Source organism: Caulobacter sp. Root343, from assembly GCF_001425745.1.
Classification (GTDB): Bacteria; Pseudomonadota; Alphaproteobacteria; order Caulobacterales; family Caulobacteraceae; genus Caulobacter.
Map to the genome: position 1 here is coordinate 113114 of NZ_LMDF01000007.1, position 115343 is coordinate 228456.

The following is a 115343-nucleotide window of genomic DNA, read 5'->3' on the forward strand; positions in this document are numbered from 1 at the left end:
GGCCTGAAGAACGAACACGAGATGCAGAGCTGGTTCATCGAGCATCTCGGCAAGTACCTGGCCGCCCATGGCCGACGGCTGATCGGCTGGGACGAGATCCTCGAAGGCGGGCTGCCGGCCTCGGCCTCGGTGATGTCGTGGCGGGGCGAGCAGGGGGCGATCGATGCGGCCAACCAGGGTCACGACGTGGTGCTATCGCCCGCGCCGATCCTCTATCTGGACAGCCTGCAGAGCGATCGCGCCGACGAGCCTCCGGGCCGGCTGTCGATCATGACCCTGAAGGACGTCTACGGCTACGAGCCCATGCCCAAGGGCATCGCGCCCGACAAGGTCGGCCACGTGCTGGGCGCCCAGGCCAACGCCTGGTCGGAGTACCTGGTGACGCCAGCGCAGATCCGCCACGCGATCTTCCCGCGCCTGGACGCCGTTTCGGAGATCACCTGGTCGCCGAAGGACAAACGGGACTGGACGGGTTTTCTCGACCGTCTGGACATCCAACGCCTGCGCTACGCCCGCCAGGGGATCAACGCCGCCGACAGCGCCTTCGCGGTCGGCTTCGCCCTGGACGGCGGGCGTGGCTCGGCGCTGCGGTCGGGCAAGGCGAGTGTGGTCCTGTCGACCCAGACCGGCTTCGGCCAGATCCGCTACACGCTGGACGGCAAGGCGCCGACGACGCGCTCGCCGCTCTACGCCAAGCCGCTCGCGGTCGCCGTGGGAACCACGATCCGGGCGGCGGCCTTCACTGCCGATGGTCGCGCGACCGCGGCGCCGCGTGCTTTCGACCTCGGCCGCACGGCGTTGCTCACCCGGAGCAACAGCGACCTGACCGCCTGCCCCAAGGGCGCGCTGGGCCTGCGCGTGCCCTTGACGTCGGAGGCGCAGGCCGATGCGCCGGCCTTCAACGTCAACCTGTTCGACACCTGCGCCCTGTATCCGGCCGCGCCGCTGGACCTGGCGGGCGGCTTCGAGGTCAAGGTGGCGCGCGTGCCGCGCCACTATGGTCTGGCCGGCGACACCGACAAGGTCCGCTGGCACTACAACGCCACCCGGTTCGGCGAGCTGATCGTCCGCGCCGGCGGCTGCGAGGGCAGGGTGGTCGCCACCTTCCCGCTGCCCGACCCGGCCACCGCCAGCAACCGCCTGACCTTCAAGGGCGAACTGCCCGAGGAGGCGGGGGATTCCGATCTCTGCCTGCTGTTCACGGCGCCCCTGTCGGGCCCCTTCTATGCCGTCGAGGCTCTGGCCCTGACGCCTCGCGTCTCCAACTGAACTGGTGAAGACCATGCTCCGATCCGCGCTGCTTTCCGCCGCCGCCCTCGCGACCTTGGCCACCGCCGCCATGGCCGGGCCCGTCGAGACGCGGAGCCTGAACCAGGGTTGGAGCTTCCGCCTCGATCCGGCCGACGCCGCGGCCGAAGCCCACGCGGCCGAGCTGCAATGGCGGCCGGCGACGGTCCCGGGCGTAGTGCAGACCGACCTGCTGGCCGCCGGTCGTATCCCCGATCCGTTCGCGGACGCCAACGAGGCGCAACTGCAGTGGATCGGTCTGGCCGACTGGCAGTACCGGCGCACGCTGGACGCCGACGCGGCCCTGCTGGCCCGCGACCATGTCGATCTGGTCTTCGACGGTCTGGACACCTTCGCCGAAGTGTCGGTCAACGGGGTCAAGCTGCTGTCGGCCGACAACCAGCATCGCCGATGGCGCGTGCCGGTCAAGGCGGTGCTGAAGCCTGGCGCCAACGAGATCGCCGTCACCTTCAAGTCGCCGATCAAGAAGCTGCAGCCGGACATCCTCAAGCAGCCCTACGTGCTGCCCGGCGCCTATGACTCCGCGTTCGGCGACGAACCGGCGGCCAAGCACACCTCCACCTATGTCAGAAAGTCCCCCTACCACTACGGCTGGGACTGGGGGCCGCGCTACGTCACCGAAGGGATCTGGCGCGAGGTGCGGCTGGAGGCCTGGGACGAGGCGCGGATCGACGGCTTCCGCATCCGTCAGGATCAGGTGACCGCCGACCATGCCCGGCTTTCCGCCGAGTTCGAGATCGAGTCCGACGGCACGCGCACGGTCGAGCTGGCCGTCACGCCGACGACGCCGGACGGCGCCGCGCTGCCGGCGGTCCGCCAAACGGTGACCCTGGCGCCGGGACTCAACCGCGTCTCCGTGTCTGTGCCGATCGCCGCGCCCAAGCTGTGGTGGCCGGCGGGTTACGGCCGCCAGGACCTCTACCGCTTCAACGCCTCCGTCACCCTGGACGGCGCGGTCCTGGCCAAGGCCGAGCGCCGGTCGGGACTGCGCACGGTCGAGCTGCGTCGGGAGGCCGACGCCTGGGGCAAGAGCATGGCGTTCGTCATCAACGGCGTGCCGGTCTTCGCCAAGGGGGCCAACCTGATCCCGTTCGACAGCTTCTCGCCGCGAGTGTCGGACGAGAAAATGCGGGCGATCCTGACCTCGGCCCGCGACGCCAACATGAACATGCTGCGCATGTGGGGCGGCGGGCATTATCAGAGCGACGCCTTCTACGCGATGGCCGACGAACTGGGCCTGATGATCTGGCAGGACTTCATGTTCGGCGGGGCCATCCCGCCCTACGACGTGGCGTTCCGCGAGAACACGCGGGTCGAGGCCGTCGAGCAGGTCAAGCGCCTGGGCGACCATCCCAGCATCGTCCTGTGGAGCGGTAACAACGAGGTGCAGACCGGCTGGGAGAACTGGGGCGACCGTGTCGCCTTCAAGACCGCCATTCCGCCCGAGGAGCGCGAGCGGATCGTCGTCGGCATGACCACCCTGTTCGGCCAGGTGCTGCGCGGCGCGGTCGCCGAGAACGACCCCGACACGCCCTACTGGGCTGGCTCGCCCAGCACGGACTATGACGGCGGCGCCGACCTGCTGACCGACGGCGACCGCCACTACTGGAGCGTCTGGGGCGGCTCGCTGCCGGTCGAGGAATACCTGCACGTCACGCCGCGCTTCATGTCCGAATACGGCCTGCAGTCGCAGCCGGAGATGCGGACCCTGAAGACCGCTATCAAGCCGCGGGACATGTCGGTCAATTCCACCGTCATGCGCGCCCACCAGAAGTACGCCAAGGGCGAGGGCAACGACCGGATCCTGTTCTACATCCGCCGCAACTACGGCGAGCCGAAGACCTTCGAGGACTTCGTCTATCTGAGTCAGGTGATGCAGGCCGAGGGCATCGAGCTTGCGGCGCTGCACCACCGGTCCTCGCGGCCTCAGACCATGGGCTCGCTGTACTGGCAGCTCAACGACGTCTGGCCCGGGGCGTCGTGGTCCAGCCTCGACTACTATGGCCGCTGGAAGGCGCTGCAGTATCACGCTCGCCGTTTCTACGCGCCTGTCGCGATGGCGGCCGTCCACGACAAGGGCGCGACGACCGTCACCTTGCTGTCCGATCGCACGACCGCCGCGCCGGTCCGCTGGCGCGTGCGGGTGATGGACGTTGACGGCAAGGTGCTGTCGGACGGCACTTCCGACGCAGAGCTCAAGCCCCTGGCGGCGACGCAGGTGGCTAGCCTGTCGGACACGACGCTGTTCAAGGGCGCCGATCCGGCCCGGACGTTCGCGGTATTCGAGCTGATCGAGGACGGCAAGACGATCTCGCGCGGCGTGGTCACCCAGGTTCCGGCCAAGGCGATGGCCTTGCCGGATCCACGCTTGTCGACCGTGTGGTCGAAGACGGCGGACGGCTACGCGGTGACCGTCAAGGCCGCCAAGCTGGCTCGCGCCGTCTGGCTGGACTTCGGCGACCTGGACGCGACGCCGGCGGACAACGCCTTCGATCTGCCGCCAGGCGAGGCGATCACCATTCGGGTGACCTCCAAGGCTTCGCTGGACAAGCTGAAGCGGGCTCTGACCCTGCGCAGCCTCTACGGCGCCACAAAGCCGACGACGCCTTAGGACCCCGATGATGCTGCGTTCCAAACTTCTTACGGCGTCCATCCTGCTGTTCGCCACCGGAGCCCAGGCCACCGAGGCCCCCTCGGCCCTGGTCTCCCGCCTGACTCTGGAGGAGAAGGCCGCTCAGTTGCAAAGCGCCGCGCCGCCGGTTCCGCATCTGGGGATCCGAGGTTACGAGTGGTGGAGCGAGGGCCTGCATGGCTTGGCCCGCAATGGGCCGGCCACGGTGTTTCCGCAGGCCATCGGCCTGGCCGCAACCTGGGACGAGGCTCTGCTAGGCAAGATTGGCGAAGCGGTTTCGGTCGAGGCGCGGGCCAAGTTCAATGGCGTCCGCTATCGCGATCCGGGCCGCTATGAAGGCCTGACCATCTGGTCGCCCAACATCAACATCTACCGCGACCCGCGCTGGGGGAGGGGGCAAGAGACCTACGGCGAGGACCCGCATCTGACAGGGACGCTGGCCGCGGCCTTCGTGCGCGGCGTCCAGGGGCCCGATCCCGATCATCCGCGCGCCATCGCCACGCCCAAGCACTTCGCGGTGCACTCCGGACCCGAGGCGGGGCGGCACGGCTTCGACGTCGATGTCTCGCCCCAGGACCTGGAGGCCACCTACCTGCCGGCTTTCCGCCAAGCAGTGGTCGAGGGGCAAGCGCGGTCGGTGATGTGCGCCTACAACGCCATCCATGGTTTCCCGGCCTGCGCTTCTCCGTTGCTGCTGGAGCAGACCTTGCGCCGGGACTGGGGGTTCAAGGGCTTCGTCGTCTCGGACTGCGACGCGGTCGACGACATGACCCAGTTCCACTACTTCCGCCCGGACAACGCCGGCTCGGCCGCCGCGGCCCTGGTCGCCGGCGATGATCTGAACTGCGGGAACGCTTACGCCCAGTTGCCGGCTGCAGTGCGTCGAGGCGATCTCGACGAGGCCGTGGTCGATCGCGCCGTGGCCCGGGTGTTCGAGGCCCGCGCGGCGCTGGGCGCGCTGCTGTCGCCCGATCCCGCCAATCCTTACGCGAACCTGGGCGGGGACGCGGTGAATGCGCCGGCCCATCGCGCCTTGGCGTTGGAGGCGGCGCGCAAGTCGATCGTGCTGCTGAAGAACGACAAGAACCGCCTGCCGCTGGCCTCGACAACGAGGATCGCGGTGATCGGCCCGGACGCCGACGCCTTGGAGGTGCTGGAGGCCAACTACCACGGCACGGCCGTCGATCCGGTGACGCCGCTGCAGGGACTGCGCGCCCAATGGGGCAAGGGAAACATCCACTATGCTCAGGGCTCGGCCGTCGCGGAAGGCGTGCCGGTCGCCGTGCCGGAGACCGCCCTACGCACGGGCGTAGGCGTCGACGCTGCTCAGGGACTGACCGGGTCCTATTTCGACGATCCCGCCTTCACCGGCGCGCCGCGGGCCATCCGGACCGACCGTGTCGTTAATTTCGATTGGGATCGCACGGCCCCGGCGCCGGGCCTGGATCCGACCCGCTACGGCGTGCGCTGGACCGGCGCGCTGGTTCCGCCCGGCCCGGGCGAATACGCCCTGGTCGTGGGCGTCGCCCGCTGTTTCGACTGCAAGGGCCATGATCCGGTGCGCCTCTGGGTCGACGACAAGCTGGTGGTCGACGATAACGGCTCCGGCAAGGCGGTGGAGGCGGTGCTGAACTTCCCCGACGCCCGCCCGCGCCGCATCCGCCTGGAGCTGTCGCACACCGGCGAGGACCAGGGCTTGCGTTTGCAATGGCGCGCCCCCGCCGCGTCCCAGCTGGCCGAGGCGGTCAAGGCCGCCAGCCAGGCCGACGTGGTCGTGGCCGTGGTCGGTCTGTCTCCGGATGTCGAGGGCGAGGCGCTGCAGATCGCCGTGCCGGGCTTCGACGGCGGCGACCGCACCGACATCGCTCTGCCCGCGCCGCAGCGCCGGCTGCTGGAGGCGCTGGCCGCGACCGGAAAGCCGTTAGTCGTGGTGTTGACGTCCGGCGGCGCGGTCGAGCTGGATTGGGCCAAGACTCACGCCGACGCCATCCTGGCCGCCTGGTATCCGGGACAAGCCGGCGGGGTGGCGCTGGCTGAGACGCTGGCGGGGCTGAACAATCCGTCCGGCCGCCTGCCGGTGACCTTCTACCGGTCGGCGCGCGACCTGCCGCCGCTTGTCGAATACGCCATGAAGGGGCGCACCTACCGCTACTTCGCCGGCGAGCCGACCTACGGGTTCGGTCATGGCCTCAGCTACACCCGCTTCGACTACGGTGCGCCGAGCCTCTCGACGGCCACGCTGAAGGCCGGTGACGCGCTGGTGGTGGAGGCCGAGGTGGCCAATGTCGGCGGCCGGGCCGGAGACGAGGTCGCCCAGGCCTATCTGATCCCGCCCAAGCCGGCCGACTATCGAGGGCAGCAGGCCGACCGGCTCCTGCTCCGGACCCTGGTCGGCTTCGACCGGGTGACGCTGAAGCCCGGCGAGCGACGCAAGGTCCGGTTCGCCCTGTCGCCACGCGATCTCTCGCAGGTCGCGCGCAACGGAGAGCGCGCCGTGGTCCCGGGACGCTACACGCTGTTCGTTGGCGGCGGGCAACCGGGCCAGGCGCCGGGCCACGAGGTCAGCTTCACGATCGAGGGCCGGCAGGAGCTTCCGCGATGAGCATCCGTCTTTCCCGCCGTCAGGCCCTGCTGGCGGGCGCTGCCGCCGCCCTGGCCGCGACGCCCGCCGTCGCCGCGCCGTTCGTCTCGCGCCGTCCGCCGCCCGAGGCGCGGCGCTTCGTCAGTCCCGCCGTCGAGGGCCTGATCAAGCAGGTGAAGGCCAAGGTCGCCGATCCCGAACTGGCCTGGCTGTTCGAGAACTGTTTCCCCAACACCCTCGACACCACCGTCTTCCTCGGCGAGGCCGGCGACAGGCCCGACGCCTTCGTGATCACCGGCGACATCGACTGCATGTGGCTGCGGGACTCCTCGGCCCAGGTCTGGCCCTATCTGCCATTGGCCGCCAAGGCGCCGGAGCTGCGGACCCTGTTTCGTGGCGTGATCGGCCGCCAGGCCCGCTGCATCCTGATCGACCCCTACGCCAACGCCTATATGCGCGATCCGACGGCGCGGACGAACCTGAAGTGGTCGCAGCAGGACGTCACCGACATGCGGCCCGGCGTGGGTGAGCGGAAGTGGGAGATCGACAGCCTCTGCTATCCGATCCGCCTGGCGCACGGCTACTGGCGCGCCACGCACGACGCCGCCCCGTTCGACGCGGAATGGCGCGAAGCCATGGCCGTCGTCGTGCGCACCTTCCGCGAGCAGCAGCGCAAGACCGGTCCGGGACCCTACAGCTTCCAGCGGCCCAGCACCCTGGCGACCGAGACCCTGATGCTGGAAGGCAAGGGCGCGCCGACCCGCAAGGTCGGCCTGATCCACTCGATGTTCCGGCCGTCTGACGACGCCTGCGTCTATCCGTTCCTTATCCCGTCCAACCTGTTCGCCGCGGCCAGCCTGAGGCAGCTGGCGGAGCTGGCGCGCGAGGTGATGAACGATCCGGTCTTCGCCGCCGATTGCGCGGCCTTCGCCGACGAGGTCGCGGCGGCGCTGCGGGCCCACGGCCTGACCCGCGATGCCGACGGACAGCCGGTCTGGGCCTTCGAGGTCGACGGCTACGGCAACGCCCTCTTCATGGACGACGCCAATGCGCCGGGCCTGATGAGCCTGGCCTATCTGGGCTGCGTCCCGCACGACGATCCGGTCTTCAAGCGTACCGCCCGCTTGGCTTGGAGCGCACGCAATCCGTACTTTTTCAAGGGAACGGCGGCCGAGGGGATCGGCGGCCCGCACGCCGGCCTGGATCTGATCTGGCCGATGTCGATCATCATGCGGGCGCTGAACGCCCTGGCCGATGGCGACGACGCGACCGTCCTGGCCAGCTTGAGGCTTCTGAAGGCCACGCACGCCAGCACGGGCTTCATGCACGAAGCCTTCCACAAGGACGACCCGACCAAGTTCACCCGCGACTGGTTCGCCTGGGCCAACACCCTGTTCGGCGAGCTGATCGTCGAGATCACCGAACACCGTCCCGCCCTGCTGGCCCGCCCCCTGGAAACGACCGCATGACCCAAGTTCCCGCCATCGATCGCCGCGGCCTGATGGCCGGAGGGGGACTGGCCTGCCTCGCCGCCGCCGCGCCGGCCGCCGCTGCGCCGCGCCGGGCGTTGTGTGACTTCGTCGATCCGTTCATCGGCACGGGCGGCCACGGCCACACCTATCCGGGCGCCACCCTGCCATTCGGCATGGTGCAGCTGAGCCCGGACACCAGCAACAACGGTTGGGATTCCTGCTCTGGCTATCATCAGCAGGACGGCTCGATCATGGGCTTTTCGCACACCCATCTCAGTGGAACGGGCTGCGCCGACCTGCTGGACGTTCTGGTCGTGCCGGCCACCGGGCCGGTGCTGCTGACGCCGGGCGAGCCCGGCAAGCCCGACGACGGCTATCGCTCGCGCTATGACCGCGCCAGCGAGCATGCCTCGCCAGGCTACTACCGAGTACGCCTGACCGACACGCGCATCGACGCCGAGCTGACCGTGACCGAGCGGGTTGGCCTGCACCGCTACACCTTTCCCAAGGGCGAGCCGGGCCATCTGCTCATAGACCTGCAGCACGGCCAGAAGGACTGGTGGGAGAAGTCGCCGGAGACCCGGGTCAAGAATGCAGTCCTGCGCCTGGTCGGCGACGACACCCTGGTCGGGGCGCGGCGGGTGTTCCAGTGGGCGCCGGGACGATGGATCTATTTCGCGCTGAAGCTGTCGCGGCCGTTCAAGGATGCTCAGCTATACGCCGCCGACCAGCCGCTGTCGGCGGACGCGCGCGAGGCCAAGGGCGAGAACCTCAAGTGCGTGCTGCGCTACCCTGACGCCGGCGCGGCGCCGTTGCTGGTCAAGGTCGGCCTGTCGGGCGTCGACATCGAGGGCGCCCTGGCCAATCTGGAAGCAGAAGCGCCGGGCTGGGACTTCGATGGCGCGCGCCGCTCGGCCCGCGAGACCTGGGAGAAGGCGCTGTCGTCGGTCCGGATCGATGGTGCGTCCGAGACCGACGCGAAGATCTTCTATACCGGCCTCTATCACAGCCTGCTGGCGCCGACCCTGTTCAGCGACGTCGATGGCCGTTATCGCGGCATGAACCAGAAGGACCACAAGGTTCCGGCTGGTCGCCGGAACTACAGCACCTATTCCCTGTGGGACACCTACCGGACCCTGCACCCGCTGCTGACCCTGGCCCAACCGGCCCGGGCGGCCGATGTGGTCGCCGGCCTCGTGCCGATGGCCGAGGAGAGCCCCAAGGGACCTTCGGTCTGGCCGCTGCAGGGGATCGAGACCGGCACCATGAACGGCTGGCACGCCGCCGTCGTCCTGGCCGAGGCCCAGGCCAAGGGGCTGGGCGGCCTGGATCCGGTCCGCACCTGGAAGGCGTTCCGCAAGCGCGCCTTCGACGACGATGTGTTGGGCCTGGATTGGTACAAACGCCTGGGCTTCATCCCGGTCGACGAGGTGATGGAGGGCGCCAGCCGCACGCTGGAATACGCCTATGACGACTGGGCCATGGCGCATCTCGCCGCCGCGGCCGGCGCCCACGACGACGCCAAGGCCCTGCTGGCCCGCTCGCGCAACTATCGCCACCAGTTCGACGCCGAGACCCGGTTCATGCGGCCGCGCAACGGCGACGGCTCCTGGGTGACGCCGTTCGAGCCGCGCGCCATCGGCCACATGGACAAGTGGCGCGACTTCACGGAGGCGAATGCCTGGCAGGCGACGTTCCTGACCCAGCATGACCTGTATGGCTACATGGAGCTGTTCGGTGGCGAGAAGGGCTTCGAGGCCAAGCTCGACGGGCTGTTCACGGCCAGTTCGGAGATGCCGCCGGGCTCGCCGCCCGACATCGCGGGCCTGGTCGGCCAATACGCGCACGGCAACGAGCCCTGCCACCACGTGGCCTACCTCTACGCCTATTGCGGCGCGCACCATAAAACCCAGGCCCAGGTGCGGATGCTGCTGAAGAGCCAGTATCAGGCCAAGCCGGATGGCCTGTCGGGCAACGAGGACTGCGGCCAGATGAGCGCCTGGTACGTGATGAGCGCCCTGGGCCTCTATCCCGTCGATCCGGTCATGGGCGCCTATGTCTTCGGCTCGCCGCTGTTCCCGCGCGCCGAGATCGCGATGGGCGAGGGCCGCCGACTGGTGATCGAGGCCAAGAACGTCGCGCCGGATCGCTTCTACATCCAGTCGGTGACCTGGAACGGCGCGCCGCATGACCGGTGCTGGATCGGCCACGACGAGTTGGCCAAGGGGGGGCGGTTGATGTTCCGGATGGGCGCGCGGCCGAACCCGGCGTTTGGCGCGGCGCGGTCTTCGCGTCCGCCCTCGGCGCCGAAGTTCGCATGAGATCGCACCGCCGCCGGCTGATCCCCGATCCCGTTCCTTCTTCCGCTTCTTACTGACCGGAACCTGTTGATGCGCCCCGAACTGCACCTGTCCCGCCGCCTGCTGCTGGCCGGCGTCGCCGTCTCGGCCTTCCCAGCCATGGCCCGCACGGCCGGCGACTTGACGCCCTACGGGGCGACCCCGTCAGCGCGGCAACTGGCTTGGCACGGGCTCGAGACCTACGGTTTCGTCCATTTCTCGATCAACACCTTCACCGATCGCGAGTGGGGCTATGGCGACGAGTCGCCGGCCCTGTTCAATCCGACCGACTTCAGCGCCGACCAGATCGTGGCGGCCGCCAAGGCGGGCGGGCTGAAGGCGCTGATCCTGACGGCCAAGCATCACGACGGCTTCTGCCTGTGGCCCAGCCGCTTCACCGAGCACAGCATCAAGAACAGCCCCTACAAGGACGGCAAAGGCGACATCGTCCGGGAACTGTCCGAGGCCTGCGCGCGCGGCGGGCTGAAATTCGGCCTCTACCTGTCGCCTTGGGATCGCAATCACGCCGACTACGGCCGGCCCGAATATGTCACCTACTACCGCAATCAGCTGCGCGAGCTGCTGACGCAATACGGGCCGCTGTTTGAGGTCTGGTTCGACGGGGCTAATGGCGGCGACGGCTATTATGGCGGCGCGCGCGAGGTGCGGAAGATCGGGCCCAACTACTACGACTGGCCGTCGATGGTCGCCTTCGTCCATGAGCTACAACCGATGGCCGTGACCTTCGACCCCAAGGGAGCGGATCTGCGCTGGGTCGGCAACGAGCGCGGCTTCGCCGGTGATCCGTGCTGGGCGACCATGGACGACGGGCCTTACACCGAAGCCAAGGGCATGAGCGGCGTACGGGGTGGTTCGGTCTGGTGGCCGGCCGAGGTCGACGTCTCGATCCGCCCCGGCTGGTTCTGGCATGCCTATGAGGACGCCGAGGTGAAGTCCGCCGGGCGGCTGCAGAAGATCTATTTCGAGTCTGTCGGGCGTGGGACCAACCTGCTGCTCAACCTGCCGCCTGATCGGCGCGGCCGCATCCCGGAAGAGGACGTGGCGGCCCTGACGGCGTGGGGCAAGGCGCGGCGCGCCCTGTTCGCCCGCGACCTGGCCGACGGCGCTCGCGCCCAGGCCAGTAGCGCGCGGGCCGGTCACGCCGCGGCGAACGTGCTGGACGCCTCCCGAGACACCTATTGGGCCTGTGACGACGGCGCCGTGTCGCCGGAACTGGTCCTCACCCTGCCTGAAGCACGGACCTTCGATGTGGTGCGGCTGCGCGAACATCTGCCGCTGGGCCTTCGGGTCACGGCGTTCGCGCTGGACGTCTGGGACGGCGGCTGGCGCGAGATCGCCCGTCACCAGGGGATCGGCGCCCAGCGGCTGGTGCGCCTGGCCGCTCCGCTGACGACCGCCAAGCTACGCCTGCGGGTGCTGGACGCGCCGGCCGGGCCCGCGATCAGCGAGATCAGCCTCTTCCGCCAACCTGTCCTGGTGGATCCGCCGGCCATCCAACGCGACCGGCAGGGTATGGTGACGATCGTCGGCGACGCGCCGGGGCTGGAGCTGCGCTACACCGTGGACGGCGCGGCGCCGACCCGGGCCGCCACACGCTTCACCGAGCCCTTCGCCCTGCCTGAGGGCGGGGAGGTGAGGGCAGTGGCGGTCGAGCCGGCCAGCGGCGTGACCAGTGCGCCGGCGCGAAGGGTCTTCGACGTGCGCAAGTCCGACTGGCGTATCGCGCAGGCCAGCGCGCCCGGCGCCGAGGCCCTGATCGACGACGAGCGCGGCTCGGCCTGGCGAGCGCCGGCGCCCTGCGCGGTGACGCTCGATCTCGGAAAGGCCAGATCACTAGGCGGTTTCATCCTGACGCCGGCCTGGGACCGGACGCAGGGCGCTGGCGCGCCGTCAGGCTATCGGGTCGCGACTAGCCTTGATGGTGTCGCCTGGACTCCGACGGGCGAAGGCGAGTTCGCCAATGTCGCCGCCAGCCTGGCGCCCCAGCGCGTGACGTTCGCCCATCGACAGGGACGCTATCTGCGGCTGGAGGTGACGCGGACTGCGGGCGGTGAGACGCAGGTCGTATTCGCGGAACTGGACGTAATCACCGTCGCGGGCCGCTAGCCCGGTGCGAAAGACCGCGCCGTCGTGAGACGGCGCGGTCCGCGCGGGTCAGAAGTTGTATTGCAGGCTGACGTTCACCGCCCGGCCGAGCGGGTCGTAGAGACCGGTATAGGTGTTGGGGTTGTTGGTGGTGCCGTCGACGAAGGTCGAGGGGACCACCGGCGGCGACTTGTCGAGCAGGTTGGTGATCGCGATCCGCGCGGTCATGTCCTTGACCACCATCACCGACGCGGCCAGGTCGAAGTAGCTGTAGGCCTTCATCTTGGTCAGGATCTTGTAGCCCTGCGAGCCGCCGCCGCCATTGATGGCGTTGTCGGCGCTGTTGGCCGTCAGCTTGGTGGAGCCGATATAGCGCCAGTTCAGCGACAGGGTGCTGTTGCGCCACGGCGTGCTCCAAGTAGCTCGCATGTTGTGAGCCCATTTCGGCGCCGGGGCGTAGCAGGTCGGCGCGCCGTAGTAGCCCGCGCAGTCCGAGGCCGGCGTGGTCGGCGAGTCCTGCCCCATGCTACGCAGCATCAGCGTGCCGATCATGTTCAGGTCCATCCGGCCGAGGTCGCCGATGCCGAAGTTGTAGCTGACCTGAACATCGTCGGCCTTGTAGTTGAGAATGTTGGTGTTCTCGGTGCCGCCCGAGATGAAGCCGGTGGTCGTCGAGGTCCCATCGAGACGCCCGGTGGTCGGGTCGCGCTTGACGAAACGGCAGTAGTACGGAAGGCCCGTGGTCAGGCAGTTCGACAGGGCCACGTTGGCGTCGATATAGCCGATGAAGTCCTTGATCTTGATGTCGACGTGGTCGATCGAGAACAACAGCCCCGGCACGGCCGAGGGCGTGTAGACGAGGCCCAGGGTCTGGGTGATCGCCTTCTCCGGTTGCAGGTTGATATTGCCGCCGCCGGCATAGCGGCGGCAGCCTTGCGGTCCGCAGTCGGGGATCGACTTTGCGGCGTACTGCGCGGCCGTCACGCCGGTGTTGGCGCACTGGGCCGCCGTCGCCGCGCCGGATAGGCTAAGCGAGCTCGACGAACACGGGTCCGTGCCGTTGTAGCTGAAGTTCCGCGGCGAATAGAGTTCGGAAATGTTGGGAGCGCGCGCGGCCGAGTTGTAGCTGAACCGCACCAGCAGATCGCGGACCGGGCGATAGAGGCCCTCGACCTTCGACGTGTAGAGTTCCTTCTTCTGGTTGTCGTACTTGGACGCCCGCAGGCCGGTGTTGAACACCAGGCTCTTAACCAGGGGCAGGTCGTTGGCGATCGGCAACTGGGCTTCGCCGTACAACTCCTTGACGCCGTAGTGGCCGCTCGTGGTGCTGAACCAGCCCTCGTAGGCGACGGTAGCTGCATCGGCCAGGACCTTCAGGCTCTCGCGGCGGTACTCCCCGCCCACGGCGATGGCCACACCTTCGCTGGCCCACGGGCTCTTGATCCCGTATTGGCCGAGATCGCCGGCGAGGTTGATCGTGACGTCCCGCTGCTCGACGACGTTGGTCCAGCGATAGTTGTCATAGGCGTAGGGATAGACCTTGGGGTCGATCTTGTTGGCCTGGAAGATGTTGGCCGCGACGCAATTGGTGTCGGTTTTGTCCACCACCGATTGGCAGGTCGGCGTCCCGTTGACATTGACGACGTTCACCGTGCGGGCGAAGCGATCGCCGTTGATCTCGTTGCGGTCGGACAGCGTGTTCTCGACGCGCGAGCCGATGAAGTTGACGTCGTAGTGCCAGCCGTCGAACAGGTCGCCCTTCAGCCCGGCGCTGAGGCGGTAGTCCTGGTTCACGATGCGGTTCTGGACCGGGATGCTGCCGGGACCTTCCTGCAGCAGATAGTAGTCGGCATTGACCAGGCTGGCGCTGCCCGCTGCCGCGCCGCACAGGCTCTGGGCCTGGCTCGCCGACATGAACGGATTGTTGCAGTTGATGCTGAGAGACTGGCCGTAGGCGCCGGACTGCTGCTCGATCGAGACGTCGCGCATCACCAAGAGATTGGCGTAGGCCTCGACGGCGTCGTTGAAGCGGTAGTTGGCGAACAGGCCGCCGGTGAACCGCTTGTCGGCGCGGATGAAGTTCCAGTCCTTGCGGGTGTTGCTGGCGTAGTCGGCGGCGTTAGCGGTCGAGACGAAGCTCTGGGTCCCGTTCTTGTTGATGTAGTAGCCGCTGCCGGCGTTCTGGCCGCTGCTGATGTCGAGGCGGCCGTAGGGGGTGTACTGGGTGTTGGAGGAGCACGACAGAGCCGTGGTGCTGGCCGCGATGCGACAGGCCGAATAGTCGCGCGCGCCCCATTTGACCGGGTTCTGTTCGCGGTAGTCGGCGAAGATGCTGATGTTGCCGGCGCCGTCGGCGAAGTTCTTGCCCGCGGCGAAGTTGATGTCCCAGCGGCCGCCGTCGGTGACGTGTTGGGCCGGCACGGGGAAGTTCGGATATTGCGAGATCAACCCGCGAACCGCCATGTCGTCATTGGTGTGCTGGAAGAAGCTGTAGGAGGCGTTGACCTGCACGCCGTCGAACTTCTTGTTCAGCACGAAGTTCACCACGCCCGCCACGGCGTCCGAGCCGTAGGTCGAGGAAGCGCCGCCCGACAGGACGTCGACGCGCGAGATCAGGGCCACCGGCACGATGTTGAGGTCGATCGCCTGGACGGGCAGCAGCCGCTCGCCATCCAGCAGCACAAGCGTGCGCTGGTTGCCCAGCCGACGCAGGTTCACCTTGGCCTGGCCGCCGTTGTCGAAGCCCGCGCCGAACTGGTTGTTGTCCGCGCGGACCTGCGGCAGGCGGTTGAGGGCGTCCTCGATGTTCATCACGCCCTGGAACTGCAGCTCCTGCTTGTCCATGGTAACGATCGGCGCGGCCGACTGGGCGTTCGGCCGGCGGATGCGCGTGCCGGTCACGACGACCGTGTCGACGGTCGAGGCCTTGTCGGCGGCGGTGGTTGAAGCCTCGGTCTGCCGAGCTTGGGCGGCCTGAGAGCAGGCCAGGGCCGATACGGCGATGGACGCCATGAGCCCCGCTTTGAAGCGACCAGATTTGCCAACCATCTTGATGAACCCCTCTGGGCGCGGGTGAATTCCCAGCGTCCCTAAGGGTCAAGACGGACGCGCAACGGCGTTCCTTGAGCAGTTGACGAAAATATATGATTTTCACGACAAATCACTGTCGAGCGGTGATCGCGTTCTTGACTTGTGACCGCCTCGCGCCGTCCCTAACGGACGTTTCCGCCGAGAGTCTTCGCCCCCGTGTCGTCCGAACGCGAGCGTATCGTCCAATGGGTCGCCGAGGAGATCATGCCGCACGAGGCGGGCGTGCGCGCCTGGCTGCGGCGTTCGCGCGTGCCGCCCGACGAGATCGACGACCTGATGCAGGAAGCCTACGCCAAGCTGGTGGGGCTGCGCAGCATCGACCAGATCGAGAGCCCCGACGGTTATTTCTTCCAGGTCGTCCGCAACCTGCTCACGGACAAAATGCGGCGCGCCAAGGTGGTGCGCATCGAAACAGTTACGGAAATCGAGGCGCTGTCCGTCTGTTCAGATGAGCCCTCGCCCGAGCAGGCCACGGCCGCGCGTCGCGAGCTGTCCCGGGTGCGGGCTCTGATCCAAGCTTTGCCGGAGCGTTGCCGGCGGGTATTCGAACTTCGAAAGGTCCTGGGCGTGCCGCAACGTGAAATCGCCCGGCGACTTGGTATCAGCGAGAGCGCCGTCGAGAACGAGGCGGTCAAGGGCATGCGCCTGATCATGCGCGCGCTTGAAGCAGAGGGCGCCGAGGTGCGCGGCGACCGGATGAGAAAGACGAATGATCGATCGCGAAAGGGCTGAGGATATCGAGGCGGAAGCCGCCCGATGGGTCTGGCGGCGCGATCGTGACGGTCGCACGGCCGAATTGGAAGCCGGGCTCGAAGCCTGGCTCGCGGGAGACGTGCGCCGTCAAGGCGCCCTGTTGAAGGCCGAAGCGGTCTGGACGCTTTTGGAGCGGGCGCGGGAAACCACGACGGGCCCGGTCGCCCGGCAAGCGCGATCGACGTCGCGCCGGGCCTGGCTGGCCGGGGCGGGGGTCGCCCTGGCCGCGTCGATGGCGGGTGTCGGCGTCCTGATCCTGCGTGAGGATCGCTTCAGCACGCGCGTCGGCGAGGTTCGTCGCGTGCCGCTGAAGGATGGTTCGACCGTCGCCGTCAACACAGCTTCCGAGGTCGATGTGGCCTTCCAGAGCGAGCAGCGCACCGTTCGCTTACGGTCGGGCGAGGCCTGGTTCCAGGTCGCGCGCGACGTCCAGCGGCCCTTTGTGGTCGAGGCCGGCGCGGTGCGCGTGCGCGCGGTCGGCACGGCGTTCTCGGTGCGGCGGCGGCCCGACGGCGCCGAGGTACTGGTCACCGAGGGCGTCGTCGAGGTCTGGGCGGAGGGCGCGTCCAGCGCGCCCGCGCGTCTGAAGGCCGGGCAGGGCGCCTTCGTCGCGGACGCCATCGGCCTGCGCGCGACAGCTGCGCCAGCCGCCGTCGATCGCAAGCTGGAGTGGCGCTACGGCAAGATCGACCTGGCGGGCGAAACCCTGCGCGAGGCGGTCGCCGACTTCAACCGCTACAACGACCGCAAGCTGGTCATCGGCGATCCCAGGATCGCGGACGAACGCTTCTACGGCGTCTTCAATACCGGCGGTCCGGAGGCCTTCGCGGCGGCGGTCGGCGCCAGTCTAGGAGTCGAGGTCGAGGTTCACGGCGACGAGATTGTCCTGGGCGGGAGGCGCGCGTCTTAGCCTTGGCGCTTCTTCCTCGATCACGGTCATCGCGCGGACGCCGACGGAGCGCGGTTGTGATGACCATGGTTTTGGCCATGGCCCAGCCCGCCGCGGCGGCCCAAAAGACCTTCCGGATCAAAGCCCAGGCCGCCGGGCCAGCCGTTGCGGAGTTCGCCCGTCAGGCGGACGTCCAATTGCTGCTGGCGGCCGCCGCCGCGCGGGGCAGGCGGACCAACGCCCTGGACGGCGCCTTCGACGTCGCCGATGGCCTGGAGCGCCTTTTGAAGGGCACCGGCCTGCGTGCACGGCAGATCGGACCTGGGGTCTACGCGCTCACCTTGGAGACCAAGCCGGCGCCGACGCCTGGGGCCGTCCTCGCGCCGCCGCGGCCCCCGCTTCCCGATACCGCCGGGCCGGCTTCGCTCGACGAACTGGTGGTGACAGGCACCCGTATCCGCCGCGCCAACACGACGGCCGCGGCGCCGGTCACGACGCTTTCCCAGGTGAGCTTGAGGCTGGGCGGCGTTCTCAATCTGGAGGAGGCGCTCAACCGCCTGCCCGAGGCGCGAGCCGACACGACCCAGTTCACCAACGGATCGGACGCCGACGGGCGGGCTCAGATCAACCTGCGCAATCTGGGCCACCAGAGGACGCTGATCCTGTTGGACGGCGAGCGTCTTGCGCCCGTCCAAGCGGTCGACCTGAACATCATTCCGACCGCCCTGGTTCGCAGGATCGACGTCCTCACCGGCGGGGCCTCGACCACCTATGGCTCGGACGCGGTGGCCGGGGTCGTCAACGTCATGCTGGACCGGGACCTGGACGGGGTCCGGATCGACGGCGGCTACAGCGTCTATCAGCACACCAACGACGACATCGCCATTCGAGGCGTGACCGCCGGCTTTCCCAGCGTGAAGAGTCCGCCGCGGCGCGTGACCGACGGCGTGCGCAAGGACCTGACCATCGCAGCCGGAACGCGCTTCGCCGGCGGACGCGGCGACATCCTCGCGTTCGTCGCCTATCGCGGTCAGGATCCCGTGCGGTGGAAGGATCGTGACTTCTCCGCCTGCCGGATCGTCGCGACTGAGGACACCAGCGCGCCGTCCTGCGCTGTCAGCACGCTCTACACCCACTACGGCCGATTCCAGCCGACCACCGGCCCTTCGGCCGGGCGGGTCTTCTACGCCGCCGCCGATGGCGCCTTCGCGCCTGGCGAGGATGGCGCCCCCTATGCCGCCAATACGCGCGAGACCTTCAACTTCATGCGGTCGGACGAGCGACGATCGGCCGGGGTGTTCGTCAATTTCAAGGTCGCCGAAACGGCGGAACTGCACGCCGGCCTGCTCACCATGAAGGACGCGACCTACAGCCAGTTCTACCCGTACATCAACGCCGCCGACGTTCCAGCGGGCGGCTTCCAGATCAGCTGCCGCAACCCGTTCCTGTCGACCAGCCAAGGCGCACTGCTCTGCGGCGCGGCGGCCGGAACCGATCAACGGGTCTCGACCCAGTACACGGCCATCATGAGCGGTCTCGGCGACCGACCGCTGCGCGCCGAGGCGATCAATCAGGACTACCGGATCAGCTTGGGGGTGCGCGGCGAGGCGCTGGAGCATTGGCGCTATGACCTGAGCGCGGTCCGCTCGACGGTGTTCAGTTCGCTATCCGACAGCAACGAGATTGACCCCGACCGGCTCGCCAACGCTCTGGACGTCGTGCTGGTCGGCGGTGTTCCGACCTGCGCCGCCAAGCTCGCGGGAACGGACCTCGCCTGCGTCCCGGCCAACATCTTCCGCCCGAACGCCTTGGATCCGCGCTTCTTCGCCTACGCCTATCGCGACTACGTATGGGCCAACCATTACGGTCAGACCGATCTGATCGCCAACCTGTCAGGGGACCTGACGAGCTACGGCGTGAAAAGCCCCTGGAGCGCTCGCGGCCTGGCCGTGGCGCTCGGCGCCGAATATCGAGCCGACTCCCTCAAGCAGAAGATCGACGCCGAGGCGCTGGCGTTCGAGCGGCTGAGCCCGCCGCTGCGGGGACGTCAATCGGTCTACGAGGCCTATGGCGAACTGCAGGCGCCGATCACCGAGGGGCGGCCCGGGATCGAGCGCCTGGAGGTCACCGCCGGCGTCCGCTATTCGAAGTACAACACTGGCGAAGGCCTTCTGCCGACCTGGAAGTACGAACTGCAGTACCAGCCGACGCGGGATTGGTTGGCGCGGGCCAGCTTCAACCGGGCCGCGCGCGCGCCCAACATCTCGGAACTCTACACGGGTTCGACCTACGGCGTGGTCAGCCTGTCGGATCCCTGCTCGGGTCCCTCGCCAGCCGCGCCGCTCAAGGCCTGCCAGCGCACGGGCGTGACCGCGGCGCAGTACGGGCGAATTCCGGACTGTCCAGACCAGCTGTGCCAGACCTACGGCGGCAACGGGAACGTTGGCCTTCGTCCCGAGAATGCCAGAACCCGGACGATCGGCCTGGTCTACACACCGCACGCCCTAGCGGGGCTGAGCCTCTCGGCTGACTACTATCGCATCGTGGTGAAGGGCTATATCGGGCCGATCCTGGCCGACAGCGTGCTGCAGAACTGCCTGGGCAAGGGCGCGGACTACTACTGCCGTTTCGTGCATCGCGCCGTCGACACCGGCGCCCTGTTCGGGGATCGGGCCACGGGCGGCTACATCGCCGCCGGCGCCCAGAACACCTCGTTGCTGGTCAACGAAGGGGTGGATGTCCAGGCCGGCTACGATGTTCAGTTGGGCGATCTAGGGCGGCTCGACCTGAGCCTGACGGGCGTGCGGTTGATCAAGACGGGGGGCAAGAGCGCGCCGGACGACCCACTGCGCAACTGCGCCGGCTATTTCGGCCCGCCCCATTGCTACGCGCCGCAGCCGCTCTGGCGTCACAACTTCGTCGCGACCTGGCGCTCGCCCTGGCGCGAGGTGGTGGTGTCCCTGGTCTGGCGTCATATCGGCCCGACGCGACTGTCGGCCAACAGCGCCGATCCGGCGGTCAGCGAGGGCGCGACGCCCTACGCCTACCGACCGTTCAGCCGGATCGAGGCCTACGACTATTTCGATCTTGGGGCTTCGCTGCGGTTGCGACCCGGCCTGACGGTCCGCCTCGTGGCCAACAATCTGTTCGACCTCACACCCCCGGTCGTTCCGTCGACCTTCGTGGACGGCACGACCAACAATCCGAACACCTACACCGGAACCTACGATCCGCTGGGGCGCAACCTGCAGCTCGCCTTCAGCCTGGATTTCTAGCCCCCTTTCAGAGTGCCCTCCGTGACGCGTCATCGATCCCTGCTCTCCGTCCTCGCCATCGCGCTTGGCCTCGTCGCGCCCATGGCCGCCGCTCGGGCGCAAGGCCCCGTCCTCGCCGGCGTCGTCAGGCCTCCGCGTCCCGCGCCAGGCGTCAACACCATCGCCGAAGTCGAGCCGCGCGTTGCACGGCCGCCGGGCCGGCCTTGCGTCGCGCCATTGTTCGCGCCGCGGCAGTTCGAGGGCGTCGAGCCGGTCGCCTTCTCCTATGCGCCGCCCGCGGATTGTCCCGGCCCCTGGGCCAAGGTCGTGCTGGAGGCCGATTTCGACGTGACCGCCGGTCGGCAGTTCGACCGCACCGCCATCATCCACCTGGGCGGCGTGAACCTCTATTACGGCACTACGATGGAGCCGCGCCGCGCGATCGCGCCGGCCTGGCATGTGGAGCGCGACGTTACCGACTACGCCGCCTTGTTGGCGCGTCCGGGCGCCGGCGAGGTGCTGATCGCCAACATCGTCAACGAGACCTACACCGGACGCCTGACAGCGAGCGCGTGCCTGCTGTTCTACCCAGCTTCCACCGGTGCGCCGGTTTCGACCGCACCGCAGATCGTGCAGCCGATCTCCGACGGGCTGGCCAAACTTTCCAAGGATCAAGACCGCTTGGCTCGGTCCGTGGTGCTGCCGACCAATGTCGAGCGCCTGGTCCTCGACGTTATCGCCCAGGGCCAGGCCGACGACGAGTTCTGGTACGACTGCGTTCCCGACGCCCTGGCTTCCGAAAAGGAAGGTCGCTGTGGGGGAGGGGCCTTCCGACAGGTCGAGGTCTTCGTCGACGGCCAGCGCGCCGGCTTGGCCGCCCTGTTTCCGTGGGTCTTCACAGGCGGGATCAACCCGTACCTGTGGTTTCCCGTCCCCGCCCCGGAGACCTTGAATTTCACGCCCTCGCGGGTCGACCTGACGCCATTCGCCGGGCTCATGAATGATGGGCTGCCGCATCGGATCGAGGTCGCCGTTCCCGGCGTGCGCAACTACTATCTGGTCACCGCCACCCTGCTGGCCTGGCGCGACGAGCGAGCGGCATCGACCTCTGGACGCCTGCTGCGCAATACACTGGGGGCGGCACGGGAGAAAACGGAGGCGCGCCGGGTCCGGACGGACCAGCAGGGCCTGAATGGCCGGATCGTCACGCGCCGAGCGCAGGACGGGGAGGTGGCGGGCGTTCTCCAGACCTCACATGGCGAAGTGGTCACAGCGGTGCGCTACGCCATGTCGTTTTCCAACCGCCAGGACTATGTCTCCAACGACAAGGTCCAGATCGGGCGCGTGCGGCAATCGACGCGTATGCGCATTCTTACCCGGCGCACCGATGCATCCGGGACCGTGAAGCGTCTGGAAACCGCCAGCTATCCGCTGAACACCGTCACCCGGGAAACGGCCACGCCCGAGGGAACCGACCAGACGGCGGACGTCGACCTGACCTTGGCCCGGACCGAGCGCGAGGTTTCTTCGGACGGTCGTATTCGGTTCCGCTCGCTGAGCAATCGCGTCACACCCACGGCTCGCGGCCAGTTCAACCGCACGGCCCGGCGCTTCCAGAACGCTTCTGGGACGTCGGTTCAACGCTTTCGGTTCGAGGACAGCGAACTCGGCTGCTATGGACGCACCGTAGTCGTGAAGGACAATGCCGTCGCCGCCGCGCGCGATGGTTGCTGAACCGATTTCGGGAAGGCCGGTCCCAAAGGATTGGCCGGGAAGGCGTTCAAGATCGGCTTCGCTTGGTCGCAGCAGGCGTGATAGCTGATCGCGTCCTGGAGGGCTGCCGAGCGAGGCCCGAATCCAACGGTTACCCGTTGTGGACGTTCGACACGGGCGATGACCGTCCGCTCAGTCCAAGGCCTCCGCAGCGAACACCTTCTGAACGATCTGCCAGCGTCCGCTAAGGTTGAAGCACGACAGCAGGTCGGTGACTTCACGTGACGGCATCCGCAAACGGAGCTTGAGCATGGCCATGTCGCGGGTGATCGCGATGGCGAGAATCTCGTCAACGCGTGCGACGCCAGCGTCCCGCGGCGAGGTCATGCCTCCGACCGCGTCGAGCCAAGCGGATAGGGCGGTGACCAGCACACTGTCGTCGTCGCCTCTCCGGGTTATGGAGGCGGTCGGACTGAAGATGGTCGCGAACTTGCCGGCGTCCAGCTCGTAGGAGGCGTCGAAGTAGATTTGCGCCAAGGCGATCAACCCGCCTACGTTGTCCTTCGACGAAGCGTTCAACGGCGTCATTGCGGTTTCCTTCAAATCCAGCGTCTCGCTCGGTTTAAAGAAAGGCCCGTCGATGTTTAGTCGGCGCCCGCTAACCAGCCTTGTAAGCTGACCTAACCAATCGCAGACGACCATGGACACGCCCCTTCTGTCCGCTGGTGATTTCAACCAGCTCCGCGCCTTCGTGGCGGTCGCCGGCTCGCTGAGCTTCAGCCGCGCGGCCGAGAGCCTCGGCGTTTCCTCCTCGGCGCTCAGCCAGACGGTTCGCGCGCTTGAGGAGCAGGTCGGGGTCAGCCTGTTCAACCGGACGACCCGCAGCGTCTCCCTCACCGAGGCGGGCGCCAAGCTGTTCGATCGGGTGCAGCCTGCCGTCGAGGCGTTGGCGGAGGCGCTGGGCGAAACCCGCGAGCGCCGAGCCGACCTGGCCGGCATCGTGCGCATGCATTGCTTCCGGGCGGCGGCGGATCTCTATCTCACGCCGATCCTGCGCGCTTTTAACGACGCCTTTCCGCACGTGATCCTGGATATCACCCTCGACGACGCCGTGGTGGACATAGTCGCCGGGCGATATGACGTCGCCATCCGACTTGGAGAGGTCATCGACAAGGATCTCATCGCGGTGAAACTCGGCCCGGACCTTCGCCAGACGGCCGTCGCTTCGCCCGACTATCTCGCCCGTCACGGGACGCCGACCCATCCGCGCGACCTGCTCGCCCATCGCTGTATCGGCTGGCGCTGGCCTGGACAGACCGCGCCCTACAAGTGGGAGTTCATGGAGAACGGCAAGTGGTTCGAGATCGCCGTCGACGGTCCCTTGATCTCCAACCTGAAGGACTTTGGGGTGAAAGCCGCGGTCGACGGGGTCGGCGTCGCCTTCGCCAGCCAACAGCTGATCGCGCCCCACATCCTCCAGGGGAATCTCGTTCCGCTGCTCGAGGCCTGGTCCGCGCCCTTCCCGGGCTACTATCTCTGCTATCCGGCGCAACGGAGAATGGCGCCGCCGCTCCGCGCCCTGATCGACACTATCCGGAGCGGTCCTCTCGCCCGGAAGGCGGCGAGCCGCGACTGAGGTCGGCGCCAGCGCCGGCGTCACCTTGACATCGCATTAAACGGAGGAATATGCTCCGATTAATGCCCGCGTCGGTCGATCGTCTGGGATGGGGCGGGGGCTGGGCGATGCGGGCCGATGCGGAAAAAAACCGACAACGGCTTATCGAGGTCGCCGTCGAGCTCGTTCTGGAAGTCGGCGGCGAGCCCGCCAGGGACGCCGTCGCCGAACGGGCGGGCGTCGGGATCGGAACCCTCTACAGGCACTTCCCAGACCAGCAGTCGCTTCTCCACGCTGCCGTCCGTCACGTGCTGGAAAGGACCATCGGTGCAGGAGAGGACCTGGTCGAGACGGTTCCCGACGGCGTCGATGCGCTCCGCCAATATATGCACGTGGCGCTCGATAACGGGATCGGGGCGGTGAACATCATTCACCCGCTCCTGGAGCGGCGAGACTGGCCCGATCTTCACGCCCGGGCCGTGAGGCTCATGCGGACCCTCGTCAGCCGCGCCGTCCGGGACGGCCCGCTCCGCAGCGATCTCTCCGAGCGCGACATCGTGTTCGCCCTGATCCGCTTCGCGCGGCCATTGGCGGTGGGGTTGCCGTCGGGTGAGGAGCGTGCGCTCGCCCATAGGCATCTCGACTTTTACATCGACGGACTTTGCGCGGGCCCGCCTCGCGCCATTTCCCAAGCATCCCCCGGATAGACCAGGAGTCGACGAACTCATGTACGCCAAGGATGTCCCCGCCGGAACGATCTTCTACCATGGAACCAAAGCGAGTTTACGCGCTGGAGATCTGCTCAGTCCCGGGTTCCAGAGTAATTTCATAGAGCGCGAGCTGAAGCACATCTACTTCACGGCGACGCTCGACGCCGCGACGTGGGGCGCTGAACTTGCGAAGGGCGAGGGGCGCGGCCGGATCTATACGGTGGAGCCGACCGGCCAGTTTGAAGACGATCCCAACCTCACCGACAAGAGGTTTCCCGGGAATGTCACGGCCTCCTACAGGTCACTTCATCCCCTGCGGGTGACCGGCGAGGTCAAGGACTGGGTCGGTCACTCTCCCGAACAGCTTGCCGAGATGAAAGAAAACCTTGCGCGACTGAATCATCAAGGCGTCGCCACGATCATTGAAGATTGAAACCTCGACTTTCGTTCGGCGTGCTCGTCCCAACAATCCCGGGTTCTCCGTTTCCCCGTTCACGACCAAGGGTGATGCGATGGATAGGCGAAGCTTTCTGACGGCGGCGGTCGCCGCGGTTTCCAGTGATGGTCTCGGCCCGTTGCCGCCGGCGGCGTCTCGGGACGCGCTCAGGTTCAGGAGCGAGCGCAGGCGCCTGAACTTGCCGCAAGGTCGGATCGCCTATGCGGACCGCGGCGCAGGACCCGTGGCGCTCTTCATCCACGGCTTCCCACTCAATGGCTATCAGTGGCGAGGCGCGCTGGACCGGCTCTCTGGTCAACGCCGATGCCTCGCACCAGACCTTATGGGTCTGGGCTACACCGACGTCTCGAACACGCAAGACCTGTCGCCGCAAGCCCAGAGCGACATGCTGGTCGCCTTGCTCGATGGGCTCTCAATCGACACCGTCGATCTGATCGCCAACGACAGCGGAGGCACGATCGCACAGCTTTTCGCCGCACAGCATCCAACTCGCGTCAGGACAATGCTTCTCACCAACTGCGATGTGCACGAAAACAGTCCTCCACCGCAGATGGCCGGCTCGATCGCCAAGGCGAGGGCCGGGGTCTACGATCAGAAGATCGCACTGCATCTGGAGGATCGGGTCTATGCACGATCCGCCAGTGGCATCGGCGGCGCAGCCTATATCGACCCCACGAGCTTCTCCGACGATGCGATAGAGTACTATCTCAGGCCGCTCGTCGCCTCTCCCGAGCGCCGATCCCAGCTGAACCGCTACCTGGCCGCCTGCGAGCCCAACCCGCTGCTCGCCATTGAAGCGGCGCTCCGCCGGTCTCCGATCCCGACCCGTATGGTCTGGGGAACCGCCGACCCTCTTTTCCCGGTTCGATGGGCGGAATGGCTGGACCGGACCCTGCCCAAGTCTCGCGGCATACGCCTCGTCGAGGGCGGCAAGCTGTTCTGGCCGGAGGAGCGTCCTGACATTCTGGCGAGCGAGGCGAAGGCGCTATGGGCCGGCTAGGGCTCAGCGGGTAGCGCGATCGCCCCGATCGGCGCCGCCAGCGGGCGAGGAGACGCTGATCGAACCGCCTGCTCGCTAGCGCAGACGGCGTACCATTCTGAAAGAGGCGGACCGCCCTTCCGCCTGGGCCGCTCGATTCTAACGGCTGGCGGCTTGTAGAGGCGTGATCTCGATCACCGAGACGATCGCCTCGCCTTGGATCGGATTGAACGCCAGTGTCAGGCCTTGATCGGCGACGTTGGCCTCGAACGTCTTGGTTAGGGCTTTGAGCGGGCCGCCGGCCTGAGCGGCTACGTCCAAGTCCGGCAGAACCGTGACGCCGTTGGCCACGACATCGAAACGGCGCTCGCCAATCGCCAGCTTGGGCTCGACCAACGTCAGGCGCACACTGTAGCGGCCGGCCGTTACGGGGATCGCGTAGGTGAAGCGGCCTTGCCGGTAGCTGCTGGCCGCGTCGATCTCCTCCGTCCCGGTAATCGCCGCGCGGGCCTCGGGACGTCCGTAGTCGGCGGGGGTGTTGGCGGACAAGGCCTGGCCGCCGTTGAAGAACGCGTCCGAACCGAACTTGACCGTCTTGCCGGCCCCGACGAGAGATCCCGCATCGATGCGGATCGGCGCGTTCGCGTCGGTCGGACGACGCCAGACGATGCGATCCTCGACCGTCTGGCCTTCGAACCGGGCGCGGGCGACCAGGACATTCTCGCCGGGCTCCAGGCGGACAGCCGGCCAGACGCAGACTCGCTGCGGGCAATCGGCGCGCTGGCCCAGCGATTGGCCGTTCAGCGTGAGCTCCGTTGTCGCGCCGTTCGAATAGACGCGCACGTCCGTGACCGGATAGGCGCGATCGACATAGCGTCGGCCATTGATGTGAATCGTCGGCGTCGACGCCCAGTTGGCCTTGTAGAAGTACCAGGCGTCCTTGCGGATCTTACGGTCGTAGGTGACCAGGCCCTTGGTGTTGATGTCGTCGGCGTCGCCTTCGTGCCGAATGGTGGTGGCGAAGTCGAAGGCGTTCCACAGCCAGGTTCCCCAGAGATAGGGCTTCCGCGACAGCGTCGCCCAGGCGGTTTCGTGGATGTAGCTCTCATACTCCTCGGGCTGCACGCGGCCTCGGGAGTCGATCGGCCCGCCCAGCACGTCGTCGGTGTGGATGGTCACTCCGCCGCCGGCGCCGTATTCCGTGACCGAAAGCGGCTGCCGGGGCCGCTTGGCGTGTAGCGCGTCCAGGTGCGGGCCCAGGTCGTCGGGCGCGCCGAAATACCAACCGAAATAGCGGTTAGCGCCGCCAAGATCGGCGGCCTCAGCGGTGGTCGGCACATCGACGCCGGCCGCGAAGACCCGGCCCTCGCAGCAGGTCGCCAGCGCCGTGGGGCGGCTGGGGTCTTCTTGGTGCGCCAGGATGTTCAGCGCTTTCAGCAGCGGCATGGGATCGGGCGCCTTGCCGTCCTTGTAGCCGGTCAGGAAGGCGGGGAACGAGTTGCCGAAGTCGACCTCGTTGGCGATGCCCCAGGTCGCCACCGAGGCGTGGTTGGCGTTCTGGCGGATCAGTTCCTGGAGCTGCTGGCGGGCATTGGCCACGAGCGCGGGGGTGGGCTCGAGCGCGCCGCCCGTCGTCCAGGCCGAAACCAGCGGGATCTCGTCCCACAAGACGAAGCCGTACTTGTCGGCCAGATCGTGGATGACCTGGCCGTGCTGGTAGTGGGTCAGGCGGAGGGTGTTGGCGCCCATCTCGCGCAGGATCGCCATGTCTTCCTCGACATCGGCGGCGTCGATCGCCCAGCCCTTGCCTTCGCGATCCTGGTGATAGCCGACGCCGTGCAGGCGGTAGGGCTTGCCGTTCAGCAGGAAACCGCGATCCGGGTCGAAGCCCATCTGGCGTACGCCGAATGGTGTCGAGACGCGGTCGAGCACCTTGCCGTCCGCGCCGACCAGGTCAGTCTCCAGCCTGTAGAGATACGGGTCGGCCGTACCGTTCCAGGGATGCGGATCGGCCAGCGAGAGCGACAGGGTCGCCTCGTGGACGCCCTTGACGGGCAGGGCGACCGAAGCGCTGGCCTGGGCGGCCACGCGGCCGGCGGCGTCGTAGAGCTTCGTCACCAGCCGAACCGGCCGAGCCTTGGCCAGATCATTGCGGAGGCGGGCTCGGACCTGGATCCCGGCCTTGGCCGCGGAAAGATCGGTGGTGGTCGCATAGACTCCGGGCCCGCCGAAATCGAGCATGTCGAAATGGACGGGGCTGGTCAGCACCAGGCTGACGGGGCGGTAGAGGCCGCCGTGCACGAAGAAGTCGCCGGTCAGGGGCAGGTTGTCGACCGTCGAGGATCCTGGCGCGGGCTTGGTATTGTCGGTGCGTACAACCAGCAGGTTCCGGCCATCGGCGCGTAGAGCGTCAGTGGCGTCGAGGCGGAACCGCGAAAAGCCGCCCTGGTGTTCGCCCAGATAGACGCCGTTCAGCCAGACCTTGGCGTTTCGGCTGGCGGCGTCGAACTGGAGATAGGCGCGGCGCCCGTCGAGCTTGGGCGCGACGAACGAGAGCCGGTACCAGCCCACCCCCTGGGTCTTGTTGATTGTCTCGGGCCGATTGAGCCGTTCGACGGGGCCGGGAAGATAGAGGCCCACGCGGTTCCAGGTATGGGGCACGGCCACGCGGGCCCAATCCTGGTCGTCGAAGGCCGGGCTCTCGACGCCGCTCAGCCCGTCGTCCTGACGAAAGCGCCAGTTCTGCGCCAGCGGCGTTTGCACCCGAACCGGATCGGAGGTCACCTCGGCCCGCGCGACGGTCGGGCCGGCCAGGATCGCCATGGTCGTGACCAGCAAAAGTCGGTTCATCGGCACGCCTCCCGCTCGCCGCTTGGGTTGCGGCCTTGGGGGAGACCTTAGCGCCTCAAATCAAATCTGCCAGATCAATTAATATAAATTGGTCAGTCAGCTTCAGCGGAGGTCGCTGAAAACCGGGCGCGGACGCCGGCGGCGGCGCGGCGGGCTTCCTCCAGCGCCATCTCTTCGGTGGTGAACAGCAGGTGATCCATGACCGCGGCCAGGTGGGCGCGCATGGCCGCACGGGCGGCCTGCGGGTCGCGGGCTTTCAGCGCTTCGACGATCCGACGGTGCTCGGCGACGACGGGGCGAATCTTGGCGTGCCGCGCCTTGTCGTGCAGCAGGGCGCAGGCGGGAGAGGTCGAGCGCAGGCGCCAAAGTTCATCGATCGTCAGGACGATTCCGGCGTTGCGCGTGGCTCCAGCGATGGTCATGTGGAACTCGCGGTCCGCGTCCTCGGTGACCTTCGCGCGAAGGTTCTCGGCGGTCATATCGTCGAGCAGAGCCTCGAGCTTGGCGATTTCTTCGTCGGTGATCTGCTTGGCGGCGAGCGCCGCGGCCTCGCCCTCGAAGGCCAGGCGCGTCTCGGTGAGCTCGAAGGCGGTAATGGCGAAGCCGGGGTGGTCCTCGCGGCCTGGCAGACGGCGAACATAGGCGCCCGAGCCGACCCGGATGTCGATATAGCCCTGGACCTCGAGGGCGATCAGCGCCTCCCGCACGGCGGGACGGCTAGCGCCATACTCAGCGCAGAGCTCGCGCTCGGCGGGCAGGCGGCTGCCGATCGCGTAACGCCCCGCGACCAGGTCGTCGAAAATGTGCCGAGCCAGTCTCTGGTAGAGGCGGTCGCCATTCCCGACGCCGTCATCGACGGCGCCGACCTTTTCCGCGCTCGCCTTTGCGCGTGCCGTCATGCCTTGCCTCCAAGATCGTCTCGTGCGCCCGCCCGGCGTGAGCGCCGGCGGCGACACTCGTTGACGCCAAGCTGATTGTGGTCCGGATCGAGCAAGTTGTCAGGCAAAAAGAGGTTGACGCAAAAACTCACACCCCAAGAATTGGTAAGGCAGATTAAGTGCGAGCGGTCAGGCCGTTCGTTAGAAAAATGAGGAGGGGAAATGAACAGGCGTCTTCTTTGGCTGGCGAGCGCCGCCATGGTCGCAACTTCGGGTCACGCTTGGGCGCAGGCCGCGGCCCAACCGGCGGAGCAGGTCACCGCCCTCGACACCATCGTCGTGACCGCGCAAAAACGCGAACAGAACCTCCAGGACGTGCCCGCCGCCGTCAGCGCCGTCACTAGCGAACAGCTGGAAGCGCGCAATGTGGTCCAGGTCGCCGACGTGGTCCGGGTCTCACCCAGCCTGACGATCACCGAAAATACCAACGCTACGGGCAACAGTATCAACCTGCGCGGGATCGGCACCTTCTCGTTCAGCATCGGCATCGAGCCCAGCGTCGCGGTGGTGGTCGACGACGTCGCGCTGCTGCAGCAGGCCCAGGCCTTCTCTGGTCTCAACGATATCGCCCGCCTTGAAGTGCTGCGCGGGCCGCAGGGTACGTTGTTCGGCAAGAACGCCGCCGCGGGCGTCATCAACATCGTCACCCAGAAGCCAACCAAGAGCCTCACCGGCTCTGTCGGCGGGACGCTAACCAGCGACGGCGAAAAGCGCGTCGAGGGCATGATCTCCGGACCGATCTCGGACAAGGCCGGCTTCCGCCTCAACGCCTTCTACGGCGACCGCGACGGCTATGTCCGCAACCTCAACACCGGTCACAAGCTCGGCGGCGACCGCTCCTATGGGGTCCGGGGCCGGTTGGAACTGGATCCGACCGACAACCTCAACATCGCCCTGACGGCGTCTCACACCAACACCAAGACCGACGGTCAGGTCCGCACCTTCCGGAGCATCAAGCCCGGAGCGACCGCTTTTGGCGCGCCGCTGGCCCTATCGGCTGTCGGTCTCACGCCAGGGTCGGACAATTACAAGATCCGGCTCGACACCGAACCGAAGAACACCAGCAAGCAGACCATGCTGACCGGCCGCGCCAGCCTGGATCTTGGCCAAGCCAACCTGATCTCGATCACCGGCTATCAGGACTGGCGTTTCCGCTTCCGGGAAGATCTCGACACGCTCGGCTCGCCGACCTTGCTCAACGCGGCCGACCCGACCAGCATTCTGCCGAACGGCTCCACCGCCGGCGGTCCGTTCCACTCGACGAACTTCACCCAGGAGCTGCGCCTGGTGTCGAGCGGCGCGCGTAAGCTCGACTATCTGTTCGCCCTGTTCTACGCCGACGGCGACTCCAACCGCTCATTCTCGCGGGGCCCCAACGCGGCGACCAGCTGGGCGGCGACCGCCGGCACCAAGACCATGGCCGCCTTCACCCAGATGACGTACCACGTCGGCGCCAGCACCCACGTCGATGGCGGTCTGCGGTTCAACCACGAGGTCATCGAAGCCACCTTCATCAATCGCACGCCGACGGCGACGCCGCCCGCCGGCAACGCCTCGTGCCTGGCGGTCTGCTCGGGCAAGGCCAAGGATGACCACATCACCTACAAGGTGGCGCTGCGTCAGGATCTGGCCGACGACGTCATGGCCTACGCCTCGTTCTCGACGGGCTACAAGGGCCAGGGTTTCGACATCAGCACCGGCTTCACGCCGGCCCGGGCGGCCAAGCCGGTTCGTCCCGAAACCAGCAAGGCCTACGAACTGGGTCTCAAGAGCCGTGTCCTGGAGAACCGCGTCCAGTTGAACGTCACCGGCTTCCTGACCGACTTCACCGACTTCCAAGCCCAGGGCGGCGTCACCCAGCCGGACGGCACCATTGTGCCGCAGCTGAGCAACGTCGGGGCGCTGCGCAGCAAGGGCGTCGAGGTCGAGGTCTCGGCCAGGCCGGTCCGCGCCCTGCGCCTGGACGCTTCGGCCGCCTATACCGACGCCACCATCCGCGAGTTCGCCAACGCGCCGTGCTACACCGGCCAGACGCTGGCCCAGGGTTGTCGGCCGGTGGGAGGCTCCAACTTCCAGGACCTCTCGGGCAAGCCCTTGGCCAACTCGCCGAAGTTCAAATACTCGCTGGCCGGCGTCTATGACGTCGACCTGCCGAGCCTGCCCTTCGACGGCTTCGTGACCGCCGAATACACACATCAGAGCGCGGTCATGCTCGACCTGCTGGGCACGCCGATCTCGCGCCAGAAGGCGTTCGGCGTGGTCAACGCCAGCATCGGCGTGGCCGGGCGCGACGAGCAGAACTATCGCGTGGCGTTGTTCGTCAACAATCTGTTCGATCAGCACTACGCGACATCTCTCGGCTATACCGGCTCGTCCAACGCCGGGGCCGTCGCCCAGCTGCTGCCGCGCAATTCCAAGCGCTACGTCGGCATTCGCGCGCGGATGGGCTTCTAGCCGCTGGCGGACTTCGCGCGATTGGTCGCGCAACGCCTTCCCAGGGATTTCCTCCCCCTGTTCCTGGGTGTTCTCGCTGCGGCGAGTGGCGGCGCGCCTGATTGGCGCGCCGCCTTTTTCTTGCCGGACGACGAGGCCGCGCCGCGAGCCCATGGTTGCTCGAAGGGCGTCCGCGCTTGAGGTTCGACAGCGATGTCAAGGGGGTAGCTTATAGACAACGTTGTCGTTCCAAGTTACGACAACGTTGTCGTAATTCGCCTGCAGAGCAGAGCGGCGGTGGCCCTAATTGGAGCCGGAGGAAGCAGATGGAACCTTCGAGACACCCGGGTCGCCGCGAGCCCGCTGGCGGCCAGCCTTGGATGCCCGCATGAACATGGTGCTCGTAAATCAGGAACAGGTCCTCGCCCTTCGCAGTGCGCTTCCGGCCGTGACCAAGGTCTGGCTTCAGGAGGTGCTCGGCGTCAGCGAAACGACTTGGCGGTCTTTGCGCGATGGGAGGCCGATCCGCCAATCGACCTATGATCGGTTGATAGCCAAGCTCAAGAGAACCTCGCATGGCTCCGTGGCTGGCTCGCCTTGCGGCGGTGCGTCGGGAAGCAGTGCATCCATTGACGCCCGGTGACGCGGCGCAGCTTGATGTTGGGCTGACTTCAGAGGTTGGATCGGCGCCGCAGCGCCGAGCCGGATCCCATGCTAGGGCATAGCGGCATGGTCGATGCTGAAGGTTCGAGCCATGCGCCATTGGCCGTCGGTGTCCAGCTTCCACAGGATCGAGAACCGGGCCTTGCCGGCGAGCCGTTCGGGGCCTTCGCCCTTGCGCTCGTAGAAGACGTGGGTCCCTTCCTCGACCGCGCCGAAACCCGGAATGGCGTAAACCTTCAGGGTTGGGGCCACCAACTCGCGACGCGACCGCCAGGCGTCCGGGGCGCGCTTGGCCGCGCAGTTCTTGGCGTAGTCGGCGATGAAGGCGTCGCGGCCCATCATTCCGCCCTTGTCGTGGTAGAACTCCATGTCGTCCGTCACCAGGCCCTTGAGGGCGGAGGGATCGCATTGGGCGAACATTACGTCGAACAAGGCGGAGTCGCGTCCCGCGATGGCCTCGGTCAGGGCTGGCTGCGACGGGACCTCGACCAGAGTCATGGCGAGAGCGGCGAGAAGGGCAAACGTCGGCATCGGTGACTCCAAGAACGATATGCGTCTGGATCCCGCGTCCGCCGAGCCCTGTCGCGTGAATTCGCGATCATGATTGCCGCGTCAGTTCCTGGCGCGACCAACTGAAGCGGAACGTCGCGCCACCGCCGGGGGTGTCCGCGACAGCTACCTGGCCATCGTGCGCACGCGCCACTTCGCGCACGATCGCCAGGCCCAGACCCGCGCCGGGATGCCCATCCCGGCGGCGCCAGAAGGGCTCGAAAATACGTTCGCGGTCCTCCTCTGGCACGCCCGGGCCGTGGTCGATCACGCAAACAACTGGCTCGGGCCCGACCGTGATGTTGATCCGGCCGCCGGGCGGTTCGGCGCGAATGGCGTTTTCGACCAGGTTGCGCAAGGCGCTGTGCAACAAGCGCGCGTCGCCGCGAACCAGGAGCGTGTCGCAATAGGGCGCAAGCGCCAACTGGCGATCCTGAGCCAGAGCCAGCGGGCTGCAATCGGCGACGACATCGCGCGTCAGATCAACAAGATCGACAAGGTCCTCGGACCTCGCGGCGCTCGCCTCCAGCCGCGCCACCATGAGCAACTGGTCGACCATCGCGCGCATGCGCTCGATGTCGCGCCGCATGCCTGCGACCTGATCGCCCGGCGGCAGGCTATCGATGCGCGCGGCGAGGATGGCCAGCGGCGTGCGCAGCTCATGAGCCGCCTCGGCGGCGCGTTCGCAAGGTTGGTCCTGGCCGCTATGTCGTCCACCTCGGCGGTGGTCAGCCCGGCCACGCCACGACGGTGAAGGCCGGCCTAACGGTAACCGGCGAAGAGGTTTTGCCACGTTAGTCGGGGCGCCGCCCAACGGTGGGTTGCTTCGTCGGCGGAGACGCGGAGCGACGCCCGACCTCGAGCATCCTGACCGAGGTGACGGCGTAATATCGCCCATGTGATCTTCCAATCGCGGGGCGACGGTGACCTTGAAAGAGGTGCGCCGTGCCCAACCAGTGGCCTCATCCTTGGTGAGACTACCGCGCATGACATCGACGACCGCCGCCACGCGCGAAACCCAAGCTCCCCAACGCACCGATGCGATCGTCATCGGGGCCGGGTTTGGCGGCATGTACGCCGTCCACCGCCTGCGCTGTGAGGGCCTATCGGTTCTGGGTCTGGAAGCGGGGGGAGACGTCGGCGGGACCTGGTACTGGAACCGCTATCCCGGCGCGCGGTGCGATGTCACCAGCATCGATTACAGCTATGCCTTCTCCGAGGCCATCGAGCAGGAATGGACCTGGAGCGAGACCTTCGCGGCCGGTTCGGAAATCTTGGCCTACGCCAATTTTGTCGCCGACCGGCTCGACCTGCGTTCGGCCTACCGCTTCAACAGCCGAGCCCAGGTCATAGCCTTCGACGAGGCGCGCCAGGTCTGGACGTTGATGACGGCGCGGGGCGAACGGTTCGAAGCCGACCATCTGATCATGGCCACCGGGCCGCTGTCGCTGCCCAAGCCGATCGACATCCCGGGGGCGGAAAGCTTCAGGGGCGAGCTCTATCGCTCGGGCAAGTGGCCCCACCATGCGGTCGATTTCAGCGGCAAGCGGGTGGGCCTGGTCGGCACAGGCTCCTCGGGCATCCAGATCGCGCCCGTGGTCGCCGAAACATGCCAGTCCCTCTCGGTGTTCCAGCGCACGCCCAGCTTCACCCTGCCCATGCGCAACCGAGCCATCTCCGACGACTTCGCCGCCCAGTTGAAGGCCAACATGTCGGGCTTGCGGGCCGTGGCGCGCAACACCTTCACCGGGGGTGTCCGGCCGCTCTCGACCCGGCCGTTGTTCAGCGTCAGCGCCGAGGAGCGCAATGAACTGATGGAGGACGCCTGGAACAAGGGCGCGCTCTATTTCCTGGGCCTGTTCTCGGACTTGCTGACCAACGCCGCCGCCAACGAGGTGGTCGCCGATTTCGTGCGCGGCAAGATCGACCAGGTCGTCGACGACCCGGTCACCGCCGGGAAGTTGAAGCCGCGCGGCTATCCGATCTACGCGCGCCGGCCGTGCCTGGACACCCACTACTACGAGACCTTCAACAAGCCGCACGTCTCGCTGGTCGATTGCTTCGAGGAGCCGATCACCGCCATCACCGAGACCGGCCTGCGGACAACCCAGCGCCAGATCGACCTCGACGTGATCATCATGGCCACCGGCTTCGACGCGCTCACCGGTCCGATGCTGGCCATCGACATCACCGGCCGCGACGGCGTCAAACTCAGCGATGCATGGCGCGACGGGCCAAGGTCGTATCTGGCCCTGCTGATGGACGGCTTCCCCAACCTGTTCATCATCGGCGGTCCCAACGGCCCCTCGATCCTGGCCAACTACATCCGCCTGGACGAGATGAACGTCGACTGGGTGGTGGACTGCGTCCTGCACATGCGCCGCCAGGGCCTGGCGACGGTCGAGGCCACGCCCGAGGCCGTGGCGCGCTGGGGGCAGACCGTGGGCGAGATCGCCGACCGCACGCTCTATGTGAAGGCCGACACCTGGTACACGGGCGCCAATATCGAAGGTAAGCCGCGTGGGTTCCACGTCTTCGCCGGGGGGCTCAACCGCTATGCCGAGGTCTGCGCCGGCGTGGCGGCGGCCGGGTACGAAGGCTGCAGCTTCACCGCGCGCCAGAGCACGATCTGACAGGGCAGGGCGCCCGCGCGGCGCTAGCGGGCGCGGTGCAGGAACGCGTACAGCGGATCTTCCGGGAAGCGGCCGCCGACGGGCGTGCGGCCGCCAAATCGCTCGGGATGCACGCCAGGCGTGGGGGCGCTTTTTTCGAGCCAGTCGAAGATCACCTGGCGGTCAGCGATGCGCCAGTCGCCATCGCGCTTCTCGAACTTGTCGAGATACCGTCCGCACATGTGCAGGACGACGAGCGCTCCATCGTCGTCGGGCTGCCGGTGCAGGGCGGTGAACGAGGACTCGACCGCCGCAACCGACGGACTCTGGAACTTGATCATGACGTTGTGCACATGGTGGACGCTGCGCTCGATGTGCGGCAGCGCCTTCATGGCCCAGTCGACGAAGGCCGACGCCGTGCCCTCGAACGGTCCATGCTGGTCGCGGCCCTCGGGCCAAGCCACCGACCGCAACGCCGTCTCGTCCATGCGGTCGACGCCGCGGCAGTAACGGTACAGACACTCGCGGATCTGTTCGCGATCCCACAGTTCCTGCAGGTTCGGTTGGTTTGACATGGCTTGGACCTGGCTCACGGGATCTGGGGTCAATGGATGTCGGAGGCGTCGCCGGCGTCACCGAACGCCATCCAGCCGCCGTCGACGCTGAGGGTCGCGCCGGTGATGTAGCTGGCGGCGGGCGAGGCCAGGAAGGCGATGACCCGGGCGACCTCGGCCGGGTCGCCGAGGCGGCCGATCGGCGTGCGTCGGACGATCTTTTCGAGCTGGGCCCGTCCGGTCGACGTCAGCGTCAGGACGGCCGGGGTGTCGATATAGCCAGGTGCGACGGTGTTCACGCGGATCCCGGCCGATGCCCATTCACAGGCCAGGCTCCTGGTCATCATCGTCACGGCGGCCTTGGCGGCGCAGTAGGCGTTGCGACGGGGCAAGGCGGCCAGGCCCGCGATCGAGCCGAGATTGATGATCACGCCGCCGTCGCTCATCGCGCGCGCCGCGGCCTGAGCGGCGGCCAGTGGGCCGCTGAAATTGACGTCGTAGACGCCGGTGAAGTCCTCGGCGGTCTGGTCCAGAGTCGATTTGGAGACGTCGGCGGCTCCGGCGTTGTTGATCAGCACGTCCACGCGGCCCCAACGCGCCTTGGCCCTCGCGAAGGCGGCGTCAACGGCGGCGACGTCCGTGACGTCGGCCTGCACGACGAGGTGATCCCCGCCCAGCTCCGCGGCGAGCGTCCGGACGCCGTCCGCGTCGCGGTCGATGACCAGCAACCGGTCGCCGGCGGCCCTGAAGAGCTCGACGACGGAACGGCCGATGCCGCTGACCCCGCCGGTGACCGTGACGATGCGGGGCGATCGCGGTCCGGCCGCTGGCGCGGGGGCGGACGAGGCCGGACCGGCGCCGCCATAGACCGTGTAGCCACCGTCGACGACGAGGGTCGCGCCGACGATGTAGCTGGCCTCATCGCTGGCCAGGAAGAAGATGCCCTCGGCCATCTCCTCGGGCTCGCCCATCCGTCCGGCCGGAATTCGGGCCAACACCGTCGATGGGCTCAGCAGGCCGCGATCGATCTGGTCCTGCACCATCTGGGTGCGCGTGTAGCCGGGCAGCACGGCATTGACGCGGACGCCCCGCGCCGCCCATTCGCAGGCCAGGGTTCGGGTCAGGGAGATCACCGCCGCCTTGCTGGCGCTGTAGCTGGTGCGCTTGGCCAGGGCCACGAGCCCCGCCCCGGAGGCGAGGTTGACGATCGCCCCGCGACCCTGGGCGGTCATGATGCGTCCGGCCTCCCGTGCGGCGAGGAAGGCGCCCGTCACGTTGATCGACTGTAGCCGCCGGATCTCGTCGGCCGTCTGGTCGAGGATCGCGATCGGTTGCGGATCGGTCACGCCGGCGTTGTTGACCAGAACATCGAGGCGGCCGAACTCGCGCAATGCACGGTCAAACCCTTCGCGAACCTGGGCTTCGGACGAAACGTCCATGGCGATGGCGACATGGCCCGCGCCCAGGCTGTCGGCCCGCTCGACCGCGCGCTCGACGTTGCGATCGGCGATCAGGACCCGGTCGCCCGCTCTCGCGAAGCGTTGCGCGGCCGCCCAGCCAATGCCGTCGGCTCCGCCCGTCACCAGAACCACACGCGGCGTTGCCTTGGAGAGCATGCTGTACCCGGCTCGATGCTGGCGCCGGCGCGGCGCACTAGAAGCCTAGCAGCGGTCGCGAGCGCAATCCGCCGCCATAATCCACCTCGCTCAATATCCCCCATGTGATGTGCGGGGCGCCGGCTGGCTTGATGGCGACGGCTCGCCGGTAGCGGCTACCAATCGCGGCGAAACGGTCCGCGACCGGTGACGGGTAGGGAGGAAATGATGTCGTGTTTGAAGATTGAGGTCGAAGACTTCGTGGCGACGGTGACGCTGACCAACCCGCCCGTCAATTCCGCCAGCGTCGAGATGATGCTGGAGCTGACCTCCACCTTCGACGCGCTCAACGAAAGCGCCGATGTGCGCGCGGTGCTTTTGACCGCCGAGGGCAAGACCTTCTGCGCCGGCGCCGACCTGAAGAACCGCCCGGGTCCCGACGCGCCGGCCGGCACGGCCTATGCGCGCCAGCGCATGGCGCGCGAGATGAGCTGGTCGATGGTCGAATGCAGCAAGCCCATCGTCGTCGCCGTCAACGGCGCGGCGCTGGGCGCGGGCCTGGGCATCGTCGCCAGCTGCGACATCATCGTGGCCTCCGAGCGCGCCGTGTTCGGGCTGCCCGAAATCGATGTCGGCCTGGCCGGCGGCGCCAAGCACGCCCTGCGTTTCATCCCCCACTCGCTGGCCCGGCGCATGGTGCTGACCGGCTGGCGCGTGCCCGCCGAGGAGCTTTATCGGCGCGGCCTCATCGAGGCGGCCCTGCCACATGAAGAGTACCTGGACTACGCCCGGACCATCGCCAGGGAGATCGCCGGCAAGAGCCCGCTCGCCATCGCCGCGGCCAAGGACAGCCTCAACGTCATCGACAATCTGAGCCTGCGCGACGGCTATCGCTACGAGCAGGGAAATACCCTGAAGCTGTCGAAGAGCGACGACGCCAAGGAAGCGGTCAAGGCGTTCATCGAAAAGCGCCCGCCGGTGTTTCAGGGCAAGTAGCGCGAAGCCGCCGCGTTCGGCTTGGCCGGACGCGGCCCAATCGACCCTGGTCCCAAGGGGCGCGGCCTCAGGGGGGCGCGACGATCCGGCGAAGGAGCGGCGCGGCCACGCCGGCGGTGTTGCGCACACGGGTCCAGCGTTCCAAGGACGCGAGCGGATCGCAGGCGTGAGTCCGGGCCATGTAGAGCGGCCCCCCGCGCCACTTCGGAAATCCCAGCCGCGTCGTCCAAATTGCGTCGACCAGAGCCGGTGACAGGTCGGCGCGCGCTTCGAGCACATGGGCCGCGCCGTTGATGGCGGCTGTCAGGCAGCGCTCGACGATGACCTCGTCGACGATCGGGGCGCGGGCGCAGCGCTGGAAGGTGGCCGACGCCTGGAGAAGCCGATCGACCTCCGGCTCGAAGGTGAAACGGCCGTCGCTGGCGTGGCGATACCAGCCGGGCGCGTCGGGTCCGCCGGTGCGGCCCTCATCGGCCATGAGATCGAGGGTCGGCGAATAGGTGATCCAATCCTCGCCATTGGCCAGACTGGTCTGGCGGCGGAACACGGCCTCCATGCCGTCACGATCCGAGCGCGTGAACGGGCCTTGAAGGAAGCCGAACCTCTGAAGCTCGCGGTCGATCTGGCCTGGTGTCGCGCCTTCGTCCAGCAGGTGGATGGCTTCGCGCAGCAGGGGCCATGCCAGTTCGTGGGCCAGTTCGGCGGGGAGGTTGGCGCGCGACAGCGTCGCCTGGCCGCGTTCGGCATAGGTCAGGGCTTGGGCCTCGGGCGAGGCGGCGAAGGCTTCGTCCAGCCGGTCGATCTCGACACGCGCGCGCTTTGCCGGCGTCTGCGCGGCGAATTCCAGCGCCCGCAGCAGTGTCATCGGCGCGCTCTGATGCGGCGCGTCCCGACGGACCTTGGCGCGCAGGCCATAGATCTTGGCGGCGACGACTTCCGGCTCGGCGCTGAGGGTGAGCTTGCGCCCGCCGTTGAAGCTGAAGGCCAGCTTCTCGGCGACATGGACGAGGTCTCGGGCGGCGACCAAATCGACGAGGCCGTATTCGACAGCGGCCTTGCTGTCCCAGACCGCGTTGAAGACGCCGAGATTGGCCGCGCGCTCGACCTCGACCAGCCGCGCCAGGCGGATCAGCGTCTCGGCGGCGGGCAGATGGCCTTCGCTGCGGGCCAGGGTCGAGAAGGTGGCGTTGGGCGAAGCGACGCGCGCGGCGCAGGCCAGGGCCAGCTCCAAACCCGAGCCTGTGACGGGGCCGGAGAGGGCGGCGATGACCGGCTTGGCCGAACCGGCGACCGCCGCATAGACCACCGAACGTGCGTCGTCGGGCGCGGTTTTGGCGGCGAGCACATCGCTGAACAGACGTCGGCCGTGCAGGACGATGGCGCAGATATCGGGATCCTCGCCGAATGCGGTGATCTTCTCGATGAAGCCTCGGGCGTGGGCCGCATCCCAGCTGCAGGGTGGTGGGCAGTCGAGTTTAAGATGCGCGACCTGGCGCACGGGCGCCGGCGTGAGGGGGTCTAATTGTCCGATCAAGGCGCCGAGCGTCGGTCGGCGGGGCGTTCTCAGTCCCATGTTTCCTCCGACCGGTTGCGTTCGCAGTCCGCTTCAAGCGGTTCTCGCCGGTTCGACGCGCGCCGAAGCACGCGTCATGCACCCACAACAGCACGCCGCGCGAACCGCTGAAAGCGCTCGGCCGCGACGGCTTCCCAGTATCGCGTATGTGAAAAGACTCCGCCGGCCAGGGCGGCTCGGCGGCGGCGGGCGATCCCCTCCTATGGTTCGAGCCAAAGCCCATCGGACAATAGGAAAAGCCATGCTCGGCCTGATGCAGGATACGCCGCTGACGCTGTCCTCGCTGCTTGATCACGCAGCTCGGTTCCATGGTGAAGTCGAGATCGTCTGCAGCGACCCCGGCGGCGTGACCCGCAGCAACTATGCGAAGGTCGCGGCCCGCGCGCGCAAGCTGGCCGCCGCGCTCCGGCGCCTCGGCCTCAACGCGGGCGATCGCGTCGCTAGCCTGGCCTTGAACACCACCCGGCACCTGGAACTCTATTACGGGGTCACCGGGGCGGGCGGGATCCTGAACACCGTCAACCCGCGTCTCTTCCCCGAGCAGATCGCCTATATCCTGCGCCATGCCGAGAACCGCATCGTGTTCTTCGACCCGGCTTTCGGAAAGCTGCTCGAACCGCTCGCCGCCCTAGCGCCTGACGTCGAGACCTATGTCTGCCTGTCCAGCGCCCAGGACATGCCCGACCTGCGCCTGCCCAACCTCATCAGCTACGAGGACCTTGTCGCGCCCGAGGCCAGCGATGCGCCCTGGACCGCCGTGTCGGAGAACGCCGGGGCGATCCTCTGCTACACCTCGGGCACGACCGGCGATCCGAAGGGTGTCCTCTACAGCCACCGGTCCCTGGTTCTGCACGCCTTCATCGCCACGGGCGCGGACGGCATGGCCGTCTCCCGACGCGACAGCATCCTCCTGGTGACGCCGCTCTTCCACGTGAACGCCTGGGGGATTCCGTTCAGCGCCGCGATGTGCGGCGCCAAGCTGGTATTGCCCGGCGCGGCCGTCGATGGGGAAAGCCTTTTCAACTTGATGCGCGCCGAGCGTTGCACCTTCAGCTTGGGGGTGCCGACCGTCTGGCTCGGCTTTCTCGACTACGTCGCCACGCACCGGGAGGAGCTGGATCTGTCGGGCCTGGCTCTCGAGCGCGTCCTGGTCGGCGGCTCGGCCGCGCCGCGCAGCCTGATCGAACGTTTTGACTACATGCTGGGCGTCTACGTCATTCACGCCTGGGGCATGACCGAGACCAGTCCGCTCGCGACGGTCGGAACCCCGCTGCCCGAGCACGCCTTCCTCGACCGCCAAGCCCGCTACGACGTTCAGGCGCTTCAGGGCCGCGCGATCTACGGCGTCGACCTCAGGATCGTCGACGTCGACGGCGCAGTCGCGCCGCATGACGGCGTGGCTGTCGGCGATCTCCAGGTTCGAGGTCCCTGGGTGGTGCGGAGCTACTTCAAGAGCGAGGCGCCGGCCACGACCGAGGAGGGTTGGTTCCCCACGGGCGACGTCGCCAAGATCCATCCCAACGGCTACCTGCAGCTCACCGACCGGTCCAAGGACATCATCAAGTCGGGCGGCGAGTGGATCTCCTCGGTCGATCTGGAAAACGCCGTGATCGCCCATCCCGACGTGCGAGAGGCGGCCGTGATCGGCGTGCCCCATCCCAAGTGGCAGGAACGACCGCTGCTGATCATCGTGCCGAGGCCCGAGAGCACGCCCGACAAGGCCGAGATCCTTCAGTTCCTCGCCTCGCGCGTGGCCCGCTGGCAGGTCCCCGACGACGTGGTGATCGTCGATGCCCTGCCGCACACGGCGACCGGCAAGTTATTGAAGTCGAAGCTGCGCGAGACCTATCGCCATCATCTCGACGAACCCGCCGAGCTGACCTAGGCGAGCGCCTCAAGCCTCGGGCGTGGCATAGCGCTTGAGGCTTTCGCCGTATTCCGCCACGCCCGCGTTCATGATCGCCACGATCTCGCTTTTGTGCCGGGCGATGCGGCTGTTGAGGCCGCCGACGCCGAGGGTGAGCTGGACACCGTGCGGGGTGGCCGGCAACGGCATGGCGATCGCCGCGGCGTTGGGGAAGGGGAAGGCGGCCAGCAGGCCGTAGCCCTCCCGGCGCACCCAGGCCAACTGCTCCTGCAACTGAGTGATGTCGATCCGGTCGCCGGTCCCGCCCAGATAGGCGTTGATGTGCCGGCAAAGCTTATCGACCGCCTTGACCTGCATATGGCTCATCAGGACCAGGCCCGCGGCCGAGTGGGGCAGGACGCGCATGCTGCCTTCGGTTAGCGCCACCTTGTACGGGTGGGTAGGCTGGATGATCCGCAAGTGCTGGATGAAGATGTCGTTCTGCGACGAGATCACCACCGTCTCGTTGGTCTGCTCGAAGATGCTGGTGACCAGACGATCGATGTCGCCAGACCCGAAGAGGTGGTGATTGACCCAGTCACCCAGCGCCGCCACCCGAGGCGTTGGAAAATAGGTGCGCGAGGCGCGGTCGTAGTTCAGGTAGCCCAGAACGACCATGCTCTTCAGAAGCGTCGTCGTGCTCGACTGCGGGTAGCCTAGCTTCTCGAAAATGTAGGTCAGGCGCAGGGGCGTGCGCTGTTCCTGGAAGAGCTCGAGAATCTCGAGCGTGCGAGCGGCGGATTTGATGGGATCTCGGCGCATCGAAAAGGTTCCAGGCGTGACGGACCAACCCTGACAGCAGTCCTGGTTAGACCGCTGCGTTCAGGGCGCGTCCAGTCATCCTGTACATATGTGATATTTCCGGAGGTTGTTTTCGCCCGGTGGCGAGGTCTCACTCAACACTGCATTGCGTCCGGAGGGTGCGAACAGGGTCGTGGGTGCGACAGTTCATCGCTCCCAATCAGCATTCAAATATCTCGTTTGCGATATTCAGAGGTCTATTCTTCCTTCACTGGCGAGATCACGCTCGCCGCTGCTCCCTAGGCGAGACGCCGCTAGCGCGTCGCAACAATCACGGATGAGCCCGCGCCAGCGGAAGCTCATTGGGGGAAACGAATGGTGATCGCGCAGACCTTGCGCCGTGCGACCTTGCTCGCCGGCGCTTCGACGCTCTCTTTGTTCCTGGCTTCGCCGGCGACGGCCCAGGTCGCCGCCCAGGCTCCGGCGCAGGAGACCGCGACGCTCGACGAACTGGTCGTCACGGCTCAGCGCCGCGAAGAAAAGCTGCAGGAAGTGCCGATCGCCGTGTCGGCCTTCTCCGGCGACATGCTCAGGCGCCAGAAGATCGACGGCGGCCCAAACCTGCAGCTGGCGATTCCGAACGTCACTTTCGCCAAGAGCTTCTACAGCGGCTACAATTTTCAGATCCGCGGCATCGGCACCAAGCAGACGGCGGTCACGGGCGACACGTCCACGGGCGTGCACTTCAACGGCGCGCCGTTGACGTCCAACCGCCTGTTCGAAGCCGAGTTCTTCGATGTTGAACGGGTCGAGGTCCTGCGCGGTCCGCAAGGCACGCTCTACGGTCGCAGCGCCACCGGCGGCGCGGTCAACGTCATCAGCGCCAAGCCCACCGGCGCGTTCGAGGGCGTGCTGCGGGCCGAGGTCAGCAACTATGACGGCCGCAAGCTGCGCGGGATGGTCAACATCCCACTGGTCGGCGACAAGCTCGACCTGCGCTTGGCCGGCGCCACCCTCAACCGCGGCGGCTTCGTCGACAACCTGGGCACGGGGGACAAGGTCGACAATCGCGACCTCTACTCCTTCCGAGCCAGCCTGCGCTGGCGGCCGACCTCGAACCTCGACGCCAACCTGGTCTGGCAGCGGTTCGAGGAGGAAGACACCCGTCTTCGCACCGGCAAGGGCCTTTGCACGCGCGACCCCGGCCCGAGCTCGGTGGGCGGCACGGCCGTCACCAGCGCCGTGGCCCGCGGCTTCCTGAGCAGCGGCTGCGCCGACGCCTCGGTCTATAACGACGCCGCTTACGGTACGCCCAACTCCCTGGCGACGCTCTACGGCATCGTCGCCTTCAGCCGCGGCCTGGCCAGCGGCGATCTCTATGGCGGGTCCCAGCCCAAGGGGCTGGACGTGATCGACTCGAGCATGAATCCGTACTACCGGGCCAAGGAAGATGTCTTCACGCTGAACATCGCCTGGGACATCAACGATTCCCTGCAGCTGAACTCGCTGACCTCGTACTACGACGGCGACCTGGACGCGCGTGAGGAGATGAACCGCTTCCAGGCGTCGACGCCATTCAACAGCACGGCGCTGGCGCCGGGAGGCGTCGTCAACGATCCGCAGCTGGGGCCGTCCAACCGCGTGACGGTCTCCGACCGCATCACCACCCCGTCGCGTCAGTGGAGCCAGGAGCTTCGCCTGCAATCAAGCTTCGCCGGGCCGCTGAACTTCAGCCTCGGAGCCCTGGCCCTGCGCTATGACGTGGTCCAGTCGTTCTACATCATGTCGAACGCCTTCACCTATGGCGCGCTGGCGGCCAATGGCGGCGCGCCCTGCGCGCCGGGGGGGACGTGTGTCTACATCGATCCCAACCGGGTCCCGAGCGGCGAGGGTCACGGCAACTACCAGAGCTTCCAGCCCTACCACCTGGACTCCAACGCGCTGTTCGGCGAGCTCTACTATCAGGCGACGCCCGATCTGAAGTTCACCGTCGGTCTGCGCTACACCGACGACAAGAAGACGCTCGACAACTACCCGGTCAAACTGTTGTCCCCGGGCAGCGGCCTTGTCCCCGGGACGCCGCCCCATCTGGTCGCTGAGTTCAAGAAATTCACTGGACGCGCGGGCTTCGACTGGAAGCCGAACCTGGGCTTCACAAACGACACCCTGATCTATGGCTTCTACTCGCGCGGCTATAAGGGCGGCGGTCCGAACAACATCGGCCAGGTGACGACGGCGCGGCCCTTCTACGACCCGGAATACGTCAACGCCTTTGAGCTGGGGACCAAGAACACGCTGCTGGGCGGTACTCTGATCCTGAACGGCGCGGCCTTTTTCTATGACTACAAGGGCTACCAGATCTCGAAGTTCGTCAATCGGATCTCGACCACCGAGAACATCGACGCCGAGATCAAGGGCGCCGAACTGGAAGCGGTCTGGGAGCCCGTCAAGCGCTTCCGCATGAACGGCACGCTGGGCTTGCTCGACACCAAGATCAAGAACGGCGAGTCCATCGACCCGATGAACCGCACCAACCACGATCCGAGCCTGACGCTCGTCAAGACTTCGGGTGCGGCGGGCTGCGTGGCCCCAACAGCGGCCTTGGCCAATCTGTTGGCGGTTATCCAGCAGTCGCCGGGCGCCCCGACTGTCGCCGGCGTTTCGGGCAATCCCGCCGCCTTGCTGGGCGTCTGCTCGGGAACCTTCGCCACCTCCTTCGGCGTGACGCCGTCCGACGGTGTCGCGGCCAAGCTGAAGGGCAACCAGCTGCCCGGCTCGCCGCATTGGACCGCGTCCGTCGGCGCCCAGTACTCGTTCGACGTGCTGGATGGCTGGGAGGGGACCGTGCGCGGCGACTACTACCGCCAAGGCAAGTCCCAGGCCCGCGTCTTCAACTCGGCGATCGATCAGATCAAGGGCTGGGACAACGCCAACCTCTCGCTGCGCGTCGTCAATGACGAGCGCGGCCTGGAGGTGGAGGCGTACGTCAAGAACGTCTTCAACAAGCGCGCGATCAACGACGTGTTCCTGGTCGACGAGGCGCTGGCCCAGGTGGCCAACGCGGTCTTCACCGAGCCCCGCATCATCGGCGTCTCTGTCCAGAAGACCTTCTGATCCTTCGAGGAACCGGTCCTCGCGCCTGGCGGCGGTCGAAAGGCCGCCGTCTTTTTTCGTGGCCATCACATCGGTGATGTTGCCGTCCGGGTCGGCCAAAGAGCTGGGCGGGGCGGCGAGGGCGGCTATGCCTTGTGAAGGCGCGGCTCGCGCGGGCGCCGCTGCTCGACCAGACAAGCTTCAAAACGGAGGAGGGGACGATGGGTGGTCGACTAGAAGGACGGGTCGCCGTGGTGACGGGGGCTTCGAGAGGCCTGGGACGGGCGACCGCGGCCCTGCTGGCGGCCGAAGGCGCGGTCGTGGCCTTGCTGGATTTGAAGACGCACTGGGCTCAGGCCGCGGCCGACGAAATCGTCGCCGCCGGCGGCCAGGCGCTTGGCTTGGGCTGCGACGTCTCCGACCGGGAGGCCGTGATCGCGACCTTGGGTTCGATCAATGAGCAGTTCGGCCGGTTCGACATCCTGGTGAACAACGCGATGTGGAACGTCTACGAGCCGCTCGCCGACATTCGTCCCGAAAGCCTGGACCGCATGGTCGGCGTCGGCTTCTCCGGCGTGATCTGGGGCATGCAGGCGGCCGCGCCGCTGATGGCCGCCTCGGGCGGCGGTTCGATCGTCAACATCGCGTCCGTCAGCGCCTTCCTCGGCATCCCGAACGGCATCGCCTATTGCGGCGTCAAGGCGGGGGTCACGGGCCTCACCCGGGCGGCGGCCGCCGAGCTGGGGGCGGTGAATATCCGCGTCAACGCGGTGGCGCCCTCGACGGTGGACACCGAGGGCGTACGCCGCGTGGTCTCGGAGGACCGCATCGCCAAGCGCGTCGACCAGACGCCGTTGGGACGGCTGGGCTCGGCCGACGACATCGCCAAGGCGGTCCGCTACCTGGCTTGCGAAGACAGCGACTTCGTCACCGGCCAGGTTCTCACGGTGGACGGCGGTCTGGCGACTGCCTTGGCCTAGCGGCTAAGCCGCGACCGCGCCGGGCTTGAGGCTTTTCGCCAGCTCGGCGCGGTGGTGGTCCGCATTGCCGAACGCCATGTCGATCATGATCAGGCGCTTGAGGTAGTGGGCGACGGCCAGTTCTTCGGTGAAGCCGACGCCGCCATGAAGCTGCACGGCCTGACGGCCGACATAGAGACTGGTCTGGCCAACGCGAGCCTTGGCCGCGGCGATCACCTTCCGGCGTCGGGCGGCGTCGCCCGACAGGGCGATCGTCGCCAGATACATCATCGACCGTGCTTCCTCGCAGGCGATCGCCATGTCGACGGCGCGGTGCTGAAGCGCCTGGAACGACCCCAGGGTCTGGCCGAACTGCTTGCGGGTCTTCAGGTATTCCAGGGTCATTTCGTGGACCGCGTCCATCGCGCCCACCGCTTCGGCCAGCCGCGCGACGAGGCCATGGTCCACGGCCTTGCGAAGCAGGCCAAAGCCTTCGCCCAGATCTCCAATCAGGTTCTCGCCCGGCACGACCACGCTATCGAGCTTGAGGCTGGCGTTGTGGCGATTGTCCATCGCGCGGCCGCGCACGACCGTCAGTCCTTCGGCCTTGGCCGGCGCCAGGAACAGACTGACGCCAGCCTCGTCGTCGTCCGCTCCGGCTGTTCGCGCCGGAACGATGAACCAGTCGGCCACGCCGCCGTCGAGCGCGTGGCTCTTTTCGCCGGTGAGACGATAGCCGCCGTCGACGACCTCCGCGCGCGTGGTGATCCGGTTGAGATCGAACCGGCCCGCCGGTTCGGCGTCGGCCAGGCTGACCACGACCCCACCTTCGACGAGGCCGGACAGGAGGCGCGCACGCACCGCGTCCGTCGCCGCGCCCAGCAGCACCGGCGCGATCACACACGCGGACACAAAGGGCTCGAGCATCAGGTAACGGCCGAACGCCTCGGCCACGACCATGGTCTCGAAGGGGCCGGCGCCGAGGCCGCCGTCGTCCTCCGGCACCGTCAGCGCCAACCAGCCGAGATCGGCCATGCGCCGCCAGCTCGCCGCGTCGTAGGCCTCGCCGCGCGCGACCCGAGCACGCCAGGCGGTCAAGTCCCCATGGTCGGCGCCGTAGCGCCAGGCGCTGTCCTTCAGGAGCCGCTGCTCTTCGGAAAGGTCGAAATTCATGGGGACCTCAGAGACCTAGCGCCCGCCGGGCGATGATGTTGCGTTGGATTTCGTTGGAGCCGCCGTAGATGCTGGTGACGCGGGAATAGACCATCCCCTTGGCCGGCCAGGCTTCGGGCGTCTCAGCAGGATCCAGTGCGGCGAATGCCATGGCGCCGTATCCCTGAAGCTCGACCCAGTATTCGGTGATCTGCTGCAGGAGCTCGGACCAGCGGATCTTGATCATCGAGGCCCGGGGACCGGAGTCCTGCCCCGACGCGGCCTCGGCCATGGTGCGCATGACCATCGCCTCCAGGGCCATGACTTCCAGTTCAAACTGGGCCAGGCGGTCGGCGACGCGTGGATCATCGGCCAGGCGCGCGCCGCCAACGATGGTCTCGGCCGCGGCCTGGCGGGCCCCACGCAACTGCTGGGCCAGGCGGGTCGTGGTGGCGGCGGTGACGCCCCGCTCGCGGTCGAGCAGGACCTTGCCGTAGCTCCAGCCCTTGCCTTCCTCGCCCAGCAGGGCCGAGCCCGGCACGCGCACGTCGTCGAGGAACACCTCGTTGGTGTGATGGATCTCGTCCATGGTGATGACCGGGCGGATGGTGACGCCCGGCGTGTCGAGGTCGATCAGGAACAGCGAGATGCCAGCCTGTTTGCGCGCGTCCGGATCCGTCCGCGCCAGCAGGAACATCCGGTTGGCTACATGGGCGTAGCTCGTCCAGGCCTTCTGGCCGGAGATCACGTAGTCGTCGCCGTCGCGAACCGCCCGGGTCGACAGCGAGGCCAGGTCCGAGCCCGCGTTCGGCTCGGAATAGCCCTGACACCACCAGTCGTCGCCCGAGACGATCGCCGGCAGGTATCTGGCCTTCTGCGCCTCGCTGCCGAACGTGAAGATGATCGGGCCGATCAGTTCGAGGCCCTGGTGAAATTGGACGGGCGCGTCGGCGCGCGAGGCTTCCGTCTCGAAGATATAGAGCTGGGTCGGGTCCCAGCCGGCGCCGCCGTATTCTTTCGGCCATGACGGCGCGCCCCATCCGCGGGCGTGCAGCAGGCGCTGCCACCGGGTGAACTCCTCCGGCTCGAGCCGCATGCCGGCGCGCACGCGAGACTTGAAGGACTCGGGCGTGTTCTCGGCGAAGAAGGCGCGCACGTCCTCGCGGAAGGCGAGCTGCTCCGGGGTCAGGTCAAGGTTCATGGTCTACCGCGGGTCAGAGGAAACAGCGCGCCTCGGCGATGCCGCGCACGCCAAGGCCATGAAAGGCCAGAAGCCGGCCGGAAGCATCGACGTCGCTCTTGAGGCGGCCGCCGCTGTCGGAGATCGAGGTGACGTAGAGGATGTCGAGATCCTCGCCGCCAAACGCCGGGCACGAGGACAGCGGGGCGGGGCTTGCGACGACACGGTCCAGCCGCCCTTGCGGTGAGATGCGGACGAGCTTCTGGGCCTGGACGAGCGCGAGCCAGATGAAGCCCTCGGCGTCGACCGTGGCCCCGTCGGGAGCGCTTCCGAAGCCGCCGGTCTCGAAGAGATCGCGCTTGTCGCCCAAGGCGCCGGTCTTGGTGTCGTAGCTGAACGCCCACAGCATGTGTCGCAGGCTGTCGGCGAAATAGAGCGTCGCGCCGTCCGGGCTGAAACAGGTGCTGTTGGAGATTTCCAGCGGATCGGTGGGCAGGATCTCCCAGGCCCCCCCGGCGGAGAAGCGGTAGAGCTTGCCGACCCGACCCGCGTCGGGACGCGTGGCCATGGTCCCGGTCACGAACCGGCCTTGACGATCGGCCTTGCCGTCGTTGAAGCGTTCGTTTGGGGCGAGGGTCTTCGGCAGGGCGATCGGCGTGAACGCCCCCGTGTCGGGCTGGACCCGATAGACGCCGTCGGTCAGGCCCGCGATCAATTCGCCGGGCCGGCCCAAGACGATACTTCCGATCATCTGGGGCGCGGGGATCTGAGATTGCTCACCAGTCGCCGGATCGTACCGCCAGAGCGACGGGGCGACGCTGTCGACCCAGTAGAGCAGGCGCGCCTCGCCATCCCAAACCGGCGACTCGCCCAATCGGCAGCGCTCCTTGCCGACGATCTCCACGGTGAACGTCATGACGCTTCCTCCTGGAGACACCAAACCCCATGCCACGGTCTCACCGTTCACGCGTGCGGCGGCTCCGGCGCTAATCACATGGGTGATAAGATTCCAGCGAGGCTTCCGATCGTCTGACGGCGGAGGGCGAACACATCAGGGTTCGCATCGAGGCCGCGCGCATCACCCACGTGATTTGTCAGCGTCGCCGGTCGTCCAAGGCCGCTCGTCCCCGGCTGGCCCATAGCTTTCGGGAAAGAGACCCGGGAGGCCGCCGTGAACTGGAACTATGGAGACATCCTCGACGCGGTCGCGCGCGTCGTGCCGCCGGAACGGCCCGCCCTGATCTGGCGCGACACCGTGGTGACCTGGGACGAATTCGACCGTCGCACCAACAACCTGGCTAAGGCGCTGGTCGATCTTGGCTTGGAGCCGGACGCGCGGGTGGGCATCCTGTGCCGCAACCACCCCGCCTACATGGAATTCCTCGTCGCCGGCGTGAAGGCGCGCCTGCTGACGGTCAATCTCAACTACCGCTACACGGCCGACGAGATCGCCTACGTGCTCAACGACTGCGGCGCGGCGGCGCTCTTCTACCAGTCGGACTTCGACGCGCTGCTGGAGCCGCTGCAGGTCCGACTGCCCTGCGTTCGCGCCTGGGTGCGGATCGAAGGCGAGCGATCCCCACAAGCCGCGCCCGAGGGGGTTCTCTCCTACGAGACCTTGGTGCGAACCGGCGACGGCCAGCCGCTGGCCATCACGCGTTCTCCCGACGACGGCTACCTGCTTTATACCGGCGGCACCACGGGCAAGCCCAAGGGCGTCCACTGGCCGACCGGCCAGGCGCGCCGCGTCCAGCTGGAGTCACCGCTGATCGCGCGCGTGCCGCTTTCCATGGAGGAACACGCCGAGATCGTGCGCGCCACGGCCGCGCCCAGCCGCATCGTTCCGGCCTGTCCGCTGATGCACGGCTCCGGCAGCAACGCGGCGATGGGCGATCTGCTCAATGGCGGGACGGCGATCATCCTGTCCAGCGACAGATTCGACGCCCACGACCTCTGGCGCGAGGTCGATAAGCACCGCGCCACCCGCATCGCCATCGTCGGAGACGTCTTCGCCAAGCCGATGCTCAAGGCCCTGGAAGCCGCGCCCGGCGCCTACGACCTTTCCAGCCTGAAGGCCATCAGTTCGGCGGGCCTGACCTGGTCCAAGGAGATCAAGGACGGCCTGCTGCGCCAGCTGCCCCACATCACGCTCGTCGACATCCTGGGGGCCTCCGAGGCGTCCGGGTTCGGCTATTCGATCGCCAAGGCGGGCCATGTCCCAGAGACCGGCGTGTTCGACGCGGCCGCCCTGACGGTCCTGATCGATCCGGACACCGGAGCGGTGATGCCCAAGGATCGACCATCGGAAGGCTTCATCGCGCGGAGCGGGCCCATGGCGCTGGGCTATTTCGGCGACCCGGAGAAGACCGCCGCCACCTACTGCATGATCGACGGCGTCCGCTACGCCGCGCCGGGCGACTTCGCCCGCTGGATGCCGCCCAACCAGTTCACCCTGATCGGTCGCGGCAACTTGTCGATCAACACCGGCGGCGAGAAGGTGTTCCCGGAAGAGGTCGAGGAGGCCCTGAAGCTGCAGCCGGGCGTCGGCGACGTGCTGGTCGTGGGTCAGCCGGACGAGACATGGGGCAAGATCGTCGTGGCGATCCTCAAGCCAGACGGCGCGTTCGACGAGGCCCGCGTGAGAGCGGGCTTGGCTCACACCCTCTCCAGCTACAAGCACCCCAAGCGTTTCATCCTGGTGGACACCGTGCCGCGGCACGAGAGCGGCAAGGCCGACTATCGCACCGCCACCGCGATCGCGGCCGAGGCCTCCTGATCCGGTCAACAGACACATCCGTGATGTTCGCGCTCCGTCGGCGCTCTTGCTGGTCGGGCGGGGGCGGGGGCGACGACACAGGCAATGGTTCCTCAGGGAGATCGCCATGACCGCGTCGAAACAGCCTGCCGCAGGCCAACAGCCTATTCGTATCGATGCGCTCGTCATCGGCGCCGGCTTTGGCGGGATGTACGCCGTGCACAAGCTCAGCGGCATGGGCCTGACCGTTCAGGGGATCGAGGCCGGCGGCGACGTCGGCGGTGTCTGGTACTGGAACCGCTATCCGGGCGCGCGCTGTGACCTGATGAGCCTCGACTACTGCTACGCGTTCTCTCCGGAGCTCGAGCAGGAATGGACCTGGACCGAGCAGTTCGCCGCTCAACCGGAAATCCTGGCCTACGCCAACTTCGCGGCCGATCGTCTGGACCTGCGCCGGCGCTTCCTGTTCGAGACCCGCGTCACGGGGGCGGTCTATCAGGATGCGACCCGCGTCTGGCGGGTCACCACCGATGACGGACGCGTCTTCGAGGCGACCTACTGCGTCATGGCGTCGGGTCCGTTGTCGATCCCCAAGGGCGTTCCGTTCGACGGGGCCGATGATTTCAAGGGCGAGATCCTGCTGGCGGCCAAGTGGCCGCACGAGCCGGTCAGCTTCGAGGGCAAGCGGGTCGGGCTGGTCGGCACCGGCTCGACGGGCGTTCAGATCGTCCCGGAGGTCGCCAAGACCGCCGGTGCGCTGACGGTGTTCCAGCGCACCCCGAGCTTCACGCTGCCGATGCGCAACGTCGCGCTGGAGCCCGACTACGTCGCCGAGATCAAGCGCAACTACGCCGGCATTCGGCAGGCCGCGCGAAACAGCCCGTTGGGCGGCGTGCGCCCGCAATCGACACGGCCGTTCTTCAGCGTCACGCCCGAGCAGCGGCGGGCGCTGATGGAAGACGCCTGGGCGCGCGGCGGCCTGTCGTTCCTGGGAGCCTTCTCGGACCTGCTGATCAATGCGGAGGCCAATGAGCAGGTGGCCGAATTCGTCCGCGACAAGATCAGCGAGGTGGTCGCCGATCCCGTTGCCGCCGAAAAGCTGAAGCCGCGCGGCTACCCGATCTTCGCGCGCCGGCCCTGCCTCGACACCGAATACTACGAGACCTTCAACCTGCCGCATGTCGCGCTGCACGACTGTCTCGAGAGCCCGATCGTCAAGATCACGGAGACCGGCCTGCTGACCACCGCCGGCGAGGTGGCGCTGGACATGCTGATCTTCGCCACCGGCTATGACGGCCTTACCGGCGCCCTGTTGAACTTCGATGTCAGTGGTCGTGGCGGTGTCGAGCTGCGCGACAAGTGGCATGACGGCGCCAGGTCGCATCTCGGCCTGATGATGTCGTCCTTCCCGAACCTCTTCCTCGTCTGCGGTCCGAACGGACCGGCGGCGCTGGCCAATATCATCACGCTGGATCAGCAGAACGTCGATTGGATCGCGGACGCGATCGCCCACATGCGCCAGGAAGGCCTATCGACCATGCAGCCGACCGACCGCGCCGAGCAGGCGTGGATGGACACCGTCTATGGGCTGGCGGAGCTGACCCTCGTGTCCAAGGCCAACACCTGGTACGTCGGCGGCAATATCCGCGGCAAACCGCGCGGCTTGAGCATGTATACCGGCGGCTTCCAACGCTATGGCGAGGCCTGCCGACTGGCCGCGGAAGGCGGTTATGCGGATTTCGTCTTCGAGAGCGCTGCTGAGGGCTGAAGGGCTGAGAGGACGTTCAGCGCAGGCGTTTGAGGCAGCTCGCGCGCCTTGCAAAACGAACTACTTCGGCGCTGGCCGCCAAACGGAGACGCCGGCGCCTTCGCCAAAGCGTATCTCGACGATCTTTCCGGTCGGGTCGAGCAAGGCCTCGACGAGGGAGCCGTCCGAGGCCAGGCGGAACTTCGTCGGACTCTCTGCCAGCAGCTTGTCGCTTGGCAGGCGCGCCGGCGGATCGACCATCAGGACCTCGCCGTCGCGTCGCAGCGCGAGCGTCACCTCGGGACGGCCGACCAGGGCGTAGCGGCCGACATAGCGATCCAGGACCGCCGACGGCAACGTAGTCGTCGCCTTGGGGCGCACCAGCAGCGGCGCGGCGGCGCGCAGCGCGGGATCGCCCAGGAAGGTCCAGCGATCGTCGCGTCGCCACGTCTGGTCGAAGACGCCGGAGGCGATCCAACCGCGGTCCGGCGTCCGGCCCTTGGCCTGAACGAGCCGCCGTCCATCGCTGATCCACCAGTCGTATGAATTGCCGATGGAGTCACCCGTGATGGTGACCAGCGAGAGCGGCTCCCACGCGAACAGGCCGGCGGCCGAGGTGGCGGTCACCGAGAGCACGTAACGGTTCGCCGCGCGCGGATTGGGATGAAGCATGACGGCGTAGGCGTCCTTGGCCGCGAACCGCCGGCCATCGACCGTGATCGCGTCCGGGGCCGCGGTCAGCGGCAGGTCGCGACGCAGTCGGGCGGCGACCGCATTGGCGTCAGGCCCACCGAGCAGGATCAACGAGAGGCCCTTCTCCTGCTCGGCCGTCAGCGCCTTGTCGTCGACGACACGGGGTTCGTCGCCGTAGACCGAGCGCCACACGCCAGCGAGGGTCTCGGCCTTGCGGCGAATTTCGGCGCGCATCTCGGGATCGCGGGCCGTCGTGCCGACGACGATGACGAAGGGCGTCGACAGGATGTCGAAGGCGCCGCCGGGCAGGGCGGGGGTCTTGAAGCTGGCTCCCTTGGGCGCGTCGGGCGCGGTCAGGGTCACGTGGCCGTCCGGGCTGGGGGAGACCTCAAGGGGACGGCCGTTCCACACGACCTTCAGAGGTCCGTTCGACTTCAGCAGAGACGCCGGCGGGGCAAGGGTCAGGCGGGCGACATTGCGGGTGTCGAGCCGCAGCACACCGGGTTCGGTCATCTCGGCGTCGACCTGGATCACCGACAGCGGCGCCAGCGCGCGATCGACGGTTATCCAGTGGGCTTGGGCGGCGCGCAGATCGGCGGCGCGCAGGCGAACCTTGGTCGGCGCCTCGATCCGGCGTTGCCGCAGGAACCAGCCGACGATGTCGTCGGCCTCGCCCAGCGCCTCGTGACCTCGTCCGGGATATTCGCGATAGCGGACATCGTAGCCCCAGCGCTGCAGCAGGGCGGTGACGTGACGGGCATAGCGAGCGTCTATGGCGACGTCCTCATCGCCCTGATGAATGAAGACGGGCGTGTTGTTCAGCGCCTCCAGCCCGACGAAATCGCTCTCGGCCTCGCGCAGCCAGCGTTCCATCGGACGGTCGGCGGCGGGATCGTCGCGGCCGCCCTTGGGATCAATGCGGAGATCGGCGCCGCCGAATACGGGGGCCAGGGCCGCGAACCGGCCCGCGTGATGGGTTCCGAGCTGCCAAGTTCCCTTGCCGCCCATCGAGCCGCCGGTGAGATAGGTGCGGGTGTCGTCGACGTTCAACCGGGCGCGCGCCGCCTCCAGGCAGTTCATCACGTCCAGCTCGCCGGGTCCGAGATAGCCGTTGGTGCCACGCCCGTGCGGCTCGATCCAGATCACGGGCCAGCGCTCGACGACGCCCCCGTGGCGGGCGTCAATGCTCCAGTAGCGGACATAGGGTGGCGAGGCGGGATTGGCGCCATGCAGGTTCAGCACGGTCGGCCAGGCGCGGGCGGGATCGTAGCCGACCGGCAGATAGGCGCGGCAGAATTGGGTGGAGCCGTCCAGCGGATCGACCCAGGCCAGGCGCGCGAAGCCCGAGGATCGGATCGCCGCCTGGGGCCCCATCCGCATCTCGGCCGCCTCCATCAGGGCTGATTGGACCGGGGCATAGGCGTCCTTCAGGCGCGAGAGATCGGCGCCCGCGCGATCCGTGACCAGGACGCCCAGCATCCGCCAATGACCGGCCTCGGCGTCCGAACCCGTCGCGGCGGCGGCCTGAGCAAGCAGGGCCTTGGCCGCTGTCGCCATGTCGCCCTTGTACCAGGGCGCGAAGGCCAGCAAGGGCTGTCCAGCGGCGTTGATTGTCCGCACGGCGACCTCATAGGGACCGTCGGGCCAATCGGCGGTCGGCAACGAGGCGATCGTTCCGCGCGGCGCGGTCGCCCGGCCCATCTCCCTGCCGCCCGGCGCGGTGACTACAATCTCGACGGTTCCCTGACGCGGCAGGGAGTCGGTGCGCACCTTCAGCTGGCCGTCCTGGCTCCAGGCCCCTGGCTGCAGCCGGACGTCGGGCAGCGGCTGACCGGGGGAGAGGATCCGCGCCGACAGCAAGGTGGCCCCCGAGCCCCGCTCGGCGCGCAGCAGGATGGCGTTATTGCCGGCGCGCAGTCGCACCGGAATGCGAACGGCGTCGTAGAGGCCGGCGGGCGCGGCGGGGATCGCGACCGGTTCGCCGTTGATCCAAGCCGAAAGCGCTCCGCCGGCGCCCAGCGACAGCTCCGCCGGCCCATCCGCCTCGCGCTGGACGACCGCCGAGGCATAGAGCCAGCGCCCCTCCGCGCCAGCCGCCGTCAGATCGACAAGGTCGTCCCAGGCGGCCAGCGGCTTCCAGTCGGGCCCCGCCGCCAGCTTGACCTCCTCGGCGGAAGGTTCCGCCAAGCCCGTGACCATCCAGCGACGCAGGTAGCGCGCCTCGCCCGGCGACCAGAGGGGCCGTTCGGCGTCGCGGACAGCTTGGGTCTTTTCCGGCGGCGCGGGGAGAACAGGCTGTGCGGGCGGCGTTTGGGCTTGAGCCATGGTCGCCGCCAAGACGAGCGACATCATCGACGCTGTCAGCCGAAAGCTTGCCACGCGCTACAACTCCCCATTTTTTATAGCGCTAACATGGTTATCTGGGGTTGTGCAAAGGCCCAGCCGCCGCCAGCGGCGACAGGAAGCCATCTCCCTTGGGATCAGTCTTTCGCGGTGGAGGAGGCAGACGGCGTGGTGAAGTCGAAGGTCTGGACCGAGTGGGCCGCGGTGGGCGGGGTCAGCACCTCGGGATGGACCAGGGTGAGCAGGGCGTCGCGGCGGCCGGCCGCCCAATGCTCTTCCATCGTCCGGCGCGAGAACTCGTAGTCCTTCGACTGGCCCTCGTAGGTCGCCGAGCGGTAGACCAGTTGGACGATGTTGTAGACCGCCGGGTCCGACGCCTCGGCCAGTAGCCGCGCCTGGGGCGTGGCCGCCAGCTCCGGCGGCATCTGGGCCAGCAATTCGTTGAAGGCCGCGCGCAGTCTCTGGATCTGCTTGAAGCTGTCAGTCGCCGCGCGGGTGCGGCTGGAGAACTGCACCTCCTTCATCCGCACGGCCACTTCCGACAGGTCGCGCGGCAGTCCGCCCTGGGCGCTCCACAGGTCGACTTGGAAGATTAGGGTGTCCAGATCCGAGCGCGACGACAGCACCCAGTCCAGCGGCGTGTTGGAGACCAGACCGCCATCCCAGTAGAACTCGCCGTTGATCTCCACCGCGTCGAAGGCCGGGGGCAGGGCGCCGCTGGCCATGATGTGTTCGGGACCGATGACGTCGGTCTCGTTGTCGAAATAGGCGAAGTTGCCAGTGCGGACGTTGACCGCCCCGACGCTGAACCGCATCGTCTTGGCGTTGATCCGGTCGAAATCGACCAGCCGCTCCAAGGTCGGCTTCAGAGCCGAGGTATCGTACCAACTGGTCGCGCCGGCGACGCCGGCCGGCCGCAGAAACGGCGGCGGCGCGCGGGGGGTGAAGAAGCCGGGCACGCCCTTGGCCATGATCTGGCCCGCCGACAGCTGATTGACCCAGCCGCGGGCCGCGTCGCCGTTCAGCATGTCGGTCCACAGGCTGCCCCAGCCGCCGTCGTGCGGTTGGCTGACCAGCTCCCAGAACTCGCGCAGGCGAGCGACGCGGGTCTCGCGTGGGTTGCCAGCGATGATGGCGCTGTTGATCGCGCCGATCGAGATGCCGGCGATCCAGGTCGGTTCGACCTCGGCCTCCAGCAGGGCCTCGTAGACCCCAGCCTGGTAGGCGCCCAGCGCCCCGCCGCCTTGCAGCAACAGGGCGACGCTCTCGAACGCGGTGGCGTTGGGCTTGGGCTTCTCCGGCGGCGCGACCGCCCCACGGCGCTTGGGGCCCGTCCGGCTATTCACGTTCGGGGACCGGCACGTTGAAGCCGTTGAGGGTCACCGAGACCAGGGCGTAGAGGCCGACCAGATAGATCAGCTCGTTGGCGCCATGCTGGCCGAAGATCTTGACGGCCAGGGTGTAGAGCGGCTCGGGCAGCACGCCGCCGCGGCTCAGGGCGTAGGCCACGTCGAACGCGACGCTCTCGTCCTTGGCCAGGTCGTTGGGCTTGAGGTCGGCGACCAGGGTGGCCAGGCGTTCGGGCGACATGCCTTCGCGCTCGGCGACGGCGATGTGGGCGTAGATCTCGTAGGCGGCGTCGTAGCGCGCCCCGACCACCAGGATGGCGATCTGCCGGACATTGTCGGGCAGGACCGCATTGGCCGTCATGGCCAGGGTGAGATCCCAGATCGCCTTGCCGATCGCCGGCTCGTGCAGCCAGGGATTCCACGGCCCCATCAGGGCGCCGTCCTCGCGCTCGACCAGGAAGGCGTTGAAATGGCCGGCGATCCCTCGCCGCATGTCGTCGTAGAGGGGTTTCTGTTCGGGGGTGAGGTCGGCGGGAGCGATCAGGGGCAGGCGCATCTGGGATCCTTCGACAGGCGAGGAGAGGCCACGAGCCGCAACGCACAGGGCGCTGCTCAGCTTGTGGTGCGGTGCAGCATGGATGTGGCGGGAAGATGTCGGCCGTTCGTTCGCCGCCGCTCCCATTCGACCAGGATCTCGAGAAAGGCCGCCACCCGCCGCGGCCGAAACCGCGTCACCGGGGTGACGGCGTAGATCCCGCCGCTCTCCAGGCTCCAGTTCGGCAGCACGCGCGCCAGGCGGCCGCTGGCTAGGTCGGCCTCCACGGCGTAGTCAGGCAGCACCGACAGGCCGACGCCGGAGCGCACCGCTTCGAGGGCGCCGAGCGTGGCGTCGATGCGCAGCGCCGCCGACATCTGAACCCGGCGCTGTTGGCCTTCGCCGTCATGGAAAATCCAGCCGAGCGGGTCGCGCAGGACGCCGTTGGCGACGAACGGCAGGTCGGCGAGCTGCTCGGGCGTGGAGTCCGAGCCAAGGCGGGCGGCGAGGCCGGGATCGCCGACCAGGATCTGCTGGAACGATCCGATCCGCCGGGCGCGCAGATCGCTGTCGGTCAGCCAGCCGACACGGATCGCCAGTTCGATGTCCCGCTCGACCGGGTCGAGGGTCTGGTCGCTGATCAGGACATCGGCGGTGCAGGCGGGATACCGGCGCTGAAACTCGGCGATGGCGGGAACGACAATGGCGACGCCATAGTCGAAGGGCGCCGTCAGCCGCAGCGTTCCGGCGGGCGCGTCCTCGTCGGCCTCGAGCCCGTCAAAAGCCTCCTGCGCCTCGGAGAGGATGCGGGCGCAGCGGTCATAGAAGGCGCGGCCCGCCTCGGTCGGTCGCACGCTGCGGGTGGTGCGCACCAGCAGGGTCGTCGCGAAGGCTTCTTCCAGCTTGGCGACCTGTTGGCTCACCACGGCCTTGGTGATGCCCAGCCGCTGGGCGGCGGCGGTGAACGAACCGGTTTCCACCACCTCGGCGAAATAGGCCAGGCGCTTGAGGTTGTTGATGCCGCGGTTGGCGCCGTCACGGTGATTGTATGTTTGGGACATACAGAAGGTGTATTTTTCCGGTCTACGAATTGCAATCGACCGGGCGCATGTTGGTCTCGGACCTGGAGCGGCCTTCCGCCCTGACCTTGATCCAGAGCGACAGCCCTCATGCCCACCCGGAGACAGATGATGACGATGATCGCAGGCGGCGCGGCCGCATCCCTTTCGGGCCAGAGCGACGCCCTGGCCGCCGGCGCCAAGCTGGAATGGAAAGCCTTCCCGGCCGGCGAGAACGGCTTCTTCCGGGCGCCGGTCCTGGTCTGGGGCCCCACCGAGTCCCTGCTGATCGATGGCGGCTTCACGCTTCCGGACGGCCGGGCGCTGGTCGAGGCGATCAAGGCCTCGGGCCGCAAGTTGACCGCCATCTATGTCAGCCAGAGCGACCCGGACTATTATTTCAGCCTGGGGCCGATCAAGGCCGCCTTCCCGGACGCCAAGGTGCTGGCCGCCTCGGACACGATCGCGGCGATCCAGGCCAGCGTCGACAAGAAGCTGGCTACCTGGGGTCCGCAGCTGGGCGACAACGGCCCCAAGACCCTGGCCGACATCGTCATGCCGACCGCCTTCAACGGAGAGCAGTTGAGCGTCGACGGTCAGGCCGTCCAGATCGTTCCGGCCCAGGGCCTGGCCAATCGCCGCTATCTCTGGACGCCGTCGCTGTCGGCGATCTTCGGCGGGGTCTTGGTGTTTTCCGGCGTCCACGTCTGGACCGCCGACACGGCCAGCGCCGAGGCGCGCGCGGCCTGGGTCAAGCAACTGGACGCCATGTTGGCCCGCGGGCCGGCGGTGGTCGTTCCCGGCCACATGACGCCCTCGGCTCCGACCGGGGCGGCGGCGCTGGCCTATACCCGCGACTATCTGCTTGCCTTCGAGCAGGAGCTGGCCAAGGCCAAGGACGCCGCCGCCCTGATCGCGGCCATGACCGCCCGCTATCCGGACGCGGGCATGGGCGTGGCCTTGCAGATCGGCGCCAAGGTCGCCACCGGCGAAATGAAGTGGGGCTGAGCGATGGCTTCCAACAAGGACATCATCCGCGCCACCTATGAGGCCTCGCCCGCCGAGAAGGGGCAACGGCTGCAGGCGGCGCTCGCGCCCGACGCCTCGTGGACCGAGGCGGCCGGCTTTCCCTATGCGGGGACCTATGTCGGCTTCGAGGCCATCGCGGCGGGGGTCTTCAAGCGCCTGGCCACCGAGTGGATCGACTATCGGGCGGAGGCCCACACCTATCTGGAGGACGGCGACCGCGTCGCCGCCTTCGGCATCTATTCGGGAACCTACCGCGCCACCGGCAAGGCGATGACCGCGACCTTCGCCCATCTCTACACGCTGAAGGACGGCAAGATCGTCAGCATGGAACAGGTCGTGGACAGCGCCATGGTGACGCCCGCCCTGACCTAGCCCTATTGGCGCTGGCCCGTCCGGTCGCCAGGAAAGCCTGCGGCCGGACGGCGCGTTCATCGGTCGATCTGGCTGAGGGCGGCCACGGCCGGGGTGTCGCGCAGCGCGACGATGCGGCCTTCGCCCTCGGCCAGGGCCTGGGCGCTGGTGTGCACCGAGTAGGAGCCCATGACCAAGGGATGCGGATGCTTGGCGGCCGATCCGATCACGAACTCGGTCGACTCTTCCGCCACCAGGTCGATCGCGCCGGCGCCTTCCTCGAACACCGCCAGTTCGTCCTCGAGGACAAGGTCGCCAGTTCGAAGCTTGCCGCGATTGACCGCCAGCCACGCCACGTCGTGGTCGGCGCCGGGCTGGTAGGTCCACCGCTCACCCGCCGCCAGCTGGACATGCAGATAGGTGATCGGCACCGGCAGCGGGATGGGGCTCGATCGCCCCTGATAGGCGCCCAGCAGAACGCGCGCCGGACCTTCGGAGGCGATCCGCGTCGGGTCCAGATAGAGGCTCTCCGGTTCGGCCAGCTCCAAAGCCTCCGGAAGGGCCAGCCACAGCTGGTAGCCGCGCATCACCTGGCCCGGAATCGGTGCGCCGGTGTGCCAGACGCCGCGGCCCGCCCGCATCCACTCGACCGAGCCGGCGGTCAGGACGCCCGACTGGCCCGTGCTGTCGGCATAGGTCGCGCCGCCTTCCAGGAAGGTCGTCAGGGTCGCGATCCCCGAGTGGGGATGGGCGCCGAAGCGCACGGCGTCGGCGGCCTTGGTCTCGAAGTGGTCCAGGAACACGAAGGGCTTGAGGTGCTCGCCGAGATCGCCGGGGCTCATCAGGCGGTTGATCGGGCCGTGCGGGCGACCCCGCGTGCGATAGACGACGCGTCGGGGCGCGTTGTCGCCAATAGCTGTCGAAACCGAGGCGGGGCTGATTTGGGTCATGGGAACCTGGGAGCCTTGCAGGATGCCGTGGCCTCGGGTGAAGCGCCGCGAGGACGGTATGGATTTGTTACCAAGGCTAGATGGAGTACTTGGGGAAGGTCGCCAAGGAGGCACAGGTTTGACACCCAGGCACACCGACGTAACCACCCGGGCGACCGCCCATCTCCCGGATCAATGCGACGCCATTGGCTCCATCCTGTCGCGGGTTGGCGACAAGTGGACCGTGCTGATCGTCATGACGCTGGCCGACGGTCCCAAGCGGTTCAATGAACTCAAGCGCGCGATCGGCGGCGTCTCCCAGCGCATGTTGACCCTGACGCTGCGGGGGCTGGAGCGCGACGGCATGGTGACGCGCACCGTCTTTCCGACCATCCCGCCCCGCGTCGACTACGAACTCACCGAGCTGGGACATTCCTTGCGCGTGCCGGTCGAGGCCCTGGGCCAATGGGCCTTCGCGCATCTGCCGGTGGTCGCGCGGGCGCGCGCCGAATTCGATCAGCGCCAAGCCGCCGACGACGCCTAGGGCTGGTCACGCCCGTGCTCCGACGCGCGGTAAAACAATGTTACGAGTATATCGTATAAGATATTTGACATAAATTGTATAATCATGCCTCATTGGAACAGGACGCGGCCGATGGTGGGGCGCGTCATGGAGGGGAATTCCATGGGCAGCAGACAGGTGCGTCTTGATCTTCTGGCGGGAACGGCGGCCGTAGCGTTCCTATCCGTCATGGCTGGAGCGCCAGCCGCCTCGGCTCAAGACGTCGCGAAGGCCGAAGAGCCGGCGACCCTGGACGCGGTCGTGGTGACGGGGTCGCGGATCAAGCGGCCCAATCTGGTCTCGGCCAGTCCCATGACGGTCGTGGGTAGTGACGAGGTGATGTACCAGGGCGCTACGTCGATCGAGAGCGTGCTGAACCGCCTGCCGCAGTTCACCGCCGATTCCAACGAGAACGGCTCGAACGGTTCGGACGGCACGGCGCGGGTGAACCTGCGCAACATGGGCTCCAGCCGCGTCCTGGTGCTGGTGGACGGCCAGCGGATGCTGCCGACCGAAACGGCGGACGTGAACTTCATCCCCAGCGCCCTGGTCGACCGGGTCGACGTGGTGACCGGCGGCGCGTCGGCCGTCTACGGCTCGGACGCGGTGTCCGGCGTGGTCAACTTCATTCTCAAGAAGAACCTGAACGGTCTGCGCTTCGACGCCCAGTACAGCACCGCCCAGCACACCAACGACAACACCTATCCGCGCTCGCTGATCAGCCAGGCGAACTACACCCTGCCGAAGAAGCACGTGCGCGACGGCGAGAAGATCGACGTCAACCTGGCCATCGGCATGAACGCGCCGAACGGCAAGGGCAATGTCACCTTGTATGTCGGCTATCGCGAGCTGAAGCCTGTCACCCAGGACTCGCGCGACTATTCGGCATGCGGCCTGAACCTGGCGGGAGCGACCAACAACGCCCTGGTCTGCGGCGGCTCCAGCAACAACGAGTACGGCCTGTTCACCCTGCTCAGCGGCCCCAATGCGGGCCAGACGCTGAACAATACCAAGGACGGCGCCAAGACCTGGGTCCCGTACAACAGCTCGTTCCTCTACAACTACGCGCCGACCAACTACATCCAGCGCTCCGACGCCCGCTACACGGCCGGCGCCTTCGCGCACTACGAGCTGAACAAGGCCGCCGAGGTCTATGGCAGCTTCATGTTCATGGACGACCACACCTTCTCGCAGGCGGCGCCGTCGGCGCTGTTCCAGGGGACGACGTTCAAGATCAACTGCGACAACCCGCTGATGTCGGCGTCTCAACGGGCGACGATGTGCGGCACGGCCGCGGGCACGAGCGTCAACCAGGACACCTTCATCGGCTATCGCCTGACCGGTCCGGGCAGCTCGCCTCGCCGCGACGACCTGCGCCACACCGACTATCGCGTGAACACCGGGGTGCGCGGCGAAATCGCGCCGGGCTGGAGCTATGACGCCAGCTTCCTGTTCTCCACCACCATCCTGGACGAGAGCTACAAGAACAACGTCGACAACGCCAAGGCCGCCAAGGGCCTGCAGGTGGTCACAGTCAACGGAACGCCGACCTGCAAGTCGGTGGTCGACGGCACGGATCCGAGCTGCGTGCCGATCGACGTGTTCAAGTATCAGGGCCTCAGCGCGGCGGCGTACAAATATCTCTACGCCCCGACTTACACTCACGGCGTTCAGCGCGAGAAGGTGCTGAGCGCCTCGCTGAACGGCGACCTTGGTCAGTACGGGCTCAAGAGCCCGTGGGCCAATGACGGCGCGGCCCTGGCATTGGGCGTCGAACACCGCCGCGAGGAGCTGAAGTTCGAGGCCGACGCCCTGGCCCAGGCGGGCGGCACCAAGGAGAACGCCGGCGCTTTCAGCGTCAACGAGATCTACGGTGAAATGGACCTGCCGCTGGTGCAGGACGCGCCGTTCATCAAGTCGCTATCGCTGAACGCCGGCTATCGGACCTCCAAGTACGACTACCTCGACAAGAGGGTCGCGACCTACAAGGTCGAGCTGCAGTACGCCCCGACCTCGGACGTGCGGTTCCGCGCCAGCTACAACCGCGCGGTGCGGGCGGCCAACATCAGCGAACTGTACGCGGCCCAAGGGCTCGGCAATGTCGCGGCGGTGGACCCGTGCTCGGGCCCGACGCCGAAGGCCAGCGCCGCGGCCTGCGCGCTGACCGGCGTCTCAGCCGCGCAATATGGCAAGATCCCCGACTGCCCGGCCGAGACCTGCGTCACCCAGGGCGGTGGCAATCCGAACCTGAAGCCGGAAGTGGCCGACACCCGCACCGCCGGCGTCGTGCTGACGCCGCGCTTCCTGCCGGGCTTCTCGATGTCGCTCGACTATTTCGACATCTATGTCGACCAGTACATCGGCGCCGTCGACGCCCCGACCGTGATCAACCAGTGCGTCCAGACCAGCAATCCCTACTTCTGCGGCCTGTTCCACCGCGACCCGACCTCGGGCGTGCTGTTCGGTGATCGCGGCTACATCGTCGCCACCAACCAGAACACGGGCTACCTGCAGACGTCCGGTATCGACGTGACGAGCAACTATCGCTTCGACCTGTCGTCGCTGGGCAACTGGGGCGACCTCGACGTCAGCTTCGTCGGCACCTACCTCAACAGCCGCAAGATCGAGCAGTTGCCGGGCCTTGGGTCCTACAACTGCAAGGGGCTGTTCGGCCCGACCTGCGGCCAGCCCAACCCGGCCTGGCGTCACCAGATGCGGGTCACCTGGAACATGCCCTGGACCGCGGCCACGCTCTCGGCCAACTGGCGCTATTTCGGCTCGACCAAGCTGTCCAGCAATGACAGCAACCCGTTCCTGCAAGGCGACCCGGTCGAGATCAACAGCAAGATCAAGGCCTACAGCTATCTCGACCTGGCCGCGACGTGGAAGCTGCGCGACCAGCTGACGCTGCGCGGCGGGATCAACAACACGTTCGACAAGGATCCGCCGGTGATCGCGGCCGGACTGCTCAGCTCGTTCGGCAACGGCAACACCTATCCGGGTGTCTATGACCCGATGGGCCGCACGCTGTTCGTCGGCCTGACCATGGACTTCTAGTTTCCCCAGCCGCCTCGCGTCCGGTCCGCCGGGCGCGGGGGGATCATTCTTCCCCGACGTCCCCCTGGCCATCCGCCCCGCGCGGGTGGCCTTCTTTTTTTGGCGCTCCATTTCCCTCTCCCCTTGCGGGAGAGGGGGGGCGCCGCAGGCGGTCGGGTGAGGGGTTGAAGACGGCATCCGCCGCGACGGCGCTCAGGTTGACGCCAAGCCGACAGGACTATCGACCCCTCATCCGTCGCCTCCGGCGACACCTTCTCCCGCAAGGGGAGAAGGAAGCTAAGGCCTTACCCCGCGTTCGCCATGTCCTCGGGCGCGGCGGTTTCGTCCGAGCCGTGCGACCAGCGCTTGAGGATAGGCGACAGGGCCAGGAACAGCACGCCCAGCGCCATGGCGCTCCCGCCAATCCAGTTGAACACGGTCAGGGCGCGGGCCAGGGCCGCGCTCGGGTCTAGCACCTGGCCGCCGACGGTCTCGGTGGCCGTCAACCCCGCGATGAAACCGCCGACCGTGTTGGCGATCGACACGGCCATAAACCAGACGGCCATGATGAACGAAACCAGGGCGGCCGGCGACAGCTTGGTCATCTGCGACAGGCCGACCGGTGACAGGCAGAGCTCGCCGGTGGTGTGCAGCAGGTACATCAGCAGCAGGAAAATCAGCGGCGTGCGGAACGCGCCGTCGGCCAGAGGCGCGCCCAGCTGAAGCACCAGGAAGCCCGCGCCGACCTGCAGCAGGGCCAGGCCGAACTTGACGACGGGGTTCAGGTCCCTGCCGCGCGCGCCTAGCCAAGTCCACAGCCAGGCGAAGACCGGGGCGAAGATCAGCAGCCAGCCCGACGCCAGGGCCTGGGTCTGGGCGGCGTTGAAGGTGGTGTCGATCCAGAAGGTCGCGGTCTTGTCGAGGCCGGCGACGGCCAGCTGCTGCGGCGTGGCCAGGGTGACGCCGCCGCCCAGCAGCCGGACGGGCTCGGCGACCAGATCCAGCTGGACATTGGTGGCGGCGTACAAGTTCAGCGACGATCCGGCCTGGTCGAACAGGGTCCAGAAGATCACCGCGCCCAGGATCAGGAACAGGGCCAGGGCCAGGCGTTCGCGCTCGACCTTGCCGCACTTGGCGAACATGAACCACAGGACGTAGCCCAGCGAGCCGATCATGCCGGCGACCAGGATGCCGCTGACCGCGGCCGTACGCCGGACGAGGAAGAACACCGCCGCGACACCGGCTAGGGACAGCAGGTAGATCAGCGTCTCGCGGCTTAACGGGCCCAGCACCGGCTGACGTAGCCGCGCGGCGTCGGGCGGCTCGGCCTTGCCCTGCAACAGCGGCTTGCCCAGCATGAAAACGACGAAGCCGGCCAGCATCCCCAGTCCGGCGAGACCGAAGCCAGCCCACCAGCCGACCGTCACCCCCAGCAGGCCGCACAGCAGCGAGGCCCAGAACGAGCCCAGATTGATGCCATAGTAGTAGAGGGTGAATCCCGGGTCGCGGCGCGGGTCGCCCTGCGGGTACAGTTGGCCGACGATGGTCGAGATGTTGGGCTTGAGATAGCCGACGCCGATGATGATCAGGGCCAAGGCCAGCCACAGGACGTTCAGATAGACCGGATCGCGCTCGGCGACGTCCAGCCGGTACTGGCCCTTGGGCAGAACCTTGGGGATTGGGGCGGCGGCGGGCAGCCCCTCGACGACGAAGTCGCCGCTCTTGGCGGCCGCCACGGCGTAGAGCTTGTCGCCGACCATCAGCCTGGAGACCCGGCCTTCGCCTCGGCCGTTGGTGACGAAAGCGTAGGTATGGCCGCCGTAGCTCAGGGTCTGGGTGGCCGGCTTGCCCTCGATCGCCATGGTCAGGTGGCCGGCGATCAGCAGCAGGGCGCCGAAGATCACGGCCTTGCGCGTGCCCAGATAGCGATCGGCCACGAAGCCGCCGATCAGCGGCAGCAGATAGACCAGCGAGATGTAGGCCCCGTAGTGGGCGGCCGCGGTCTTCGGGTCGAACAGGAAGTGCTGGGTCAGGTAGAAGATCAGGATGCTGCGCATGCCGTAGTAGGAAAACCGCTCCCACATCTCGGCGAAGAACAGGATCAACAGTCCGCGGGGATGCTCCTTCAGCAACTGCATCAGCACGGGGACGCCCGTCGCCAAGGTGACCAGGACGCCCATCGCGATGACGATATTCATGGAGCAGCCTTGAGGTTCGCGCCGAGCGTGGCGGAGGGGAACGGGATTAGTTCGGCGTCAGGACGACGACGGTCGGCTTGTCGGTCAGGGGCAGGGCGTAGGCGCCGCGCTCCGAGGTCGCGCCGTTCGGGCGATAGGGACGCGCGCCCGGCGTGGTGGCTTCGATGAGCAGCCTGGCCGTGGACGTCGCGGGATCCCGCGCCGCCAGGGTCAGGACCAACTCGCCAGTGGCCGGCTTGAACTCGGCCGCATCGATCTTGCCGGCTTCCAGGGTCAGCCAGGCGCCGATCGGAGCCACGAACAGGCGGGTCCGGGCGCCGTCCCGGGGCTCGATCCGCACGACCCCGGCCTTCTGGATGACCTTGCCGCCGAAACCCAGCCAGCCGAAGGTCGGGTGGTTCACCAAATAGGTCGCCGTCGCATAGGCATGGCCGAAAAAGCCCATGCCGTAGTCGCCGCTATAGGCGTCCCACGCCATCATGTCCGGGGCCGAGTGAAAGGCGGCCGACGAGAAGCCCGCCTGGTCGATATTGGTGATCCCGCCCATCAGGCCGCCATAGGCGACGCGCAGCAGGTGGACGTCGGCCGGATTGGCGCGATAGGCGTCGAATAGCGGCACGGCGTTCAAGGTCGAGCCATAGTGGTGGATCTGCCGCTCGATGCGCGGGACCTTGCCGCCGTACAGGAAGTCCCAATACCGCCGGGCGTTGCCGTTGTAGCCCCAACTGGGGATCGTCGGGTCGTAGGCCAGGATGACCTCGCGGGTCTCGTCGGCCTGCTTCTGATGGCCGAAGAAGCGCATCCAGGCATAGACCTCGGCCTGGCCGGTCGAGTCCCAGGCCATCTCGCTGCCGAAAGGGTAGGGCAGGGTCTTCCAGTGGTCGGCGCGGCCCTTCATCAGGGTCTCGAGTTCGTCGGCCTTGGCGGTCATGCCCTCGCGGCGCAGATCCTTGAGGATGTCGACGAAGACGTCTCCCTCCATCTGGCCGAACTGCGCGTAGTAGGGGGCGTCGCGCATCATCGCCACGACCGTCATCTGGGCGTGGTCCAGGTACCAGCGCCAGTCGTGCGCCTTGACCAGCCCCTCGTGATTGCGGGCCAGGCGGTAGAGCACCCAGTGGGCGATGGCCACGTGTGGGTAGTTGTAGGAGCGGCCCAGGTCCTCGGAGTCCTTCTTCGACCACGAGGCCCACGTCTTCCAGTCAAGTTTGGGGTCGTAGTAGGACGGCAGGGCGGCGGGGTCGTAGTAGAAGAGGCTCTTCCTGACCGCGCCGGCGTGCTCGCCGTCGGCGACCTGCAGCTTGCCGATGATGGTCTCGTCGAGCATGCGCTCCAGCTTCGCCAGCTCGGCGGCGTCGGGATTGTCCAGCTGCTTGACGAAGGCCGCCACCCAGCTGCCCGCGCCGCCTTCGTCGCTGAGGCCCGCGATCCAGACTCGCTGGTCCTGAGTGACGATCCTGTCGGCCTGGCGGTCGTAGGTCATGACGCTGGGGCCGCGTTTGAACGGGTCGGCCGGGTCGTCGAACCATTGCTTGGTCGTCGAGAACCGGCCGAGATCGGCCATCACCTGGTCCAGCGGCTTGGTGATGAAGTAGGGGATCGCCTGCACGACGCCGTCGGCATAGGTGATCGCCAGGGTCGCGCGGCCCCAGCCCGAGGCTCGCACCGTGTAACGCGACCAGCCCGAGCCGCTCTTGATTGGCCCCGTCTTGACTAGTGTGGTCGTCAGCGCGCCGGCCGGGAAGCTCGCGATCTTGGCCACCGGCTTGGGCGATTTCAGGAACAGCGAGAGCTCCTGGTCGGTCGGGGACACATAGCCCGGGATGCCGACGGCGACCGGACGGCCTTGGGCGACCAGCGTGTCCTCGATCGCGCGGATCGACGGGGCGGTGACCAGGCGCAGGCCGATCGTCCGGCTCGCGCCGGGCGCCAGGGTGAAGCTGGTCGGCGGGTTCCAGGGCTCTCCGGCGCCCTTCCAATCCTGCTCGGCGAAGGCCTTGCTGGCTACCGTCCAGTCGTAGAAGCCCTCGGCCGTCTGGGCTCGCTTGCTGCGGTCGGTGAGGATGTCGCCGGGTTTGGCGCCAGGGCTTCCTGCCTGGGCGATCGGGCGATAGGCCTCCAGTGGCGCGCCCCGCTCCGGCAGGACCAGCAGGACCGGGCCCTTGCCGTTCAGCCGGGTCACCTGCAGGTAGCCGGCGTCCCGGCCGATATAGGGATCGACGAAGCTGGCCTGGGCGTGGGCCTCCTCCAGCGAGCGGTCGGTGATGATGTTGTCGAACACCATCGGCAGGCCCAGGCCGCCGATCTCGACGGCTTCGCGCGAGGTGTTGGTCAGGACGAAGCGCAGGATTAGCGCGTCCTTTTCGCTGATCCAGCGCCGCTCGACCCGCAGCGGCGAGCCCTCGCCCAACGAGGCGGTGATGTCGGCCGCGGCCAGCACCGCGCCACCGGCGGCCAGGACGCGGATCGGCCGCCGCTGGTGAGCCGAGCTGAAATCGCGCCAGGGGCCGCCCGGGGCGCGCAGCCGCAGGTGGATGTCGCCGACATGGACATAGCCGTCGCCCTGCCGTTCGGCCTCGCGCCCGCCCGGGACGAAGTCGAAGCCGGCCTCGGTCGACGGCGACAGCCGCGCCAGGGTCTGGGTGTCGGCGCGAAGGTCCAGCTGGAACGGTCCGGCCCGATGGGCGATCCTGGCGATCGGCGGGAACACCGGCTTCGCCGCCGCCGCCTCTTGCGCGCGCGCCACGCCGGCGACGTCCAGGCTCAGCGGCGTGGTGGCCAGCAGCAGGACCGCCAGGGCCAGGGGGCGAAGGTTTCTCATCGACGTCTCGTCTTTCGCGGAGCGGGCGCGGCCCGCGGATCGGCCGCCGGCCTGGACGGGAAGCGGGCGCCAGTTCGGACCAGCACAGCTGCTCGGCTTCGCGCCGTCAAGGAAATTATACAGTATATGATCTTACCGCGCCGCCACGGTCCAGATTGACGAACGAACAGTGTCATCCTAGGATCGTATACATTATCAAGTTGGGGTAACGCGATGGCCACCCGCCGGGATCTGATGCTCACCGCCGCGGCGTTCGCCGGCGCGACCCTGCCGATCGCGGCCTTCGCCAAGCCCCGCGCCACGCTTCCGGCCAAGGCCCAACCGCTGCCGCTGTCGTCGGTGCGCCTGCTGCCGTCGCCCTATGCGACCGCCGTGGAGGTCAACCGCGCCTATCTGCTACAGCTGAGCCCCGACCGCCTGCTGCACAACTTCATGACCTTCGCCGGCCTGCCCGCCAAGGGCGAGCTCTATGGCGGCTGGGAGGCGGACACGATCGCTGGCCACACCCTGGGCCACTACCTGACCGCCCTGGTCGTGATGTACGAGCAGACCGGTGACGCCGAGTGCCGGCGGCGGGCCGACTACATCGTCGCCGCACTGGCCCGGGCCCAGGCCAAGCGCGGTACGGGCTATGTCGGGGCCCTGCAGCGCAAGCGGAAGGACGGCAAGGTCGTCGACGGCGAGGAGATCTTCGGCGAGGTGATGAAGGGCGACATCCGCTCGGGCGGCTTCGACCTCAACGGCTCGTGGTCGCCGCTCTACACCGTGCACAAGGTCTTCGCCGGCCTGCTGGACGTCCATCGCGCCTGGGGCAACCCGCAGGCGCTGGACGTCGCCGTCGGCCTGGGCGGCTATTTCGAGCGCGTGTTCGCGGCCCTGAACGACGAGCAGATGCAGACCCTGCTGGGCTGCGAGTACGGCGGGCTGAACGAGAGCTTCGCCGAGCTCTACGCCCGCACCCGCGACCGCCGCTGGCTGGTCGTGGCCGAGCGGCTCTACGACCGCAAGGTCCTGGATCCGCTGGTCGCCCAGCAGGACAAGCTGACCAACTTCCACGCCAACACTCAGGTGCCCAAGCTGATCGGCCTGGCGCGGCTGTACGAGCTGACCGGCAAGCCCCAGGACGCCGACGCGGCGCGGTTCTTCTGGCGCACGGTCACCGACCACCACAGCTACGTCATCGGCGGCAACGCCGACCGCGAGTACTTCTCGGCCCCCGACAGCATCGCCGCCCACGTCAGCGAGCAGACCTGCGAGCACTGCAACACCTACAACATGCTGAAACTGACCCGGCAGCTCTATAGCTGGCGGCCGGACGGCGGGCTGTTCGACTACTACGAGCGCGCGCACCTGAACCATGTGATGGCGGCGCAGAACCCGAAGACCGGCGGCTTCACCTATATGACGCCGCTGCTGACCGGCGTGGCCCGCGACTTCTCGAACCCGGCCGACGATCCGTTCTGGTGCTGCGTCGGCACGGGCATGGAGAGCCACGCCAAGCACGGTGAGTCGATCTTCTGGGAAGGCGAGGGGACCTTGCTGGTCAACCTCTACATCCCCGCCGAAGCACAGTGGAAGGCGCGCGGCGCGACCTTGAAGCTCGAGACCCGCTACCCCTACGAGCCGGAGTCGCGCCTGACCCTGAGCCGTCTGGACAAGCCGGGACGGTTCGTCATCGCCCTGCGCGTGCCAGTCTGGGCGGGCCAGGGCGCCAAGGTCAGCGTCAACGGCCAGGCCGTCGCTCCGGAGATGGCCGGCGGCTACGCCCTGGTGGACCGCAAATGGCGGACGGGCGACGTGGTGGCGATCAGCCTGCCGCTGGACCTGCGCCTGGAAGCGACTCCCGGCGACGAGACCACAGTGGCGGTGCTGCGCGGGCCGATGGTGCTGGCCGCCGACCTGGGGCCGGTCAGCGAGCCCTGGAAGGGCGTCGACCCGGCCATGGTCGGAGAGGCGGTGCTGGACCGCTTCCAGCCGCTGACCCCGGAAAAGGCCGTCTATGTCGCCAAGGGCGTCATGCGACCCACCGACCTGACCTTTACGCCGTTCTACAGCCAGTACGAGCGCCGCAGCGCCGTCTACTTCAAGCGCTTCACCGAAGGCGCCTGGAAGACCGAGGAGGCTGCGTTCCTGGCCGAGCAGGCGCGGCTTAAGGACATCGCCGCGCGGTCGGTAGACGTCATGCACCTGGGCGAGATGCAGCCCGAGCGCGACCATAACCTGACCTCCGAGCTGTCCTATCCGGTGGCCTATCGCAACCGCAACGGCCGCGACGCCCGCTCGGGCGGCTTCTTCGAGTTCGACATGAAGGTCCGTCCCGGCCCGCTGATCCTGCAGGCGACCTACTGGGGCGAGGAGCGCAAGCGCGACTTCGACATCCTGGTCGACAACGTTAAGGTCGCCACCCAGCGCCTGGAAGCCGACCATCCGGGCAAGTTCTTCGACGTCGAATATCCGCTGGCCGAGGCGCTGACCAAGGGCAAGACGTCGATCAAGGTGCGGTTCGTCCCGCATGAGCGCAATACGGCGGGGCCGGTGTTCGGCGTGCGCCTGTTCACCGCCCAGCCGGTCGCGTGAGGAGGCCCTTCATGCGTCGCAACGAGCTTTTCGGTACGGCAGTCCTGTGCTTGGCGATCGCCACGCCGGCCCTGGCCGCCCCTCGGCCGGTCGCCTCGGCCGACAAGCGGTTCGAGGCGATCGCCGCCGCCGAATATGCCTGGCGCAAGACGCAGTTCGGCCCCAGCGAGGACGCGCCCAAGTCCGAACGGTTCAAGCTTCCAGACGTAGGCCCCAAGATCCAGGCCGAGCGGCTGGCGCGCTGGACCCAGGTGTCCCGCGCGCTGGCCGAGCTGCCGGTCGCCAAGCTGTCGAAGGCCAACCAGGTCAACTACGCAGTCTATAAGGGCCAGGTCGATGCGCTGCTGGCCGAGCAGCGCTACCGCGACTACGAAAAGCCCCTGAACGCCGACAGCAGCTTCTGGGGCGACCTGGCCGAGATGGCGCGCGAGCCGTTGCGAACCGAGGCGGACTATCGCGGCTACCTGGCGATGCTGCGGGACATCCCGCGCTACTACGATCAGCAGATCGGCAACATGCGCGCCGGCCTGGCGCGCGGCTTCACCCCGGCCCAGATCACCTTGCTCGGGCGCGACGCCGGCGTGGCCCTGGTCGCCGACGCCGCCACGCCCGAGGCCTCGCCGTTCTACGCGCCGTTCAAGGCGATTCCGGCAGTCATTCCGGCGGAAACCCAGGCGGCGCTGCGCCGCGAGGCCGCCGACGCGATCGCCAAGGCGGTGACCCCCGCCCACGCCAAGCTCCGTGTCTTTCTGCGGGATGAGTACATTCCCGGCGCGCGGCGGGAACTGGCCGCCTACGACCTGCCGGACGGCAAGGCCTACTACCGCTCCAAGGTCCGCGAGTTCACCACCACCGACCTGACGCCGGAACAGATCCACCAGATCGGCCTGACCGAAGTGGCCAAGATCCGCGCCCGGATGCTGGAGGTCATGCGAGAGGTGAAGTTCGAGGGCGACCTGCCGGCCTTCCTGACCTACCTGCGGACCGATCCACGCTTCTACGCCAAGACCCCGCAGGACCTGCTGGATCGAGCGGCCTGGGACGCCAAGCGCTTCGACGGCGTCGCGTCGCGGTGGTTCGGCCGCATGCCGCGCAGCCGCTTCGCCATCCGGCCGGTGCCCGACGAGATCGCGCCGTTCTACACCGGCGGGCGAGGCGGGCCGGGGATCTACCTGGTCAACACCTACAACCTGCCGTCCCGGCCGCTGTACTCGCTGATGGCCTTGACCCTGCACGAGAGCGCGCCGGGCCACGCCTTCCAGATGCCGCTCGCCGCCGAGAACAAGGCCCTGCCAGCCTATCGCCGCGACACCTACCTGTCGGCCTATGGCGAGGGCTGGGCGTTGTACAGCGAGGCGCTGGGCGAGGACATGGGGCTGTACGAGACGCCCTATGACCGCTTCGGCATGCTCAGCTACCAGATGTGGCGGGCCGCGCGCCTGGTGGTCGACACCGGCATCCACACCCAGGGCTGGACCCGCGAGCAGGCCCAAAAGTACCTGCACGACAACACCGCCCTGGCCAACCACGAGATCCAGACCGAGGTCGACCGCTACATCGCCTGGCCGGGTCAGGCCTTGTCCTACTACATGGGCATGCTGACCTTCGTCGAAGCGCGCAAACGGGCCGAGAAGGCCCTGGACGCCAAGTTCGACATCCGCGCCTTCCACGACGCGGTGCTGGAGCTGGGCTCGGTGCCGCTGCCGGTGATCGACGCCCGCGTCGACCAGCTGATCGCCGACGGCGGCAAGGGCCCTTATCCCGATGTGGATTGAGGCGCCCGTCGCCGTCCACGCGCCCGGCAATCCCATCCTGGCGGACGGCCGTTTCTACTCGACCGACCCGGCGCCGCTGGTGGTGGGCGACACCCTCTGGATCCTGGCTGGCCGCGACGAAGCCGCGCCGGACATCGACGACTTCGTCATGAATGAGTGGCAGGCGCTGTCGACCGCGGACCCGGCCTCCGGGGATTGGTCGCACTATCGTGCGATCGCCCGGCCCGAGGCCGTTTTCACCTGGGCCGAGCCCGGCCGCGCCTATGCCGGCCAGATCGTCCGGGGCCGTGACGGCCGGTTCTATCTTTACGCGCCGGTCCTTCAGAGGGCCGGCGCAAGCAAGGACCTGTTCGCGATCGGCGTCGCGGTGGCCGACGCGCCGACCGGGCCCTGGACAGACGCTCACCCCGAAGGGCCGATCCTCTCGCAATCGGTCCCCGTCGCCAATGACATCCAGAACATCGACCCGACGGTGCTGGTCGACGACGACGGCCGGGTCTTCGTCTACTGGGGCACGTTCGGCCAGCTGCGCGGCATGGAACTGGCCGCCGACATGGTCACGCCCAAGGGATCGCAGGTGAAGGTCCTGAGCCTGCCCGGCTTCTTCGAGGCGCCGTGGCTGATGAAGCGCAAGGGCGTCTATTACCTGCTCTACGCCGGCAACCGCGCCGGGGCGTCGTCCGACTGCACGCCGGCGATCTACCACGCCTGCATCGCCTACGGGACGGCGACCTCGCCCCTGGGACCGTGGACCTATCGCGGGGTGATCCTGAGGCCGGTCTCCTCGACCACCTCCCATGCCGGCGCCGTCGAGTTCAAGGGTCGGTGGTGGCTGGCCTATCACACGGCCGACGCGGTCGGCGGCGGACACTTCCGGCGCAGCGTGGCGATCGATCGGATGAACTGGGACGACCGCGCCGACCCGCCGGCCATCCTGCCAGTCACGCCGACGAAGCGGCCCGCGCCGCCGCCCGCGCCCAGCCGCAACATCGCCGGGCAAGCGACCCCGGCAGCGTCCAACGAACCCATCCCCGTGCGCTACTGGATCAAGGCGCTGAACGACGGCCTCGTCCGAGCCGCACCGCTGCCGCCGGACCTGTGGGCCAGTACGGGCAAGGGCGCTTCGGCAAGCGCGTGGATCGAGTACCGCTTCGACCGGCCCGTGACCTTGAACGGCGCGCGCATCCGGTTCTGGGCCGACGCCACCGCGGGCATGGCCTCGCCCAAGGCTTGGCGGCTGGAGTACTGGGATCGCGGCTGGCGGCCGGTGCAGGATCCGAAGGGCTTCGGGACGGGCGCCGACGCGTTCCAGTCCGCCGCCTTCGCGCCGGTGACGACGCGCTGCGTTCGGGCGGTGTTCGACATCGCGAGCGCCGACGTCGCTGTCCAGGAGTGGGAAGTCCTCGCCCCGACGCCCCAACCATATCGACCGCCCGGCGCGCCGGCGCCGGCCTGCGAACCCTGATCGACCCGGAGAAACGCCATGCCGCGCCGTCTGATGACGCTTTCACTCGGGGTCTTGGTCCTCGCCGCCGCCACTCAAGTCCAGGCGGCGACGCCGCTGGACGGCGCGTGGCTGTTCGACAAGGCCCCGCCCTATCCCGGCGTCACCATGGCCCGGATTTCCAGCGAAGGCGGCAAGCCCAAGGGCGTGGTCACCACGGCCTGGTACGGCCCGATGGAGATGCGCAACCTGGTCGTCCAGGGTGACCGGGCGACCTTCGAGCTGCGCAATCTCAACGACAAGGCCCACGCCACCCGCCAGTGGACCGCGGTGCTGGACGGCAAGGACCTCAAGCTGACGGGCGACATCTGGTACGCCCACGTCGAGCAGACCGGCCGGCGCGGGACGGCCAGGGAGGCCAAGACCCGGACCTTCCAGCCGACAGTGCTGCCGCCGCTGCGGACCCTGGCGCCCGACGGCCTGGCCAAGACCCCACCGATGGGCTGGAGCAGCTGGAACAAGTTCGCGGAAAAGATCGACGACCAGACCGTCCGCGCCATGGCCGACGCCTTGGTCGCCACCGGTCTGCGCGACGCCGGCTACGTCTACGTCAATATCGACGACGGCTGGCAGGGGACGCGCGGACCGGACGGCGCGCTGCGGCCGAACGACAAGTTCCCGGACATGAAGGCGCTGGCCGCCTACGTCCATGCACGCGGACTGAAGCTGGGACTCTACAGCTCGCCGGGGCCCAAGACCTGCGCCGGCTATGAAGGCAGCTACGGCCATGTCCGGCAGGACGCGCGGACCTTCGCCGACTGGGGCGTCGACTATGTGAAGTACGACCTCTGCTCGGGCGAGTGGTTCTATGACGACGCCGACAAGGTCCAGCGGACCTATTCCGAGATGGGCGCGGCGCTGCGGGCCACGGGGCGGCCGATCGTCTATTCGCTGTGCGAGTACGGACGTTTCGAGGTCGGCGCGTGGGGACGGACCGTGGGTGGCCATCTGTGGCGGACGACCGGCGACATCACCGACGACTATCCGACCATGGCCAGGATCGGCTTCGACAAGAACGGCCGCCCCGACCATGCCGGGCCCGGCGGCTGGAACGATCCGGACATGCTGGAGATCGGCAACGGCGGCATGAGCCACGACGCCTATGTCACCCACATGACCCTGTGGGCGATTTCGGCCGCGCCCTTGATGATGGGTCACGACCTGCGCCAGACCAGTCCCGAGGTGCTGAAGCTGCTGACCAATCGCGCGGTTCTCGCGGTGGACCAGGATGCGCGCGGCGTCCAAGGGCGCGCGACGCGGCGCGAAGGCTCGACGGAGGTCTGGAAGAAGCTGCTGGCCGACGGCGGCGTGGCCGTGGCCCTGTTCAATCGCGGCGACGCGGCCACGACGATCGCCCTCGCGCCGGCCGATGCCGGCTTCATGACGCTGGAAGCCGTGCGGGATCTCTGGGCCGGCGTCGATCTGGGCGCCGCGCCGGCGGCCTTCGTGGTGCCGCCTCAAGGGGCGGTGTTGCTGAAGGTGAGGGGGCGCTAGAGCCCCGGCGTCAGCCGGCCAGTTCCTGCTTCAGGTCCGACAGGGTGCCGCGGATGTGGTTGGCGGTCAGCGCCTCTACCGTCTTGGCGTCACCGCGGATCCAGGCGTCCAGGATCTCGCGGTGCTCGCGGCTGGCGCGCTCGTCGCGGCCATTGGGCTCCAGATGCACGCGGACATAGCGTTCGGCGAGGATCTGCAGTCGTTCCATCAGCTGGAACGTGATGTGCCCGCCGGGCCGCACCAGGGCCAGGTGGAAGGCGCGGTTGAAGCTGACGTGATCGCCGTCGGGCTTGGCCAGCTCGGCTTCCAGGGCGGCCAGGGCGGCCTCGGCGGCGGCGTGGTCGGCGGGCTTGGCCCGCAGACAGGCCTCGGCCACCGCGCCAGGCTCCAGCTTCAGGCGAAGGGCGAAGACCTCGCTGGCCTCGTCGGTCGACAGGTCGCGGACCACGTAGCCGCGATTGGGATAGGACTTGAGCAGGCCATCCTGTTCCAGGCGGCCCAAGGCTTCGCGCAGCGGGATCTTGCTGACGCCGAGCTCGGCGGCGATGACATCCTGCCGTACCGCGGTTCCGGGCTGCATCGCGCCAACCAGGATGCGCCGACGAACGATCTCGTAGGTCTGGTCGGACAGCGTACGGACGACGATGTTCATAGGCGCGGGGTGAACCTCTTAGCGGACGTCGGGGGCGCCGATCGACTCGAGGCCGATTACAGGACGCGCCGAAATACGGCGTGGAACAAGTCTTATCGTATACCGGCTTCCGCTGGGCGGCGGGAGTCTAGATCACCTGAAACCCTTCCCAGAACGGGTCCGTACGGTCGATCCAGAGGATGTTGTGGCCCGTGGCGATCGCCGAGCCCTCGATCGAGGGGATGATCGCCGGCTGTCCGGCCAGTTCCTTCTCCGCCTCGACGCGGCCGATGAAGCGGCTGCCGATGATGCTCTCGTGCACGAAGGCGTCGCCGACCTTCAGTCGTCCCTTGGCCGCCAGGTGGGCCAGGCGCGCGGAGGTGCCGGTGCCGCACGGGCTGCGGTCGATGGCCCGGTCGCCGTAGAACACCGCGTTGCGGCCGTCGGCGTCCGCCGCGCGCGGAGCGTCGGCCCACAGCACGTGGCTGACGCCCCGGATGGTCGGATCGAGGGGGTGCACCGGTTCGTAGGCTTCTCGCACCAGTGTTCGGACGATCGGGCTGATCCGCAGGATCTCGGCCGCGCCCAGGGCGTCGATGCCGGCATAGACGCCCTGCGGCTCGATGATGGCGTAGAAGTTGCCGCCATAGGCCACGTCGATGGTCAGCGGGCCGAAGCCCGGCACGTCGATCGCGACGCCTTCCCGGGCCAGATAGGCCGGGACGTTGCGGATCCTCACCGCCGTGACCCGGTCGCCGGCGGTCTCGTAGGCGATATCGATCACGCCGGCCGGCACCTCCAGGCGCAGCTTGCCGGGCTCGCGCGGGGTGATCAGGCCGTTCTCCAGCGCGAAGGTGACGATGCCGATCGTGCCGTGGCCGCACATCGGCAGGCAGCCGCTGGTCTCGATGAACAGGATGCCGGCGTCGCAGTCAGGCAGGGTGGGCGGATAGAGGAAGCCGCCCGACATCATGTCGTGGCCGCGTGGCTCGAACATCAGGCCGGTGCGGATCCAGTCGAAGCGGGCGAGGAAGTCCTGGCGTCGGGCGCTCATCGTGTCGCCGCGCAGCAGCGGCGCGCCGCCGGCCACCAGACGCACCGGATTGCCGGCGGTGTGGCCGTCGACGCAGAAGAACGTGTGACGCATGGACTTCCTCTCGAACGCTAGGCGGCGACCGCCGAAGTCAGCAGCGGCCGGTTGGCGGCGGCTTCCTCGACCATGGCGACGACCTCGGCGCGGCGGGCGCCGGCCAGGGGCTGGCGGGGCATGCGCACGCGCTCGGTCCCACGGCCCATGATCTGCTCGGCCAGCTTGATCGACTGGACCAGGTCGTGCTCGGCGTCCAGGTGCAGCAGCGGCATGAACCAGCGATAGATGCGGCGCGCCTCCTCCAGGTCGCCGCGATCGACAGCGGCGACCAGGGCCACCGACTCTTGCGGGAAGGCGCTGGTCAGGCCCGAGACCCAGCCCCGCGCGCCCAGCAGCAGGCCTTCCAGCGCCACGTCGTCGAGGCCGGCCATCAGGATGAAGCGTTCGCCGAAGGCGCGAGCCAGGTCGGTGAAGCGGCGGGTGTCGGGCGCGCTTTCCTTGACCGCCACGATGGTCGGCTCGTCCGCCAGTCGGGTCAGCACGTCCAGGGTAATGGCGGCGCGGTACGCCGGCGGGTTGTTGTAGAGCATGATCGGCAGGCCCGACGCTTGGGCGACGGTGCGGAAGTGGGCTTCCAGTTCGGCCTCGGTCGGCACGTAGACCATGGCGGGCAGCACCATCAGCGCGTCGGCGCCGATCGTCTCGGCGTCCTTTGCGAAGGCGGCGGCGCGCGGCGTGGTCAGCTCCGAAACACCGACGATGATCGGCACGCGCCCGGCCACGACCTCAACGGCGGCGCGCAGCATCTGGCGCTTCTCGTCGGCCTCCAGCGAATTGTTTTCGCCGCACGTGCCCAGCACGACGAGACCATGCACACCATCCCGGATCAGGGCGTCCAGCACCTGCTGGCTGGCGTCGATATCGATCGAAGAATCGGCATTGAACTGGGTGGTGGCGGCCGGGAACACGCCCGACCATTTCATGGAACTCATACGGCTTGCACCTCCGGCTGCTTCGTCTACTGTATACGAAATGGAGATGCGGAGGTAAAGCCCGGGTGAGAAAAGCAGCCGGAACGCTGGTGATCGGAAGCGGCGTGGTCGGAAAGACCTGCGCCCTAGCCCTGCGCCGCGCCGGTGAAACGGTGACCTTGCTCGATCCGCAGGCGCCGTCTCGTCCCGCCTCGTACGGCAACGCCGGCCATATCGCGATCGAGCAGGTTGAACCCTTGGCCTCACCGGCGGCCGTGACCTCCGCGTTCGGCAGGCTCTTCGCCCTGGGCGGCCCCCTGGATTTTCGGCTCGGCGACATCGCGGCCTGGGGGCCCTGGGCGGCGCGCTTCGTGGCGGCTTCCACGCCTGGCGGCGCGGTACGGGGCCGGCGCGCGCTGGGCGCGCTGCTGGAGGACGCTTTGCCGGCCTGGCGGCGGTTGGCCGCGTCCCTGGATCGTCCCGACCTGCTGGTCGAGCGCGGTCATCTCGTCGTCTGGGAAAGCCCGGCAAGCGCCCGCGCCGGCCTCGCGGCCTGGCGGGCCGCCGACACCGGCCAGGCCCGACTGGCGCCGTTGCCCGACGCGGAGACGGCGCGACTTCGACGGCTGGTCAGCGCCCCGATCGCCGGCGGCGCGGCCTTCGAGAACACCGGACAGGTCAGTGACCCGGTCCTGATGTTGCGCCTGCTGGACGAGGCTTTTGACGCGAGCGGCGGCGAGCGGCGGCTTGGCCGCGCGGCGCGGCTCGAGAGCGTTGACGGCCAAGTCGAAGTGCTGCTGGACGACGGCCAGCGGCTGACGCCGGAACGGGTTCTGGTCGCCGGCGGGGTCGGGTCCGGGGCGCTCATGCGCGGCTTGGGCCACGCCGCGCCGGTGATCGCCGAGCGCGGCTACCACCTCGAAGGCGGCGCGGATCACTGGGACGACCTGCCGCCCGTGGTGTTCGAGGACCGTTCGCTGATCCTCACCCGGTTCGGCGACCGGCTGCGGGCCGCCAGCTTCGTCGAGTTCGGCCGCGAGGCCTCGCCGCCCGACCCGCGCAAGTGGGCGCGCCTGCGCCGCCATCTGTCCGAACTGGGCGTGCGCCTGGAAGGCCCCGTCGCCGAATGGATGGGCGCCCGGCCCACCTTGCCCGACTATCTTCCCGCCATCGGCGCCAGCCGGCGGGTCGGCGGGCTTTACTACGCCTTCGGACACCAGCATCTGGGCCTGACCCTGGCGGCGGCGACCGGCGAGCTGGTCGCGGCTCTGATGGGAGGCGGGGCGCCATCGGTCGACTTGGCGCCGTTCGATCTGGACCGCTTCGATCGCGGACTTGGCCAGAAAATGAGGAAGACGGCATGACCCTGGGCGTCGGTGGATCGACCGTGGACCAGCAATTGGCCGGACTGTCGCGCAGACCCGGACGGCCGCCGGCCATCACGATGGCCGAGTACGAGGCGCGGTTGGAACGGGCGCGAGCTTTGACCACGGCCTTGGACGCCGACGCCCTGCTGGTCGGGGCGGGGGCCAGTCTGCGCTACTTCACCGGCGTGCCGTGGGGCGCGACCGAGCGGCTGGTGGCGCTGCTGCTGCCGCGCGTCGGCAGGCCGATCATGATCTGCCCGGCGTTCGAACTGGGCTCGTTGCAAGCCGACCTGAAGATCGAGGCCGACGTCCGCCTGTGGCAGGAGCACGAGGATCCCGCAGGGCTGGTCGGACGGGCCCTGTCGGAGATCGGGGCCGACGCCCTGGCCCTGGACCCGGCGGCGCCATTCTCGCTGTTCAGCGCCCTGGGCAAGGCGGCTCCGTCGCTCCGCGCGCTCGACGCCACGCCGGTGATCGACGGCTGCCGGGGCGTCAAGTCGCCGGCCGAGCTGGCGCTGATGCGCTACGCCAAGGCCATCACCTTGGACGTCCATCGCCGCGCCGCCGCCATCCTGGCGCCAGGGATCGCCGCCAGCGCCGTCAAGCGGTTCATCGACACCGCCCACCGGGCGGCGGGCGCCGACGGCGGTTCGACCTTCTGCGCCGTTCAGTTCGGCCTCGCCACCGCCTATCCGCACGGCCTGCCCGGCGATCAGGTCCTGGCCGAGGGCGACCTGGTGCTGATCGACACCGGCTGCCAGGTCGAGGGCTACAACGCCGACATCACCCGCACCTATGTGTTCGGCGAGCCCGACGACGAGCATCGCCGTATCTGGGACATCGAGCATGAGGCCCAGGCCGCCGCCTTCGCGGCCGTACGGCCGGGCGTGCCTTGCGAAGTCATCGACGAGACCGCCCGCCGCGTGCTGCAACGCCACGGCCTGGGTCCCGACTACGCCCTGCCGGGCCTGCCGCACCGCACGGGCCACGGCATCGGCCTGTCGATCCATGAAGGCCCGTACCTGGTGCGCGGCGACCGCACGCCGCTGGCGCCGGGCATGTGCTTCTCCAACGAGCCGATGATCGTCGTGCCCGACCGGTTCGGCGTGCGGCTCGAGGACCACTTCCACGTCACCGAGGACGGCGCGGCCTGGTTCACCGAGCCCTCGCCCTCGATCGACACGCCGTTCGGTTCGCGGTGATCGCGCCCGCCCTGACATCATCCGCCGCCGACCACCTCTGGGGGACCCTATGAACTTCTGGACTCGCCGCAAGACGCTCGACGCGATCTTGACCGTGGAGGCCGACCGCCGGCTGAAGCCGACCCTGTCCTGGCCGCACCTGCTGGCCCTGGGGATCGGGGCGATCATCGGCACCGGCATCTACACCCTGACCGGCATCGGGGCCGAGCGGGCCGGACCCGCGGTGATCCTGGCCTTCGCGGCCTGCGGGGTGCTGTGCGTGTTCGCGGCCCTGGCCTATGCCGAGGTGGCGACCCTGATCCCGGCGGCCGGCAGCGCCTATACCTACGCCTATTCGGTGCTGGGCGAGGGGCTGGCCTGGATCGTCGGCTGGAGCCTGGTGCTGGAATATGCGGTGACCTGCGCCGCCGTGGCGGTGGGGTGGTCCGGTTACATGGTCGGGCTGCTGAAGAGCGCCGGGATCAACCTGCCGCCCGAGATCCTGGCCGGTCCGCACGCCGGCGGGATCATCAACCTGCCGGCCGTCCTGATCACGGTGGCGGTCACGGCCATGCTGGCCAAGGGCGCGCGCGAGAGCGCCACGCTGAACATCGGCCTGGTGGTGATCAAGATCGTCGCCCTGGCGGTCTTCGTCGGCCTGACCTTCACGGCCATCAAGGGCCAGAACTTCACGCCTTTCATGCCCTACGGCTTCGCGGCCCATACCGAGGCCGGCCACCCGCGCGGCGTGATGGCCGCCGCCGCCATCGTGTTCTTCGCCTTCTTCGGCTTCGACGCCGTCTCGACCTCGGCCGAGGAGGTCAAGAACCCCAAGCGCGACCTGACCATCGGCATCATCGGCTCGATGGTCATCTGCACGATCATCTACATGCTGGTCGCCGCCTGCGCGGTGGGGGCCTGGCCCTACGCCCAGTTCGCCGGCTCGAGCGAGCCGCTGGCGTTCATCCTGCGGGGCCTGGGCCACCCGGCCGCGGCCTTCGGCATCGCCGCCGCCGCCATCATCGCCCTGCCCAGCGTCATCCTGGTGATGATGTTCGGCCAGACCCGGGTGTTCTTCGTCATGGCCCGCGACGGCCTGTTGCCACGCGGCCTGGGCCGGCTTCACGCCAAGAGCGGCGCGCCCGTCATCCTGACCCTGATCACCGGCGCGGCCGTGGCGCTGGTCGGCGGCTTCCTGCCGTTGGCCCAGATCGCCGAGCTGTCCAACGCCGGCACCCTGTTGGCGTTCATCTGCGTGGCGGTCTGCCTGATGGTCCTGCGCGTGCGCCGGCCCGACCTGCCGCGCCTGTTCCGCTGCCCCGCGGCGTGGATCGTCGCGCCGCTCGCGGTGGTCGGCTGCCTCTATTTCATGATCAGCCTGCCGATGGGGACCTTGATCCGCTTCCTGGTTTGGAACGCGATCGGCCTGGTCGTCTATCTGGTCTACAGCCGCCGCACGAGCCTGCTGGCGCGGGGCGTCGAGGCGCCCGCGCTGCGTGAGGGAGCGTGAGTCCGGCTCGACGTTAGCGGGGCGCTCGATGTCCTGACGACACGAACACGCCGCGTTCCCGTACCGCGACGCCGTCCGCGAAAAGACGCTGAACACGATCACGGTGGGAGGCGGACGCGCGTCCGTGTGCTAGCTACGACTCATGCGTTCCGATTTTTGATCTTGCGTTTCAAAAATCAAATTGTCAGATAAATAGGACAAGAACGCGTCGAGCGACGGACGGGATAGATGCCAGCAGTCAGTATCGTAGTGGCGGTGGAGCACGGCCGGGCTCCGAGGCGCGCGCTTTGACCTACGACAAGGTTTTCTACGCCACCCATCCGGCGATGATGGACGGCGCGAGCAATCAGGATCTGCGCGATCGATACCTGATCGAGGGTCTGTTCGTCGAAGGCGCGGTCAAACTCAACTATCTGCACCAGGAGCGCCTGGTGATCGGCGGCGCGTTTCCGGTGGCGACGAGCCTGACTCTGCCCACTCAGTCCGAGCCGCCGTCGGAAGCCGGAAGGCCGCTTCTGGCCAGCCGCGAAATGGGCGTCGTCAATGTCGGGCAGGGCGTCGGTCGCGTCGTGGTCGACGGCGAGACCTTTGTCCTCGAGCCGCTGGACGCCCTCTACATCACGCGCGGCGCGGCCGACGTGCGCTTCGAGAGCGTCGAGGCGGCCAGCCCCGCGCGGTTCTATCTGGCCTCTACGCCCGCCCATGCGGGCTTCGAGACCAAGAAGATCTCCACGGCGACGGCCATTCCGTTGGAGCGCGGCTCGCGCGAGGGCGCCAACCATCGGATCATCTACCAGCTGGTCGTGCCGGGCGTCTGCGCCTCGGCCCAGCTGCTGCTGGGCCTGACCATCCTGCAGCCGGGCAGCGTCTGGAACACCATGCCGCCGCACCTGCATGACCGCCGCTCGGAGGCCTATTTCTATTTCCGCCTGGGGGACGAGCGGGCGGTGCATTTCATGGGCGAGCCCGACGCGATGCGCTCCTTGGTCATCGCCGACGAACAGGCGGTGATCTGTCCGCCCTGGTCGGTCCATACCGGGGTCGGCTCCGGCAGCTACGCCTTCATCTGGGCGATGGGCGGCGAGAACCTCGACTATGGCGACATGAACGTGCTCGACATCTGCCAGCTTCGGTAGAACCGAGAACAACAAGACGAGGCCGGGAAACAAACCCGGCCGCACACGGAGGAAGAGATGCAGCGAGTTTCCCGGAAGGCGATTGGGGCGGCGATCGGGACGGCGGCCCTGCTGGCGACGCTCTCGCCATCGGCCGTCTCGGCCGCGCCCGCGCAACCGCCGGCGGCGACACAGTCACAGGCCGTTCCGTACGCGCGAGCCGAGGTCCTCCGCCTGGCCGAGAAGGTCGCCGACTACCAGCTGGCCACCATGGCGGCCGGCTACATCCCGCCCAACACCTCGCGCGACACGGCCGATCCGAAGGGATGGGTGCAAGGCGCCCTGTTCGTCGGCCTGCGTGACCTGGCCGACCGTTCGGACAATTCGGCCTATCGCCAGGTGATCCTGGCGCGGGGCCTGGCCAACCAGTGGGAGCTAGGCAAGCGGTTCTATCACGCCGACGACCACGTGATCGGCCAGTCCTACCTGTGGGCCGCGCGCCATGGCGGCGGGGATGCGGCGATCGCGCCGCTGCGCCAACGGTTCGACGCCATCTTGACCTATCCGCCCAAGGTCGGGCTGGAGCACGCCGAATACACCGACCCGCGCGGCGTCGATTGCGACCAGCGCTGGTGCTGGAGCGACGCGCTGTTCATGGCCCCCGCGACCTGGTTCGAGCTGAGCGCGGTCACCGGCGATCCGCGTTACGCCGCCTATGCGCGCAAGGAGTTCGCGGCGGTCACCGACTTCCTCTACGACAAGGACGAACACCTCTATTACCGGGACTCGCGGTTCTTCCCCCGGCGAGGCCCCGACGGCGAGAAGGTGTTCTGGAGCCGGGGCGACGGCTGGGTGTTCGCGGGCCTGGCGCGCATCATCCCGCTGCTGCCGGCCGGCGATCCCGACCGCGTCCGGATGGAGACCGTCTTCAAGGAAATGGCCGGCAAGCTGAAGGCGATCCAGAAGCCGGACGGCTACTGGTCGCCGTCGCTGCTGTCCGATCCCAGCAAGTCGCCGCCGGAATCCAGCGGCACGGCCTTCTTCACCTACGGCATGGCCTGGGGTCTGAAGGCGGGTTTGCTCGATCGCCCCACCTACGAGCCCGTCGCGCGCAAGGGCTGGACCGCCCTGACCCGCGCCGTGCACCCGGACGGCAAGTTCGGCTACGTCCAGCCGGTCTCCGATCGTCCGGAAAGCGTCAGCTACGACGACACCCAGTTCTACGGCGTCGGCGCCTTCCTGCTGGCGGCGACGGCGATGGCGGATCTGGACCTGAAGCCGGTTCGATAGGGGCGACCATGCACAAGCGCGATTTCATGAAGGCCGCCCTCGTCGGCGCTGCGTCCCTGGGCGCTGGCGCGGCCGAGGCCGCCAAGCCGGCCAAGGCTCCGATCGACGACCGCGCCTACATGGCCGGCCTGCTGGAGAAGATCGCCAGCCCGGTCCTGTCGGCGATGTCCAAGGGCGAGCTGAAGAAGACCTTCCCGCTGGAGCTCAGCCCCACCTGGGACGGGCGCGAGTCCGGGGTGGCCTATCTGGAATGTTTCGGCCGGATGATCTCGGGTTTGTCGCCGTGGCTGAGCCTGCCGCAGGACGACACCGCCGAGGGCAAGGTCCGCAAGCGGCTCACCGAACAGGCGTTGCAGGCCTACGCGCACGCCGTGGATCCGGCCAGCCCGGACTATCTGCTCTGGCGCGGCCACGGCCAGGCCCTGGTCGATTCCGCCTATTTCACCCAGGCCCTGCTGCGCGCGCCCAAGACGTTGTGGGACCCGCTGGACGCGACCACCAAGAAGCGCATCGTCGAGGAGATCAAGGGCCTGCGCCGGGTCAATCCGCCGTTCATCAACTGGCTGCTGTTCGCGGCGATGAACGAGGCCTTCCTGCTTCAGATCGGCGAGGAATCCGATCCGATGCGGCTCAACACCGCCGTCCGCATGATCGACCAGTGGTACGTCGGCGACGGCTGGATCAAGGATGGCTCGACGTTCCACTTCGACTATTACGGCTCGTTCGTGATGCATCCGATGATGATCCAGGTGCTGGAGATCATGGAGGCCCACAAGGCGCCGTTCTGGAAGGACGACCTGACCAAGTGGCGCGAACTGGCCGTCAAGCGGGCTCAGCGCTACAGCGAGCACTTGGAGCGGTTCGTTTCGCCCGAGGGGACCTTCCCGCCGTTCGGCAGGTCGCTGACCTATCGCACGGCCGTGTTCCAGCCGCTGGCGCTGCTGGCCTGGCGCAAGCAACTTCCGGCCAAGTTGTCGGAGGGGCAGGTGAGGGCGGCGCTGGTCGCCGCGCACAAGGCCGTGTTCACCCAGCCCAGCAATTTCACTGAAGGCGGCTTTCTGACCATCGGCTTCGTGGGCCACAACCCGGCCCTGGGCGACTGGTATTCGAACAACGGCAGCATGTACGTCACCACGGAAGGCTTTCTGGCCCTGGGCTTGCCCGCGTCGGACGGCTTCTGGACCACGCCCTCGCTGCCGTGGACCCAGAAGCTGGCGTTCGCCGGGCAACCGTTCCAAAAAGACTATGCGGTCGACTATTGAGCGGAACGGCGGCCTTGGGGCGGCCATTGCATTCTGGCCTTGGAGCCGTATCACTATTCGGTACGGCGCACGGCAATGTCGCGGTGAGCCCGCGTGAACGGTTGATATGACGGACACCGCCCCGATGGATGCGGACGAGGCGTCCTCGCCCCGAACGAGCGCCGGCGCCCAGACCCTGTTCAAGGGGCTGGAGGTGCTCAGCCGCGTGGCCAAGGGCGACACGACGCTGGGCAAGATGGCCAAGTCGCTGGATCTGAACAAGACGACCGTGCACCGCCTGGCCTCCACCCTGGTCGAGGCGGGCTTCCTGTCGTTCTCGCCGCGGGAAGGCTATGCGCTGGGGACCAAGCTGCTGGAACTCGGTTACGCCGCCTCTCAGCAGATCACGCTCACCCGCGTCAGCCATGACCACCTGCGCCAGCTCTCGCTGGACACCGGCGACACGGTCAATCTGGGCGTCCTCGACCGCGATCAGGTGCACTATATCGACAAGATCCCCGGGACGCGGCGCATCGAGGTGCGATGCGTGATCGGCGAGCGGCAACCCTTGCGGCATACGGGCCTGGGCAAGGCGCTGTTGTTGGACGAGGGCGAAGATTTCCTGCGCGAGGTGTTCCAGCGCGAAGCCGCGATCCTCCCCCGCTATCGCTACGACCTTCGCCAGTGGCTCGACGTCATGGCGCGGTATCGCGCGCTCGGCTACGCCCTCGATCTCGACGAGAACGAGGACCACATCCGATGCGTCGCCGCGCCGATCCGCGACATTGGCGGCAAGATCGTCGCCGCCGTTTCGGTGTCCTCGGTCGCCCAATACATGGACGACGCCCGGATCGAGACCGTGGCGGCCTATGTCAAGGAAACGACCCTGAAGATCAGCGCCGAGTTCGGCTACCGCTGAGGCGCGATTCGGTCGCTGGCCCGGACGCCGCCGCCGCCCCGGCGTACCTCTCCCACGCTCCGAACCCACCGGTTTCGTGTTGCTGGCGCGCAACAATAGGCGCCGAAACGCGCCTTAACCTGAAAAATCATACAAATGGCGTTCCTCTATATGTTGGAGCGCTTCGCTATGTGTTACGCCTTGCGTCAGAAGCGAAAAGCTCGACCGCGAGGAAACATGCCTAGACCGACGAAGCGGGATTCCACCGCTTAGCGCACACACCTGCGTCTGTTCTCGAATTTGAAACGCGCCGCCACCGGCGGACAGCTCCCTCGATCGATCGAGGGGGACGGGGAAACTGCGCGGCCGAAAAGCGCCGCGAGGGGAGGGACACCATGAAGAAGAAGCAACTGCTGCTGACGACGATTCTGGCCTTGGGAATGGGCGGCGCCGCGACGGCGTCTTGGGCCCAGGACGCGGCCTCGGCCCGCGACACCGCCAAGGCGAGCGACACGCGGAACGACGCGGCGAACGACACCATCGAGGAAGTGGTCGTCACCGGATTCCGGTCCTCGCTGCAAAAATCGCTAGGCCTGAAGAAGGAAGCGATCGGCGTCCGGGACTCGATCGTGGCCGAGGACATCGGCAAGTTCCCCGAGGCCAACGTCGCCGAGGCGCTGCAGCGCATCCCCGGCGTCTATCTGGGCCGCGACGGCGCGTCCAACGAAGGCCAGCGGATCTCGATCCGCGGCCTGGGCTCGGACTACAACGTCACGACCATCAATGGCGCGCCGGTTCGGACGACGTCATCCAGCAACGTCGGCGGCTCGTCGCGCGACTTCAACTACGACGTCTTCGCCTCGGAACTGTTCGGGCGGGTGGACTTCTACAAGACGCCGCTGGCTGAACTGGAAGAAGGCGGGATCGGCGGCGTCGTCGACCTGCAGACGCCGCGTCCGTTCGACCATCCGGGCCGCGCCATCCGCTATCAGGTGGTGGGGTCGTATAACGACAAGTCCAAGCACCTGGATCCGGCCGGCTTCGCCCTGATCTCCAACACCTGGGGCAATTTCGGCGCCCTGCTGGCCGTGGCCCATTCCAAGAGCGTCAACAACCGCTCGGGCTTCGAGGCCACCGGCGGCTACAACAGTCACGCCCTGGGCAGCCTGTCGCCAAACAAGGGGCCGTTCGCGGTCACGCTGGACTTCGCCGATCCGCGCTACAATCCCGGCAGCCTGACCCGGGCCCAGATCGAGAACGGCTATCTGCCGCGCTTCTATCGCTACTACGGCGGCGAGAACACCCGTGAGCGCACCGGCGCCGTCGGGTCGCTGCAGTATCAGAACGACAAGTTCAACATCAGCGTCGACGGCCTCTATTCGAAGCTGACGGATTCGCTGGACGAATACACCTTCGGCCTGCCGATCCGGAACTCGAAGACCACCAACACGGCCGCCCAGGCCGGCGCGCCGGGCCACAACGGCCTCGTGCCGATCAACGTCACCCTGGATCCGAAATCGAACCTGCTGGAAGGCACGTTCGGCAACACGTCCTATCTGGGCGAAAGCTACTTCTACAACGCCGAGACCAAGTTCAAGATGGTCTCGTTCAACGCCAACTATCAGCTGACCGACCGCCTGAAGCTGACGGCCCAGGGCAGCCTGAGCAAGAGCGACGCCTTCTTCACCGGCAACCGTCTGCTCACCAACCTGTACGGCGTGACGTCGACGATCGACTTCACCGACGACCACGTCTATCCGGCCCTGTCGGCGCCGGGCGTCGACTTCACCAACCCGGCCAACTACCAGGACTTCGGCGTCGGCTTCGACTGGCGCCGCGAGGTCGACAAGGAAAAGACGGCCAAGTTCATCGCCGACTACGACTACGGCCTGTTTGGCGTGGAAGGTCACCTGAAGGGCGGCCTGGCCTACGTCTCGACGAAAAAGAACACGACCAAGCGCAACGCAACGGCCGCGGGCACCGCCAAGCTGAACTCGGTCGGAACGGCCGGCCTGCGCGCGGCCATGCTGCACGACGTGCCGATCGACCACCTGGTGATCGGATCGGGCTATCCGCAGGCCTGGGCGACCTTCGACCGCGCCTACATGATGAGCACGTTCGACCCGATCAACACGGCCAAGGCCACGTCGCCCGACTTCAACGCCAGCTTCGGCGCCGAGGAAGAGATCAAGACGGCGTTCGTCCAGACCGACCTCAAGGGCCAGGTCTTCGACCGCACCCTGCGCGTCAATGTCGGGGTGCGCTATTCCGAGACCAACACCGACATCGACAACTACCTGCGCAAGACCGACGGCGCGGTGACGACCTATGTGCCCAACAAGGCCGACGGCTCGTACAAGAACACCCTGCCGTCGGCCAGCTTCGCCTACGACCTGACCGACAAGCTCACCTGGCGTGGGTCGTGGGGCAAGACGATCACCCGCGCCTCGCTGTCGATCATCGCCGGCAACACGGTCATCCCCAACATCTACGACACGCGCGCGACGTCGGGGAATCCGGACCTGCTGCCCCAGATCTCGACCAACTATGACACCGGCGTGGAGTGGTACTTCGGGCGCGGCGGCATTCTCAGCGCCGGCTTCTTCAAGAAGGAGCTGAAGGACACCACGGTCTCGACGACGACCACCGTGCCCTTCTCGTCCTTGGGCCTGCCGGACACCGCGCTTGGGCCGATCTTCCAGAATCCGGCGACCGGCAAGGTCGATCCGAACCTGCCGATCACCCTGGCGACCTACTATAACCAGGGCACGATCAAGCTGGACGGCTACGAGTTGGCCTACCAACAGTCGTTCGACTTCCTGCCGGGAATCTGGAGCGGCCTGGGCGCCCTGGCCAGCTTCACCCATGTCAACACGTCGGGCTACGACTACACCACCACCGGCGGCAAGATCATCAACGTCAACACGGTGCCGAAATATTCGTACAGCCTGACCGGCTATTACGAGAAGGGGCCGTTCGGTCTTCGCCTGTCCTACAACTACAAGGCCAAGAACATCATCGAGACCACCAACAACGGCTCGGACCTGCAACGCTGGCACGCCGGCTCCGGGTTCCTCGATGGCAACGTGACCTACAAGATCAACGACAGCATCGAAGTGCGCCTCGACGCGCTGAACCTGACCAACGCCCTGACGTGGGACTACTTCGACGACGTGAGCGGTCGCTATGGCGACGGCCGCAAGTCGCGGATGGACTACGCCAAGTTCAATGGGCGGACGATCAAGTTCGGCGTGCGCGGCAAGTTCTAGGACCGCTGGAGGGAAGGCTGACGCCTTCCCTCCGTTCGCGAATCCAGCGCCGGTGGGGTCATGCCTCGCCGGCGTTTTCTTTCGACTCTAGCGGACCGCGTTTCGGCGTCTATGGTGCGCACGCCCACCGCTTGGAGCGACGAACCGACATGAAATCGAAGAGCGTGATGCGCGCGTCCGCGCTGCTTGGCCTTAGCGGACTGCTGGTCGGGTCGCTGGCCCTGGCCCAGACCAAGCCTGAAGAGACCGAGGTCTGGAAGCCGACGCCGTCGGTGGTCACGCCGGCGCGGGAGGCGGGCGGCGCGCCCTCGGACGCCTTGGTGCTGTTCGACGGTCACAACCTCGATCAGTGGGTCTCCACCAACGACAAGTCGCCGGCCGGCTGGACCGTCGCCGGCGGCGTGGTGACCGTCGACAAGACGCGCGGCAACATCGAGACCAAGCGCGCCTTCCGTGACTATCAGCTGCACCTGGAATGGCGCATTCCGGCGGACATCACGGGCGCGGGCCAGGCGCGCGGCAACAGCGGCGTCTTCCTGGCCTCCACCGGTCCTGGCGATCACGGCTACGAGGTGCAGATTGTCGACTCGTACGAGAACGCGACCTACGTGAACGGCCAGGCGGCCAGCGTCTACAAGCAGCATCCGCCGCTGGCCAACGCCAGCCGCAAGCCCGGCGAGTGGCAGGCCTACGACATCGTCTGGCGGGCTCCGGTGTTCGGCGCCGACGGCGCGATCGCCAGACCCGCGACGGTGACCGTGCTGCACAATGGCGTGCTGGTGCAGGACAACGCGACCGTGGCCGGCGAGACCGTCTATATCGGCAAGCCCGCCTACAAGGCCCACGGGGCGGCGCCGATCAAGCTGCAGGCCCATGGCGATCCCAGCGCGCCGATCAGCTTCCGCAACATCTGGGTCCGCGAGATCCCGCCGCGCCCCTAGTCTAGACCGGCGGCGGGCCCGTGCTCGCCCGGACGACCAGCCGGTGGGGCAGGGTGACGTTCTGCAGGGCGCTGGCGCGGTCGGCCAGGATGTCGAGCAACAGCCGCACGACCTCGTGGCCGATCTGCTCCATGGGCTGGCTGACCGTGGTCAGTTTCGGCTCCAGGTACTGGGCGAAGCGGATGTCGTCGAACCCGACCAGCGACACGTCGTCCGGGCAGCGCAGGCCGCGTTGCCGGATCGCCTCCAGCGCGCCCATGGCCATCTCGTCGCTGAAGCAGAAGATCGCCGTCGGCCGGCCCGGCTCGTCCAGCAGCTCACCGGCCTGGCGTACACCAGACTCGATGGAGAAGTCGCCGACGGCGATGCGCAGGGCGCTGGTCCGGCCGTGGCGCTGGGCCGCCGAGAGCACGCCAGCCAGGCGGTCGCTGCTGATCGGGCTGGCCAGCGGTCCGGTCACCACCCCGACCCGGGTGTGGCCCAGGCCGTAGAGATACTCCACCACCTCGGCGGCAGCGCCCTCGTTGTCGATATGGGCGCTGGACACCGCCAGGCCCGGGCGGAACTCGCAGCCGTTGACGATCGGCGTGCGCGCGCCCTTGGCGGCGACCATCTCGGCCAGCACATCGGGCAGGCGGTGGCCCAGGAAGATGAGGCCGTCGGCCTCCTTGCGGCGGAACATCGCCGCGTACTGCTCCTCGCGCGCCTCCTCGTGGCGGGTGTCGCCCAGAAGCACGGAGTAACCAGCCGCCAAGGCGGCTTCCTCGACGCCGCGGATCACCTGCGAGAAGAACGGGTTGGAGATGTCCGGCACGGTGACGAGAATCTTCTCGGTCCGCAGGGTGCGCAGGCTCTTGGCCGCGAAGTTCGGCTCGTAGCCGAGGCGGGTGACGGACTCCATCACCTTCAGCCGGGTCGGCTCCAGCACGAGTTCGGGCGCGCTGAACACCCGCGAAACCGTCGCGGTCGAGACACCGGCGTCGCGCGCAACATCTTGAATGGTGGCCATTGGCGCGACACTGGCGACATGCCGCCGGCTTTGCAAGGCGCAGCTCGCCGGTCCCGAGCGACGTTACCCGGTTGCCGGTTTGATGGACCCCTGTTATCGATGATTTCGATTACATCGGAGCGGATGCGGTCCAAAAGGGCCGAAACATCCGTCCAAGCTGGTCGGGGAGGGCCAGGACCATGAAGACGAGCTTCCGGCTCTTTCTGATGATGGTGCTCCAGTTGGCGATCTGGGGCGCCTGGGCGCCCAAGATCTTCCCCTATATGGGCATGCTGGGTTTCGCGCCGTGGCAGCAGTCGCTGGTCGGCAGCGCCTGGGGCGTGGCCGCCCTGGTCGGGATCTTCTTCTCCAACCAGTTCGCCGACCGCAACTTCTCCGCCGAGAGGTTCCTGGCCATCAGTCACCTGATCGGCGGCCTGGCCCTGGTCGGTACGGCGCTGTCGACCAGCTTCTGGCCGTTCTTCGCCTGTTACCTGATCTTCAGCCTGGTCTATGTGCCGACTCTGTCGGTGACCAACTCGATCGCCTTCGCCAACCTGCGCGACCCGGCCGGCGAGTTCGGCGCGGTGCGCATGGGCGGCACGGTCGGCTGGGTGCTGGTCAGCTGGCCCTTCGTGTTCCTGCTGGGCGCCCACGCCGGGGCTGAACAGGTGCGATGGATCTTCCTGGTCGCGGCGATCATCTCGTTCGCCTTCGCGGCCTACGCCCTGACGCTGCCGCATACGCCGCCGCGCAAGGACGTGGCCGGGATCGACAAGTTGGCCTGGCGGCGCGCCTTCAAGCTGCTGGGCGCGCCGTTCGTGCTGGTGCTGTTCGTCGTCACCTTCATCGATTCCGTGATCCATAACGGCTACTTCGTCATGGCGGACGCCTTCCTGACCAATCGGGTCGGGATCGCCGGCAATCTCAGCATGGTGGTGCTGAGCCTAGGTCAGGTGGCCGAGATCCTGACCATGTTCCTGCTGGGGCGCGTGCTGGCCAAGCTGGGCTGGAAGGTCACCATGATCATCGGCGTCCTGGGCCACGCCGCGCGCTTCGCGGTGTTCGCCTTCTTCGCCGACAGCATTCCGGTGATCGTGGCCGTGCAGCTGCTGCACGGGATCTGCTACGCCTTCTTCTTCGCCACGGTGTACATCTTCGTGGACGCGGTCTTCCCCAAGGACGTCCGCTCCAGCGCCCAGGGCCTGTTCAACCTGCTGATCCTGGGCGTCGGCAACGTGGCGGCCAGCTTCCTGTTCCCCACCCTGGTCGGCCGCCTGAGCCACACCGGGGCCGATGGCGCCGCGGTGGTCGACTATACGAGCCTGTTCATGGTTCCGACCGGCCTGGCGTTGGCGGCCGTCTGCCTGCTGGCCCTGTTCTTCAAGCCGCCGACCCGCGGACCGGTCGCCGAGGTCGATGAAGCCCCGCCCGCCGCGGCGATCACCCCGGTCCAGCTCTAGTCCTCAGAAAAGGATAGCCCTCGTGCGCGCAAACGCTTCCGCCACCGGCCTCGATCTCTCCCGCCGCGGCCTCCTCGCCGCCGGCGCGGCCACGCTCGGCGCGGCCTGGACCACCGCCGCCGCCGCGGCGGAGGCGCCGTTCTTCCAGCGCCACAAGCTGCCGGTCGGCATCCAGCTCTACACCCTGGGTCCGGACCTGCAGAAGGACCTGGACGCTCAACTCGCGACGGTCGCCAAGATCGGCTTCAAGTCGGTGGAGCTGGCCGGCTATCTGGGCCGCACGCCGGCCGAGCTGCGCGCCGCCTTCGACAAGGCGGGCCTGGTCTGCCCCAGCGCCCACATCTCGCCCAAGGGCGCCAGCGGCCCCAGCTTCAGCGGCGACCTGGCCAAGCTGGCCGACGACCTGCACGTGATCGGGGTGAAGGCGGCGATCATGCCGATCCTCTACATCCCCGACCGCCTGGGCGGCGATCTGCGCTCGGCCGGCGCGCAGATGACGGCCGACGACTGGAAATGGAACGCCGATTTCCTGAACGAGAAGGCCGCCGTCCTGAAGAAGGCCGGCATCGTCACCGGCTATCACAACCACAATTTCGAGTTCGCTCCGCTCCAAGACGCCAAGATGGGCGAAACGACCGGCATGGAGATCCTGCTGAAGGGCACGGACCCGAACCTCGTCACCTTCGAAATGGACGTCGGCTGGGTCACGGCGGCCGGCAAGGATCCGTTCGCCCTGCTGAAGGCGCATCCGCACCGCTTCACCCAGATGCACGTCAAGGACATCAAGGCCAGCACCAAGCCCAACTTCGTCCTCCAGCAGGATCCGACCGAGGTCGGCGCCGGCATGATCCCGTGGACCAAGCTGCTGCCCGCCGCCTACGCCGCCGGAGTCCGGGGCTTCTATGTCGAGCAGGAGCCGCCGTTCGCCCATAGTCGGCTGGAATCGGCCAAGATCAGCTTCGACTACCTGGCGAAAGTGACGGCCTGATGAGCGGACGGGCGCCCCTGCGGCTGGCCATGGTCGGCGGCGGTCCCGGCTCGTTCATCGGGCCGGTGCATCGCATGGCCGCCGAGCTGGATGGCCGTATCCGGCTGACCGCCGGCGTGTTCAGCCGCGATCCCGAAAAGAGCGCGCGGGCCGCCGACGACTGGGGCGTGCCGCGCCATCGGGTCTATCCGGACCATCACGCGATGATCGCGGCCGAAGGGGCGCGGGAAGACGGCGTCGATCTGGTCGCCGTGGTCACGCCCAACCACCTGCACTTCGACGTCTCGGCCGCCGCGCTGCGCGGCGGACTGCACGTGATCAGCGACAAGCCCGCGACCTTGAACCTGGCCCAGGCCAAGGAGTTGGCCGACATCGTCGCCGCGTCCGGCAAGCTCTACGGCCTGACCTACACCTATACCGGCTATCCGATGGTCCGCGAGGCGCGCGAGATCGTGGCGCGCGGCGATCTCGGCGCCGTGCGCAAGGTCGTCGTCGAATATTCGCAAGGCTGGCTGTCGCGACCGCTTGAGCGGGAAGGCAACAAGCAGGCCGACTGGCGCTCGGATCCGGCCCAGTCGGGCGTGGGCGGCTGCATCGGCGACATCGGGGTCCACGCCTTCAACATCGCCGAGTTCATCACAGGAAACCGTGTCGAGCGGCTCTGCGCCGACGTCGCCACCGTGGTTCCTGGCCGGAACCTGGACGACGACTGCAACGTGCTGCTGCGGTTCGCGGGCGGCGCGCGCGGCGTGCTGATCGCCTCGCAGATCTCGGCGGGCGCGCGCAACGGCCTGAAGATCAGCGTCTATGGCGAGAAGGGCGGCCTGACCTGGTCGCATGAGCGCCATACGGAGCTGACGCTGGACTGGCTGGACGGCCCGTCCCAGGTGCTGCACGCGGGCTCGGCCTATCTGGGCGCCGGCGCCCGGGCCGTGACGCGGATCCCGACCGGCCATCCGGAAGGCTTCATCGAGGCCTTCGCCAACATCTATCGCGACTTCGCCGACGCGATCCAAGGGCGCGGCGCGGGGCTCGTGCCCGACATCGTCGAGGGCGTGCGCGGCATGGCCTTCGTCGAGCGCGCCGTGGCCGCCAGCCGCGCCGACGCCGGCTGGGTGCTGCTTGAAGGAGAAGGGCGATGAAGACGCTCAAGGGACCCGGTATCTTCCTGGCCCAGTTCATCGGCGCCGAGCCGCCGTTCGACAGGCTGGAGACCATGGCCGCCTGGGTCGCCGACCTCGGCTACGTCGGCGTACAGATGCCGACCGGCGGCGCGGACTCGTTCTTCGACCTGGCGCGGGCCGCCGAAAGCCAGACCTATTGCGACGACATCGCCGGGCTGCTCGCCGGTCATGGCCTGCAGATCACCGAGTTGTCGACCCACCTGCAGGGCCAGCTGGTCGCCGTCCATCCGGCCTATGACGAGCTGTTCGACGGTTTCGCGCCGCCCGAGCTGCGCGGCAAGCCCAAGGAGCGCCAGGCCTGGGCGGTGGGGCAGCTGAAGGCCGCCGCCGTCGCCAGTCGCCGCCTGGGCCTGAACGCCCACGCCACCTTCTCGGGCGCCCTGGCCTGGCCGTACTTCTATCCCTGGCCGCAGCGACCCGCCGGCTTGGTCGAGGAAGCCTTCGCCGAGCTGGGCCGCCGCTGGAAGCCGATCCTGGACGTCTTCGACAAAGAGGGCGTCGACGTCTGCTATGAGATCCATCCGGGCGAGGACCTGCACGACGGGGCGACGTTCGAGCGGTTCCTGGACGAGGTCGGCGGCCATCCGCGCGCCAACATCCTCTACGACCCCAGCCACTTCGTGCTGCAGCAGCTGGACTATCTCGGCTACATCGACCGCTATCACGAGCGGATCCGCGCCTTCCACGTGAAGGACGCCGAGTTCCGCCCGTCGGCCCGGTCCGGCGTCTACGGCGGCTACCAGGGCTGGGCCGAGCGGCCCGGCCGCTTCCGGTCGCTGGGCGATGGCCAGGTGGACTTCAAGGCGATCTTCTCGAAGCTGGCCCAGTACGACTATGCCGGCTGGGCGGTGCTGGAGTGGGAGTGCGCCTTGAAGCACCCCGAACAGGGCGCCCGCGAAGGCGCGCCGTTCATCCGCGACCATATCATCCAGGTGACGGACCGGGCGTTCGACGACTTCGCCGGCAGCGCGCCCGACGGCGACCGCAATCGGCGTCTATTGGGTCTCTAGAGTCGCCGCCAAACCCCTGACGGAGTTCCTTTTATGAAGTTCCAGTTCATGCTCGCCGCCGTTCTGACCGGCCTGGCGACCAGCGCCGTCGCCGCTCCCTCGGGCCAGGCGGTGTTCGAGCAGCGCTGCTCGGTCTGCCACTCGGTCCAGCCCGCGCCGGGCAAGATGGGGCCGCCCCTGGCCGGCGTCGTCGGCCGCAAGGCTGGCACGGCCGCCGGCTACGCCTATAGCGGCGCCATGAAGGCCTCGAACATCACCTGGACGCCCGAGGCGATCGACACCTTCCTCAAGGGGCCGGCGAAGCTGGTCCCCGGCACCAAGATGCTGATCGGCGCGCCTGGCCCCGAGGACCGCGCCGCCGTTATCCAGTATCTGGGCTCGCTGAAGAAGTAGCCCATTCCCCTCTGTCATCCCGGCCAAGCGCGAAGCGCGCCGAGCCGGGACCGCCGGAAGCTCCGAGCTTGTTGCGGTCCCGGCTCTTCGCCGCGCTACGGCCGGGATAACAGGATTTGTGCCCTCAAGGCGCCGTCAGCTCCTGGATCTCGACGTCCTTGAACTCGATCGGATGACCCTCGCTCTGCAGGGCGATATAACCCTCCGTCACAGGTACCGCGCCGCGCGCCAGGATGTAGGGCTTGGCGCCGCCCGCCACCGTGTCGTCGGGATCCAGGGTCACGCCCGCATAGTGGTGGACGACCACGCCGTTGATCTTGTGGAAGACCTCGCCGTTTGGCCGGACCTCGAGCTCGGCCTTGACCCAGGTTCCGTTGGGGATGGTCGGGGCGTTGGCCGACGGCGTGCAGTGCTCTTTGACCTTGGCGCCGTCGATGGTGATGGTGATGCCCGGCGTGCAGACTGCGCCGGTCGGGCGAGGGGCGTCACCGTCCTTGCCCAGCAGCTGGAACTCGACGGAGACGGGGAAAGGCTGTTCCACCGTCATGCTTTCCGGGCTTTGGCTGGCGAACATGATCCCGCTGTTGCTGCGCGCCCAGGTCGGGGTGTCCGGCAGGCCGCCTTCGGTGAGGAAGCGGTAGGAGAGGCGCAGGCGGTAGGCCTTGAACGGCGTCTTGTAGAACAGGTGGCCGAACTGGCCGTCCAGCTTGTCATAGCCGGCATAGGAGACGCGGATCACGCCGTGATCGACGACGAAGGTCTGGCGGTAGTTCTCGCCAGCCGGATGCTTGGCGACCTTCGGCGTCCAGCCGTCCAGGGTGCGGCCGTCGAAGAGCGGCTTCCAGGCGCCCGCCTTCACGTCCTGGGCGAGCGCTGGCCCGTTGGCGCCGAGCGCGAGGCCGCCCAGCAGCAATCCCACGGCGGCGCGGCGCGCCCAAACGGTCTGTTCGGTCATGGCTTCCTTGTTCCTCCCAGGGGCGCGGCGATTTTTCAGCGAAATGCCGAGCTTTCTTGCAATGTAACCCATTTCATGGAAGCCTCCAGGCAAGAATGAAGGGTTCATCGAGGTCGGGGCGTCGTGTTGCGTAAGCATACCGGCGCGGTCCATCGAGCGGACTGCGAAGGGAGTGAACATGGCCAATGTGAACGGCCGCGCGCGTCGGAAAAACACGTACGACGCGATCGTGGTGGGCAGTGGAATCACCGGCGGCTGGGCGGCCAAGGAGCTGACCCAGAAGGGCCTCAAGACCTTGGTGCTCGAGCGCGGTCCGATGGTCCGCCACCTCGAGGATTATCCCACCGCCGTCATGGATCCCTGGCAGACGAAGTACCCGCAGGGACAACTGCCGCAGGACGAGCTGAACGCGCACTATGCCGTCCAGAAGCGCACCGGCTACACGATGACGGAGTATACCAAGCACTTCTTCGTCCGCGACGACCAGAACCCCTATACCGAGGAAAGCCGCTACGACTGGATCCGCGGCTATCACGTGGGCGGCCGGTCGCTGACCTGGGGGCGCCAGAGCTATCGCCACAGCCCGATCGACTTCGAGGCCAACGCCCGTGAAGGGATCGGCGTCGATTGGCCGATCCGCTACGAGGAGCTCGCGCCCTGGTACGAGCATGTCGAGCGCTTCATCGGGGTCTCCGGCCAGGCCGAGGGCCTTCCTCAGCTTCCCGACGGCCACTACCAGCCGCCCATGGAGATGAACTGCGTCGAGAAGGCCTTCAAGGCCAAGTCCGAGGCGCGCTTCCCCGAGCGGCGGGTCACCATCGGCCGCGCCGCGCACCTGACCGAGCCGACCGAGGAGCAGCTCAGCCTGGGCCGCACCAAGTGCCAGTACCGCAACATGTGTATCCGCGGCTGTCCGTTCGGCGCCTATTACAGCTCGAACTCCGGGGGGCTGATCGCGGCCGAGCGCACCGGCAACATGGTGATCCGGCCCGCCTCGATCGTCACCTCGCTGATCTATGACGAGAAGGCGGGCAAGGCGACCGGGGTTCGCATCCTCGACGCGAACACGCGCCAGGAGGAAGAGTTCTACGCCGACGTCGTGTTCCTGTGCGCCTCGGCCTTCAACTCGGCCTGGATCATGATGAACTCAACCAGTTCGCGGTTCCCGAACGGCTTCGGCAATGGCAGCGACCAGTTGGGCCGCAACGTCATGGACCACCACCTGGGCGTCGGCGCCAGCGGCGAGGCGCCCGAGTTCGCCGACATGTACTATTCCGGCCGCCGGCCAAACGGCATCTATGTGCCGCGCTTCCGCAACCTCGGCGACGCCGCGACCAAGCGGAACGACTACCTGCGTGGCTTCGGCTACCAGGGCGGCGCCGGCCGCTCGGGGTGGGATCGCGACCTTGGCAATCGCGCCACCGCCGACCGAGGCTTCGGGGCCGCGCGCAAGGCCGCGCTCACCCAGCCGGGCCCGTGGACCATGGGACTGGGCGGCTTCGGCGAGATCCTGCCGTATGAGGACAACCGCATCACCCTCAACCACGGCGTCAAGGACGAGTTCGGCCTGCCGACCCTGTCGATGAACGTCACCATCCGCGAGAACGAAATCGCCATGCGCCGCGACATGCAGACCGCCGCGGCGGAAATGCTGGAGGCGGCGGGCTTCAAGAACGTCAAAGGCCGCGACGACGGATACGCCCCCGGCCTGGGCATCCACGAGATGGGCACGGCGCGCATGGGCCGCGATCCCAAAACCTCGGTGCTGAACGCCCACAACCAGGTCCATGAGTGCAAGAACGTCTATGTCACCGACGGGGCGGCGATGACCTCGGCCTCGTGCGTGAACCCGTCCCTGACCTATATGGCGCTGACCGCGCGGGCCGCCGACCATGCGGTCCAGGCGCGCAAGAGGGGAGAGCTGTGATGCTGAGCCGACGCGACACGATCCGCGGCCTGGCCCTGACGGTCGGGCTGGCGACGACCGGTTGGGCCGAGCGCGCCATGGCGGCCGCGCCGGCGCCGGCGACCTTGGCCTGGACTCCCACGGCCCTGACGCAGGACCAGGCCCGCCTGGTCGACGTGGTGGCCGAACTGATCATTCCCGCCACCGACACCCCCGGCGCCCGCGACGCCGGCGTGCCGCAGTTCATCGACCGCACCGTGGCCACCTATTACAACAAGGGACAGGCGGAGCGGTTCGTGGCGGGACTGACCCGCATCGACGCCGACGCCCGCGCCACCCATGGCGACGCCTTCGTCGCGCTGACGCCGCAGCAGCAGGTCGAGCAGTTGACCCGCTATGACCAGGAAGCCACGGCCGCTCGGGCCCAAACCCCCGCGGAGCCGCACTTCTTCCCGGCTCTCGAGGACCTGGTGACCGTGGGCTACTTCACGTCCGAGCCCGGGGCGACGGTGGCGCTGAAATACGAGCCCGTGCCCGGGGCCTATCATGGCTGCGTGCCGCTGGCGGAGATCGGCCGCGCCTGGGCCCTGCGGTAGCGACAGCGCGCGGCGTTAGCGCTGCTCGATGATCGCCACGCCCCAGGGCGGCAGGTCCAGCGCGGCGCCGTCCTTCACCGGACGGCCAGACAGCAGTTCGGTCCCGCCGCCCAGACCTTTGGTCACCTGTTGCGGCGAGGCTGAATAGTTCAGGACGTAGCGAACGGCGCGCCCGTCCGGCAGCGTCCCGCCACGAACGATGAGCGGAAACCGCGTCTCGGGGATCTCGACGCCGGCGCGTTTGACCTCGCCCGCGAGGATCTTCTCGATCGTCGCGTCGGTCGGCATGAAGCCGACATAGCTGACCTCGCCCCGGCCATAGGCGTTGCGCGTCATCGCCGCATAGGCCGGCCAGGACGGATGCTTGTAGCGCGCCACCACGGTCGCGGTCGTCGGGGTCAGGAACTCCATCCACCAGCGGGCCGTGTTGTCCTTGTCGCCGACGCCGAACGGGTCGCCGTCCAGGCTGACGCCCTCGGGCTTGGTGAACTGCTCGTAGCGCACGCCCGCCGCCTCGGTGATCCCGCCCGGCTGGGGCGTGTAGCGCACCTTGGTGTTCTCGTCCGAGAAGCCGCTCTTGAACGTGTAGATCAGGTGGCCGCCGGCCTTGGCGTAGGCGTTCAGCCGCTCGATCTCGGCGTCGCTGGCGGCGTAGAGCGCCGGGACGACGATCAGCTTGTAGTCGCTAAGCGGCGTGGCGGACGACGGCGACAGGATGTCGACCTCGACGTTCATGCGATAGAGCGCGTCGTAGAACGGCCGCATGACGTCGTTGTAGCCGATGTCCGGGTTGATCTTGAACGCGTCGAAGCCGCTCAGCGCGGTGTTGCTGACATAGAGCGCCACGCGATTGCGCTTCTTCATGTTGACCAGTTTCGGGCCCAGCCGCTTAAGGTCCGCGCCGATGGTCTTGGCTTCCTCGTAGACCGCGTTGGGCCGGTAGTCCTGCGAGAGCACGCCGCGCCAGTAGGTCTCGATGGCGTTGGCCGTGCTGGCCCAGTGCCAGTACTCGACCATGTTGGCGCCGGAGGCCAGGTGGCTGAAGGCCTGCAGCCGCAACTGGCCGGGGTAGGGCGTCCATTCGGGGAAGCCCTGAGCCTCGGTTTCCAGCACCAGATAGTTCTGTCCGTCGCGCATCGAGCGGGTCAGGTCGCCGCCGAAGGCGATCTCGGCGCCGGTCAGCTTGTCCTGGCTGGGGTGGTAGATGTCGATGCCGGCGACGTCGAGCGCCTTGGCCGCCTTCCAATGATCGACCTCGGGCTGGACGCCGAACGAGTGCCCGCGCCAGGCGAGGTCGAAATTGTGGGTGATGAACTGCCCGGGCCGGGCATGGGCGCGCACGAGGTCGGTCTGCCAGGCCAGGAAATCGGTGACCAGGTCGCGCTGGAACTGCGCGAAGGCGTTGGAGAGGCTGGCGTTGATCGAGCCGTTGACCGACGGGAAGTCCTCCCAGCGGTTGATGCGGTTGCTCCAGTAGTCGAGGCCGTAGGCCTTGTTCATCGCCTCGAGATCGGGCCAGCGACGCTTCATGGTCTCCACGAAGGCGGCCTGCACATTGGGGCCGCTGGTCTTGTAGGCCTTGGTCTCGTTGTCGACCTGATAGCCGATGACGGCCGGATGGTCCTTCACGTGATCGACCAGGGCGACGATCACCCGCTCGGCCGCCCGGCGGTAGTCGGGGTCGGTGATGTCCATGTTCTGCCGCCAGCCGTACTCCGCGCGGCCCTTGGGCGTCACCACCAGGACATTGGGATGCTCGCGCGCCAGCCAGGTGGGGACGGCGTAGGTCGGCGTGCCGACGATGACCTTGATCCCGTGCCGCTGCATCGCCGCCAGCATCCGGTCGACGTGGCTGAAGTCGTAGACCCCTGGCTGGGGCTCGAGCGTGCCCCAGGTGGATTCGGCGATCCGGACGACGGTGATCCCCGCCGCCTGCATCATCCGGGCGTCCTCCTCGACACGGTCGGTCGGCGTGTATTCGTCGTAGTAGGCGACGCCGAACAGGATGGTGTCGGGAAGCTTGGCGGCGGCGGAGGCGGTCCCTTCGCCTCCCAGCGCAAACAAGAGCGCGAGCGCCGCGGCGCACAGGCGTCGATCGAGTTTGAGCATGCCGGCCTCCCTTATTATTGTCTGACTAATAGCCGCCGGCCGTGTTGGCAAGCTGGCGGCGACCCTTTGTCTTCGCCGTACGCGGGCGACGGAGGCAACCGCGACGCTCGAGCTTGGCCAGCTTGCCTTTTGTCTTACAATTGCGGTGGCCGGCGCGATCATCCGTGCTAGGTCATGGCGAAGGGCGTCAGGCAAGACGCCGATCGGGAGGGCGGAGACATGCGCAGGACTGTCGGTGTTGGGCTGTTGACGGCCCTGTTGTCGGCCGGATCGCCGGCTTTCGCCCAGGCGCCCGCCGCCATCCCGGTGGCCATCACCGTCGACGCCGCCAAGCCGATGGGCGAGTTGCGGCCGATCTGGCGGTTCTTCGGGGCCGACGAGCCGAACTACGCGACCATGAAGGACGGCCGCAAGCTGCTGGACCACCTGGGCGCGCTGAAGCCCAAGGCGGTCTATTTCCGCACCCACAACCTGCTGAACACCGGCGACGGCACGCCCGCGCTGAAGTGGGGCAGCACCAATGTCTATACCGAGGACGCCGACGGCCGCCCGGTCTACAATTGGACGATCCTGGACCGCCTGTTCGACACCTACCTGGCCAAGGGCGTGCGGCCCTATGTCCAGATCGGTTTTATGCCCCAAGCGCTGTCGACCCACCCGGAGCCCTACCAGCACGCTTGGCGGCCGGGCTTCGACTACAACCTGATCAGCGGCGGCTGGGGCTATCCGCCCAAGGACTACGACAAGTGGTCCGAGCTGGCCTATCAGTGGGTCCGCCACTGCGTCGAGCGCTACGGCCAGGCCGAGGTCGAGACCTGGTATTTCGAGGTCTGGAACGAGCCGAACGGACCCGCCTATTGGAAGGGCACGCCGCAGGAATTCCAAAAGCTGCACGACTACGCGGTCGCCGGCGTCCGGCGGGCGCTGCCCACCGCCAAGGTCGGCGGACCGGACGTGGCCGGCAGCGGCGGTCAGTTCATGGAGGACTTCCTCACCCACATCTCGGACGGGACCAACTACGCGACCGGCCAGAAGGGCACGCCGACCGACTTCCTGGCCTTCCACGCCAAGGGCTCGCCGCGCTTCGTCGACGGCCACATCCAGATGGGGATCGCCACGCAGCTCGCCGGTATCGACAAGGGCTTCAGCATGATCGCCGCGCGGCCGGCGCTGAAGGCCAAGCCGATCGTGATCGGCGAGTCCGACCCCGAAGGCTGCGCCGCCTGCCAGGGGCCCAGCTTCAGCTACCGAAACGGCACGGTCTATTCCAGCTACACCGCCGCCAGCTTCGCCCGTAAGCACGACCTGGCCGCCAAGCGCGGCGTCACCCTGGATGGCGCCCTGACCTGGGCCTTCGAGTTCGAGGACCAGCCCTATTTCGCGGGCTTCCGGCAGCTGTCCAGCAACGGCCTGGACCTGGCGGTGGTCAATGTGTTCCGGATGTTCAGTCTGATGGGCCCCGAGCGGGTCGAGGCGACCAGTTCCGGTCAGATCCCGCTGGACGAGATCATCGCCAAGGGCGTGCGAGGGCGTCCCGACGTCGGGGCCCTGGCCAGCCTCGGGGCCGACCGCCTGGCGGTCATGGTCTGGAACTATCACGACGACGACGTGCCGGGGCCGGCGGCGGACGTCCAGCTGGTCCTCAAGAACCTGCCGCGCGCCTTCGCTGGGGCCAAACTGGTCCAGTACCGGGTCGACGAGGACCACGGCAATGTCTACGGCGCTTGGCGACGGATGGGCTCGCCGATGGCCCCGACCAAGGCGCAGTACGACGCTCTGGAGGCGGCCAGCGGCCTGACCACGATCGACACCGCGCCGCCCTCGCGCGCCAAGGACGGGTTGACGCTGACGTTCCAGCTGCCGCGTCAGGGGGTGTCGCTGCTGGTGCTGGAGAAGCCGGGGTCTCGGCCGTAGGCGGAGGTTTTCCACCCAAGCGAGGCCGCCCGCCAGAATCCCTCTCTCATGGAGAGAGGGAGGGGCCCGCCGCCGCAGGCGGTGGGAGGGTGAGTGGGTAGGCGAAGCCCCTGGACGATCTTGGCGCTGTCGAGGGACTCAGTGCCGGCACGCCGGCTGAGGGTGTAACCACTCACCCTCCCACGCTTCGCGTGGGCCCCTCCCTCTCTCTCAGAGAGAGGGATTCACGGGGCGACCACGGGGATTGAGGGCGCTGTATCCCCGGCGTTCGCGAAACCGAACCCAGCGATTTCAACCGCTTCTCACTTTTACGCGCCGCTGAATGATCCGCGTTCAAAACCCCCGCACAATCATCGCTGTCCCCGTCGCAAGGGGAGGGCGCTTGGATCCGGCCCGAAGCGGCGATGGGGATAGGTTGAGCGGGGCCGCTGGCGGTCCCCGGCGGCCTCGCCAGGTCGCGCGGCTTACTCTTTAGGAGCGCGTGCGAGTGGCGGGGTCGTCCGGGACCAAATCGTCAGCGGAGCGACAGGGCGGTGATCGTACAAGCCGCCTATCGTGGATCGCCGAGCTGGAGACGGAATAGCCGATCCAGTTGGTCCAATCCGGGTTCGCCCGGCCGCTCCGTCGCCTCCCCACCTAACTTCAGCGGATCGCCGCGTGAAGCCGATGTCACTTGCCCCCACCTGACCACGCTCCGCGTGGTCGTCCGCCCCCGGAGGGGGCGGAAGGATGACCTTCTTCCCCCTCCGGGGGAGGAGCGCGAAGCGCGGAGGGGGCCAGTGATGAACCTACAGATCCAGGTCCGCGGTCGCGAACTCGGCGTTCTCCTGGATGAACCGGAACCGCAGCTCGGGCTTGCGCCCCATCAGGGTTTCGACCAGTTCCTCGACGCTTTCCTCGTGGCGGGGCAGGGTGACGCGGGCCAGGGTGCGCTTCTTGGGATCCATGGTCGTTTCTTTGAGCTGGGCGGCCATCATCTCGCCCAGGCCCTTGAAGCGGCCGATCTCGGGCTTCTTGCCCTTGAACACCGTGGCCAGCAGCTCGTCCTTGTGGGCGTCGTCGCGGGCGTATTCGCTCTTGCCGCCGTGGGCGATGCGGTACAGCGGCGGCAGGGCCAGATAGAGGTGACCCTGGCGGATCACGTCCGGCATGGTCCGGTAGAAGAAGGTGATCAGCAGGCTGGCGATGTGGGCGCCGTCGACGTCGGCGTCGGTCATGATGATGATGCGGTCGTAGCGGAGGTCTTCCTCGCGATACTTGTTCCCGCCCTGGGCCCCCAGGGCCAGCATCAGGTCCGACAGTTCCTTGTTGGCGGAAAACTTCTCGCCGGTGGCCGAGGCGACGTTCAGGATCTTGCCGCGCAGGGGCAAGATGGCCTGGTACTTGCGGTCGCGGGCCTGCTTGGCCGAGCCGCCGGCGCTGTCGCCTTCGACGATGAACAGCTCGGCCCCGTCGACCGCGCCGCCGGCGCAGTCGGCCAGCTTGCCGGGCAGCCGCAGCTTGCGGGTCGCCGAGGCGCGGGTGACTTCCTTGTCCTTGCGGCGCTTGAGGCGCTCCTCGGCCCGCTCGATGACGAATTCCAGCAGGGCCTGGGCGTTCTTCGGGCTCGACGAGAGCCACAGGTCGAACGGGTCGCGCAAGGAGGCTTCCACGAAGCGCTGGGCCTCGGAGGTCGAGAGCTTCTCCTTGGTCTGGCCTTGGAATTCCGGGTTCTTGATGAACACCGAGATCAGGGCCCCGGCCTGGGCGACCACGTCGTCGGCGGTGATGATCGTCCCGCGCTTCTCGCCCTTGAGCTCGGCATAGGCCTTGAGGCCGCGGGTCAGGGCGGCGCGGAAGCCGCTCTCGTGGGTGCCGCCTTCGGGGGTGGGAACCGTGTTGCAGTACGACTGCATGAAGCCGTCGTGCTCGCCGAAGCCCTGCGGCGTCCAGGTCACGGCCCATTCGACCGCGCCAGCCTCGCCCTGGCGCTCGATACGGCCCGAGAAGCTCTCGGGCGTGACGGTGTTCAGGCCCTTGGTCCGCTCGGCCAGGAAGTCGGCCAGGCCGTTGGGGAAGTGGAACGTGGCCTCGGGCGGGGTCTGGTCATGGATCCGCGAGGGATCGCAGGACCATTTGATCTGCACGCCGCGGAACAGATAGGCCTTGGAGCGGGCCATGCGGTACAGGCGGGCCGGCTTGAAGGCCACGCCCTCGCCGAAGATCTCGTCGTCGGGCTTGAAGCGCACCATGGTGCCCTTCTTGCGCGACGGGCCGACCTGCTGGATCGGACCCAGCGGCTTACCGCGCGAAAAGACCTGCAGGTGCTCGAAGCCGTCGCGCCAGACGGTGACCTCGACCCGCTCGGACAGGGCGTTGACCACGCTGGCGCCGACACCGTGCAGGCCGCCGGAGGTCTCATAGGCCTTGCCGGTGAACTTACCGCCGGCGTGCAGGACGGTCATGATGACCTCCAGCGCCGACTTGCCGGGATATTTCGGGTGCGGGTCCACGGGCATGCCGCGCCCGTCGTCCTTGACCGACAGGAAGCCGTCGGCGTCGAGCTTGACCTCGATCGTCTTGGCGAAGCCGGCCACGGCCTCGTCCATCGAGTTGTCGAGGACTTCGGCGAACAGGTGGTGCAGCGCCCGCTCGTCGGTGCCGCCGATGTACATGCCCGGACGCTTGCGAACGGGCTCCAGCCCTTCCAGCACCTCGATGTCGGCGGCCGAATAGTCGCCGGGAGCGCTGGTCTTGGCGGGCGTCGGCGGCGGGGCGGCCTTCGACGACGGCGGCGGCGGCGGGATCGGGCGCGGCGTCGGCTCGACGTGCGGCTCCACGCTGGCCTGGAACGGCGCGGCGGGGACGGGCGCCAGGGCGTCGTCGTCGAACAGGGAGGGGATCTTTTCGGAGGACATCAGGGCAAGTCTAGGCGATTCGAACGCGGGGGCCTCGTATGGCCTCGCCGCCTTCCCCTGAAAAGCGAAATCCGCCCCCAGCGAACTGGGGGCGGATCAGCGGGTCGGTCTCGAAGCCTAGCGGTAAGCCGGCGGGTATCCGCTGGCGTCGGTGGTCGCGTAGCGGTCGCGCAGCTGGGTCTGGCGGCTGTCCTTCGGCTGCTCGACGCCGCCGACGAAGACGTTCAGCGGCCAGCTGGTCGTCTCCAGCGGATCACCGTTCCAGACCACGACGTCGGCGACCTTGCCGACGTCCAGCGAGCCGATCTTGCCGTCCTGGCCCCAGATCTTCGCCGGCGTCAGGGTCACCGAAGCCAGGCCGGCCGCGTACGGCAGGCCGTTGGCGACGGCGAGGCCGGCGTTCAGCCGCTCCTGGCGCAGATTGTTGAAGTCCCGCGCCCCGTTGATCGCCACCGAGACCCCGGCGGCGTTCAGGCGAGCGGCGTTGTCGAGCCGCGAACCCAGGGCCTCGAAGCTGTCGGGCAGGTCGGCCTGCGGATCGACGATGACCGGAACCCCGGCCTTGGCGATCTCGGCGGCGACCATCCAGCCTTCCTCGACGCCTTCGAGGATGATCTTGATCTTCTCCTCGGCCGCCAGCTTCAGGGCCTGGCGGATGTCGGCGGCGCGGGAGACGCGGATCAAAAGCGGCGTCTTGCCCTGCACGACCGGGATCAGGGCCGCCAAGTCGAGGCGCGACAGACCGAAGTCGCGGGTCGCGCCCTGCTCGAAGGCCGCGCGGCGGCTGGCGAAAGCGCGGGCGTCCTCGAGGGCCGAGCGGATCAGCACGAGGTCGGCGCCGCGCGAGCCGCCGGCCGCCCGGGCCCCGCTCTCGCCCAGCGAGACGGTGACGGCCAGCTTGGCGGCCTCGACGATGTCGGGCGAACCGGCCTTCAGGCGAATGAACGCCGCCTGGCCGCCGAACAGCGGCGGGTCGCCCGCGCCGTCCTTGCCGGCGGTCATCTCCTCGACCACGCCGTCGTCGGCGTGTTCGCTCGCGCCGCCGCCGGTTCCCGACAGCACCGGTACGACGGCCGAGCTGGTGACGCCGCCGTCGCGGGCCAGGCCGATCATCGGCGAGGCCGGATTGACGCTGTAGCTAATGTCGAAGGCGGCCGAGAGGGCGCTGCCGGTGCCGTCGTCGCGGGTCTCGCGGACGCCGCCGATCTCGGAGGCCGACAGGTTCGACGACGAGGCGACCAGGCCGGGGGTGACGACCCCGCCCTTGGCGTCGATCACCGTGGCGCCGGCCGGGATGGCGACATTGGGGCCGAGGGCGGCGATCTTACCGTCCTTAATCACCAGGGTTCCGGAGGGGATGGCGGCGCTGGACACCGGCTCGATCCGAGCATTGACGATGGCGACCGTCTGAGCGGTCGCGGGGAGGGCCAAGGGGAGGGCGAGCGCGCAGGCGGCGCTGGCGAGAAGCAGTGACCGGGTCATCAGTTGAACGCTCCCTGGCCGGGCTGGCCGAGCTCGAAATCGGACTTGGGCTGGAAGCGCTTGTCCTGGCGATCGTAGATCAGCGCGCCGTCGATGAAGACCTTCTCGGCCTGGGCGTAGACGCTGAACGGGTCGCGGCTCCAGACCACCAGGTCGGCGGCCTTGCCGGGCTCCAGAGAGCCGGTCTTGTCGCCGATGCCCATGGCCTTGGCGGGGTTGGCGGTGATCCACTTGATCGCCTCGGCCCGGCTGATGCCGTAGCCCAGCTTGTTGCCGGCGGTCATGGCGATGGCGGCTTCCTGGTTCAGCCGCTGGGTCATGATCGGGTCGTCGGAGTGGATGACGACGCAGGCGCCGTTCTTCCACAGGATGGCGGCGTTGGCGTCGATGCCGTCCAGGCTCTCCATCTTGAAGCCGGTCCACGAGGCCCAGGTGGCCGAGCAGATGCCTTCCTTGGCCAGCAAGGGCGCGATCTTGTAGCTCTCGATCGCGTGGTGGAACATCGTGATCTTGTAGCCAAACTCCTTGGCGATATCGATCATCGTGGCCTCTTCGTCGGCCCGATAGCAGTGGTTCTGCACCAGGATCTCGCCCTTCAGCACCCCGGCCAGGGTCTCCAGCTGCAGGTCGCGCTTGGGCGGGTCGGCCTTCTCGCCCTTCTGCTGCTTGGCGCGGAAATCGTCCCACTTGCGGGCGTAGTCGGCGGCGTCGATCCAGGCCTTGCGGTAGCCGAACACGTTGCCCATCGCCGTCGACGGCGAACGGCTCTTGCCGCCGTAGACGCGCTTGGGGTTCTCGCCGCAGGCCATCTTCAAACCGTAGGGCGCGTCCGGGAACTTCATGGCCTGGGTGGTCAGGGCCGGGACGTTCTTCAGGGTCACAGAGCGACCGCCGAACAGGTTGGCCGAGCCGGGGAGAATCTGCAGCGTGGTCACGCCGCCGGCGCGGGCCCGGTTGAAGCCGGGATCCTGCGGCCAGACCGAATGCTCGGCCCAGACCTGGGCGGTGTTCGGATCGGTGGCCTCGTTGCCGTCCGAGCGGGCCTGAACGCCAGGCGAGGGATAGACGCCGAGGTGGCTGTGGGCGTCGATGATGCCGGGGGTGATCCACTTGCCCTTGGCGTCGATCACCGCGACGTCGGCCGGGATCGGGGTGTCGGAACCGCCGACGGCCGTGATCTTGCCGCCCGAGACGAAGACGACGCCGTTCTCGATCTGCTGGCCGGTCGCGGTCAGGACGGTGGCACCGACGAAGGCTGTCGGCCGCGAGGGGAACGGCTGATAGGTCGACGGGAAGCCGGTCGAGGCCTGGCCGTCCAGGCCCTTGGGCAGCGGCTTGGCCTCGGCCTTTTCGGCCGGCTTGGCGGGCGCGGCGGACGTTTTGGCCGGGCCGCCGGCCCCGGTCGTCGCGCAGGCCGAAAGCCCCAGCGCGAGCAGGCTCACGGCCGTCGCCGCGCTACGCCATCTGATCATGAAAAACCCCGACTCTCGAAGAGGCTGGAAGGACAGACGAAAAGAACCGGGTTATCAAGTCGAACAGCGTCCGTCGGATGCATTTGCCGGCAAAATCGTTGCGCGGCGCTCCCATGGACATCCGGGGAAGCGCGCGAAGCGTTCTACAGACCGGCTCGCCTATCGGAGGTCTTCCATGCGCCGTCTGCTCGCTTGCTTCGCCGTGATCCTGCTGACCGCTTGCAGCGCGCCCGCCTCGACAACGCCTGGAGCCGGCGCGCCGCCGGCCCAGTCGCCGAGGACGCCTGTCGCCGAAGGCGGCATGTGCGGCGGCTTCGCCGGCTTCCAGTGCCAAGCGGGCCTGACCTGCCAGATGGAGCCGGGCGTCTGCGGGCGGATCGCCGATGCGGCCGGCGTCTGCAGGAAGGCGCCGCAGGTCTGCACCCGGATCTACAAGCCGGTGTGCGGCTGCGACGGCAAGACCTACGGCAACGCCTGCGAGGCGGCCGCCAAGGGCGTCAGCGTCACGGCCGAGGGCGAGTGCAAATCTCGCTAGGGCAGGCGGCTGAGCTTGGGCTTGTACGACCAACTCTCGACCTCGATGGCGTCGACCAGGGCGGCCGCCTTCGCCGCGGTGGGGCCGTAGGTCGCCGTCAGCAAGCCCGCGAGATCGCGCGGACGGCCGGCGAGCTCCGCCCACGTCTGGCGCGGGACCAGCAGGAGATAGTCGCCCGCCGCACCGCCGCTGACCAGGCGATACCAGCTGAGCGACAGGCCCTTTCGGTCTCTGGCCGCCTCCGTCAGGGAGATCTCGAACGCGGCGACATCGGCGGGCGCGACCTTGACCGCATAGGCGTCGAGCACCGCGCTGGGCTTGCGGTCTTCGAGCGTGCGGGCCGTGCTGATCTCGGGCCAGAACTCCAGCGCCGAATAGACCCGGGCCTTGGCGAACGGCAGGACCTTGGCCTCCATGTCGGCGCCGTCGCCAGCCGGATCTACCCGATGGTCCATGGCCGAGAACGGGATCCCGAAGGTCCCGTCGATGAACAGCCCGGTCCTCGGTCCGCTGGTCACGTACCAGCCATACCAGGGCAGGGTGTCGCCATGGGCGGCGTGCCAGCCCAGATGCGCCGCATAACCGGCCTCGAAGGCGCTCTGCTGGCCGCGGTCGATATCGTAGGCGAACAGGAAGGCGGCGGTCGGCGACTGAGCGCGGACGGCGCTGGCCAGCGACAGCGCGCCGGCGAGGGCGATCCAGAAATGGCGTCGGGTCATGAGCTCCTCCTGCGGAAGAGCTAGCGGCGAACGGCGGTCGGGGATATTTCGAACGAAGAGGCTTTTTCTTTCGGATTCCGAAATCATGCGGCACGCGGATCTGCGCCGGGCGGCGGTGTTCCACGCGGTGGCGGCGGCCGGCGGCATCGCGGCGGCCAGTCCGCGCCTGGGCAAGTCGCCGCCGGCCATCCACCACGACCTCAAGCGCTTCGAGGCCGAGATCGGCCGGCCGCTGTTCGAGCGGGCGGGCAGGGCGCTGCGACTGACGGCGGCCGGCCAGGCCCTGTTCGAGTCCGTCGGCCGCGCCCTCGACGAGGTGGAACGCACCCGCTGGCGGCTGAGCCAAGAGGATCCGGCCCTGCGGCCACTGCGGATCGCCACGGTCTCGGCGTTCGGCCGTTATCGGCTGGCGCCGCGCCTGATGCGGAGCCTGCCCACCGATCGACCGCTGGAGCTGACCTTCGGCACGCACGAGGCGGTGCTGGCGGCCGTGTCGAGCGGCGCGGCCGACCTGGGCGTGACCTATCGGCCGGTCACCGCCGCCCCGATCCAGTCCAAGCCGCTTGCCGAGGAGGAAATCGTCCTGGCGATTGCGGGGGCAGCCGTCGAGCCCGCCGATCTGGAGGCGATGGCGACGACGACCTTCACCACCTATGACGAGTACGAGTTCGTCTTCGGTCACTGGTTCGAGACCGTGTTCGGCCGCCAGCCCGACAGCCTGCGCCGGCTGGACCATACCGGCGAGATCGAGGAGGCGATGGAAAGCTGCGCGGCCGGACG

General features: G+C 67.8%; 79 protein-coding genes and 2 pseudogenes (2 of these 81 running past the window's edge). 50 read left to right on the forward strand and 31 right to left on the reverse strand.

Annotated features, from left to right (window positions below; all coding sequences use genetic code 11):
• From ASC70_RS13250 to ASC70_RS13275, 6 genes are all read left to right on the forward strand, one after another.
• A protein-coding gene (locus ASC70_RS13250; protein WP_056050787.1) for a beta-N-acetylhexosaminidase crosses the window boundary here: on the forward strand, nucleotides 1-1269 show its 3' portion. 1047 nt of this gene lie to the left of the window's left edge; the window shows 1269 of its 2316 coding nt (coding positions 1048-2316); the start codon falls outside the window, past its left edge; the stop codon is at nucleotides 1267-1269.
• Nucleotides 1270-1282: 13 nt separating this feature from the next.
• A complete protein-coding gene (locus tag ASC70_RS13255; protein WP_056050789.1) occupies nucleotides 1283-3919 on the forward strand; it encodes a glycoside hydrolase family 2 protein in 2637 nt (878 codons plus the stop codon).
• Nucleotides 3920-3929: 10 nt separating this feature from the next.
• Nucleotides 3930-6542, forward strand: a complete 2613-nt coding sequence (locus ASC70_RS13260) for a glycoside hydrolase family 3 protein (RefSeq protein ID WP_200939219.1) — start codon at nucleotides 3930-3932, stop codon at nucleotides 6540-6542.
• Nucleotides 6539-7990, forward strand: a complete 1452-nt coding sequence (locus ASC70_RS13265; protein ID WP_056050794.1) for a glycoside hydrolase family 125 protein — start codon at nucleotides 6539-6541, stop codon at nucleotides 7988-7990. Before ASC70_RS13260 ends, ASC70_RS13265 begins: the two co-directional genes overlap by 4 nt.
• Entirely contained in the window at nucleotides 7987-10314 is a 2328-nt protein-coding gene (locus tag ASC70_RS13270; protein WP_235519383.1) for a GH92 family glycosyl hydrolase, read from the forward strand. Before ASC70_RS13265 ends, ASC70_RS13270 begins: the two co-directional genes overlap by 4 nt.
• A gap of 69 nt (nucleotides 10315-10383) precedes the next feature.
• Nucleotides 10384-12459 carry an alpha-L-fucosidase gene (locus ASC70_RS13275; protein ID WP_056050796.1) on the forward strand — a complete coding sequence of 692 codons (2076 nt, stop codon included), beginning with the start codon at nucleotides 10384-10386 and terminating at the stop codon, nucleotides 12457-12459.
• 48 nt (nucleotides 12460-12507) lie between these two features.
• Here ASC70_RS13275 and ASC70_RS13280 read toward each other — a convergent pair whose 3' ends face one another.
• On the reverse strand, nucleotides 12508-15450 hold the full coding sequence (locus tag ASC70_RS13280) for a TonB-dependent receptor domain-containing protein (RefSeq protein ID WP_056050798.1): 2943 nt from the start codon (nucleotides 15448-15450) through the stop codon (nucleotides 12508-12510).
• Between the two features lie 234 nt (nucleotides 15451-15684).
• Here ASC70_RS13280 and ASC70_RS13285 point away from each other — a divergent pair, with 234 nt between their 5' ends.
• Genes ASC70_RS13285 through ASC70_RS13300 form a run of 4 tightly spaced genes read left to right on the forward strand, consistent with a single transcriptional unit; the run spans nucleotide 15685 to nucleotide 22158 of the window.
• Complete coding sequence (locus ASC70_RS13285) at nucleotides 15685-16260, forward strand: RNA polymerase sigma factor (protein WP_056050800.1); 576 nt, start codon at nucleotides 15685-15687, stop codon at nucleotides 16258-16260.
• Nucleotides 16238-17191, forward strand: coding sequence for a FecR family protein (locus ASC70_RS13290; protein ID WP_056050802.1), 954 nt, complete (start codon nucleotides 16238-16240; stop codon nucleotides 17189-17191). The genes ASC70_RS13285 and ASC70_RS13290 overlap by 23 nt, the downstream gene beginning before the upstream one ends.
• A gap of 59 nt (nucleotides 17192-17250) precedes the next feature.
• Nucleotides 17251-20445: a TonB-dependent receptor gene (locus ASC70_RS13295; RefSeq protein ID WP_056050803.1), complete on the forward strand. Its 3195-nt coding sequence runs from the start codon at nucleotides 17251-17253 to the stop codon at nucleotides 20443-20445.
• A 21-nt stretch (nucleotides 20446-20466) separates the two neighbouring features.
• A complete protein-coding gene (locus tag ASC70_RS13300) occupies nucleotides 20467-22158 on the forward strand; it encodes a peptide-N4-asparagine amidase (RefSeq protein WP_156396202.1) in 1692 nt (563 codons plus the stop codon).
• Between the two features lie 171 nt (nucleotides 22159-22329).
• Here the strand turns inward: ASC70_RS13300 and ASC70_RS13305 are convergent, their stop codons facing one another.
• Nucleotides 22330-22839: a nuclear transport factor 2 family protein gene (locus ASC70_RS13305; protein WP_056050807.1), complete on the reverse strand. Its 510-nt coding sequence runs from the start codon at nucleotides 22837-22839 to the stop codon at nucleotides 22330-22332.
• On the opposite strand from ASC70_RS13305, the gene ASC70_RS13310 reads away from it, so the two are divergent.
• The 4 genes from ASC70_RS13310 (at nucleotide 22838) to ASC70_RS13325 (ending at nucleotide 25919) form a co-directional block, all read left to right on the forward strand.
• Entirely contained in the window at nucleotides 22838-23773 is a 936-nt protein-coding gene (locus ASC70_RS13310) for a LysR family transcriptional regulator (RefSeq protein WP_056050810.1), read from the forward strand. The two genes, ASC70_RS13305 and ASC70_RS13310, sit on opposite strands and share 2 nt — an antisense overlap.
• Nucleotides 23774-23835: 62 nt before the next feature.
• On the forward strand, nucleotides 23836-24459 hold the full coding sequence (locus ASC70_RS13315; RefSeq protein ID WP_056050813.1) for a TetR/AcrR family transcriptional regulator: 624 nt from the start codon (nucleotides 23836-23838) through the stop codon (nucleotides 24457-24459).
• Nucleotides 24460-24478: 19 nt separating this feature from the next.
• Nucleotides 24479-24895 (forward strand): NAD(+)--rifampin ADP-ribosyltransferase, encoded by a 417-nt coding sequence (gene arr / locus ASC70_RS13320; protein WP_056050814.1) that lies wholly within the window; start codon nucleotides 24479-24481, stop codon nucleotides 24893-24895.
• Nucleotides 24885-25919 carry an alpha/beta fold hydrolase gene (locus ASC70_RS13325; RefSeq protein WP_200939220.1) on the forward strand — a complete coding sequence of 345 codons (1035 nt, stop codon included), beginning with the start codon at nucleotides 24885-24887 and terminating at the stop codon, nucleotides 25917-25919. The genes arr and ASC70_RS13325 overlap by 11 nt, the downstream gene beginning before the upstream one ends.
• Before the next feature lie 138 nt (nucleotides 25920-26057).
• Here the strand turns inward: ASC70_RS13325 and ASC70_RS13330 are convergent, their stop codons facing one another.
• Nucleotides 26058-28748 carry a glycoside hydrolase family 2 TIM barrel-domain containing protein gene (locus tag ASC70_RS13330; protein WP_056050818.1) on the reverse strand — a complete coding sequence of 897 codons (2691 nt, stop codon included), beginning with the start codon at nucleotides 28746-28748 and terminating at the stop codon, nucleotides 26058-26060.
• Nucleotides 28749-28840: 92 nt separating this feature from the next.
• Complete coding sequence (locus ASC70_RS13335) at nucleotides 28841-29647, reverse strand: FadR/GntR family transcriptional regulator (protein WP_056050820.1); 807 nt, start codon at nucleotides 29645-29647, stop codon at nucleotides 28841-28843.
• A gap of 201 nt (nucleotides 29648-29848) precedes the next feature.
• Here ASC70_RS13335 and ASC70_RS13340 point away from each other — a divergent pair, with 201 nt between their 5' ends.
• The gene (locus ASC70_RS13340) at nucleotides 29849-32140 is read left to right on the forward strand and encodes a TonB-dependent receptor (protein ID WP_056050822.1); all 2292 of its coding nucleotides are present in this window, start codon (nucleotides 29849-29851) and stop codon (nucleotides 32138-32140) included.
• Nucleotides 32141-32507: 367 nt separating this feature from the next.
• Nucleotides 32508-32762, forward strand: a complete 255-nt coding sequence (locus ASC70_RS24510) for a hypothetical protein (protein WP_082539713.1) — start codon at nucleotides 32508-32510, stop codon at nucleotides 32760-32762.
• A 71-nt stretch (nucleotides 32763-32833) separates the two neighbouring features.
• On the opposite strand, the gene ASC70_RS13345 is transcribed toward ASC70_RS24510, so the two are convergent.
• Nucleotides 32834-33313, reverse strand: coding sequence for a nuclear transport factor 2 family protein (locus ASC70_RS13345; protein ID WP_056050824.1), 480 nt, complete (start codon nucleotides 33311-33313; stop codon nucleotides 32834-32836).
• A 67-nt stretch (nucleotides 33314-33380) separates the two neighbouring features.
• The gene (locus ASC70_RS25990; RefSeq protein WP_082539798.1) at nucleotides 33381-34403 is read right to left on the reverse strand and encodes a HAMP domain-containing sensor histidine kinase; all 1023 of its coding nucleotides are present in this window, start codon (nucleotides 34401-34403) and stop codon (nucleotides 33381-33383) included.
• Between ASC70_RS25990 and ASC70_RS13355 the strand changes: the two genes are divergently transcribed.
• Nucleotides 34318-35964, forward strand: coding sequence for an NAD(P)/FAD-dependent oxidoreductase (locus tag ASC70_RS13355; RefSeq protein ID WP_056050828.1), 1647 nt, complete (start codon nucleotides 34318-34320; stop codon nucleotides 35962-35964). The two genes, ASC70_RS25990 and ASC70_RS13355, sit on opposite strands and share 86 nt — an antisense overlap.
• 23 nt (nucleotides 35965-35987) lie before the next feature.
• On the opposite strand, the gene ASC70_RS13360 is transcribed toward ASC70_RS13355, so the two are convergent.
• Nucleotides 35988-36518, reverse strand: a complete 531-nt coding sequence (locus ASC70_RS13360; protein WP_056050830.1) for a nuclear transport factor 2 family protein — start codon at nucleotides 36516-36518, stop codon at nucleotides 35988-35990.
• Between the two features lie 29 nt (nucleotides 36519-36547).
• Nucleotides 36548-38113: a glucose 1-dehydrogenase gene (locus ASC70_RS13365; RefSeq protein ID WP_056050831.1), complete on the reverse strand. Its 1566-nt coding sequence runs from the start codon at nucleotides 38111-38113 to the stop codon at nucleotides 36548-36550.
• A gap of 204 nt (nucleotides 38114-38317) precedes the next feature.
• Here ASC70_RS13365 and ASC70_RS13370 point away from each other — a divergent pair, with 204 nt between their 5' ends.
• Nucleotides 38318-39088 carry an enoyl-CoA hydratase/isomerase family protein gene (locus tag ASC70_RS13370; RefSeq protein ID WP_082539714.1) on the forward strand — a complete coding sequence of 257 codons (771 nt, stop codon included), beginning with the start codon at nucleotides 38318-38320 and terminating at the stop codon, nucleotides 39086-39088.
• A 67-nt stretch (nucleotides 39089-39155) separates the two neighbouring features.
• On the opposite strand, the gene ASC70_RS13375 is transcribed toward ASC70_RS13370, so the two are convergent.
• Nucleotides 39156-40661, reverse strand: a complete 1506-nt coding sequence (locus ASC70_RS13375; protein WP_056050833.1) for a 3-hydroxyacyl-CoA dehydrogenase family protein — start codon at nucleotides 40659-40661, stop codon at nucleotides 39156-39158.
• Between the two features lie 241 nt (nucleotides 40662-40902).
• Between ASC70_RS13375 and ASC70_RS13380 the strand changes: the two genes are divergently transcribed.
• The gene (locus ASC70_RS13380; RefSeq protein ID WP_056050835.1) at nucleotides 40903-42546 is read left to right on the forward strand and encodes a long-chain fatty acid--CoA ligase; all 1644 of its coding nucleotides are present in this window, start codon (nucleotides 40903-40905) and stop codon (nucleotides 42544-42546) included.
• A 9-nt stretch (nucleotides 42547-42555) separates the two neighbouring features.
• Here the strand turns inward: ASC70_RS13380 and ASC70_RS13385 are convergent, their stop codons facing one another.
• The gene (locus ASC70_RS13385; protein WP_056050837.1) at nucleotides 42556-43329 is read right to left on the reverse strand and encodes an IclR family transcriptional regulator; all 774 of its coding nucleotides are present in this window, start codon (nucleotides 43327-43329) and stop codon (nucleotides 42556-42558) included.
• 316 nt (nucleotides 43330-43645) lie between these two features.
• On the opposite strand from ASC70_RS13385, the pseudogene ASC70_RS13390 reads away from it, so the two are divergent.
• Both ASC70_RS13390 and ASC70_RS13395 read left to right on the forward strand, forming a co-directional pair.
• Nucleotides 43646-46422 (forward strand): annotated as a pseudogene (locus ASC70_RS13390) (TonB-dependent receptor).
• 200 nt (nucleotides 46423-46622) lie between these two features.
• Nucleotides 46623-47381 carry an SDR family NAD(P)-dependent oxidoreductase gene (locus ASC70_RS13395; protein WP_056052746.1) on the forward strand — a complete coding sequence of 253 codons (759 nt, stop codon included), beginning with the start codon at nucleotides 46623-46625 and terminating at the stop codon, nucleotides 47379-47381.
• A gap of 3 nt (nucleotides 47382-47384) precedes the next feature.
• Here the strand turns inward: ASC70_RS13395 and ASC70_RS13400 are convergent, their stop codons facing one another.
• Genes ASC70_RS13400 through ASC70_RS13410 form a run of 3 tightly spaced genes read right to left on the reverse strand, consistent with a single transcriptional unit; the run spans nucleotide 47385 to nucleotide 50608 of the window.
• Nucleotides 47385-48533 carry an acyl-CoA dehydrogenase family protein gene (locus ASC70_RS13400; protein ID WP_056050839.1) on the reverse strand — a complete coding sequence of 383 codons (1149 nt, stop codon included), beginning with the start codon at nucleotides 48531-48533 and terminating at the stop codon, nucleotides 47385-47387.
• Nucleotides 48534-48540: 7 nt separating this feature from the next.
• On the reverse strand, nucleotides 48541-49713 hold the full coding sequence (locus ASC70_RS13405; protein WP_056050840.1) for an acyl-CoA dehydrogenase family protein: 1173 nt from the start codon (nucleotides 49711-49713) through the stop codon (nucleotides 48541-48543).
• Between the two features lie 13 nt (nucleotides 49714-49726).
• On the reverse strand, nucleotides 49727-50608 hold the full coding sequence (locus ASC70_RS13410) for an SMP-30/gluconolactonase/LRE family protein (RefSeq protein WP_056050842.1): 882 nt from the start codon (nucleotides 50606-50608) through the stop codon (nucleotides 49727-49729).
• Nucleotides 50609-50863: 255 nt separating this feature from the next.
• On the opposite strand from ASC70_RS13410, the gene ASC70_RS13415 reads away from it, so the two are divergent.
• Nucleotides 50864-52468: an acyl-CoA synthetase gene (locus ASC70_RS13415; protein ID WP_056050844.1), complete on the forward strand. Its 1605-nt coding sequence runs from the start codon at nucleotides 50864-50866 to the stop codon at nucleotides 52466-52468.
• A gap of 106 nt (nucleotides 52469-52574) precedes the next feature.
• Complete coding sequence (locus ASC70_RS13420; protein WP_056050846.1) at nucleotides 52575-54215, forward strand: NAD(P)/FAD-dependent oxidoreductase; 1641 nt, start codon at nucleotides 52575-52577, stop codon at nucleotides 54213-54215.
• A 60-nt stretch (nucleotides 54216-54275) separates the two neighbouring features.
• Here ASC70_RS13420 and ASC70_RS13425 read toward each other — a convergent pair whose 3' ends face one another.
• From ASC70_RS13425 to ASC70_RS13440, 4 genes are all read right to left on the reverse strand, one after another.
• Nucleotides 54276-57212: a prolyl oligopeptidase family serine peptidase gene (locus ASC70_RS13425; protein ID WP_162247219.1), complete on the reverse strand. Its 2937-nt coding sequence runs from the start codon at nucleotides 57210-57212 to the stop codon at nucleotides 54276-54278.
• Nucleotides 57213-57367: 155 nt separating this feature from the next.
• Nucleotides 57368-58576, reverse strand: a complete 1209-nt coding sequence (locus ASC70_RS13430) for a patatin-like phospholipase family protein (protein ID WP_056050850.1) — start codon at nucleotides 58574-58576, stop codon at nucleotides 57368-57370.
• Nucleotides 58569-59135, reverse strand: coding sequence for a carboxymuconolactone decarboxylase family protein (locus ASC70_RS13435; protein ID WP_056050852.1), 567 nt, complete (start codon nucleotides 59133-59135; stop codon nucleotides 58569-58571). Before ASC70_RS13435 ends, ASC70_RS13430 begins: the two co-directional genes overlap by 8 nt.
• A gap of 56 nt (nucleotides 59136-59191) precedes the next feature.
• Nucleotides 59192-60175: a LysR family transcriptional regulator gene (locus ASC70_RS13440; RefSeq protein WP_056050856.1), complete on the reverse strand. Its 984-nt coding sequence runs from the start codon at nucleotides 60173-60175 to the stop codon at nucleotides 59192-59194.
• A gap of 129 nt (nucleotides 60176-60304) precedes the next feature.
• Between ASC70_RS13440 and ASC70_RS13445 the strand changes: the two genes are divergently transcribed.
• Both ASC70_RS13445 and ASC70_RS13450 read left to right on the forward strand, forming a co-directional pair.
• On the forward strand, nucleotides 60305-61180 hold the full coding sequence (locus ASC70_RS13445) for an MBL fold metallo-hydrolase (RefSeq protein WP_235519389.1): 876 nt from the start codon (nucleotides 60305-60307) through the stop codon (nucleotides 61178-61180).
• A gap of 3 nt (nucleotides 61181-61183) precedes the next feature.
• The gene (locus ASC70_RS13450; protein WP_056050859.1) at nucleotides 61184-61573 is read left to right on the forward strand and encodes a nuclear transport factor 2 family protein; all 390 of its coding nucleotides are present in this window, start codon (nucleotides 61184-61186) and stop codon (nucleotides 61571-61573) included.
• A 56-nt stretch (nucleotides 61574-61629) separates the two neighbouring features.
• Here the strand turns inward: ASC70_RS13450 and ASC70_RS13455 are convergent, their stop codons facing one another.
• Nucleotides 61630-62502 (reverse strand): pirin family protein, encoded by an 873-nt coding sequence (locus ASC70_RS13455; RefSeq protein WP_056050861.1) that lies wholly within the window; start codon nucleotides 62500-62502, stop codon nucleotides 61630-61632.
• Between the two features lie 118 nt (nucleotides 62503-62620).
• Between ASC70_RS13455 and ASC70_RS13460 the strand changes: the two genes are divergently transcribed.
• Both ASC70_RS13460 and ASC70_RS13465 read left to right on the forward strand, forming a co-directional pair.
• Complete coding sequence (locus ASC70_RS13460; protein ID WP_235519394.1) at nucleotides 62621-63025, forward strand: helix-turn-helix domain-containing protein; 405 nt, start codon at nucleotides 62621-62623, stop codon at nucleotides 63023-63025.
• Between the two features lie 141 nt (nucleotides 63026-63166).
• The gene (locus ASC70_RS13465) at nucleotides 63167-66100 is read left to right on the forward strand and encodes a TonB-dependent siderophore receptor (RefSeq protein WP_056050864.1); all 2934 of its coding nucleotides are present in this window, start codon (nucleotides 63167-63169) and stop codon (nucleotides 66098-66100) included.
• 112 nt (nucleotides 66101-66212) lie between these two features.
• On the opposite strand, the pseudogene ASC70_RS25995 reads toward ASC70_RS13465, so the two are convergent.
• From ASC70_RS25995 to ASC70_RS13475, 3 genes and pseudogenes are all read right to left on the reverse strand, one after another.
• A pseudogene (locus ASC70_RS25995) lies at nucleotides 66213-66363 on the reverse strand (hypothetical protein); the annotation flags it as partial.
• Between the two features lie 21 nt (nucleotides 66364-66384).
• Nucleotides 66385-68277: a peptide MFS transporter gene (locus ASC70_RS13470; RefSeq protein WP_056050866.1), complete on the reverse strand. Its 1893-nt coding sequence runs from the start codon at nucleotides 68275-68277 to the stop codon at nucleotides 66385-66387.
• Between the two features lie 46 nt (nucleotides 68278-68323).
• A complete protein-coding gene (locus ASC70_RS13475) occupies nucleotides 68324-71098 on the reverse strand; it encodes a DUF5695 domain-containing protein (RefSeq protein WP_056050868.1) in 2775 nt (924 codons plus the stop codon).
• Nucleotides 71099-71311: 213 nt separating this feature from the next.
• Between ASC70_RS13475 and ASC70_RS13480 the strand changes: the two genes are divergently transcribed.
• Genes ASC70_RS13480 through ASC70_RS13495 form a run of 4 tightly spaced genes read left to right on the forward strand, consistent with a single transcriptional unit; the run spans nucleotide 71312 to nucleotide 78448 of the window.
• Nucleotides 71312-73675, forward strand: a complete 2364-nt coding sequence (locus ASC70_RS13480; protein ID WP_056050870.1) for a glycoside hydrolase family 127 protein — start codon at nucleotides 71312-71314, stop codon at nucleotides 73673-73675.
• An 11-nt stretch (nucleotides 73676-73686) separates the two neighbouring features.
• Entirely contained in the window at nucleotides 73687-75450 is a 1764-nt protein-coding gene (locus ASC70_RS13485; protein ID WP_056050872.1) for a DUF885 family protein, read from the forward strand.
• On the forward strand, nucleotides 75440-76915 hold the full coding sequence (locus ASC70_RS13490; protein WP_056050874.1) for a family 43 glycosylhydrolase: 1476 nt from the start codon (nucleotides 75440-75442) through the stop codon (nucleotides 76913-76915). Before ASC70_RS13485 ends, ASC70_RS13490 begins: the two co-directional genes overlap by 11 nt.
• Nucleotides 76916-76933: 18 nt before the next feature.
• Nucleotides 76934-78448 carry a glycoside hydrolase family 27 protein gene (locus ASC70_RS13495; protein WP_056050876.1) on the forward strand — a complete coding sequence of 505 codons (1515 nt, stop codon included), beginning with the start codon at nucleotides 76934-76936 and terminating at the stop codon, nucleotides 78446-78448.
• A 10-nt stretch (nucleotides 78449-78458) separates the two neighbouring features.
• Here the strand turns inward: ASC70_RS13495 and ASC70_RS13500 are convergent, their stop codons facing one another.
• From ASC70_RS13500 to ASC70_RS13510, 3 genes are all read right to left on the reverse strand, one after another.
• On the reverse strand, nucleotides 78459-79100 hold the full coding sequence (locus tag ASC70_RS13500) for a GntR family transcriptional regulator (RefSeq protein WP_056050877.1): 642 nt from the start codon (nucleotides 79098-79100) through the stop codon (nucleotides 78459-78461).
• A gap of 127 nt (nucleotides 79101-79227) precedes the next feature.
• Complete coding sequence (locus ASC70_RS13505) at nucleotides 79228-80226, reverse strand: 4-hydroxyproline epimerase (RefSeq protein WP_056050880.1); 999 nt, start codon at nucleotides 80224-80226, stop codon at nucleotides 79228-79230.
• A gap of 17 nt (nucleotides 80227-80243) precedes the next feature.
• Nucleotides 80244-81161 (reverse strand): dihydrodipicolinate synthase family protein, encoded by a 918-nt coding sequence (locus ASC70_RS13510; RefSeq protein WP_200939221.1) that lies wholly within the window; start codon nucleotides 81159-81161, stop codon nucleotides 80244-80246.
• A gap of 65 nt (nucleotides 81162-81226) precedes the next feature.
• Here ASC70_RS13510 and ASC70_RS13515 point away from each other — a divergent pair, with 65 nt between their 5' ends.
• The 9 genes from ASC70_RS13515 (at nucleotide 81227) to ASC70_RS13555 (ending at nucleotide 93952) form a co-directional block, all read left to right on the forward strand.
• Complete coding sequence (locus ASC70_RS13515; protein ID WP_235519395.1) at nucleotides 81227-82504, forward strand: FAD-binding oxidoreductase; 1278 nt, start codon at nucleotides 81227-81229, stop codon at nucleotides 82502-82504.
• Entirely contained in the window at nucleotides 82501-83709 is a 1209-nt protein-coding gene (locus ASC70_RS13520) for a Xaa-Pro peptidase family protein (RefSeq protein ID WP_056050885.1), read from the forward strand. The genes ASC70_RS13515 and ASC70_RS13520 overlap by 4 nt, the downstream gene beginning before the upstream one ends.
• A 49-nt stretch (nucleotides 83710-83758) precedes the next feature.
• Nucleotides 83759-85198: an amino acid permease gene (locus ASC70_RS13525; RefSeq protein ID WP_056050887.1), complete on the forward strand. Its 1440-nt coding sequence runs from the start codon at nucleotides 83759-83761 to the stop codon at nucleotides 85196-85198.
• Between the two features lie 287 nt (nucleotides 85199-85485).
• Nucleotides 85486-86334, forward strand: a complete 849-nt coding sequence (kduI, locus tag ASC70_RS13530) for a 5-dehydro-4-deoxy-D-glucuronate isomerase (protein ID WP_082539715.1) — start codon at nucleotides 85486-85488, stop codon at nucleotides 86332-86334.
• A 57-nt stretch (nucleotides 86335-86391) separates the two neighbouring features.
• Entirely contained in the window at nucleotides 86392-87603 is a 1212-nt protein-coding gene (locus ASC70_RS13535) for a glycoside hydrolase family 105 protein (protein WP_056050889.1), read from the forward strand.
• Nucleotides 87604-87611: 8 nt separating this feature from the next.
• Nucleotides 87612-88865: a DUF2264 domain-containing protein gene (locus ASC70_RS13540; protein ID WP_056050891.1), complete on the forward strand. Its 1254-nt coding sequence runs from the start codon at nucleotides 87612-87614 to the stop codon at nucleotides 88863-88865.
• A 106-nt stretch (nucleotides 88866-88971) separates the two neighbouring features.
• Complete coding sequence (locus tag ASC70_RS13545) at nucleotides 88972-89763, forward strand: IclR family transcriptional regulator (protein ID WP_056050893.1); 792 nt, start codon at nucleotides 88972-88974, stop codon at nucleotides 89761-89763.
• A gap of 374 nt (nucleotides 89764-90137) precedes the next feature.
• Nucleotides 90138-93011, forward strand: a complete 2874-nt coding sequence (locus ASC70_RS13550) for a TonB-dependent receptor (protein ID WP_056050895.1) — start codon at nucleotides 90138-90140, stop codon at nucleotides 93009-93011.
• A gap of 167 nt (nucleotides 93012-93178) precedes the next feature.
• Nucleotides 93179-93952 (forward strand): DUF1080 domain-containing protein, encoded by a 774-nt coding sequence (locus tag ASC70_RS13555; RefSeq protein WP_056052754.1) that lies wholly within the window; start codon nucleotides 93179-93181, stop codon nucleotides 93950-93952.
• 1 nt (nucleotide 93953) lies between these two features.
• Here the strand turns inward: ASC70_RS13555 and ASC70_RS13560 are convergent, their stop codons facing one another.
• Nucleotides 93954-94961: a LacI family DNA-binding transcriptional regulator gene (locus ASC70_RS13560; RefSeq protein WP_056050897.1), complete on the reverse strand. Its 1008-nt coding sequence runs from the start codon at nucleotides 94959-94961 to the stop codon at nucleotides 93954-93956.
• 179 nt (nucleotides 94962-95140) lie between these two features.
• Between ASC70_RS13560 and ASC70_RS13565 the strand changes: the two genes are divergently transcribed.
• From ASC70_RS13565 to ASC70_RS13585, 5 genes are read left to right on the forward strand one after another with little or no spacing between them, the layout of a single operon-like run.
• Nucleotides 95141-96403 (forward strand): MFS transporter, encoded by a 1263-nt coding sequence (locus ASC70_RS13565; RefSeq protein ID WP_056050899.1) that lies wholly within the window; start codon nucleotides 95141-95143, stop codon nucleotides 96401-96403.
• Between the two features lie 22 nt (nucleotides 96404-96425).
• Complete coding sequence (locus tag ASC70_RS13570) at nucleotides 96426-97391, forward strand: sugar phosphate isomerase/epimerase (protein ID WP_235519396.1); 966 nt, start codon at nucleotides 96426-96428, stop codon at nucleotides 97389-97391.
• Nucleotides 97391-98533: a Gfo/Idh/MocA family protein gene (locus ASC70_RS13575; RefSeq protein WP_056050901.1), complete on the forward strand. Its 1143-nt coding sequence runs from the start codon at nucleotides 97391-97393 to the stop codon at nucleotides 98531-98533. Before ASC70_RS13570 ends, ASC70_RS13575 begins: the two co-directional genes overlap by 1 nt.
• The gene (locus tag ASC70_RS13580; protein WP_056050903.1) at nucleotides 98530-99585 is read left to right on the forward strand and encodes a sugar phosphate isomerase/epimerase; all 1056 of its coding nucleotides are present in this window, start codon (nucleotides 98530-98532) and stop codon (nucleotides 99583-99585) included. The genes ASC70_RS13575 and ASC70_RS13580 overlap by 4 nt, the downstream gene beginning before the upstream one ends.
• 33 nt (nucleotides 99586-99618) lie before the next feature.
• Nucleotides 99619-99978: a cytochrome c family protein gene (locus ASC70_RS13585; RefSeq protein WP_056050904.1), complete on the forward strand. Its 360-nt coding sequence runs from the start codon at nucleotides 99619-99621 to the stop codon at nucleotides 99976-99978.
• Between the two features lie 124 nt (nucleotides 99979-100102).
• Here the strand turns inward: ASC70_RS13585 and ASC70_RS13590 are convergent, their stop codons facing one another.
• Nucleotides 100103-100933, reverse strand: a complete 831-nt coding sequence (locus ASC70_RS13590) for a DUF1080 domain-containing protein (RefSeq protein WP_056050906.1) — start codon at nucleotides 100931-100933, stop codon at nucleotides 100103-100105.
• 178 nt (nucleotides 100934-101111) lie between these two features.
• On the opposite strand from ASC70_RS13590, the gene ASC70_RS13595 reads away from it, so the two are divergent.
• Together ASC70_RS13595 and ASC70_RS13600 are read left to right on the forward strand one after the other, a co-directional pair.
• Entirely contained in the window at nucleotides 101112-102860 is a 1749-nt protein-coding gene (locus ASC70_RS13595) for a GMC oxidoreductase (RefSeq protein WP_047405943.1), read from the forward strand.
• Complete coding sequence (locus tag ASC70_RS13600; RefSeq protein WP_056050908.1) at nucleotides 102860-103435, forward strand: gluconate 2-dehydrogenase subunit 3 family protein; 576 nt, start codon at nucleotides 102860-102862, stop codon at nucleotides 103433-103435. The genes ASC70_RS13595 and ASC70_RS13600 overlap by 1 nt, the downstream gene beginning before the upstream one ends.
• A 15-nt stretch (nucleotides 103436-103450) precedes the next feature.
• Here ASC70_RS13600 and ASC70_RS13605 read toward each other — a convergent pair whose 3' ends face one another.
• A complete protein-coding gene (locus ASC70_RS13605) occupies nucleotides 103451-105544 on the reverse strand; it encodes a beta-galactosidase (protein WP_056050910.1) in 2094 nt (697 codons plus the stop codon).
• 219 nt (nucleotides 105545-105763) lie between these two features.
• On the opposite strand from ASC70_RS13605, the gene ASC70_RS13610 reads away from it, so the two are divergent.
• Complete coding sequence (locus ASC70_RS13610) at nucleotides 105764-107458, forward strand: beta-xylosidase (RefSeq protein ID WP_056050912.1); 1695 nt, start codon at nucleotides 105764-105766, stop codon at nucleotides 107456-107458.
• A 788-nt stretch (nucleotides 107459-108246) separates the two neighbouring features.
• Here ASC70_RS13610 and parE read toward each other — a convergent pair.
• The 3 genes from parE to ASC70_RS13625 form a co-directional block, all read right to left on the reverse strand.
• On the reverse strand, nucleotides 108247-110358 hold the full coding sequence (parE, locus tag ASC70_RS13615) for a DNA topoisomerase IV subunit B (RefSeq protein ID WP_056050914.1): 2112 nt from the start codon (nucleotides 110356-110358) through the stop codon (nucleotides 108247-108249).
• A gap of 114 nt (nucleotides 110359-110472) precedes the next feature.
• Entirely contained in the window at nucleotides 110473-111837 is a 1365-nt protein-coding gene (locus ASC70_RS13620) for an amidohydrolase family protein (protein WP_056050916.1), read from the reverse strand.
• On the reverse strand, nucleotides 111837-113309 hold the full coding sequence (locus tag ASC70_RS13625) for an amidohydrolase (RefSeq protein ID WP_056050917.1): 1473 nt from the start codon (nucleotides 113307-113309) through the stop codon (nucleotides 111837-111839). The genes ASC70_RS13620 and ASC70_RS13625 overlap by 1 nt, the downstream gene beginning before the upstream one ends.
• 175 nt (nucleotides 113310-113484) lie before the next feature.
• On the opposite strand from ASC70_RS13625, the gene ASC70_RS13630 reads away from it, so the two are divergent.
• Nucleotides 113485-113844 carry a Kazal-type serine protease inhibitor family protein gene (locus ASC70_RS13630; protein WP_056050919.1) on the forward strand — a complete coding sequence of 120 codons (360 nt, stop codon included), beginning with the start codon at nucleotides 113485-113487 and terminating at the stop codon, nucleotides 113842-113844.
• On the opposite strand, the gene ASC70_RS13635 is transcribed toward ASC70_RS13630, so the two are convergent.
• Nucleotides 113841-114563: a hypothetical protein gene (locus tag ASC70_RS13635; protein WP_056050922.1), complete on the reverse strand. Its 723-nt coding sequence runs from the start codon at nucleotides 114561-114563 to the stop codon at nucleotides 113841-113843. The two genes, ASC70_RS13630 and ASC70_RS13635, sit on opposite strands and share 4 nt — an antisense overlap.
• Before the next feature lie 85 nt (nucleotides 114564-114648).
• On the opposite strand from ASC70_RS13635, the gene ASC70_RS13640 reads away from it, so the two are divergent.
• Nucleotides 114649-115343, forward strand: partial view of a LysR family transcriptional regulator gene (locus tag ASC70_RS13640; RefSeq protein WP_056050924.1) — the 5' portion only. The gene runs 202 nt beyond the window's last position; the window shows 695 of its 897 coding nt (coding positions 1-695); it begins with the start codon at nucleotides 114649-114651; the stop codon falls past the right edge of the window.

Excerpts from the sequence above, each read along its gene's own strand:
- ASC70_RS13255 (WP_056050789.1), top strand. The coding sequence starts at position 1,283 with ATGCTCCGATCCGCGCTGCTTTCCGCCGCCGCCCTCGCGACCTTGGCC.
- ASC70_RS13260 (WP_200939219.1), top strand. The coding sequence starts at position 3,930 with ATGCTGCGTTCCAAACTTCTTACGGCGTCCATCCTGCTGTTCGCCACC.
- ASC70_RS13265 (WP_056050794.1), top strand. The coding sequence starts at position 6,539 with ATGAGCATCCGTCTTTCCCGCCGTCAGGCCCTGCTGGCGGGCGCTGCC.
- ASC70_RS13270 (WP_235519383.1), top strand. The coding sequence starts at position 7,987 with ATGACCCAAGTTCCCGCCATCGATCGCCGCGGCCTGATGGCCGGAGGG.
- ASC70_RS13275 (WP_056050796.1), top strand. The coding sequence starts at position 10,384 with ATGCGCCCCGAACTGCACCTGTCCCGCCGCCTGCTGCTGGCCGGCGTC.
- ASC70_RS13280 (WP_056050798.1), bottom strand. The coding sequence starts at position 15,450 with ATGGCGTCCATCGCCGTATCGGCCCTGGCCTGCTCTCAGGCCGCCCAA.
- ASC70_RS13290 (WP_056050802.1), top strand. The coding sequence starts at position 16,238 with ATGATCGATCGCGAAAGGGCTGAGGATATCGAGGCGGAAGCCGCCCGA.
- ASC70_RS13295 (WP_056050803.1), top strand. The coding sequence starts at position 17,251 with ATGACCATGGTTTTGGCCATGGCCCAGCCCGCCGCGGCGGCCCAAAAG.
- ASC70_RS13310 (WP_056050810.1), top strand. The coding sequence starts at position 22,838 with ATGGACACGCCCCTTCTGTCCGCTGGTGATTTCAACCAGCTCCGCGCC.
- ASC70_RS13305 (WP_056050807.1), bottom strand. The coding sequence starts at position 22,839 with ATGGTCGTCTGCGATTGGTTAGGTCAGCTTACAAGGCTGGTTAGCGGG.
- ASC70_RS13315 (WP_056050813.1), top strand. The coding sequence starts at position 23,836 with ATGCCCGCGTCGGTCGATCGTCTGGGATGGGGCGGGGGCTGGGCGATG.
- arr (WP_056050814.1), top strand. The coding sequence starts at position 24,479 with ATGTACGCCAAGGATGTCCCCGCCGGAACGATCTTCTACCATGGAACC.
- ASC70_RS13330 (WP_056050818.1), bottom strand. The coding sequence starts at position 28,748 with ATGAACCGACTTTTGCTGGTCACGACCATGGCGATCCTGGCCGGCCCG.
- ASC70_RS13335 (WP_056050820.1), bottom strand. The coding sequence starts at position 29,647 with ATGACGGCACGCGCAAAGGCGAGCGCGGAAAAGGTCGGCGCCGTCGAT.
- ASC70_RS13340 (WP_056050822.1), top strand. The coding sequence starts at position 29,849 with ATGAACAGGCGTCTTCTTTGGCTGGCGAGCGCCGCCATGGTCGCAACT.
- ASC70_RS24510 (WP_082539713.1), top strand. The coding sequence starts at position 32,508 with ATGAACATGGTGCTCGTAAATCAGGAACAGGTCCTCGCCCTTCGCAGT.
- ASC70_RS13345 (WP_056050824.1), bottom strand. The coding sequence starts at position 33,313 with ATGCCGACGTTTGCCCTTCTCGCCGCTCTCGCCATGACTCTGGTCGAG.
- ASC70_RS13355 (WP_056050828.1), top strand. The coding sequence starts at position 34,318 with ATGACATCGACGACCGCCGCCACGCGCGAAACCCAAGCTCCCCAACGC.
- ASC70_RS25990 (WP_082539798.1), bottom strand. The coding sequence starts at position 34,403 with ATGCCGCCAAACCCGGCCCCGATGACGATCGCATCGGTGCGTTGGGGA.
- ASC70_RS13360 (WP_056050830.1), bottom strand. The coding sequence starts at position 36,518 with ATGTCAAACCAACCGAACCTGCAGGAACTGTGGGATCGCGAACAGATC.
- ASC70_RS13365 (WP_056050831.1), bottom strand. The coding sequence starts at position 38,113 with ATGCTCTCCAAGGCAACGCCGCGTGTGGTTCTGGTGACGGGCGGAGCC.
- ASC70_RS13370 (WP_082539714.1), top strand. The coding sequence starts at position 38,318 with ATGATGTCGTGTTTGAAGATTGAGGTCGAAGACTTCGTGGCGACGGTG.
- ASC70_RS13375 (WP_056050833.1), bottom strand. The coding sequence starts at position 40,661 with ATGGGACTGAGAACGCCCCGCCGACCGACGCTCGGCGCCTTGATCGGA.
- ASC70_RS13380 (WP_056050835.1), top strand. The coding sequence starts at position 40,903 with ATGCTCGGCCTGATGCAGGATACGCCGCTGACGCTGTCCTCGCTGCTT.
- ASC70_RS13385 (WP_056050837.1), bottom strand. The coding sequence starts at position 43,329 with ATGCGCCGAGATCCCATCAAATCCGCCGCTCGCACGCTCGAGATTCTC.
- ASC70_RS13395 (WP_056052746.1), top strand. The coding sequence starts at position 46,623 with ATGGGTGGTCGACTAGAAGGACGGGTCGCCGTGGTGACGGGGGCTTCG.
- ASC70_RS13400 (WP_056050839.1), bottom strand. The coding sequence starts at position 48,533 with ATGAATTTCGACCTTTCCGAAGAGCAGCGGCTCCTGAAGGACAGCGCC.
- ASC70_RS13405 (WP_056050840.1), bottom strand. The coding sequence starts at position 49,713 with ATGAACCTTGACCTGACCCCGGAGCAGCTCGCCTTCCGCGAGGACGTG.
- ASC70_RS13410 (WP_056050842.1), bottom strand. The coding sequence starts at position 50,608 with ATGACGTTCACCGTGGAGATCGTCGGCAAGGAGCGCTGCCGATTGGGC.
- ASC70_RS13420 (WP_056050846.1), top strand. The coding sequence starts at position 52,575 with ATGACCGCGTCGAAACAGCCTGCCGCAGGCCAACAGCCTATTCGTATC.
- ASC70_RS13425 (WP_162247219.1), bottom strand. The coding sequence starts at position 57,212 with ATGGCTCAAGCCCAAACGCCGCCCGCACAGCCTGTTCTCCCCGCGCCG.
- ASC70_RS13435 (WP_056050852.1), bottom strand. The coding sequence starts at position 59,135 with ATGCGCCTGCCCCTGATCGCTCCCGCCGACCTCACCCCCGAACAGAAA.
- ASC70_RS13440 (WP_056050856.1), bottom strand. The coding sequence starts at position 60,175 with ATGTCCCAAACATACAATCACCGTGACGGCGCCAACCGCGGCATCAAC.
- ASC70_RS13445 (WP_235519389.1), top strand. The coding sequence starts at position 60,305 with ATGACGATGATCGCAGGCGGCGCGGCCGCATCCCTTTCGGGCCAGAGC.
- ASC70_RS13450 (WP_056050859.1), top strand. The coding sequence starts at position 61,184 with ATGGCTTCCAACAAGGACATCATCCGCGCCACCTATGAGGCCTCGCCC.
- ASC70_RS13455 (WP_056050861.1), bottom strand. The coding sequence starts at position 62,502 with ATGACCCAAATCAGCCCCGCCTCGGTTTCGACAGCTATTGGCGACAAC.
- ASC70_RS13465 (WP_056050864.1), top strand. The coding sequence starts at position 63,167 with ATGGGCAGCAGACAGGTGCGTCTTGATCTTCTGGCGGGAACGGCGGCC.
- ASC70_RS13470 (WP_056050866.1), bottom strand. The coding sequence starts at position 68,277 with ATGAATATCGTCATCGCGATGGGCGTCCTGGTCACCTTGGCGACGGGC.
- ASC70_RS13475 (WP_056050868.1), bottom strand. The coding sequence starts at position 71,098 with ATGAGAAACCTTCGCCCCCTGGCCCTGGCGGTCCTGCTGCTGGCCACC.
- ASC70_RS13480 (WP_056050870.1), top strand. The coding sequence starts at position 71,312 with ATGGCCACCCGCCGGGATCTGATGCTCACCGCCGCGGCGTTCGCCGGC.
- ASC70_RS13485 (WP_056050872.1), top strand. The coding sequence starts at position 73,687 with ATGCGTCGCAACGAGCTTTTCGGTACGGCAGTCCTGTGCTTGGCGATC.
- ASC70_RS13490 (WP_056050874.1), top strand. The coding sequence starts at position 75,440 with ATGTGGATTGAGGCGCCCGTCGCCGTCCACGCGCCCGGCAATCCCATC.
- ASC70_RS13495 (WP_056050876.1), top strand. The coding sequence starts at position 76,934 with ATGCCGCGCCGTCTGATGACGCTTTCACTCGGGGTCTTGGTCCTCGCC.
- ASC70_RS13500 (WP_056050877.1), bottom strand. The coding sequence starts at position 79,100 with ATGAACATCGTCGTCCGTACGCTGTCCGACCAGACCTACGAGATCGTT.
- ASC70_RS13505 (WP_056050880.1), bottom strand. The coding sequence starts at position 80,226 with ATGCGTCACACGTTCTTCTGCGTCGACGGCCACACCGCCGGCAATCCG.
- ASC70_RS13510 (WP_200939221.1), bottom strand. The coding sequence starts at position 81,161 with ATGAGTTCCATGAAATGGTCGGGCGTGTTCCCGGCCGCCACCACCCAG.
- ASC70_RS13520 (WP_056050885.1), top strand. The coding sequence starts at position 82,501 with ATGACCCTGGGCGTCGGTGGATCGACCGTGGACCAGCAATTGGCCGGA.
- ASC70_RS13525 (WP_056050887.1), top strand. The coding sequence starts at position 83,759 with ATGAACTTCTGGACTCGCCGCAAGACGCTCGACGCGATCTTGACCGTG.
- ASC70_RS13535 (WP_056050889.1), top strand. The coding sequence starts at position 86,392 with ATGCAGCGAGTTTCCCGGAAGGCGATTGGGGCGGCGATCGGGACGGCG.
- ASC70_RS13540 (WP_056050891.1), top strand. The coding sequence starts at position 87,612 with ATGCACAAGCGCGATTTCATGAAGGCCGCCCTCGTCGGCGCTGCGTCC.
- ASC70_RS13545 (WP_056050893.1), top strand. The coding sequence starts at position 88,972 with ATGACGGACACCGCCCCGATGGATGCGGACGAGGCGTCCTCGCCCCGA.
- ASC70_RS13550 (WP_056050895.1), top strand. The coding sequence starts at position 90,138 with ATGAAGAAGAAGCAACTGCTGCTGACGACGATTCTGGCCTTGGGAATG.
- ASC70_RS13555 (WP_056052754.1), top strand. The coding sequence starts at position 93,179 with ATGCGCGCGTCCGCGCTGCTTGGCCTTAGCGGACTGCTGGTCGGGTCG.
- ASC70_RS13560 (WP_056050897.1), bottom strand. The coding sequence starts at position 94,961 with ATGGCCACCATTCAAGATGTTGCGCGCGACGCCGGTGTCTCGACCGCG.
- ASC70_RS13565 (WP_056050899.1), top strand. The coding sequence starts at position 95,141 with ATGAAGACGAGCTTCCGGCTCTTTCTGATGATGGTGCTCCAGTTGGCG.
- ASC70_RS13575 (WP_056050901.1), top strand. The coding sequence starts at position 97,391 with ATGAGCGGACGGGCGCCCCTGCGGCTGGCCATGGTCGGCGGCGGTCCC.
- ASC70_RS13580 (WP_056050903.1), top strand. The coding sequence starts at position 98,530 with ATGAAGACGCTCAAGGGACCCGGTATCTTCCTGGCCCAGTTCATCGGC.
- ASC70_RS13585 (WP_056050904.1), top strand. The coding sequence starts at position 99,619 with ATGAAGTTCCAGTTCATGCTCGCCGCCGTTCTGACCGGCCTGGCGACC.
- ASC70_RS13590 (WP_056050906.1), bottom strand. The coding sequence starts at position 100,933 with ATGACCGAACAGACCGTTTGGGCGCGCCGCGCCGCCGTGGGATTGCTG.
- ASC70_RS13595 (WP_047405943.1), top strand. The coding sequence starts at position 101,112 with ATGGCCAATGTGAACGGCCGCGCGCGTCGGAAAAACACGTACGACGCG.
- ASC70_RS13600 (WP_056050908.1), top strand. The coding sequence starts at position 102,860 with ATGCTGAGCCGACGCGACACGATCCGCGGCCTGGCCCTGACGGTCGGG.
- ASC70_RS13605 (WP_056050910.1), bottom strand. The coding sequence starts at position 105,544 with ATGCTCAAACTCGATCGACGCCTGTGCGCCGCGGCGCTCGCGCTCTTG.
- ASC70_RS13610 (WP_056050912.1), top strand. The coding sequence starts at position 105,764 with ATGCGCAGGACTGTCGGTGTTGGGCTGTTGACGGCCCTGTTGTCGGCC.
- ASC70_RS13620 (WP_056050916.1), bottom strand. The coding sequence starts at position 111,837 with ATGACCCGGTCACTGCTTCTCGCCAGCGCCGCCTGCGCGCTCGCCCTC.
- ASC70_RS13625 (WP_056050917.1), bottom strand. The coding sequence starts at position 113,309 with ATGATCAGATGGCGTAGCGCGGCGACGGCCGTGAGCCTGCTCGCGCTG.
- ASC70_RS13630 (WP_056050919.1), top strand. The coding sequence starts at position 113,485 with ATGCGCCGTCTGCTCGCTTGCTTCGCCGTGATCCTGCTGACCGCTTGC.
- ASC70_RS13635 (WP_056050922.1), bottom strand. The coding sequence starts at position 114,563 with ATGACCCGACGCCATTTCTGGATCGCCCTCGCCGGCGCGCTGTCGCTG.